The organism is Ottowia thiooxydans (assembly GCF_040548795.1).
Classification (GTDB): Bacteria; Pseudomonadota; Gammaproteobacteria; order Burkholderiales; family Burkholderiaceae_C; genus Ottowia; species Ottowia thiooxydans_A.
This window is the reverse complement of sequence record NZ_JBEPSH010000003.1, coordinates 171717-287059: the sequence shown is the minus strand read 5'-3', so window position 1 is coordinate 287059 and position 115343 is coordinate 171717. Positions and strand designations below refer to the sequence as shown.

General features: G+C 58.8%; 93 protein-coding genes and 2 pseudogenes (2 of these 95 cut by a window edge). 62 read left to right on the top strand and 33 right to left on the bottom strand.

Features of this window, described 5'->3' with window-relative positions; genetic code table 11:
- The 4 genes in view from ABIE13_RS08165 to ABIE13_RS08150 are tightly spaced (each overlapping or abutting the next) and all read left to right on the top strand, a layout consistent with a single transcriptional unit that may run on beyond the window.
- Nucleotides 1–351 carry the 3' portion of a methylated-DNA--[protein]-cysteine S-methyltransferase gene (locus ABIE13_RS08165; RefSeq protein WP_354442638.1) on the top strand. 192 nt of this gene lie to the left of the window's left edge, so 351 of the gene's 543 nt are visible here — the last part of the coding sequence; the start codon falls outside the window, past its left edge; the stop codon is at nucleotides 349–351.
- The gene (cbiB, locus tag ABIE13_RS08160; RefSeq protein ID WP_436278385.1) at nucleotides 348–1349 is read left to right on the top strand and encodes an adenosylcobinamide-phosphate synthase CbiB; all 1002 of its coding nucleotides are present in this window, start codon (nucleotides 348–350) and stop codon (nucleotides 1347–1349) included. Before ABIE13_RS08165 ends, cbiB begins: the two co-directional genes overlap by 4 nt.
- Complete coding sequence (locus tag ABIE13_RS08155) at nucleotides 1346–2377, top strand: aminotransferase class I/II-fold pyridoxal phosphate-dependent enzyme (protein WP_354442637.1); 1032 nt, start codon at nucleotides 1346–1348, stop codon at nucleotides 2375–2377. The genes cbiB and ABIE13_RS08155 overlap by 4 nt, the downstream gene beginning before the upstream one ends.
- The gene (locus ABIE13_RS08150) at nucleotides 2374–3936 is read left to right on the top strand and encodes a cobyric acid synthase (protein ID WP_354442636.1); all 1563 of its coding nucleotides are present in this window, start codon (nucleotides 2374–2376) and stop codon (nucleotides 3934–3936) included. The genes ABIE13_RS08155 and ABIE13_RS08150 overlap by 4 nt, the downstream gene beginning before the upstream one ends.
- Before the next feature lie 532 nt (nucleotides 3937–4468).
- Here the strand turns inward: ABIE13_RS08150 and ABIE13_RS08145 are convergent.
- Nucleotides 4469–5236 carry a class I SAM-dependent methyltransferase gene (locus ABIE13_RS08145; protein ID WP_354442635.1) on the bottom strand — a complete coding sequence of 256 codons (768 nt, stop codon included), beginning with the start codon at nucleotides 5234–5236 and terminating at the stop codon, nucleotides 4469–4471.
- Between ABIE13_RS08145 and cobT the strand changes: the two genes are divergently transcribed.
- Together cobT and ABIE13_RS08135 are read left to right on the top strand one after the other, a co-directional pair.
- Nucleotides 5235–6275, top strand: coding sequence for a nicotinate-nucleotide--dimethylbenzimidazole phosphoribosyltransferase (gene cobT, locus ABIE13_RS08140; RefSeq protein WP_354442634.1), 1041 nt, complete (start codon nucleotides 5235–5237; stop codon nucleotides 6273–6275). The genes ABIE13_RS08145 and cobT overlap by 2 nt on opposite strands.
- Nucleotides 6272–7081, top strand: a complete 810-nt coding sequence (locus tag ABIE13_RS08135) for an adenosylcobinamide-GDP ribazoletransferase (protein ID WP_354442633.1) — start codon at nucleotides 6272–6274, stop codon at nucleotides 7079–7081. The genes cobT and ABIE13_RS08135 overlap by 4 nt, the downstream gene beginning before the upstream one ends.
- 69 nt (nucleotides 7082–7150) lie before the next feature.
- Here ABIE13_RS08135 and ABIE13_RS08130 read toward each other — a convergent pair whose 3' ends face one another.
- On the bottom strand, nucleotides 7151–9052 hold the full coding sequence (locus tag ABIE13_RS08130) for an Lcl domain-containing protein (protein WP_354442632.1): 1902 nt from the start codon (nucleotides 9050–9052) through the stop codon (nucleotides 7151–7153).
- Nucleotides 9053–9389: 337 nt separating this feature from the next.
- Here ABIE13_RS08130 and ABIE13_RS08125 point away from each other — a divergent pair, with 337 nt between their 5' ends.
- The 3 genes from ABIE13_RS08125 to ABIE13_RS08115 all read left to right on the top strand — a co-directional run bounded on the left by ABIE13_RS08125 (nucleotide 9390) and on the right by ABIE13_RS08115 (nucleotide 11337).
- Nucleotides 9390–9947, top strand: coding sequence for a histidine phosphatase family protein (locus ABIE13_RS08125; RefSeq protein ID WP_354442631.1), 558 nt, complete (start codon nucleotides 9390–9392; stop codon nucleotides 9945–9947).
- A 60-nt stretch (nucleotides 9948–10007) separates the two neighbouring features.
- On the top strand, nucleotides 10008–10466 hold the full coding sequence (locus tag ABIE13_RS08120; RefSeq protein WP_354442630.1) for a GNAT family N-acetyltransferase: 459 nt from the start codon (nucleotides 10008–10010) through the stop codon (nucleotides 10464–10466).
- Between the two features lie 289 nt (nucleotides 10467–10755).
- Nucleotides 10756–11337 (top strand): alpha-ketoglutarate-dependent dioxygenase AlkB, encoded by a 582-nt coding sequence (locus tag ABIE13_RS08115; protein WP_354442629.1) that lies wholly within the window; start codon nucleotides 10756–10758, stop codon nucleotides 11335–11337.
- Between the two features lie 587 nt (nucleotides 11338–11924).
- Here the strand turns inward: ABIE13_RS08115 and ABIE13_RS08110 are convergent.
- From ABIE13_RS08110 to ABIE13_RS08095, 4 genes and pseudogenes are all read right to left on the bottom strand, one after another.
- Complete coding sequence (locus tag ABIE13_RS08110) at nucleotides 11925–12731, bottom strand: alpha/beta hydrolase (protein ID WP_354442628.1); 807 nt, start codon at nucleotides 12729–12731, stop codon at nucleotides 11925–11927.
- A gap of 21 nt (nucleotides 12732–12752) precedes the next feature.
- The gene (locus ABIE13_RS08105) at nucleotides 12753–13580 is read right to left on the bottom strand and encodes a proteasome-type protease (protein ID WP_354442627.1); all 828 of its coding nucleotides are present in this window, start codon (nucleotides 13578–13580) and stop codon (nucleotides 12753–12755) included.
- A gap of 16 nt (nucleotides 13581–13596) precedes the next feature.
- Nucleotides 13597–16245 carry a DNA mismatch repair protein MutS gene (gene mutS, locus ABIE13_RS08100; RefSeq protein WP_354442626.1) on the bottom strand — a complete coding sequence of 883 codons (2649 nt, stop codon included), beginning with the start codon at nucleotides 16243–16245 and terminating at the stop codon, nucleotides 13597–13599.
- 166 nt (nucleotides 16246–16411) lie between these two features.
- A pseudogene (locus ABIE13_RS08095) lies at nucleotides 16412–16678 on the bottom strand (MBL fold metallo-hydrolase); the annotation flags it as partial.
- A gap of 162 nt (nucleotides 16679–16840) precedes the next feature.
- Here ABIE13_RS08095 and ABIE13_RS08090 point away from each other — a divergent pair.
- From ABIE13_RS08090 to ABIE13_RS08030, 12 genes are all read left to right on the top strand, one after another.
- Nucleotides 16841–17161, top strand: coding sequence for an ArsR/SmtB family transcription factor (locus ABIE13_RS08090; RefSeq protein WP_354442625.1), 321 nt, complete (start codon nucleotides 16841–16843; stop codon nucleotides 17159–17161).
- A gap of 3 nt (nucleotides 17162–17164) precedes the next feature.
- Nucleotides 17165–17602 carry a YeeE/YedE family protein gene (locus ABIE13_RS08085; protein ID WP_354442624.1) on the top strand — a complete coding sequence of 146 codons (438 nt, stop codon included), beginning with the start codon at nucleotides 17165–17167 and terminating at the stop codon, nucleotides 17600–17602.
- A gap of 11 nt (nucleotides 17603–17613) precedes the next feature.
- Entirely contained in the window at nucleotides 17614–18048 is a 435-nt protein-coding gene (locus ABIE13_RS08080) for a DUF6691 family protein (protein ID WP_354442623.1), read from the top strand.
- 307 nt (nucleotides 18049–18355) lie between these two features.
- Nucleotides 18356–19276 carry a LysR family transcriptional regulator gene (locus ABIE13_RS08075; RefSeq protein WP_354442622.1) on the top strand — a complete coding sequence of 307 codons (921 nt, stop codon included), beginning with the start codon at nucleotides 18356–18358 and terminating at the stop codon, nucleotides 19274–19276.
- 163 nt (nucleotides 19277–19439) lie between these two features.
- Nucleotides 19440–20789, top strand: coding sequence for an MFS transporter (locus ABIE13_RS08070; RefSeq protein ID WP_354442621.1), 1350 nt, complete (start codon nucleotides 19440–19442; stop codon nucleotides 20787–20789).
- Nucleotides 20790–20791: 2 nt separating this feature from the next.
- Nucleotides 20792–22264 carry a carboxylesterase family protein gene (locus ABIE13_RS08065; RefSeq protein ID WP_354442620.1) on the top strand — a complete coding sequence of 491 codons (1473 nt, stop codon included), beginning with the start codon at nucleotides 20792–20794 and terminating at the stop codon, nucleotides 22262–22264.
- 267 nt (nucleotides 22265–22531) lie between these two features.
- Nucleotides 22532–23536: a Ku protein gene (locus tag ABIE13_RS08055; RefSeq protein ID WP_354442618.1), complete on the top strand. Its 1005-nt coding sequence runs from the start codon at nucleotides 22532–22534 to the stop codon at nucleotides 23534–23536.
- 23 nt (nucleotides 23537–23559) lie between these two features.
- A complete protein-coding gene (gene ligD / locus ABIE13_RS08050) occupies nucleotides 23560–26088 on the top strand; it encodes a DNA ligase D (protein ID WP_354442617.1) in 2529 nt (842 codons plus the stop codon).
- A gap of 425 nt (nucleotides 26089–26513) precedes the next feature.
- On the top strand, nucleotides 26514–27191 hold the full coding sequence (locus ABIE13_RS08045; RefSeq protein ID WP_354442616.1) for a GntR family transcriptional regulator: 678 nt from the start codon (nucleotides 26514–26516) through the stop codon (nucleotides 27189–27191).
- 25 nt (nucleotides 27192–27216) lie between these two features.
- On the top strand, nucleotides 27217–28149 hold the full coding sequence (locus ABIE13_RS08040) for a fumarylacetoacetate hydrolase family protein (protein ID WP_354442615.1): 933 nt from the start codon (nucleotides 27217–27219) through the stop codon (nucleotides 28147–28149).
- A 3-nt stretch (nucleotides 28150–28152) separates the two neighbouring features.
- Nucleotides 28153–29115 carry a Bug family tripartite tricarboxylate transporter substrate binding protein gene (locus ABIE13_RS08035; protein ID WP_354442614.1) on the top strand — a complete coding sequence of 321 codons (963 nt, stop codon included), beginning with the start codon at nucleotides 28153–28155 and terminating at the stop codon, nucleotides 29113–29115.
- Between the two features lie 44 nt (nucleotides 29116–29159).
- Nucleotides 29160–29540, top strand: a complete 381-nt coding sequence (locus ABIE13_RS08030) for a RidA family protein (RefSeq protein ID WP_354442613.1) — start codon at nucleotides 29160–29162, stop codon at nucleotides 29538–29540.
- Between the two features lie 236 nt (nucleotides 29541–29776).
- Here the strand turns inward: ABIE13_RS08030 and ABIE13_RS08025 are convergent, their stop codons facing one another.
- Genes ABIE13_RS08025 through ABIE13_RS08005 form a run of 5 tightly spaced genes read right to left on the bottom strand, consistent with a single transcriptional unit; the run spans nucleotide 29777 to nucleotide 34956 of the window.
- On the bottom strand, nucleotides 29777–30454 hold the full coding sequence (locus ABIE13_RS08025; RefSeq protein ID WP_354442612.1) for a CoxG family protein: 678 nt from the start codon (nucleotides 30452–30454) through the stop codon (nucleotides 29777–29779).
- A 14-nt stretch (nucleotides 30455–30468) separates the two neighbouring features.
- On the bottom strand, nucleotides 30469–30957 hold the full coding sequence (locus ABIE13_RS08020; RefSeq protein ID WP_354442611.1) for a (2Fe-2S)-binding protein: 489 nt from the start codon (nucleotides 30955–30957) through the stop codon (nucleotides 30469–30471).
- Entirely contained in the window at nucleotides 30954–33269 is a 2316-nt protein-coding gene (locus tag ABIE13_RS08015; protein WP_354442610.1) for a xanthine dehydrogenase family protein molybdopterin-binding subunit, read from the bottom strand. The genes ABIE13_RS08020 and ABIE13_RS08015 overlap by 4 nt, the downstream gene beginning before the upstream one ends.
- On the bottom strand, nucleotides 33266–34135 hold the full coding sequence (locus ABIE13_RS08010) for an FAD binding domain-containing protein (RefSeq protein WP_354442609.1): 870 nt from the start codon (nucleotides 34133–34135) through the stop codon (nucleotides 33266–33268). The genes ABIE13_RS08015 and ABIE13_RS08010 overlap by 4 nt, the downstream gene beginning before the upstream one ends.
- Nucleotides 34132–34956 carry an alpha/beta fold hydrolase gene (locus ABIE13_RS08005; RefSeq protein ID WP_354442608.1) on the bottom strand — a complete coding sequence of 275 codons (825 nt, stop codon included), beginning with the start codon at nucleotides 34954–34956 and terminating at the stop codon, nucleotides 34132–34134. Before ABIE13_RS08005 ends, ABIE13_RS08010 begins: the two co-directional genes overlap by 4 nt.
- 266 nt (nucleotides 34957–35222) lie before the next feature.
- On the opposite strand from ABIE13_RS08005, the gene ABIE13_RS08000 reads away from it, so the two are divergent.
- From ABIE13_RS08000 to ABIE13_RS07970, 7 genes are all read left to right on the top strand, one after another.
- Entirely contained in the window at nucleotides 35223–36218 is a 996-nt protein-coding gene (locus tag ABIE13_RS08000; protein WP_354442607.1) for a Bug family tripartite tricarboxylate transporter substrate binding protein, read from the top strand.
- A 59-nt stretch (nucleotides 36219–36277) separates the two neighbouring features.
- Nucleotides 36278–37009: an ABC transporter substrate-binding protein gene (locus tag ABIE13_RS07995; protein ID WP_354442606.1), complete on the top strand. Its 732-nt coding sequence runs from the start codon at nucleotides 36278–36280 to the stop codon at nucleotides 37007–37009.
- A 25-nt stretch (nucleotides 37010–37034) separates the two neighbouring features.
- Nucleotides 37035–37427 (top strand): RidA family protein, encoded by a 393-nt coding sequence (locus ABIE13_RS07990; RefSeq protein WP_354442605.1) that lies wholly within the window; start codon nucleotides 37035–37037, stop codon nucleotides 37425–37427.
- Between the two features lie 291 nt (nucleotides 37428–37718).
- Complete coding sequence (locus ABIE13_RS07985; RefSeq protein WP_354442604.1) at nucleotides 37719–38657, top strand: LysR substrate-binding domain-containing protein; 939 nt, start codon at nucleotides 37719–37721, stop codon at nucleotides 38655–38657.
- Between the two features lie 84 nt (nucleotides 38658–38741).
- Entirely contained in the window at nucleotides 38742–39329 is a 588-nt protein-coding gene (locus ABIE13_RS07980; protein WP_354442603.1) for a UbiX family flavin prenyltransferase, read from the top strand.
- A gap of 145 nt (nucleotides 39330–39474) precedes the next feature.
- Nucleotides 39475–40467 carry a Bug family tripartite tricarboxylate transporter substrate binding protein gene (locus ABIE13_RS07975; protein WP_354442602.1) on the top strand — a complete coding sequence of 331 codons (993 nt, stop codon included), beginning with the start codon at nucleotides 39475–39477 and terminating at the stop codon, nucleotides 40465–40467.
- Nucleotides 40468–40552: 85 nt separating this feature from the next.
- Complete coding sequence (locus ABIE13_RS07970; RefSeq protein WP_354442601.1) at nucleotides 40553–42007, top strand: UbiD family decarboxylase; 1455 nt, start codon at nucleotides 40553–40555, stop codon at nucleotides 42005–42007.
- Nucleotides 42008–42110: 103 nt separating this feature from the next.
- Here ABIE13_RS07970 and ABIE13_RS07965 read toward each other — a convergent pair whose 3' ends face one another.
- The 3 genes from ABIE13_RS07965 to ABIE13_RS07955 are packed head-to-tail and all read right to left on the bottom strand — an operon-like array spanning nucleotide 42111 to nucleotide 45992.
- Entirely contained in the window at nucleotides 42111–43094 is a 984-nt protein-coding gene (locus tag ABIE13_RS07965; protein WP_354442600.1) for a Bug family tripartite tricarboxylate transporter substrate binding protein, read from the bottom strand.
- A gap of 32 nt (nucleotides 43095–43126) precedes the next feature.
- Nucleotides 43127–44680 (bottom strand): galactarate dehydratase, encoded by a 1554-nt coding sequence (gene garD / locus ABIE13_RS07960; RefSeq protein WP_354442599.1) that lies wholly within the window; start codon nucleotides 44678–44680, stop codon nucleotides 43127–43129.
- A 10-nt stretch (nucleotides 44681–44690) separates the two neighbouring features.
- Nucleotides 44691–45992, bottom strand: coding sequence for a glucarate dehydratase family protein (locus ABIE13_RS07955; protein WP_354442598.1), 1302 nt, complete (start codon nucleotides 45990–45992; stop codon nucleotides 44691–44693).
- 231 nt (nucleotides 45993–46223) lie between these two features.
- Here ABIE13_RS07955 and ABIE13_RS07950 point away from each other — a divergent pair, with 231 nt between their 5' ends.
- The 4 genes from ABIE13_RS07950 to ppc all read left to right on the top strand — a co-directional run bounded on the left by ABIE13_RS07950 (nucleotide 46224) and on the right by ppc (nucleotide 52778).
- Nucleotides 46224–47081, top strand: coding sequence for a FadR/GntR family transcriptional regulator (locus tag ABIE13_RS07950; RefSeq protein ID WP_436278384.1), 858 nt, complete (start codon nucleotides 46224–46226; stop codon nucleotides 47079–47081).
- A 141-nt stretch (nucleotides 47082–47222) separates the two neighbouring features.
- Nucleotides 47223–48134 (top strand): 5-dehydro-4-deoxyglucarate dehydratase, encoded by a 912-nt coding sequence (gene kdgD, locus ABIE13_RS07945; protein WP_354442597.1) that lies wholly within the window; start codon nucleotides 47223–47225, stop codon nucleotides 48132–48134.
- A 216-nt stretch (nucleotides 48135–48350) separates the two neighbouring features.
- The gene (locus tag ABIE13_RS07940) at nucleotides 48351–49691 is read left to right on the top strand and encodes an enolase C-terminal domain-like protein (RefSeq protein ID WP_354442596.1); all 1341 of its coding nucleotides are present in this window, start codon (nucleotides 48351–48353) and stop codon (nucleotides 49689–49691) included.
- A gap of 294 nt (nucleotides 49692–49985) precedes the next feature.
- The gene (gene ppc / locus ABIE13_RS07935; RefSeq protein ID WP_354442595.1) at nucleotides 49986–52778 is read left to right on the top strand and encodes a phosphoenolpyruvate carboxylase; all 2793 of its coding nucleotides are present in this window, start codon (nucleotides 49986–49988) and stop codon (nucleotides 52776–52778) included.
- 171 nt (nucleotides 52779–52949) lie between these two features.
- Here the strand turns inward: ppc and ABIE13_RS07930 are convergent, their stop codons facing one another.
- The 4 genes from ABIE13_RS07930 to mutL all read right to left on the bottom strand — a co-directional run bounded on the left by ABIE13_RS07930 (nucleotide 52950) and on the right by mutL (nucleotide 60007).
- Nucleotides 52950–53798: an acid phosphatase gene (locus ABIE13_RS07930; protein WP_354442594.1), complete on the bottom strand. Its 849-nt coding sequence runs from the start codon at nucleotides 53796–53798 to the stop codon at nucleotides 52950–52952.
- A 918-nt stretch (nucleotides 53799–54716) separates the two neighbouring features.
- Complete coding sequence (locus ABIE13_RS07925) at nucleotides 54717–57026, bottom strand: FUSC family protein (protein ID WP_354442593.1); 2310 nt, start codon at nucleotides 57024–57026, stop codon at nucleotides 54717–54719.
- 11 nt (nucleotides 57027–57037) lie between these two features.
- Complete coding sequence (miaA, locus tag ABIE13_RS07920; RefSeq protein ID WP_354442592.1) at nucleotides 57038–57976, bottom strand: tRNA (adenosine(37)-N6)-dimethylallyltransferase MiaA; 939 nt, start codon at nucleotides 57974–57976, stop codon at nucleotides 57038–57040.
- A gap of 84 nt (nucleotides 57977–58060) precedes the next feature.
- Complete coding sequence (gene mutL / locus ABIE13_RS07915; RefSeq protein ID WP_354442591.1) at nucleotides 58061–60007, bottom strand: DNA mismatch repair endonuclease MutL; 1947 nt, start codon at nucleotides 60005–60007, stop codon at nucleotides 58061–58063.
- Nucleotides 60008–60067: 60 nt separating this feature from the next.
- On the opposite strand from mutL, the gene ABIE13_RS07910 reads away from it, so the two are divergent.
- The gene (locus ABIE13_RS07910) at nucleotides 60068–60727 is read left to right on the top strand and encodes a DedA family protein (protein ID WP_354442590.1); all 660 of its coding nucleotides are present in this window, start codon (nucleotides 60068–60070) and stop codon (nucleotides 60725–60727) included.
- 146 nt (nucleotides 60728–60873) lie between these two features.
- Here ABIE13_RS07910 and ABIE13_RS07905 read toward each other — a convergent pair whose 3' ends face one another.
- The 3 genes from ABIE13_RS07905 to tsaE all read right to left on the bottom strand — a co-directional run bounded on the left by ABIE13_RS07905 (nucleotide 60874) and on the right by tsaE (nucleotide 63476).
- Nucleotides 60874–61206 carry a cupin domain-containing protein gene (locus tag ABIE13_RS07905; protein WP_354442589.1) on the bottom strand — a complete coding sequence of 111 codons (333 nt, stop codon included), beginning with the start codon at nucleotides 61204–61206 and terminating at the stop codon, nucleotides 60874–60876.
- A gap of 312 nt (nucleotides 61207–61518) precedes the next feature.
- Nucleotides 61519–62970 carry an N-acetylmuramoyl-L-alanine amidase gene (locus tag ABIE13_RS07900; protein ID WP_354442588.1) on the bottom strand — a complete coding sequence of 484 codons (1452 nt, stop codon included), beginning with the start codon at nucleotides 62968–62970 and terminating at the stop codon, nucleotides 61519–61521.
- Nucleotides 62967–63476: a tRNA (adenosine(37)-N6)-threonylcarbamoyltransferase complex ATPase subunit type 1 TsaE gene (gene tsaE, locus ABIE13_RS07895; RefSeq protein WP_436278394.1), complete on the bottom strand. Its 510-nt coding sequence runs from the start codon at nucleotides 63474–63476 to the stop codon at nucleotides 62967–62969. Before tsaE ends, ABIE13_RS07900 begins: the two co-directional genes overlap by 4 nt.
- 27 nt (nucleotides 63477–63503) lie before the next feature.
- Between tsaE and queG the strand changes: the two genes are divergently transcribed.
- Nucleotides 63504–64553, top strand: coding sequence for a tRNA epoxyqueuosine(34) reductase QueG (gene queG / locus ABIE13_RS07890; RefSeq protein ID WP_354442929.1), 1050 nt, complete (start codon nucleotides 63504–63506; stop codon nucleotides 64551–64553).
- A 173-nt stretch (nucleotides 64554–64726) separates the two neighbouring features.
- Here queG and ABIE13_RS07885 read toward each other — a convergent pair whose 3' ends face one another.
- Nucleotides 64727–65632, bottom strand: coding sequence for an AEC family transporter (locus tag ABIE13_RS07885; RefSeq protein WP_354442586.1), 906 nt, complete (start codon nucleotides 65630–65632; stop codon nucleotides 64727–64729).
- A 216-nt stretch (nucleotides 65633–65848) separates the two neighbouring features.
- On the opposite strand from ABIE13_RS07885, the gene ABIE13_RS07880 reads away from it, so the two are divergent.
- The 3 genes from ABIE13_RS07880 (at nucleotide 65849) to ABIE13_RS07870 (ending at nucleotide 69725) form a co-directional block, all read left to right on the top strand.
- Nucleotides 65849–66814 (top strand): tripartite tricarboxylate transporter substrate binding protein BugE, encoded by a 966-nt coding sequence (locus ABIE13_RS07880; RefSeq protein ID WP_354442585.1) that lies wholly within the window; start codon nucleotides 65849–65851, stop codon nucleotides 66812–66814.
- Between the two features lie 78 nt (nucleotides 66815–66892).
- Nucleotides 66893–67801, top strand: a complete 909-nt coding sequence (gene xerD, locus ABIE13_RS07875) for a site-specific tyrosine recombinase XerD (protein ID WP_354442928.1) — start codon at nucleotides 66893–66895, stop codon at nucleotides 67799–67801.
- A 64-nt stretch (nucleotides 67802–67865) separates the two neighbouring features.
- On the top strand, nucleotides 67866–69725 hold the full coding sequence (locus tag ABIE13_RS07870) for an O-linked N-acetylglucosamine transferase family protein (protein ID WP_354442584.1): 1860 nt from the start codon (nucleotides 67866–67868) through the stop codon (nucleotides 69723–69725).
- On the opposite strand, the gene ABIE13_RS07865 is transcribed toward ABIE13_RS07870, so the two are convergent.
- The gene (locus ABIE13_RS07865) at nucleotides 69698–71119 is read right to left on the bottom strand and encodes a short-chain fatty acyl-CoA regulator family protein (protein ID WP_354442583.1); all 1422 of its coding nucleotides are present in this window, start codon (nucleotides 71117–71119) and stop codon (nucleotides 69698–69700) included. The genes ABIE13_RS07870 and ABIE13_RS07865 overlap by 28 nt on opposite strands.
- A 161-nt stretch (nucleotides 71120–71280) precedes the next feature.
- Between ABIE13_RS07865 and ABIE13_RS07860 the strand changes: the two genes are divergently transcribed.
- From ABIE13_RS07860 to ABIE13_RS07840, 5 genes are all read left to right on the top strand, one after another.
- The gene (locus tag ABIE13_RS07860; protein ID WP_354442582.1) at nucleotides 71281–71679 is read left to right on the top strand and encodes an acyl-CoA thioesterase; all 399 of its coding nucleotides are present in this window, start codon (nucleotides 71281–71283) and stop codon (nucleotides 71677–71679) included.
- Nucleotides 71676–72845 carry a bifunctional 2-methylcitrate synthase/citrate synthase gene (gene prpC, locus ABIE13_RS07855; protein WP_354442581.1) on the top strand — a complete coding sequence of 390 codons (1170 nt, stop codon included), beginning with the start codon at nucleotides 71676–71678 and terminating at the stop codon, nucleotides 72843–72845. Before ABIE13_RS07860 ends, prpC begins: the two co-directional genes overlap by 4 nt.
- A 25-nt stretch (nucleotides 72846–72870) precedes the next feature.
- Nucleotides 72871–75504 carry a Fe/S-dependent 2-methylisocitrate dehydratase AcnD gene (gene acnD, locus ABIE13_RS07850; protein ID WP_354442580.1) on the top strand — a complete coding sequence of 878 codons (2634 nt, stop codon included), beginning with the start codon at nucleotides 72871–72873 and terminating at the stop codon, nucleotides 75502–75504.
- 74 nt (nucleotides 75505–75578) lie between these two features.
- Nucleotides 75579–76757 (top strand): 2-methylaconitate cis-trans isomerase PrpF, encoded by a 1179-nt coding sequence (prpF, locus tag ABIE13_RS07845; RefSeq protein WP_354442579.1) that lies wholly within the window; start codon nucleotides 75579–75581, stop codon nucleotides 76755–76757.
- Nucleotides 76758–76895: 138 nt separating this feature from the next.
- Complete coding sequence (locus ABIE13_RS07840; protein WP_354442578.1) at nucleotides 76896–77756, top strand: isocitrate lyase/PEP mutase family protein; 861 nt, start codon at nucleotides 76896–76898, stop codon at nucleotides 77754–77756.
- A 461-nt stretch (nucleotides 77757–78217) separates the two neighbouring features.
- Here ABIE13_RS07840 and ABIE13_RS07835 read toward each other — a convergent pair whose 3' ends face one another.
- Entirely contained in the window at nucleotides 78218–78703 is a 486-nt protein-coding gene (locus tag ABIE13_RS07835; protein WP_354442577.1) for a cupin domain-containing protein, read from the bottom strand.
- A gap of 183 nt (nucleotides 78704–78886) precedes the next feature.
- Here ABIE13_RS07835 and ABIE13_RS07830 point away from each other — a divergent pair, with 183 nt between their 5' ends.
- The 13 genes and pseudogenes from ABIE13_RS07830 to paaZ all read left to right on the top strand — a co-directional run.
- Nucleotides 78887–79666, top strand: a complete 780-nt coding sequence (locus ABIE13_RS07830; RefSeq protein WP_354442576.1) for a ferritin-like domain-containing protein — start codon at nucleotides 78887–78889, stop codon at nucleotides 79664–79666.
- Nucleotides 79667–79781: 115 nt separating this feature from the next.
- Complete coding sequence (locus tag ABIE13_RS07825; RefSeq protein WP_354442575.1) at nucleotides 79782–80306, top strand: gamma carbonic anhydrase family protein; 525 nt, start codon at nucleotides 79782–79784, stop codon at nucleotides 80304–80306.
- A 52-nt stretch (nucleotides 80307–80358) separates the two neighbouring features.
- Nucleotides 80359–81363 carry an Hsp33 family molecular chaperone HslO gene (locus tag ABIE13_RS07820; RefSeq protein ID WP_354442574.1) on the top strand — a complete coding sequence of 335 codons (1005 nt, stop codon included), beginning with the start codon at nucleotides 80359–80361 and terminating at the stop codon, nucleotides 81361–81363.
- A gap of 12 nt (nucleotides 81364–81375) precedes the next feature.
- The gene (trmD, locus tag ABIE13_RS07815) at nucleotides 81376–82164 is read left to right on the top strand and encodes a tRNA (guanosine(37)-N1)-methyltransferase TrmD (protein WP_354442573.1); all 789 of its coding nucleotides are present in this window, start codon (nucleotides 81376–81378) and stop codon (nucleotides 82162–82164) included.
- A gap of 132 nt (nucleotides 82165–82296) precedes the next feature.
- Nucleotides 82297–82680, top strand: coding sequence for a 50S ribosomal protein L19 (gene rplS, locus ABIE13_RS07810; protein ID WP_354442572.1), 384 nt, complete (start codon nucleotides 82297–82299; stop codon nucleotides 82678–82680).
- 114 nt (nucleotides 82681–82794) lie between these two features.
- A complete protein-coding gene (locus tag ABIE13_RS07805) occupies nucleotides 82795–84018 on the top strand; it encodes an MFS transporter (protein WP_354442571.1) in 1224 nt (407 codons plus the stop codon).
- A 64-nt stretch (nucleotides 84019–84082) separates the two neighbouring features.
- Nucleotides 84083–84820, top strand: coding sequence for an NUDIX hydrolase (locus tag ABIE13_RS07800; protein WP_354442570.1), 738 nt, complete (start codon nucleotides 84083–84085; stop codon nucleotides 84818–84820).
- A 621-nt stretch (nucleotides 84821–85441) separates the two neighbouring features.
- The gene (locus ABIE13_RS07795) at nucleotides 85442–86428 is read left to right on the top strand and encodes a CobD/CbiB family protein (protein ID WP_354442569.1); all 987 of its coding nucleotides are present in this window, start codon (nucleotides 85442–85444) and stop codon (nucleotides 86426–86428) included.
- A 189-nt stretch (nucleotides 86429–86617) separates the two neighbouring features.
- Nucleotides 86618–87757: an ABC transporter substrate-binding protein gene (locus ABIE13_RS07790; RefSeq protein ID WP_436278393.1), complete on the top strand. Its 1140-nt coding sequence runs from the start codon at nucleotides 86618–86620 to the stop codon at nucleotides 87755–87757.
- A gap of 102 nt (nucleotides 87758–87859) precedes the next feature.
- On the top strand, nucleotides 87860–88888 hold the full coding sequence (locus ABIE13_RS07785) for a branched-chain amino acid ABC transporter permease (RefSeq protein WP_354442568.1): 1029 nt from the start codon (nucleotides 87860–87862) through the stop codon (nucleotides 88886–88888).
- Nucleotides 88885–90705: a branched-chain amino acid ABC transporter ATP-binding protein/permease gene (locus ABIE13_RS07780; protein ID WP_354442567.1), complete on the top strand. Its 1821-nt coding sequence runs from the start codon at nucleotides 88885–88887 to the stop codon at nucleotides 90703–90705. The genes ABIE13_RS07785 and ABIE13_RS07780 overlap by 4 nt, the downstream gene beginning before the upstream one ends.
- Nucleotides 90702–91439 (top strand): ABC transporter ATP-binding protein, encoded by a 738-nt coding sequence (locus tag ABIE13_RS07775; RefSeq protein WP_354442566.1) that lies wholly within the window; start codon nucleotides 90702–90704, stop codon nucleotides 91437–91439. The genes ABIE13_RS07780 and ABIE13_RS07775 overlap by 4 nt, the downstream gene beginning before the upstream one ends.
- 119 nt (nucleotides 91440–91558) lie before the next feature.
- Nucleotides 91559–93112: pseudogene (paaZ, locus tag ABIE13_RS07770) on the top strand (phenylacetic acid degradation bifunctional protein PaaZ); the annotation flags it as partial.
- A gap of 275 nt (nucleotides 93113–93387) precedes the next feature.
- Here the strand turns inward: paaZ and ABIE13_RS07765 are convergent.
- Complete coding sequence (locus ABIE13_RS07765) at nucleotides 93388–95607, bottom strand: IPTL-CTERM sorting domain-containing protein (RefSeq protein WP_354442565.1); 2220 nt, start codon at nucleotides 95605–95607, stop codon at nucleotides 93388–93390.
- 155 nt (nucleotides 95608–95762) lie between these two features.
- On the opposite strand from ABIE13_RS07765, the gene ABIE13_RS07760 reads away from it, so the two are divergent.
- Nucleotides 95763–96992: a helix-turn-helix transcriptional regulator gene (locus ABIE13_RS07760; RefSeq protein WP_354442564.1), complete on the top strand. Its 1230-nt coding sequence runs from the start codon at nucleotides 95763–95765 to the stop codon at nucleotides 96990–96992.
- On the opposite strand, the gene ABIE13_RS07755 is transcribed toward ABIE13_RS07760, so the two are convergent.
- Complete coding sequence (locus tag ABIE13_RS07755; protein WP_354442563.1) at nucleotides 96966–98045, bottom strand: GAF domain-containing protein; 1080 nt, start codon at nucleotides 98043–98045, stop codon at nucleotides 96966–96968. The two genes, ABIE13_RS07760 and ABIE13_RS07755, sit on opposite strands and share 27 nt — an antisense overlap.
- Nucleotides 98046–98224: 179 nt before the next feature.
- On the opposite strand from ABIE13_RS07755, the gene ABIE13_RS07750 reads away from it, so the two are divergent.
- From ABIE13_RS07750 to ABIE13_RS07730, 5 genes are all read left to right on the top strand, one after another.
- The gene (locus ABIE13_RS07750) at nucleotides 98225–98716 is read left to right on the top strand and encodes a flavodoxin family protein (RefSeq protein ID WP_354442562.1); all 492 of its coding nucleotides are present in this window, start codon (nucleotides 98225–98227) and stop codon (nucleotides 98714–98716) included.
- A 223-nt stretch (nucleotides 98717–98939) separates the two neighbouring features.
- Complete coding sequence (locus ABIE13_RS07745) at nucleotides 98940–99746, top strand: hypothetical protein (protein WP_354442561.1); 807 nt, start codon at nucleotides 98940–98942, stop codon at nucleotides 99744–99746.
- Between the two features lie 56 nt (nucleotides 99747–99802).
- A complete protein-coding gene (locus tag ABIE13_RS27520) occupies nucleotides 99803–100951 on the top strand; it encodes a hypothetical protein (protein WP_436278383.1) in 1149 nt (382 codons plus the stop codon).
- A gap of 228 nt (nucleotides 100952–101179) precedes the next feature.
- Nucleotides 101180–103114, top strand: a complete 1935-nt coding sequence (locus tag ABIE13_RS07735) for a glycosyltransferase (RefSeq protein ID WP_354442560.1) — start codon at nucleotides 101180–101182, stop codon at nucleotides 103112–103114.
- Between the two features lie 98 nt (nucleotides 103115–103212).
- A complete protein-coding gene (locus tag ABIE13_RS07730; protein WP_354442559.1) occupies nucleotides 103213–103986 on the top strand; it encodes a hypothetical protein in 774 nt (257 codons plus the stop codon).
- A gap of 84 nt (nucleotides 103987–104070) precedes the next feature.
- Here the strand turns inward: ABIE13_RS07730 and ABIE13_RS07725 are convergent, their stop codons facing one another.
- The 3 genes from ABIE13_RS07725 to ABIE13_RS07715 all read right to left on the bottom strand — a co-directional run bounded on the left by ABIE13_RS07725 (nucleotide 104071) and on the right by ABIE13_RS07715 (nucleotide 106365).
- Entirely contained in the window at nucleotides 104071–104754 is a 684-nt protein-coding gene (locus ABIE13_RS07725; protein ID WP_354442558.1) for a 7-cyano-7-deazaguanine/7-aminomethyl-7-deazaguanine transporter, read from the bottom strand.
- A gap of 155 nt (nucleotides 104755–104909) precedes the next feature.
- A complete protein-coding gene (locus ABIE13_RS07720) occupies nucleotides 104910–105506 on the bottom strand; it encodes a hypothetical protein (protein WP_354442557.1) in 597 nt (198 codons plus the stop codon).
- A 244-nt stretch (nucleotides 105507–105750) separates the two neighbouring features.
- Nucleotides 105751–106365, bottom strand: coding sequence for an Lrp/AsnC family transcriptional regulator (locus ABIE13_RS07715; protein ID WP_354442556.1), 615 nt, complete (start codon nucleotides 106363–106365; stop codon nucleotides 105751–105753).
- Nucleotides 106366–106405: 40 nt separating this feature from the next.
- Between ABIE13_RS07715 and ABIE13_RS07710 the strand changes: the two genes are divergently transcribed.
- Nucleotides 106406–110017, top strand: a complete 3612-nt coding sequence (locus ABIE13_RS07710; RefSeq protein ID WP_354442555.1) for an indolepyruvate ferredoxin oxidoreductase family protein — start codon at nucleotides 106406–106408, stop codon at nucleotides 110015–110017.
- Between the two features lie 379 nt (nucleotides 110018–110396).
- Here ABIE13_RS07710 and sugE read toward each other — a convergent pair whose 3' ends face one another.
- From sugE to dnaG, 4 genes are all read right to left on the bottom strand, one after another.
- Entirely contained in the window at nucleotides 110397–110711 is a 315-nt protein-coding gene (gene sugE / locus ABIE13_RS07705; RefSeq protein ID WP_354442554.1) for a quaternary ammonium compound efflux SMR transporter SugE, read from the bottom strand.
- Nucleotides 110712–111141: 430 nt separating this feature from the next.
- Nucleotides 111142–112356 carry a multidrug effflux MFS transporter gene (locus tag ABIE13_RS07700; protein ID WP_354442553.1) on the bottom strand — a complete coding sequence of 405 codons (1215 nt, stop codon included), beginning with the start codon at nucleotides 112354–112356 and terminating at the stop codon, nucleotides 111142–111144.
- Between the two features lie 85 nt (nucleotides 112357–112441).
- Nucleotides 112442–114661: an RNA polymerase sigma factor RpoD gene (rpoD, locus tag ABIE13_RS07695; protein WP_354442552.1), complete on the bottom strand. Its 2220-nt coding sequence runs from the start codon at nucleotides 114659–114661 to the stop codon at nucleotides 112442–112444.
- A 282-nt stretch (nucleotides 114662–114943) separates the two neighbouring features.
- Nucleotides 114944–115343, bottom strand: the final stretch of a protein-coding gene (gene dnaG / locus ABIE13_RS07690) for a DNA primase (RefSeq protein WP_354442551.1). 1526 nt of this gene lie beyond the right edge of the window; 400 of the gene's 1926 nt are visible here — the last part of the coding sequence; its start codon lies beyond the right edge, outside the window; its stop codon occupies nucleotides 114944–114946.

The window sequence follows — 115343 nt, the reverse complement described above, 5'->3', positions numbered from 1 at the left end:
GAATTGGCGGAGTACTTTGCCAGTGGGCGCCGCATCTTCGATATACCTCTCGATTTGCTAGGTACGCCGTTTCAGCAGCGCGTGTGGAAGGCGCTGCTCGAAATTCCCTACGGCCAAACATGGAGCTATGGCCAGCAAGCTCATCACATCGGCAGCCCCACCGCCAGCCGGGCGGTGGCGGCGGCCAATGGTCAGAACAAGGTATCCATCCTGGTCCCATGCCATCGCGTGATTGGTAGCAATGGCTCGCTCACTGGCTATGGGGGTGGCCTTGAGAGAAAGCAGTTTCTGCTGGCACTGGAGAGGGAAAACGTGCAGCCGCAAGGGCAGCTTTGGAAAGCACTTGGATGATGCTGGAGTTGTCTTGGGCTTGGTGGGGTGTTTTGGCAGAACCCGATAGGGCGGGTGTGGTTCTGCTGGCCTGTGTGCCCGCCTTGGCCATCGCCATTGACCGGCTACTGGGTGAACCGCCGGTGCGATGGCATCCGGTGGTGTGGATGGGGCGTTGGCTGGCCTGGGCGGGTGAGCGATTGGCACCCAACGCTGAGGAATCTGCTCTGTTGCCTCAGTGGCGCATTTTCTGGATGGCTGCGTTTTCCTGGTGTGGTGCGGCGGCTTTCGTGTTTTCCGTCAGCTGGTTGATTCAATCCTGGGTAATGACTCAGCCATTCTGGCTGGCCGCGTTGGCTTTGAGCCTGTTGCTCAAGCCGCTTCTTTCCTGGGCGATGCTTCACGATGAGGTGTTGTCCGTGGAGCGTGAATTGGCGCAATCCCTCAAGGCCGGCCAGACACAGCTCAAGCGCCTGGTCAGCAGAGACGTGGAGGCCCTCTCAGCAGAAGGTGTGCGTGAGAGCGCGATTGAATCACTGGCCGAGAATCTCAACGATTCCGTGGTGGCGCCCCTCTTCTGGTTTGTCCTTTTGGGCTTGCCTGGGGCAGCACTTTTTCGCTTTGCCAACACCGCTGATGCCATGTGGGGCTACCCGGGTGCTCGCAATGGGCGTGATTGGCAATGGGCAGGCAAGTGGGCGGCGCGCGCTGACGACGTGCTGGGCTGGGTGCCCGCGCGGATCACCGCACTGCTGATCTGTGTGTGGGGCGGATTGCGTGGATGCAACCGTCTGCCTATGGAAGCCTGCCGAACGCCGTCGCCCAACGGCGGCTGGCCGATGGCGGCCATGGCCCTTGTATTGGGTATCCGCTTGTCCAAGCCAGGTGTGTATGCGCTGAACGAGAGCGCTCGTTTGCCGGGGCCTGCTGACACTTTGCGCGCGTGTGCGATCGGCTCGCGTACGGTACTGGTAGCGGCTTTATTGAGCTGTGGTGTCCTGCTGGTGGTTCTGACATGAGCCTACTCGCCAGTCGTACCCATGGTGGTACCGACATGATGGGAGTGCCCGCGCATGATCTCTCATCGAACTCCAATGCGTGTGGGCCTTACTGGCCTGCCGAAGAAGCTCTGCGTGCTGCAGACGCACGCCATTACCCTGATCACGCCTACACATCGCTCGTCATTCAACTGGCCGCATGGCACGGCGTCGCGCCATCGCGCATTGTGCTTGGCAGTAGCGGCAGCGAGTTGATCCAGCGCCTTAGCATCGCGGCGGCCCTGGAGGTATCAGGGTCCAGGCAGACCGCATCTGTCTGGCTGCCAGAGCACGCTTACGGTGACTATGCCTATGCTGCCGGGGCGGCTGGCCTCGGACGTGTGCACCATGCTGAACAAGCGGATTTGATCTGGGCCTGTGATCCTTCAAGTCCCGTCGGCCAAGCCCACAAAGACCTGGCAGGTCAAGTGACTGCTTTGCGGCCCGGTCAAACCATGGTGTTGGACCAGGCCTATGAGCCTTTGCGCCTGAGCGGCGCCTTGGCGTTGGATGAGCGTGCGCTTGATGCGGTATGGAGAATCATCACCCCGAACAAGGCTATGGGTTTGACGGGAGTGCGTGCCGCCTACGCTATTGCCCCGCGCCAAGAGGCTGGACTGCTGGCGCGGGTGCGGGCGTTAGCGCCGTCCTGGCCGCTGGGTGTGCACGGCGTCGCACTGCTTGAAAGCTGGGCTACGGTAGATGCCCATCAATGGCTGTCCGAATGCCGGGAGCAACTCAAGTTATGGAAAGCGCGCCAAATCAGTTTGCTGCGCGCGGCAGGTTGGAGTGTGTCTCCCAGCGACGCCAATTTTTTTGTCATCGCTCGCAGTGGCGGAATGCAAGCGGAAACCGGGTTTGATATGAAGTCCTGTCTGGAAGCTCTGCGCATGCGCGGCATCAAGTTGCGAGACTGCGCAAGCTTTGGCTTGCCGCACCACATGCGGGTAGCGGTGGCCAGCCCCGCCGTGCAAGACGAGCTGATGCTTGCATTGAAGGGGGACAAATGACCGCTCGTTGTGTCATGGTGCTGGGTACCAGCAGTGGAGCGGGCAAGAGCTGGGTGACTACCGCGCTGTGCCGCTATTACTCCAACCAAGGTCTGAGGGTTGCGCCATTCAAGGCTCAGAACATGAGTAACAACGCTCGTGTGGTGGCTCATGTCGTGCGAGCTGCTCCCGAAGCTGTAGGGGCACAGGCTGGCTCCCCGCAGCCAATGCATGAGGTGGGGGAGATCGGCTCCGCGCAGTATTTTCAAGCGCTTGCAGCGCGCGCTGAGCCAGAGGTGCGCATGAACCCGTTGCTCCTAAAGCCTGAAGCAGATACCCATAGCCAGGTGGTGTTGATGGGGCAAGTGAGTGCTGAGTTGACTGCCTTGCCCTGGCGCGGTCGAAGCGAGCGCGTGTGGCCTCAGATCGCTGCGGCTTTAGACGCCTTGCGCGCTGAAAATGATGTGGTGGTGATAGAGGGCGCTGGCTCGCCCGCAGAGATCAACCTGATGGCCAATGACATCGTCAACCTCAGGGTGGCGCGCCATGCGGATGCGCGCTGCCTTTTGGTGACGGACATTGATAGAGGCGGTGCTTTTGCCCACCTTTACGGCACCTGGGCGCTATTGCCTGAGGAAGACCGCGCACGAATCAAAGGGTTCGTGCTCAACAAATTCAGGGGCGACGCGGCCTTGCTTGCACCGGCGCCGCAGCAGATAGAAGAGCTGACCCAGGTGCCTGTGGTGGCGGTGGTGCCCATGCGTTTTGGGCACGGTCTGCCTGAAGAAGATGGCTTGTTTGACGACAGTGCCACAGGTGCTTCGGTTGTCGGCGAAGCAGGGTCATCTTCAGATGCGGACAACACCAGTCTCAGGCCACATCACATCGCCATCATTGCGTATCCGCGCATCAGCAATCTGGATGAATTTCAGCCTCTCAAGAATGTGCCTGGACTGCATGTGACCTGGGCTCGCACGCCGTCACAGGTACGCGGCGCTGACACGGTCATCTTGCCGGGCAGCAAAGCGACGGCCTCGGATCTGGCCTGGCTTCGCGATCAGGGCCTGGATGCTGCCATTGCAGAACACGCTGCACGCGGCAACAGGGTCCTGGGTATTTGTGGTGGACTGCAGATGCTGGGAGAGGCGCTAATTGATATGCACGGCGTGGAAAGCCAGGGGAATGCGCCAGGGCTGGGTTTGCTGCCCTTGGTCACGACCTTTGAGCCGCAAAAGACGGTGCGCCGTAGTCGCGTTCGTCTGGGCGAGGTGGATGGGCTTTGGTCGGCACTTTCCTTGGTTGAAGTGGCCGGCTATGAGATTCACAGCGGTCAGACGGCCCAACACCCTGCCATGGCGGCAAAGGGGGGTGTGGCGCGTGAAGTCGCTGCAGGACTTGCTTGGCAGAATGTTGCGGGCAATGTGTTGGGTATTTATCTGCACGGCATGTTTGAAGATGCGGCGGTGGTGAGGGCTTTGTTTGGCGCGCAGGCGCTATCGCTGGAGGACGTGTTTGAGCGGTTGGCTGCAGAGGTTCAGGCGGACTTTTTGCCTGGAGTTCTGGATGCTTTGATTGCTTGAAGATTCTTTTAGACTCGGTGGGCTCAATCGTCCCGAGGCCGAGCGAAGCGATGGCCCGATTCAGGTTTCCCACCCCTTTGGCCGTGCCGAGGAGCGCAGGGCCAGGGGCGGGCAAGAGCACTGCAAGATGCTCTTGCTTCGTGAACTAGCTTGCGGCAGCTGTTTGACCGAAGAGAGCGAAGTGAACGAAGGGAGTTCTGCCGCGCCGCCCCTGGACCGAGCACCGGAGGTTGCCTGGAGCGAAGCGGAGGGTCACGGACAGTGGGGCCGCCTTTTCTTGCGCCAGGTTCTTTTGGCGGAGCAAAAGAAGGTGGCTGCGCTGCCGGGCGCACATCCCGGCCTCCGACCTCAAGTGAAGAGCAGAAGGTAATTAGTAACCGCCGAGATCAATCGACCGCCGCTTGCCCTCACCCCGCCCCTCTCCCAAAGGGAGAGGGAGTTGAGGCCACAGCAGCGCTCAACAAATGGCCGCTTTTCCTGGAAAGAATCACCCAAGTCGTGAGCGAGCGGCGACAAGAATGTCAACCTAGTCTTAAACCCGCTCGCAGTAGTACGCCTGTGTCTGGTAAGGCACTCGCACTACCTCACGTCCCTTGAGCTCCGGATGAGTTGCAATCAACGACTCGACGCGCTCACGCACCAGTGCTTGCTCCTGCTCTGGCAGGCTCGCGATAAAACTGACGGACATGACCCGGTCTACGATCACCTGCTGGGGTGGGCCCACGTGGGCATGTTCGAAACGGGTTTCATGGAGCGCGGTGAAAGCAGGGTGCGGGAACGCGTTTCGCCAGTCGCCTTTGTAGAAGCGGGGAGCGTCGCCTTCGTAAGGTGTCATGATGGCGGTCAACGCGGCCACCCAGTCGACTGATTCATCACGCACATTCCACACCAGGCCCAGGCGGGCTCCAGGTTTCAACACACGCGCGAACTCGTCTACGGCCTCCCGGTTGGCGAACCAATGGAAGGCTTGGGCGCATACGATGGCGTCTAGCGAGGCGGCTGCAAGTGGAATGCTTTGCGCGGTTCCTGCGAGTGCGCGGACCCCCGGTTGCGCAGACTCAATTTTCTCTCGCATGGCAGCGACCGGCTCCACTGCGGAGACATCAGCGCCGGTAGCGGTCAACAAGGGCGTGAACTTGCCTGTGCCGGCGCCCACATCCGCCACCGTTTGGCCCGGGCCCAGGTGGAGGGTTTCTTTCAACCAATGGCCCAACTCGGCTGGATAATCGGGTCGACCCCGCGAATAGGCTTGGGCCTGTTTTGAATATCCTTCCTGTGCGGCAACGTGTACTTCACTCATGGCGCTTGAATTCCCAAAAATCGAAGACCTTCATAATGCCGCATTGGCGGTAAATTTGCAGCGCAAGCTGGACGGCAAGACCAAACCCCTGGGTGCACTTGGTCATTTGGAGAGCCTGGCCCATCAACTGGGGATGATTCTGGGCAGCGAAACGCCGGACCTGCACCTTCCTCAACTTCTGGTTTGTGCGGCCGATCACGGCATGGCAGCACGCGGCGTGTCTGCCTATCCCAGTGATGTGACCTGGCAAATGGTGGGCAACTTCCTGGCAGGTGGTGCGGCTGTGAGTGTGCTCGCCCGTCAGCACAGCATCACTCAGACCGTGGTCGATTGCGGAGTACGTCACGATTTCCCGGCAGCGCCCGGCCTGCTCAACCGAAAAATAGCCCAAGGTACGCAAGATGCCAGCCAAGGCCCTGCCATGAGTCTGGCCCAGTGTGAGCAGGCGGTGACAAATGGCATGCAGATCGTGCAAGACATGCCTGGCAACGCTTTGCTGCTGGGGGAGATGGGCATTGGCAATACGTCGGCGGCTGCATTGTTGTTGGCTCGGCTTGCGGACATTGATGTCGCGGAATGCGCCGGGGCGGGTACCGGGCTGAACGAAGAGGGCATCGCCCGTAAGACTGCTGTGCTGCGCGAAGCGCTCGCCGCCAACAAGGAGGCTTGTGAGCCGCTGCCCGTTCTGGCCGCCTTGGGAGGATTCGAAATCGCCACGCTCACAGGTGCCGTGTTGACGGCCGCCCACCAGCGACGTGTGATCTTGGTAGACGGCTTTATCAGTTCCAGCGCCGTAATGGTCGCGTCGAAATTGGCGCCCTTTGTATTGCAACGATGCATCTTTGCGCATAGATCGAGTGAGCAAGGCCATGCCCGTATGCTGAGAGAGATGAGCGCGACGCCGTTATTTGATCTGGGGCTGCGTCTGGGTGAGGGCAGTGGGGCGGCGCTGGCTTGGCCGATGCTTGTATCGGCCTGTGCCATTTTGCGTGATATGGCCAGTTTCGAGTCCGCTGGCGTATCAGGGAAATCTGAATGAACGAAAAGACTCAGCAAGCACTACGGCATTTTTTACTGGCGCTTCAGTTCTTCACGCGCATTCCCATCACTGGGAGATTGGGCGCATGGGTCGGTTACAGCCCGGAAATGCTGAGTGCAAGCAGCGCTTATTTCCCTGCCGTGGGCTGGGTCGTAGGCGGAGCGGCTGCAGTGATGATGGGGCTCGCACTCGCCTGGTTGCCTATAGGTCCGTTGGGTGCATTGGCGGCGGCGTTGATCGCTACGCTGGGTACTGTGTGGTTGACCGGCGCTTTTCATGAAGACGGCCTGGCTGATACGGCTGACGGGTTGGGTGGCAGCGTTTCGCCTGAGCGTGCCTTGCAGATCATGAAGGATTCGCGCATAGGCAGCTATGGCACGGTAGCGTTGGTTTTGGCGCTAGGCCTGAAAGTGGTGCTGGTGGCAACGATCGCTCAAAGTGGCGCCTGGCAAGCGATGGCCGCTCTTTTGGCTGCGCATGTGCTGTCCCGCTTGGCGCCCTTGGTGGTCATGCGCTCTTTGCCCTACGTGAGCGATGCAGACTCTGCCAAATCAAAGCCCATGGCCGAAGCGGTCACAGGTGCGGGTTTTCGCACCGGATGTCTTTGGTCAATTCCGGCGTTACTCCTGATTTGGCAAGCGCACGGTTTTGGCCACTTGGTTCTCGCGCTGCTATTTTGGATGGCAGCCATTGCTTATGTTTTCAGATTGCTGCGCAGGCGCCTCCAGGGCTTCACAGGGGATACTCTGGGGGCCGTTCAGCAGGTGTGCGAGCTAGCTCTTTATCTGGCTTTGGCAATGCAATAAAAAAAGCAGGCTGATGCCTGCTTTTTGGCTTTCCTGGAAGGCTCTTAAATCGTCAACACGTTCTCTAATTTAAGAGTCTTTGTTGGCGACGCACCAGGCGCCTGCCGTTTTGGCACGGTATTGATGGGGTTGGTAGGGGATCACGGTTTGAATATGAGCTGAGTCCACACCGTAGTCCCAAAGCGCCTCGAAATACGAGTCACCGGATCGCGTGTTCGAGAAGTAGGCCACCGCAGGTTGACCTACCCAGAATCCTTCCGAGTAGTTGCCAGTCGTCGTGGCCTGCTTGAATCCTTTTTTCACAAACCACTCGAAGATGCCTGTGCCGTCCCCAGCATTGCCGCTGTTGTTGGGGCTGTCTTCACCTTTCACGACGGCATGGAGTTCAGCCTCAGTGGGCAGGCGCCAGTTGGCATGGCCGCCAAACTTCTGTGTTGCCTTCTGTTCGCAAGCTCTTCTTGCGAGGACGATGTAATTGTCGTACTCGGAGTGTTCGGCAAAAGGCAGGTTGGTGACAGGTGCGCGCAGCCATACAAGGCCGGTACGAAGTTGCTCTATGACGTCTTCATCTTTGTAGCGAACTTCTTCTATGCGTGCCTGCTGTTTGGGCAGGCTGCCGTAAAGGTACAGATCAAGCGCAACTTGTCCACCGTTATCTGCGTTCTGGAGAGGAGGCGTTTGTGTCGCCTTGCTGGACTTGTTGTGAGCACGGTAGCTGTAGGCCTCAACCAGGAGGTGAACACCCATCTCTTGAATGGCCTTGTAGTAATCGTGCAGCTCAATAAGGCGTGGATCGGTGATGGGTGCGTCAAACGGCCGTTTGGTCCGCAGGAAGTCGTTGGCGCGCACAATCAGGCCTGGTTCTGTCACGGTCATGGCCAGGTGCTGGGCTGCAATGGAGGCCAGCCGTGCTTCGACACCTGTCGTCTCGTTCAATATGGCGTCGATATAGCCTTCAATCTTCTTCTTGCGAATATCCAGGTCCATGTTCCTGAAATTCTCACAAGCGGAGTAGTTGGCCTGGTCTTTGGGGTCACACTGGTCACTGGCGGCCTGAGCCACCGTGGTCAGATGCTTGTACTGGCCCTGGATGAACGTCACGTCCTTGGCCAATGACAAAGTGATGTTTTGAAGCAGCTCGTCCTTCTGGCCGCTGATCAACTCGTAGGTGAGCTTGATCAGGTTGTCGAGCTTGGCATTGATTTCATGCAGCTGCGCCAGAATTTCGGCATTGGCGTTAAGGCCTTCAAATGACGCTGCTTTCTCGAAGATCAAGCCGACGCCGTCCTTCGCCAGAGCGTCGGCCAGAAAACCCAGCAGCGAAAAATCACTACCACCCAACAAAGGTCCTCTAGCAAACGAATGTGATGGGGTGCCCGATGCCATTTCGTCCATGACACCGTTCAAGTATGCATTCAATGAGGTGGCCCCGCTTTGGGCGGCCTGACTCAAGAGCACGTCATGGCTGAAGTAGGTTTGCTTGGGGTTGGCTACGTCGAAGCCAGCACTGGAGGTCACTGGAATCTGTAGAAACTGTTTGACCTTCTTCGATGCTTCTTCTACACCGACACCTTTATGGAGGTCGATGTAGCGGCTGATCATGGTGGTGGCCGCGTTCGCGTACAGCACGTCTTCGTCAATCACGAAATTCTCGACATCCAGTACCAGGGTGTCCTTGAAGGGCTGGCCCTGGTAAGTTCCGCCGGTGGCCGTGATTCGAAAGCGAGCTGCCTTGTTATCTGGCACAGCCAGATGAAAGACACCGCCAGCGTCTGTAGGGCGTTCAGTGGCACCTATCTGATTACCATTGGCGTCCAGCAGTTTGACCTGCGCACCCACCACGGGGGAGCTGAGATGGATTCTTCCGATCGCTTGCTTGGTGACGTCGTCCGGATCAGAGTCTCCCGATCCGCCGCACGCCGTCAGCAGCACGAATGCGATCAGCGAAAGGCATTTTGAAAGTCTCTTCATGATTGTTCTTTCGTCCGATTGAAATCGCACAGGAAAATCAAATCGCCCTGGCGATAGGAATGACCGTGATAATCTGTTGGCCACAGAGCCGCTACTGCAAGAAGCCATCATGACAGATGGTGTGCAGGGTTTTCCCCCTGAGCAAAAAACCATTCTCACGTGAGCGAGACACGTGGTCAACAGATAGGCGCAGGCATTGCTGCCGCTCCTATGGTGAGTAACTGCATTGGGACATTAGTTCCATACATTGGCAAAATAAAGCTGGCGACCCTGTCAAAAGAGAAGAGAAGTCCCATGACGATGTTGGTCAATGGCTGCAGAAACTAATAACAATTCCATGCTCTGGCTGATTCGCCATGCACCCGTGCTGACTGAAAAGGGCGTGTGCTACGGTGCCAGCGATCTTCCCGCGGATCGCGCAACCACAGATGAGGCAGCCCGTACTCTCGCCGAAACGGTACCTGAGGGTTTGGCCGTGCGTGTGTCGCCCCTGCTGCGCTGCCAGCAGTTGGCCGGTAGCTTGAAACTGCTCAGGCCCGACTTGAGCTTTCAAGATGATCAACGTCTGCGTGAAATGGATTTCGGTCAATGGGAGGGTAAGCCCTGGGCTGATATCGAGCGGACGGAGTTTGACCAATGGATGTTGGATTTTTCCAAAGCAAGACCAGGCGGAAATGGAGAGACGGTTGCCGCTCTGATGAGCCGTGTGGCTCAGATATGGAGCGAATGGGCCGCGACCAGAGCTTCTGCCGTCTGGATTACCCATGCCGGCGTTATGCGTGGGGCGCTGTTGCTTTCCCGGGGAATCAGCCTTCCCGTGTCCGCTGCCGAGTGGCCGACCGTGGATTTGCCATTTGGTGAAGCCTTGAAGTTGACCTTGAAGCCCACTGCTTGATTGATTCAGTGGACCAGCTCTCAGAACTGCTGCTGTCCTTCCAACGTCACTTGCTGAAATATGGCATTCACCTTACACACGTTTTCTGATATTGCAGTCGACGACTGGATGAGGCTGCTTACTCACCCAGACGTGAATCGTCACATGCCACTCGCTGACGGAGGCTGGACTGAGAGCACTATTGCAGAGTGGACGAAAGGCAAGGATGCGCAGTGGCAGATGAACGGTTACGGACCGTGGTCAATTCGGATTGATGGCAGTTTTGCTGGCTGGGGCGGTTTCCAGAAGGAAGGCGGCGAGGCCGATCTCGCATTGGTGTTGCTTCCCCAGTACTGGGGGCATGGAGCTGAGATCGTTCCCGATTTCATGGGCCGTCGGATTGAACTCGGGATTGGTCCCGTGAGCATCATGTTGCCACCGAGCCGTACTCGAGTCAGAGGCTTAGCCAGACTCGGATTTGCATTCGCAGGGGAGCTTGAATACCAAGGTCAACGTTTTCTGAAGTTCCAGGCACGCTGAAAGAGGGGGCTCTTCAGCTCCAGAGGTTGCTTCTCCCTGCCTGGCCTCATTTGCAATGTTTGCTTATGAGATGACTCAGCTTCGGCTCAGGAGCCTTAAGAGTGACATCTGCATAGATCCGAGGGGCAGTGATCATGGCCTGCTGGAGCAACCGGTAGAGCAGCATGCTGCGCGTAGAAAATCGAGGAGTTCAATCCAATCCTGAGGGTAGTCCTGATCCGCGGCCGGTGCTAACATATGTATATTCATACAGTATTTTGTGAGTGCTGAAGCTGCGAGGACACCCCTTATGAATTTACAGCTATCGATGTTCGCGGATGAAACTGTGGAGCTGGCGCGGGATTCCGAAGGAGGCATTAGGTACTATCCAGGCTGTGTGCCCCAGTCTCTGACCACTCAATGGTTTTCAGAGCTGAGAGGCCTCATACCTTGGCAAAGCGACAAGCGCCCTATGTATGACCGCATCGTGGATGTGCCGCGGTTGATGGCGAGCGTCAACCTGAACGACCCTGACTGCCCGCCTTGCATCAAAGCCGCACAAGAGGCGGTGCAAAAGGTAGCACCTGCACCCTATAACCGCGTGGGGCTCAACCTATACCGTGATCAGCATGACAGCGTCGCTATGCACAACGACCGGGTTGACGACCTTCTGAATGGCTGCCCCATTGCCATTTTCTCTCTCGGCGCCACGCGGGATATGCTGATTCGAGCCAAGAAGGGGGGGCCAAGCCAGCGCATTGCACTGGCCTCCGGGAGCGTACTGGTGATGAGTTACGCATCTCAGTACACGCATGACCACGGAATTCCAAAGTGCACCAACGCTCAGATGCCGAGGATCAGCCTGGCGTTCAGGGGGCGGCTAAACCGATGACGCTAATGGCAACGCAGCCTTTGCCGGCTTTGCGAGATCCTTGTTAGCCCGGAGAGATTGAAGGCGGTGCCAGGAGGTCGGTGGGCTGGGGGGCTTCGGTATTTTCTGGTAGCGCCAAGCTCAAGCTTGGCATGGCGGCGTTTGCAGGGGCCCAGAATTGCCAAGCTGGAGCTTGGCGCTCCCAGGTCAACAGCCTTCTCGAACAACGTACAAGTTCAATCTGCGCTCAAGACTCGGACAGTGGTGCCTCGGACGTTTCGGTATTTCCTGGGAGCGCCAAGCTCCAGCTTGGCATTGCAGCGTTTGCAGAGGCCCAGAATTGCCAAGCTGGAGCTTGGCGCTCCCAGGTCAACAGCCTTCTCGAACAACGTTCAAGTTCAATCTGCGCTCAAGACTCGGACAGTGACGTCTCGGACGTTTCGGTATTTCCTGGGAGCGCCAAGCTCCAGCTTGGCATGGCAGCGTTTGCAGAGGGCCAGAATTGCCAAGCTGGAGCTTGGCGTTCCCAGGGAATACCCGGGTCCCCAGAGCTGTTCTGCATTTGGCAGCAGACGCCAAGCCCCGGTTCTACTCAGCGACGAAACCGGTCAGGCCATGGCCCGCAAGCTGGCTTCAATGGCGCTGGCCGTGGCCAGGGGCTTTTCCATCGGAAACAGGTGGGTGCCTTCCATCATCATCACCCGTCCACGCGTGATGCGACGTGTGTTTTCCAGTCCACCCACTTGCTTCATCTCTGCCGATTGCAAGCCGCCCACGAAAGCCACTGGGCAGCGAAGAGGATGCGCGCGCAGCAGGGCGCCAATATTGTGCGGCAGAGTGTCGTAGATGGAAGACTCTATGTCCCGGTCAAACGCCAATTGCCAAGTACCATCCGAGTCGAGAGTCCCGTGATCCACGTAATCGTGCAGCACCTGAGGGTCCCAGGACGCAAAGATTTTCTTGCCCCGGAAGTACTCGTAGACGGCTTCGCGGTTGTCCCATGCTTGACGCCGCTTGCGGCTGACCAGGCTGGGAGAAAAGCGCTTCATCAATGGTGTGCGCTTGGCAACCCCCAAGGCACCCGCTCGCCAGCCACCTAGAACTGGTGAGTCCAGTAACAAAACGCCTCGTGCCAGATCCGGGTGCCTGGCCGCGCACATCAAGCTCAAAATACCGCCCAGCGAATGGCCAACCAGCCACGGCGCCTGGCCACCGTCCGCCTTGCGCTGGTTGTCCGCGAAATCCGCCAACTGCTGCACCAGATGGGGCCAGTTGTCGGTGACGGGATATTTGGGATCGTGTCCGTATTTCTCGACCGCGCTGACCGTAAAGCCCCGCGCGCGCAAACTGTCCAGCACGACACGGTAAGTACTCGCAGGGAAGCTATTGCCGTGCGAAAAGACTAGAGAAAGCATGCGCGGTAGAAAAGAGCGGATTCAGATAAGACGCTCGTCGGCCGAGGCAATCTTTTTCAAGGGTGGGTGGCGAGCCGAAGACACTTTGAGCGGAGATTCAGCTTGCTCTCCGTTCCACTCAGGGTCTTCTATGCTGTCGAATACCTGACGCAAACGTTCGCCCCACGTATCGTGCAGCATCTTGAAGTAGGGATTTTCGTAATCTATGCACACCACGCGGTCGGTCTGCAACTGATCGGCCTCATAGACCACCAGATCAAGGGGCAGCCCCACCGACAGATTCGATTTGAGCGTGGAATCCATGGACACCAAGGCGCATTTTGCGGCTTCCTGTAGCGGGGTCTCGGGGGTAATGACTCGATCCAGTACGGGTTTACCGTATTTGGATTCGCCTATCTGAAAGTAAGGCGTCTCGGCTGTAGCTTCTATGAAGTTGCCGGCAGAATAAACCAGGAACAGGCGCATGCCTTCTCCGGCAATCTGCCCACCAAAAATCAGGGACACGTTAAAGTCCAGCCCCGCTTGCCGCAGCTCGTCGCCATCTCGGTGATTAATATGGCGCACAGCGCTTCCCAACACTCTGGCAGCGTCAAACATGCTGCGAGCGTTCCAGATCGAAACGCCTTCGCCCGTCTCTGCGTCGATCACCTGTTCATTCTGAAGAATCTCGCGTACTGATTGGGAAATTGAGAGGTTCCCAGCCGACAGCATCACCATGAAACGATCACCCGGACGCTCATAAATGAGCATCTTGCGGAAAGTGCTGATCGCGTCCAAACCGGCGTTAGTACGAGAGTCAGAGAGAAATACCAAACCGGCGTTGGTCTTGATGGCGCAGCAATAAGTCATGGGCGAAGGCGCCTGGTCACACGGCGGTTGAGATTTTTTTGAGCGAATACAGGGCCTCAAGCGCCTCGCGGGGGCTCAAGGCGTCGGGGTTGATCTTGTCCAATGCCGATTCTAAGGCGCTGGTCAGGGTTGGGATGGCGGCGGGTGGGGGCGCAAAAAGATCTATCTGTGCACGGCTTTGGTTGGCCCCGTCTTCCAGGGCCGCCAAGGCATGGCGGGCATGGTTGAGCACGGCCTGCGGCACTCCCGCCAGGCGGGCCACCTCCAGGCCATAGCTGCGGCTGGCGGGTCCGGGCTGGATTTCGTGCAAGAACACAATTTCTGCGCCGGATTCTGCAGCGCTCACGTGGACGTTGACCGCCGCGTGGTGCGCGGCAGGAAACTCCGTCAATTCGAAGTAATGGGTGGCAAACAGCGCAAACGACTGTGTCTTGTCATGAAGATGAGCCGCAATGCCTGTGGCCAGGGCCAGGCCATCGAAAGTGCTGGTGCCACGGCCAATCTCGTCCATCAGCACCAGCGAAGCGCGTGTGGCGGTGTGCAGAATCTGCGCCGCTTCGGTCATCTCCAGCATGAAGGTCGATTGCGCGTTGGCCAGATCGTCTGCGGCGCCAATTCGAGTATGAATGGCATCTATGGGGCCCAGGCGACAACTCTGCGCTGGAACATGGCTTCCCATGGCTGCCAGAAGCACGATCAAGGCCACCTGGCGCATGTAGGTGCTTTTACCGCCCATGTTGGGGCCAGTGATGACCTGCATGCGGCCCTTCAAGCCCAGCAGGGTGTCGTTGGGAATGAATGGGGTGCCGGTAGTCTCTTTCAGCCGCGCTTCAACCACCGGATGGCGGCCACCGCGAATCTCAATGCAAGGCTCTCGCACAAACTGGGGTGCACACCAGCCCAGTGTCAGAGATCGCTCTGCCAGGGCACACAGCGCATCAAGGCCGGCAATGGCGCGGCCAAAACGGGTCAGGCGGGCGACATGGGGTTGCAGTTCAGCCAGCAAATGCTCATAAAGCCATTTCTCGCGCGCCAATGCTCTCTCTTGTGCGGAAAGCGCCTTGTCCTCGAAGCTTTTCAGCTCTGGCGTGATGAAGCGCTCCGCGTTCTTCAGGGTCTGCCGGCGCCGGTAATCGGCTGGCACCTTGTCCGCCTGGCCTTGCGTCACCTCAATGTAGAAACCATGCACCCTGTTGAACTGCACCCGCAGGTTGGCAATGCCCGTGCGCTGGCGCTCGCGGGTTTCCAGCTCCAGCAGAAAGGCGTCGCAGTTGCTGGAAATGGCGCGCAGCTCGTCCAGTTCGGCGTCCAGGCCCGCAGCGATCACGCCGCCGTCACGGATCATGCTGGAGGGCTCATCCAGAAGCGCCATCTGCAAAAGGCCTGCGGCCTCGGTAGGCGGTGCCAGGTCTTCGGATATCTGGTTCAAAAGCGGTCCGGACCCCGTTGGCAGCAGTGTCAACAAGTCCTGATTCTGAATGGCGTTTCGCAGCGCCACCAGCTCACGAGGACGGACTTGGTTCAGCGCCAAGCGCGCGGTGATGCGCTCGACGTCGCTGGTACCTTTTAGTCTGGCACGAATCCGTTGCCATGCACTGTTGGCTTGCAGGTCTGCAATCGCGCCGTGGCGTGCGGTAGCCTGTGCACGGTCACGCGCGGGGGAAAGCAGCCAGCTCTTGAGCATACGGCTACCCATGCCGGTCATACAGGAGTCGAGCAAGGAAAACAGGGTGGGCGCGTCCTCACCGCGCAGCGTCTGCACCAGCTCCAGGTTTCTGCGCGTGGTCTGCGGAAGATCTATCAGCTCGTCCGGCCGTTCCACCCGCAGGCCCCGCACGTGCGTGAGCGCACGGCCCTGGGTGTGTTCGGCATAGGCCAGTAGAGCCGACGCGGCGGCGTGGGCCTGCGGAAGTTCTTCTGCGTTCCAGGCCGCCAGATTGGCGGTCTGAAGCTGCTCAGTCAGTTTGCGGCGGCCCAAGGCGGAATCGAACTGCCAATCAGGTCGATAAGTGAGGGCAGGGGGGCGGCCGCTGGCCATCCGGAGGCTCTTCAAGCGTTGCTCGAACGAGGGTGTCAGATCGCTGGCCGCCAGAAGCTCGCTTGGCGCAATACGGTCAATCCAGCCAGCCAGCTCGTCTGGGGAGCATTCAGCCAGATGTACTTCGCCTTGGGTCACGGCCAGCCAGGCCAAGCCGCAGCGATTGCGGGGACCGGGGTGCAAGGCCAGCAAGACGGATTCACTTTTTTCCGGTAGCAGTTCGGTGTCGGTTAATGTGCCAGGCGTGACTACACGCACCACCTTGCGTTCCACCGGGCCTTTGGAAGTTGCGGGATCACCCACCTGTTCGCAGATAGCGACAGACTCTCCCATCTTGATCAGGCGGGCCAGATACCCTTCGACAGAATGAAACGGCACGCCTGCCATCGCGATGGGCTGACCCGCCGATTGCCCGCGCTGAGTCAGCGTAATGTCGAGCAGCTCTGCCACGCGCTCTGCGTCAGCGTAGAACATCTCATAGAAGTCGCCCATGCGATAGAACAGCAGGGTGTCCGGGAAGTCCGCCTTGAGAGTCAGATATTGCTGCATCATGGGCGTGTGCCCCGACAGGTCGAGTTTGCCTACCTCCTGGTTGGTCTGGAGGTCTTTCTGTAGTCCCTTGGTCATCAATGCTTGGGTGTGGAATGGAGCTTGCTGGGCGAACGTGTGATTGTCGCTGATAGCTCGGTCTGCAATTGTTTGATTCGGTGCGGCGTGAATGAGCACCTGAGCTCGATTAAGGTCGGGCGTAGCCCCACCGGCCGATGGTGCTTGTGGCTGCACCCGCCACCAGGACCAGCCCGCCAATGCCGATCTTTCCGCCCAACTGGGTACGCAAGTAGGGCGCAGCCGAGAGGTGGTCGGCGTGGGCTTGGGTTTCCGGAATCCACTGCACCTTCAAGTCATGGGCATGCACATACTCCACCACCTTGTCGGCCGAAGCGTGTCTGGTGCGGCCGGATTTGGGGTCGTAATCGAGCACTGAATCGATGACCGCGCAGTCGCTCCCCGGGCCGTTGTGAACGACATAAGTCACGGTCCAGGTGGCGGGATCGAACATGCCGTGCACTTCGGGATGGGAGGAGGAGCACGGAAGAGGAGACATGTCAGTTCCTTTAAATAAGTAAATAATAATATATTGACATATATATTGTCTGTCAATATATTTGCAGCATTCGCTGGCGCTGCCTTGCGCCATATCAATGAACCGGAATGAAACCCGATGAAAACTCCGTTGCTGGATCTGGAGCAGATGCGCCTGGGTGCCGAGCGCGCTTGCCGGCTGATGAAAGTGCTGTCCAACCCGGACCGTCTGCTTATCCTGTGCCAGCTCTCGCAGGGCGAGCGGCGCGTGGGGGAGCTGGAGGCCTTGCTCTGCATCGTGCAGCCGACCTTGTCGCAGCAGCTCACCGTGCTGCGCGACGAGGGTCTTGTGAAAACGCGCCGCGAGGGCAAGAACATCTACTACGCGCTGTCTAGCACCGAGGTGCTGGCGGTGATGCAGGTGCTGTACGAACAGTTTTGTGCGAAAGAAAAGGAGTGAGCCATGACCATTGATTGGGCCAATTTCACGCCGTGGGCGTCACTGTCTGGCGGCATCCTGCTGGGTGTCGCGGCGGCCTTCTTCATCCTGGTCAATGGCCGGGTGTTGGGCATCAGCGGCATTCTGGGCGGTCTGTTGCCACCGAAATCGGGCGACGCTGGCTGGCGTGTGGCCTTCCTGCTGGGCATGCTGGCAGCGCCACTGGTGTACGGCATGCTCGCGCCGGCCGGGTTTGTGCAGGCACCGCGCATTGATGCGGGCTTTGCCACCATCGTGGCCGCCGGGCTGCTGGTCGGCCTGGGCACGCGCTACGGCTCGGGCTGCACCAGTGGACACGGGGTGTGCGGTCTCTCGCGCCTGTCGCCGCGTTCCGTGGTGGCCACACTGGCCTTCATGGGCGCGGGCTTCGCCATGGTCTTCATGGTTCGCCACGTTCTGTAAGGAGTACACACATGCACCGCATAACCGAATTTTTTGTGGGCCTGCTGTTCGGCCTGGGGCTGCTGCTCTCCGGCATGACCGACCCAGCCAAGGTGCTCGGCTTCCTGGACCTGTTCGGCGTCTGGGATCCGTCTTTAGCCCTCGTCATGGGCGGCGCGATCAGTGTTGGCTTCTTCGCCTATGCGCTGGCCCGCCAACGCACGACGAACTTTCTGGGCGGCGCTTTGCACCTGCCCAAGTCGAACCAGATCGACAAGCGACTGGTGCTCGGCGGCCTGACCTTCGGCGTGGGCTGGGGTCTGGCGGGCTTCTGCCCGGGGCCAGGCATCGTGTCCATGGCCTCCGGCGAGGTGAAGGCTGCAGTGTTCGTGGCAGCCATGGTCGTTGGCATGGCGATCTTCGAGATCGCCGAGCGTACGGGTTTGCGTCAGCGCATGGGGGCCTGAGACGGCATCCCCAAACGGGAGGCACGAGTACTAGCCGATCTACCGCTGGACAGTGCGTTCCGGCGCGACGCCGTGCTAGGCCTAGCGGCTTTCATGAGCAGCGACGCCCGGCTGGGGTTGGCGGCCTTCGCGTGTGGAGAGCGTATTGACTACAGCACTCCGCCGCCATCATCAATACTTGGTGAATCGCTCGTCACGCTCGTCCACAGTGTTGGTCTGTCGTAGCAACCCCCGGGCCAACGTAACAGGGTCTCAAGCGGATTCGCTACTGTTGCTAAACTTGCCCTTTATTCCTGAGACGGGCCTGATGACACCTTTTCGCGGCAAACTTCGTGCGAGGCATCTGGAGGTTGTTGTGGCCGTTTCCGAACTGGGAAACTTATCACGTGCAGCGGAGCAACTGCACATGACTCAGTCTGGCCTGTCGCGCGCGGTTGCCGAGGTCGAAGAAATTGTGGAAGGCCGGTTGTTTGATCGCACTGCCAAAGGCATGACGTGTACAGACTTGGGCTCAGCCTTGTGCCGGCATGCCCTGCTGTTGCTTAGCGACATGCGCCAAGCTGAGTTGGAGTTGAAGTCGATCTCAAGCGGTAGCACGGGCAATCTGGTGGTCGGATGCTTTTCAATGTATGCCAGCGCGGCACTGGCGGATGGAATTGCCCGTTTCATGGAGGTGGCCCCGCGCGTGCAGATTGGGATCGAAGTCGGCTCGCATGAGAGTTTGATCGAGCAGCTTGACTACGGAAGGATCGACCTTTTCATCAGCCGCAGTTTTCCCGGTATGCAGGGGACGCAGTACCGCTATGTTGAACTGATCCAGGACGATGTTGTTTTAGGGTGCCATCCTCAGCATCCACTAGCCCACGCGAAAGCCACGCTTGGGGACTGCGTTCAGTACCCTTGGGTTTCTGCCCCAGCCGGAAGCATGATGCATCAATGGTTGAACGAGAGAATTCGTGCTGAAGGATTGGCTTGTCCGCGCATTGTTGGCGTTCTCTCCCTGGAGTTAGGCCGTAGTTTGATCATGCAAGGGCAAATGATGTGGCTGTTGCCTGGCAGCATCGCTCAGCAACTGGCTACGCGCGGAGAGATTGTTGTACTGCCGATAGCCTTGAACATGCAACTCGGTCCGTTGGCTGCGGTGTGGCGTCGAGAGCGCAGCAGCACGCGCGCCATGCGCGAGTTCATCGTGGCTTTGCGAAAGAGCATGGAGCACAGTTATAGATAGGTTGACCGCGCTTACCCGCCTTTGGATAGCGGCTTGCGTAACTCGCATGGACATACGCAGAACGCGCATGGCTCCTGAACCTCCATTGCATCTACGATGCATCTCGCATTCGCGAATGCGTTCAGCAACGGATTCTTCAGGACATTCCTTTTGAGAGGTAGATGTGAGTACAACCACACTTTCTTCAGCGCACCCGCGCTCTTCTACCCCCATCAATGGTTTGCTCAATGTCCGGCTGCCCGGGTGGCGAAGAGCGATCGTTGTTGCCCTCTGCTTCGTCATTGTGGCCATCGAAGGGTTTGACGCGGCCCTCATTGGGTTTGTCGCCCCTCAGGTGGCGGAGCAATTCGGTGCCATGCCTGGACAGATTTCCCTTGCCATCAGTGCAGGGATGCTTGGCTTGTTGTTGGGTTATCTGGTGGGAGGCCCACAGGCGGATCGACGCGGGCGCAAACCAGTGCTGCTGATCGGTATCGCTATTTTTGGAGTTGCGACGGTTGCTACCGCCTTGAGCGCCACGCTGACCCAGCTGATCGCGTGGCGACTGGTGACAGGCATCGGAATTGGCGCTGCCATGCCGGCCATGTCTGCTTTATTGGCCGAGATATTGCCTGTCACACGAAGAGCTTCTACCCTGTCTGCCGTGTTCTGTGGTTTTCTGTTCGGTAGCGCCGCCGCAGGCATTCTTACGGGTCAACTGATTGAAACCATCGGATGGCATGGCCTGTTCGTGATGGGCGGCATTGCGCCGTTGGTGGTGCTACCGTTGATGTTGCTGTTGGTGCCCGAATCTCCGCAGTTTCTGCTGGTGAGCGGCAAGGCGCAAGAAAAGGTACGTGAAGCCTTGCGCAAGATTGGAATCACTCCAGCGTCGGGCACAGAGATCACATTGGTTGAGACGGGTGCGCAAGGTGAGCGAAGTGGCTTGCGTGCTTTGTTCGGCCCCCATCTTCGAGTCACTTCAATGCTCATCTGGGGCTTGATGTTTCTGATTCTCGGCAGTTTCTATGTCATTGCCAGCTACTTGCCGACCATGCTCAAAGCCTCGGGCGTATCTCTCGCGATGGCCTCCAAAACTTCGGCGCTTTTTCAAACGGGAGGGCTGCTCGGCGCCGTGGTCGGCGCCATTGTGATTCGCAAACTCTCCCCAATGAAGTTGGTCTGGATAGCTCTGCTGATTGGAGCTGTGATGCCCATGATTTTGTCTACACCAGCACAGAGCGTTTTGTACAACGCCAGCATTTTTATAGCGGGCGTTCTGATCAGCGGCCCCATTGTGGTGATCAATGCAGTCATCGTCATGTTCTATCCCACCTCGGTGCGCTCAACGGGGGCTGGATGGGCCAACAGCATGGGACGGTTGGGATCCTTCGTTTGTGCTGGTTCCATCGGATGGCTGGTACAGCAAGGCATTTCGCTCCAGAACGTGATTGCGAGTGTCTCAATCGCTATCTTTATATGCGCGGTGCTGGCTTTTTTCCTGAGCCGCAATGTTCCACCTACAAGAGATTGAAAATGGAAATCGACAACGGTCAACCCGTAGTGCGTCTGCAGGCTGGCAAGGCACGCGGTCAATTGCGCGAAGGCGTTGCTGTATTTCGAGGCTTGCCTTATGGCCAGCGGGTCGACGCCACTAGCCGCCTTTCAGATTTGAAAGCAACGGCGCCCTGGCAAGGAGAATTCGACGCCACTCAGCTGCCAGCCGTGTTTCCCCAGAGCCGCTCGCGGCTTGCACTGGTCATGGGCGAGGGCATCAAAGACAACCCTCAGTCTGAAGACGCGTTCGTGGTCAATGTCTGGGCGCCGGCAAAAGCCGAGTCCTTGCCGGTTCTCTTCTTTGTTCATGGAGGCGCCTTCGTCTCGGGTGGAGGGAGCGCGCCTTGGTATGACGGGGAGCGATTAGCCCGCGAAGAGGGCATTGTGGTGGTGACTGTGAACTACCGCTTGGGCGCCCTTGGACACTTGAGCCCACAGACTGAACCCCATGGCGCCAACCGCCCTGTGCGTGATCTGCTCCAGGCACTGCGTTGGGTGCAAGAGAACATTTCGGCTTTTGGAGGCAACGCTGATCAGGTAACGGTAGGTGGTCAGTCGGCCGGGGCCTGGTACGCCTGGTTGTTGGGCCTGAGCCCGGCAAGCCGGGGACTATTGCACCGCAATATTTTGATGAGCCTGCCCAGGTTACCGCCTATGACCCTGGAAGAAATGCACGCGCTTGGCCGCTTATTCAGTGAAGTTTCGGGTGAGATATCCATCGACGGAGCCTTAACGGTGGAGCAAGTGCTTGTCGGCCAGGCGAAGGTCATGCAGTCTGCCGCGGCATTCGGTGATGTCAGTGCTTCGTTTCGACCCGCCTCTGAAGATTCTGTAGTGCCCAGCTGGATGTTCGACATACCAGAAGCTGCGCGCAATTGCCATGTGTCGGAAACCCTTCTCGGCTCCACCGCCGAGGAGAACGCGTCTTTCTTTTTCCGGTCTGAGGAGGCACTTGCCGCCAGCGAACAGAAGGTGCGTGGCTGGTTTGAGAAAACCTTTGGGACAGACGCTGATGCCGTATATGAACGGTGTGCGAACAAGCGTCCAGGACATACGCCCTATACGCAGTTGGTGGACGCGAGTTCAGAGCTGATGTTTGGTCGAATCGTGCCGGAAATTGCTCAGGCTATTTCTCTGAACGGACGTGGTGCGTACGCGTACAGTTTCAATGTTGCCAGCGGCCTGCCGAATTTGATGTCGCCGCATTGCATGGAGCTTCCATTTCTTTTCGGCAATCGAATGGACTGGGCGGATGCGCCCATGCTGACAGGGGTGTCGGAGCAGGTATTTGAGGACGTGGGAAGGCAGATGCGCCAGGCTGTCGGTGGCTTTGTGCGTGGAGGCGTACCCCGTGATCCGTCTGGCGCAGATTGGCCACGCTGGAGTGAACATCAGCGCGTACTCACCGAGATCACTCAAGGTGGAGTGCGTCGCCTGCCTTTTGTAGAGTGAAGTGCATGGGGCGCCGAGGCTGAAAATGTCAGGTTCGACGCGCTCATCCCATCGTTGCCGTCCTACATGCTGCAGCCGCTAGCGGAGCTACGCTGTTGACTTGGCATGGAGGCGCATATGAGCGACGACAGGAGCAAAGCGGCACGTGATCGAGAACTGATCAACCTGAGGGGATCTTGCGAAATCCGCGAAGAGTCTCAAGCTCTCGGTATGCCTGAAGACGAATTGCGGCGCGCATTACCGGCAGTGAGAGGCTAGGGGAACGCCATGGCAGACGACGGCCAAGCCCCCACATCTACCCGGACCATGTGGAAGGGGGCCATCAGCTTTGGCCTCGTTCATATACCAGTTGGACTCTATTCCGCCACTGTGAGTTCTGGTATTGATTTCGACTGGCTGGACAAGCGCTCCATGGAGCCGGTGGGCTACAAGCGCATTAACAAGGTTTCTGGCAAGGAGATCGCTGCTGCAGACATTGTCAAAGGTGTCGAATACGAGGACGGAAAATATGTCGTGCTCTCTCCGGAAGAAATCGCCTCTGCATTTCCCAAGACGACTCAGACGATCGAAATTGAGGCGTTTCTCGACGCTGATGAAATTCCATTTGTCTATCTGGAACGCCCGTATTACACGGCGCCTCTGAAGCGCGGCGAAAAGGTGTATGCGCTTTTGCGCGAAGCGCTCCGGAAAAGCAATAAAGTGGGTGTGGCCAAGGTGGTCATTCAGACCAAGCAGCACCTTGCAGTGCTCATTCCATGCGGACGCGCGCTCATTCTCAACCTGTTGCGCTGGGGCGGGGAGATCCGATCATTTGAGCAATTGAACTTGCCTCCTGTGGACGCCAAGGCGGCAGGGATCAAAGAGGCAGAGTTGACCATGGCGATGCAACTCATAGACGATATGACCCAGAAATGGGATGCAGATAATTTTCGCAATTCATTTGCCGATGAGATTCACAAACTCATTGAAACGAAGGCCGAAGCTGGCGACATTGCGAACGTGGTCAAGGTCGAGAGCGAAGCTGATGCGCCCGCTACTGCTGAAGTGCTGGATTTAACCTCGTTACTCAAGCGTAGCCTCTCCGGGGGGACTAAAAAGCAGGGCTCGACGCCCACAGGAAAGTCCGCTTCAGTCACGGCATTGCCCTCGGCAAAGCGTTCACCTGCAAAGACTGCGGCCGCCAAGAAAGCTCCCGCGAAAAAGTCTGGCAAGGCTTCTGCATCTGCCAAGACAACATCCACCGCCAAGCCAAACGGGCGACGCGCGGCCTGACACGCCGATAGCGGGAATGAGGTATGGCTGACGCGCTCGCGCTCTACAAGAAGAAGCGAAACTTCGCTAGAACTCCTGAACCTGCAGAGGGCGGCGAGCCTGGTATGGACGCCCTGCAGTTCGTCATTCAAAAACACTGGGCCAGCCGACTGCATTACGACCTGCGCCTGGAGCTGGACGGCACCATGAAAAGTTGGGCCGTTCCCAAGGGACCGAGTTTCGATCCTGCCGACAAGCGCATGGCGGTGCAGGTTGAAGATCATCCCATTTCATACAACAGCTTCGAGGGACAGATTCCGCCTGGACAATACGGATCAGGAAAAGTGATCATCTGGGACCGCGGTTACTGGGTCCCCATAGGTGATGCCTCCGACGGCTACCGCAAGGGCAAACTCAAATTCACCCTCCATGGTCACAAGCTTCAAGGACACTGGACGCTTGTGCGCATGCACGGAAGAGGCGAAGAAAAGCAGCCGCCATGGCTCCTGATCAAGGAGCACGACGAGTTCGAGCGTCCGGCCACGGAGTTCAATGTGGTTGAGGAAATGCCCGACAGCGTGACCGCATTACCACCGCTCGCGGCGCCGAAAGCCGCGCCTTCGATTGCTCGCGCCTCATTGGTCAGTGCCTCCCACGATCAGGCCAAGGCCGTCAGGGTGGCGCTGCCAGAAAGTCTTGCGCCACAACTCGCCACCCTTGTAGATGGGCCACCCGCAGATACTTCGGACTGGCTGTGGGAACTCAAATTCGACGGGTACCGGCTGGTGGCTCGCATTGAACGCGGGGGGGTGAAGCTGTTCACTCGAAACGGTAATGATTGGACGGCCAAGATGCCGGACCTGACCAAAGCAGTGAAACGTCTGCCGTTGAAGTCAGGCTGGCTGGATGGTGAAGTGCTCATGCTGGATTCGCAAGGTATCCCTGACTTTCAGTCCTTGCAAAACGCATTCGACGGCAGCGGGACGAAAGGTCTTGTTTACTACCTTTTCGACATGCCGTATGCCGATGGGCGCGACCTGCGTAAGCTCCCCGTGGTGGAGAGGCGAGAGCTTTTACGCGCAATAGTTGAAAAATCACCTACCGACCGCGTGCGATTCAGCGAAGCGTTTGAAGCGCGGCCTGGAGATCTCGTGGCGTCCGCCTGCAAGCTGGGCTTCGAAGGTGTGATCGGTAAGCGCAAGAGTGCCCCTTATGCGTCTCGCCGTAGCGCAGACTGGATAAAGCTGAAATGCAGCCATCGCCAGGAATTTGTCATAGGCGGCTTTACTGATCCGCAAGGTTCGCGAACGGGTATTGGCTCACTGCTTCTCGGTGTGCATACAGATGATGGATCGCTGCAATATGCAGGGAATGTAGGGACAGGCTTCAATGAACGCAGTCTGAAAGCGTTGCGGGAGAAGCTGGGCGCATTGAGGACCGATCAGAATCCATTTGCAGATTCTGTATCCATCAATCTTCGAGGAGCTGGCAGGAAAGCGCATTGGGTTCAACCCAAACTGATGGCAGAGGTGTCTTTTGCCGAATGGACCAAAGAGAACCGTGTCCGTCATTCGGTGTTTCACGGCTTGCGTGATGACAAGCCGGCCAAATCCATTACTCGCGAACAACCTCAACACTTGCCGAAAGCGGACATGAAGCAGTCTGAAGATAAGGGTGCATCACTTCCAGCGTCCCTGCGGGTGTCGAACCCCGAGCGCGTTATAGACGTGTCGACAGGCATCACGAAAATCGACTTGGTGCGTTACTACGCCAAAGTAGCGCCTTTGATGATGGAGCATCTCAAAGCGCGGCCGGTGTCCCTCGTTCGTGCACCCGAAGGCGTTAAGGGGGAGCTTTTCTTTCAAAAGCACCTCGACAAAGGTCACATGGCGGGTGTCGCGCAGTTGGACCCCGATCTATCGCCAGAACACCCCCCCATGCTGGAAGTGGCCCGTCCAGAAGGCCTGCTGTTCGCGGCACAGATGAACGTCATCGAATTTCACACATGGAATGCAAAGAAGGACAAGATTGGCCGACCCGACCGGATGACCTTGGATCTCGATCCGGGCGAGGGCGTAGAGTGGGCGCAAGTACAGGAATCTGCCCAGTTGGTCGCCGTGCTGCTCAAGGAACTGGGCTTGCCCGCATTCCTCAAGACCAGCGGAGGCAAGGGACTTCACGTGGTGGTGCCCATCAAGCGCTTGCACGATTGGGACACGGTCAAGGGCTTTTCCCAGGCTGCGGTGCAACACCTGGCGCACACCATTCCGCACCTTTTTGTAGCCAAGAGCGGCCCGCGAAACCGCGTAGGAAAGATTTTCGTGGACTATCTTCGCAACGGCTGGGGTGCCACCACGGTAAGTGCCTGGTCTGCGCGTGCACGTCCCGGTGTGGGCATTTCAGTGCCCGTAAAGTGGGCAGAGCTTGGCAAACTTACCGGCGGCGCGCACTGGAGCATTGAAACAGTAGACGAGAGGTTGCGTCAGGGAAACGCTCCTTGGGACGGGTACGACAAGGCCGCAGTGTCGATTTCCGCGGCGATGAAGCGCCTAGGATATGTGAACAAGTCCTGAGAGTCCGTTTCAGCGGCTGGAAGAAGCTGCCCAAATCCATTTAAAGACCTCAAAAGTCTCCACACCCAGCGCAGCCCGTCCTTTCAAACGCCCCCATCAACGCTCCTGGCTGACAAAGCGCGCCGCTGACGTTCCATGATCGCTAATTGCCTGAGGGCTGGCAGTTACTGCGTTCGTCCTTTCTCCATGTGCGAATAGTGCGAGACCGACAGTTAACCCCTCATTCCCACTCTTTTCCTTCGGTTCTCTCGCGTTGTGCGGCGCACTGAAGTGCGCGAAGGTGCTTTCCGCCTACTGATTCGCCGGTTGGAGATCAGCTTTTGATGAGTGCAATCTCGTGGAATAAAATGCAGAGCATCAATCTTGTATACAAGATTAAGTAATGTGTACAATATGGCTGTGTGAAAAACATGGATCTATCTCGTATGCAAGCTCGCGCCCCCGTTGAAGCCGCTGATCCCGCAGAAGCGCGCCCTGGTGGGCACGATGGTGTCTACCAGTCAATCCGGGAGCGCATCTTGAGCATGGTCGGCACGATTGAGGAGCCGGTCCACCTGCGTGAAGAAGATGTGGCGCAGGAGCTATCTGTCAGCCGAACCCCGGTTCGAGAGGCGTTGAAGCGGCTGGGTCAAGAGGGTTTGATCAGCTTGCAGCCCCGCCGCGGTGCCGTGCTCATGCCTGTGACGCTTAAGGAGTACACAGACTGGTTGAAGCTGCGCGCGGAGCTTGAGTCGTTCATCGCTAGCGAGGCCGCACTCAACGCGAGCAAGCACGACGTGGATCACTTGCGGTCCATCTTTGCCCCGTTCAATGAAAACAATCTGGACGAACGGGTCGACGAGTACGCTGCAGCCAACGTGGCGTTCCACGCCTATCTGATGCGCCTGGCCAATAACCTGGTGCTCGAGAAGATCTGGAACTCTTTCGGCCACGGCCAGATGCTGCGTTCCAAGACCATTCAACGCCTGAACCGCGCCCACGACTCTTTGCGTGAGCACCTTGCCATCATCGATGCAATCGATGCACGCAACGCTGAGTTGGCGTCGCAGTTGGCGAAAGCGCATGTGTTGGGCCTGCTCGGCCAGGTCAACAAGAGCCGTTAATTTGAACCTGCCTTACCTGGAAGCCATGAAATTTTTTACCTACGAGATCGATTCGACCCGTCCCCGCTTGGGCGTAGTGCAAGGGGAGGGTGGTGCGTTCGATGTGGCAGAGCTTCTCAAGCATTCGCAAGCCGTAGAGAACGAAGACCCCATTCCGCAGGATCTGCTGTCGCTGATTGAATTGCCCGATCAGGGCGAGTCGATCATGGCGGCCATCAGCGCCGCACCGCAGGCGGCAAAAGACAAGAGCCAGATTAATCTGCAGAGCATCGTATGGCGCGCGCCCATCATTCGTCCCCGTCGCAACGTGTTCTGTGTGGGACGCAACTATAAGGCCCACATCATTGAGGGCAATTTGGCGCGTGGCAGGAACATCAATGACTTTCCGAAGGCAGTGGAATTCTTCACCAAGCCGCCGTCCACGGTGAGGGGGCATCAAAGTGCGGTGAGCCACCATCAAGCAAGCACGCAGAAGCTGGACTACGAGGTGGAGCTTGCCATTGTGATCGGTAAGCGGGGCATCAACATCGCCGAAAAGGATGCCATGGACCATGTGTTTGGCTACACGATCGTCAATGACATCACTGCGCGTGACCTGCAGGATCTTCATGGGCAGTGGTTCAAGGGCAAGGGCCTGGACGGTACTTGTCCAATGGGGCCCTATGTAGTGCCCAGCAAGTTCATAGAACAGCCGCACAAGCTACGAATTGCATTGAGCGTGAATGGTGAGCCCCGCCAGGACTCCAACACCGCTGACCTGCTGTTCAGCATTCCCCAGATTGTGAGCCAGCTGTCGAATGGCATGGCCTTGGAGCCAGGCGATGTGATTGCTACAGGCACGCCCTCAGGCGTGGGCCTGGGCTTGACGCCGCAGAAGTTTCTGCAACCCGGTGATGTGATCACCGCCTATATCGAGTCAATCGGTGAGTTGACCAACACCATTGGCTCAGGAGATTGAAAGATGAAGATCCGTTTCGCACTCGCCCTCTCGATGACGGCACTCATTCCTTTGACTGCGGTGGCGCAGGCCTATCCAACCAAGGCCATCACCATCGTTGTGCCTTTTCCCGCTGGTGGGACGCTGGACAATCTGACCCGCTCAATTGCACAGAAGCTTGGTGAAAACCTGAAGCAGCCTGTGCTGGTGGACAACAAGCCAGGTGCTGGCACCACCATAGGCACCGAATTCGTCGCACGCGCCAAACCAGACGGCTACACCTTCGGCATGGTGGCCAACAGCTTCACCATCAACCCCAGTCTCTACGACAACCTCCGATACAACACGACCGAAGACTTCATTCCTATCGCCATGCTGGCCTATACGCCGCATGTGCTGGTGGCTAGTCCCCAGGTAGGCATTACCCAGTTAGGTGAGCTGGTGGAGTCCGCGAAGAAATCGCCGGGCAAGATTTCGTTTGCGTCGTTCGGCAGCGGAACTTCATCGCACATTGCGATCGAGGTGTTCAAGTCGCTTGCGAAGATCGACGTGTCCCACGTGCCTTACAAGGGACAAGCTCCTGCGCTCAATGACCTTCTGGGAGGCCATGTCAACATGATGTTTGCGAATCTGCCAGACGTTCTGCCGCACATCCAATCGGGCAAGCTTCGAGCCATTGCCATTGTGAACGATGTGCGTACAAAGACGGCGCCGAACATTCCGACGTTCAAGGAATTGGGCTATGCATCGTTCCAGTCGAATTCCTGGTACGGAATGATTGCGCCGAAGAGCACGCCGGCCAGCGTCATCAGCAAAATCGATTCAGAGCTGAAGTCCATCGTGAAATCCGAAGAGATCCAGAAGCGGCTGGCTGAACAAGGCCTGGAAGTCGCCTCGATGAGTTCGGCAGATTTCAGGAAGTTCATTGCTGACGAAATCAAAAAATCCGAAAAGATCGTCAAGGCCTCCGGAGCCACGGTCAACTGATTTGTTAACAGTTTTTTAGCACCACATCTATCCAAGGAGAAATCATGGCCAAGAAAATCATCCGCTCAGACAAAGTCACCCCTCCCAAGGCGCCGCTATCTCCGGCTGTCGTATCGAATGGTTTTGTGTTTGTCTCAGGCCAGCCCGCGTTCTATGGCGATCGCCAGATTGCACAAGGCGACTTTGAGGCGCAGATGCACCAGGTCATGAAGAACTTGATTGCGTTGCTCGAAGAAGCAGGCAGCAATCTGGAGAAAGTTGTCAAGGTCAACGTGATCCTGAAGCACTCCAAGGATTTCGCGAAGATGAACGAGATCTATAAGACCTATTTCACTGAAGGCAACTATCCCGCCCGTACCACCATCGCAGCGGACATGGGCTACGACGATTTCCTGCTCGAGATCGAGTGCACAGCGGAAGTGTGATTGAGTTATAAAGGCCAGTGCCCTTAGGGCCTGGTTTTGCCAGGCTAACATTCACAAAATTCCGTTCGCGCTGAGCTTGTCGAAGTGTTGCGCAAGCCTTCGACAAGTTCAGGCCGAACGGTTTTTGTTGGGTCGAATACCAATTTCCGAGTGCCCAATAGCATTGAGCCTCAGGGCAGGCTCAGCTCGAAGGGATGATCGTCATGATTTATGACGGTCATAACAGGAACCAGTTTCTAGGCTGCGAATCGCACGACGAATAGAGCCGCGAGCACCGCGACAGCTGCTGCTGTCGCCGAGACGGCGGCAGCAAGTACAGCGATATGGTTGCTCTGAGGTGAAGCGGCTGCTTGTTGTTGGGGCTTGCCCGTGTGAGTGAGAGAAGCGAGTGGAGTGGCTTGTACACCCGTGGTGGCAGCCCCTGTTGCGGTGGTGGCGTTGGCGCTTCCTGTTTTTGCTGCATTCTCAGCTTGTGGCGAAGCAAGCTCATTGGTGAACCGCGTGAAAAAATCATCAGCCATCCGCTTGGTCACGCCGTCAATCAAGCGAGCGCCCACCTGAGCCAGGCGGCCACCGACTTGCGCTTGCGCGCTGTAGCGCAAGCGGGTTCCTTGCTCAGCATCTTCAAGGACCACGTTGGCCGTGCCCTTGCCAAACCCGGCAACCCCGCCTGATCCTTCGAAGTTCAAAGCGTAGGAGGTAAGTGGCACGATGTCGCTGATCAGCAACTTGCCGGTGAATCGGGCGCGTACGGGACCGACCGTGGCTTGCATTGCGACGCGGTACTTGTCTTCGCCATCGGCTTCGAATGCATCGCAACCAGGTACACAGCGCTGTAGTACGGCCGGGTCGTTAAGTGCACGCCATACGTCTGCGCGTGGCACGGCAAGGAGTCGTTCGCCTTGGATTTCCATGATGGTTTTCTTTCTTAGGGATGGCTTGCCGCGCGAAGTCGTTCACCCGCCAGCTTCACGGCTTTGACGATTTCGGGATACGCCCCACAGCGGCACAGGTTGCCCGCCAGGTAGTGCCGGATCTCGTGGTCTGTAGGATTGGGGTTTTGAGTCAGCAACTGCCTGGACATCAAGATGAAGCCCGGCGTGCAAAACCCGCACTGAAACGCACCGGCATCAATGAAGGCTTGTTGCACAGGATCGAGCTGGCCGTCTTGTTCCAGGCTTTCTATCGTGGCGACATCGCAGCCATCCACATGCATGGCAGGATGGAGGCACCCTGTCACGGCCTTACCGTCGACCACGACGGTGCAGCAACCGCACAGGCCCTGGCCGCAGCTTTCGCGTGCGCCATTCAATCCACATCCGCGGACCACTTCCACGAGGGTACTGTAGGACTCAATTTGTCGTGAGACCGGCTCGCCGTTGAGGCGAAATTGAATGAGTGTGCTTGTCGTGCTCACGGCTGTGTTCTCTCGGTGGGGATGAGGGACAGGGGTTGACCGGCTTGTTCGGCGAGTGCGCGGAACACGGCCTCTGGCGTGATGGGCAGGGAGGTGATGCGCACACCGACCGCATCGTGAATGGCTTCAGCCACTGCAGACGCCACGCCAAAGCAACCGCTTTCTCCGATGCCTTTGGCGCCATAAGGTCCGCTGGCTTGCCGGGATTCCACGGCATCGCATCCAAAATGCTCTGGAATGTCCAGGATGCCGGGGATCTTGTACTCTGAGAACGAGGCGTTGCGCAGTTGTCCCTCGCTGTCAAACTCCATTTTTTCCAGATGGACCATTCCTAGCTGCATGATGGCCGCGCCGGAGATCTGTGTCTCCACGACCTTGGGGTTCAGCGGGGTTCCGCAGTCCACTACGTTCTCCATGCGCAGGATACGAAAGTGACCGGTCTCAGTGTCAACTTCCAGTTCCACACCGGTCCCGCCAATCATCCAGTTGGGGGTGATGTCTGGCGAACGGCCATCGGCGTCGGGTGAGGTGTAGGAGGGAATGAAGCTGCCCGTGCCCACCACAGTGCCAGCCTGCATGCCAAATTTTTTCTTCAGCAAAGAGGCTGCCATTCCCATGGTCTCGTAAGGCATGCCCACTTCCTGTCCAAGCAGGCGTAGCCGCGCCAGTAGATCTTCGGCGGCCAGCTTGACTGCGTTGCCCATGGAGAAGGTAGATCGCGAGCCCAGGGTGGCCATGTCGTAGGGCGTGACATCCGTGTCCGCATGCACAACCCGGATGCTCTCAGCCGTCATGCCCAGCACGTCTGCAGCGACGATGGCCATGGCTGTGTCCGAACCCTGGCCCATGTCCACCGTGCTGATGAGCAAGGTGCAACTGCCGTCGCCGGCCAGAGTAATCGTTGCCACAGAAGTGGTGGGTGCCACAAGCGCCTTGAACCCGAGTCCCACGCCGCGCCCGCGCCGGACCGTACCGTGGCCTCGCTCGAAAGGTTGTTTCCAATCGATGCGTTCAGCCACGCGATCCAGCACCATGCGCAGGGCGGCATCTTTCATCACAGTGCCTGTAGCATGGGGGCGGCCGTTTTCCAGCAGGTTAAGGCGGCGGAACTCCAGTGGGTCCATGCCGAGGTGACGTGCGATCAGATCAGCCTGGCACTCGTAGCCCCATACCACCTGAGTGATACCGAAGCCCCGGAAGGCGCCGGCAGGGGGAAGATTGGTGTACACCTGATACGAGTCGATGCTGAGGTTGGCGATGTCGTACGGACCGCCGGCCGTGAAGCCCGACTTTTGCGTGACCCGAGGTCCGATGTCCGCGTAGGCGCCGCCATTCCAGTACACCTCGCAGTGGCGGCCCGTGATCCGGCCGTGGTGATCCACTGCACTGCGAATGCGGAATGTGGTGGCGTGTTTGGTGATGGTGTAGAACTGCTCTTCCATCGTGAGAGCTACGCGCACAGGTCGGCGAGCGATGAGCGCCAGAGCTACCGCAAGCGCCTCGATCTTGATATAGAGCTTCGCACCGAAGCCGCCTCCGAGCAGGCGTGTTTTCACCTGCACCCGGTTCTCGGGCCAGCCCAGCAGGCGCGCAATTTCCAGGCGTACAAATGAAGGGCTTTGCGACGCAGTGTGAATGATGATGCCGTGGTCTTGCAGCTCGGCGATCGAAATCATTGGCTCCATGGGCGTGTGCATGACCTGCTGTGTGCGGAAGGTGTGGTCAAACACATGGGCCGCTTCGGCAAACGCCTTGTCGACATCACCGTGCCGCAAGCGGTAGTCCAGGGCCACGTTGGTCCCCTTGCGCCCGGCCAGGTGCTTGAGGTCGGGGAAGGTGCCAGCTGGACGGAGCACATCGTGCACCAGCACGTCGGTATGGTGCGCGGCATGAACCTCATCGAACACTGCGGGCAGCGTTTCGTATTCCACGTTCACCAGGCCCGCGGCCATCTCGGCCACGTGCACGTCCTCTGCCAGCACCACAGCCACGGGTTCGCCAATATGGCGCACCTTTTCAATCGCCAGGATGGGCTGGTCGTGGAATGCAGGTCCGTAGTGCGGATCGGGAATGACTTCGATGACTTCGCGGGCGGTAACCACCTTGAATACACCGCTTATCGCGCGGGCCGCCGTCGTATCGATGGACAGGATGCGCGCGTGCGCCTGCGTGCTGCGCACCACCTTGGCGTGCAGCATGCGAGGCAGGCTGACGTTATGGGTGTAGTCTGCAGCGCCTGTGACTTTGGAGCGGGACTCCAGGCGGTCAACTGCGCGACCGACCTGGCGTTCAGGGGTGGTAACTGTGCTCATGCATGGCTCCGGCTGTGGCGAAGGGCGTTGTCTATAGCCCGGGGCAGGGCGATCCTGAGCAACTGGCTTTTGTAGGCGACCGACCCGTGGGCGTCTTCCATCAACGTCGTCTCAGCGACGGCGGCTTCACCTGCCGCGCGCAAGGCCGTCTCGGCCAGTCCTTGCTGCTCAAGTACAGACTGCGCTTGCAGCAGCCGTGTTGGACGGTCGGTAGCCGCGCCTGTGAAAATGTTGGAACTTAGAACCTTGCCATCAGCTACTTTCAGCACCAACGCAATGCCCAGTGCCGGCCAGTCGTGCGCTGCGCGTGTGGTGAGTTTCAGATAGGCGCCAGGCCCGGCTTGCGCCGGCACGATGATCTGGGTCACCAATTCGTCGCGTTTGACCACGGTTTCGTAGTAGCCGGTGCAGAAGTCTTCAGCGTTCACGGTGCGAATCCCATCAGGGCCAGTGATCACCACGCGGGCGCTCAGCGCGGATAGCACGGGTGGCATGTCCAGATGAGGGTCCGCATGGCTCAGGTTGCCGCCAATGGTGGCGACCGCGCGAACGCGTGGGTTGGCCACGCCACGAAGCGCCTGGCTCAGCAATGGGCATTTTTCGCGGACGGTGGGGTGGCGCTCAATGTCAGCCAGCCTTGCCATACCGCCTATCAAGAGTTCGCCAGCGGCATTGCGCTGAATGGCCGCGTGCTGATCGCCAATCTTGTGCAGGCTGACCAGGCGCGTAGGCGTCAGTACCCCAGCCTTCATCATGAGCATGATGGCCGTTCCACCACTGACAGGCCGAATGCCGGGGTCTTCCGGGTCCAGCAGGCTGAGCGCTTCGTCAAGCGAGTACGGCAGCAGGTACTCAAACGGGGTCATTGTTGATCCTCCTGGCACAGTGCCCGCAAGGTGTCGGCCACGATGTGCGGCACCTCCAGTGGTGTGAGGTGGCGGGCGCCGGGGATGATCTCAAGCCGGGAGCCAGCGATACCTTCATGCAGTACCTGCGCCATGGCCACTGGAGCGGCATAGTCTTCGTCACCGACCAGAATGCGTGTGGGTACATGGATATTGGCAAACAGCCCACGGCCATCGAACGCACCCATCATGCGGCAGGTATCGACATAGGCATCGATATCGTTGGACAGGAAGATGGCGATGCACTCATCCACCACGCCTGGCTCGCGCTGCGAAAAGGCTTCGCTGAACCAGCGGGTCTTCTGAAAGTCGACCAGCGCGGACAGACCTTGAGACTTGGCCTTCATTGCCCGGTCTTCCCAATCCTTGGGTGCTGTTGGCCCGTACCAGGCGGTAGTGTCAATCAGCGCCAGGCCAGAGCAGCGCTCCGGGTGCGTGCCTGCAAACTGCAGAGCCAGGCAGCCCCCCATGGAGGCGCCGCCGACCACGGCTTTGCGGATTTGCAGGGCATCCAGTACCTCCAGCAGATCGTCAGCCATCCGCGCAGCCGTGAGTCGGGCGGTGCCGCGACCGGATTTTCCGTGTCCACGTGCGTCGATGGCGACCACGCAAGCCTGGCCTTCGAGCAGCTTCGCAACGGGATCCCAGAAGCGATGGTCCATGGCCAGGGAATGGATGAGGGCCACTACGGGTAGATCCGCGCAGGACCCATGCACACGGTAATGGATGGGAACGCCGTCACTTGAGGTCAGCGTCTGAGTGGTGGGTCCGGTAGGCATCATGGGCCGGATTATTCGCAGCGGCCTCACTCGCGGTCCAACGAGTAATTTTCAGGTGGGTGATCAAAATCACTCATGCGCGGCCATCAGTGCCTGGTGACCTCTCAAGCTTCATGTTGGTGCAGTTGCGCGTGGCTGGATTTGAACCCTAGCTGTCCAGGCATGAACTCGATTCATGCCGGTCACCAATATTTTTCGTTTGACCGCAGAGGCGGCCGTCCCGACCATTGCGGGGAATTTCAAGAAACATGCACCTTGCAGGAGACTAAATGACCACTCGATGGATCCCAAAGCGCCGCAATACCCTGTTGTTGGGGGCCATGGTGGCCTCTCAGCTATTCCTCGGCAATGCCGCGTTGGCTCAAGCGTTTCCAAACCGACCGATCCGCGTCGTGGTTCCATTTGCGCCCGGTGGTGTGGTGGACGTGACTGCGCGCTTGCTCACTCAGAAGATGACCGAACGCCTGGGGTGGAATTTCATTGTGGACAACAAGCCAGGTGGCAACGGATTCATTGCCGTGTCTTACGTGGCCAAGGCGCCCGCAGACGGCTATACGCTGCTGACTGCACACACCGGTGAATTTGCAGTCAACCCGGCCATCTTTCCTTCCGTACCTTATGACCTGGACCGGGACTTTGCACCCATCACCATGATCAGCGACACGCCCATGCTGTTGGTGGCCAATTCGAAAGAGCCTTACAACACGATCCAGGAACTGGTGGCTGCTGAGAAAAAGGACCCGGGCAAGCTCGCCTTTTCTTCGCCTGGAAATGGCAGTGTGAATCATCTGGCGGGTGAGTGGTTCTCTCTCGAGGCCGGTGCAAAGTTGCTTCATGTTCCTTACAAGGGTGGTGCGCCGGCTGTGGCTGCAGTCGCTTCAGGGGAGGTTCCCCTGGGTGTGGTGGCGGTGCCGGCTGTGATGCCGCATGTCCAGTCGGGGAGAGTCAAAGTGCTGGGTCTCACCACGGCACGTCGCACGCCCTACAACAGCGCCTGGATGACTGCCAATGAGGCCGGCGTCAAGAACGTTGACGCGTCGAATTGGGTTGGACTGTTCGCTCCCAAGGGCGTGCCCTCCGACATCATGGCCAAGCTCCATGCTGAGGTTGCCAAGACACTACAAGATCCGGATGTAAAAAAGCGGTTCGCCGATGCGGGTGCTGAAGTAGGCGGAATGCCGTCAGCAGACTTTGCAAACCGAATTCGCAAGGACGTGGCGCGCTACCGCGACGTGGCCAAGAAGGTCAACATCAAATTGGAATGAATGGCTGACCGCCCGGTGAATCTCGGGTTGCGACCTCATAAAGTAAAGGCAGAGCTGAATTGAATCTTGATCTCGTCAAAGAGATAGCTCCCACGGGAGCGTTGAGGGTGTCGATCAATCTGGGAAATCCAGTGTTGGCGAGCCGGACCGACATTCATGGAGAGCCTCGCGGTGTTTCCGTGGATCTGGCGCGTGCGCTGGCCGGTCGATTGGGCGTGGCGCTGGAGACTGTGGTTTTCGATAGCGCAGGAAAATCAGTGGATGCCATTGCGAAAGGCGACGCAGACATTGGTTTTTTTGCTCTAGACCCGGCTCGTGCCGCTCAGCTTCGATTTGCACCGCCCTACGTTCTGATTCAGGGCGCTTATATGGTTCGAGAGAATTCCCCGCTCCGATCGGTTGAAGACGTAGATCAGGCTGGCCTGCGCGTCGTGGTGGGGGCGGGGAGTGCTTATGACCTTTTTCTTACCCGGGAACTCAAACATGCCCGCGTGGAACGAGCTCCAACTTCTCCGGCCGTAGTTGACGAATTCCTGCGTACGAATGCCGACGTGGCCGCTGGTGTGCGCCAGCAACTGGAGGCAGACGGCCTGCGTTTCCCCGGCTTGAGAATGCTGACGGGCGATTTCATGACTATTCAACAGGCCATCGGTGTTCCTGCCGGGCGCAGCGACGCGGTCGTCGCGGTGGTGCGCGAGTTTGTCGAAGATATGAAAGCGGACGGTTTTGTGGCTCGATCCCTCAAACGCAACGGTATTGTGGGAGCGCGGGTGGCGCCTCCAGCAGTCTGACAATGTATATAACCTGGAGACATTGATGGAGTCTGCACCATTTTGGAGCATTGCCACGCCCGCGGGTATGGCGCCGCCTGGCGGGCACTACAGCCATGTTGCTTCTGGGGGCGGACTGCTATTCGTCTCCGGGCAGCTTCCTGTGGCGCCGGACGGCACGGTCCTCTGCGACGCGCCCTTTGAAGAGCAGGCACGCCAGGTGCTGGCCAATGTAGCCAGTGCGGTCAAGGGCGGAGGAAGCTCGCTCGAAAAAATTGTGCAAGTTCGCGTCTACATTACCGACATATCCCTGTGGCCCGCCTTCAACACGATTTATGCGGAATGGATAGGGGGCACGCGGCCTGCACGTGCCGTGGTTCCCGTTCCGACGCTGCACTACGGCTGCAGCCTGGAGATTGAAGCCGTGGCCGCCCTTTGAGCACGGCGGCTCCAAAGGGGCTGCGCGGAATGCAGCAAACTCGCGATAGGTCGGGTCATCCCTTGTGATCATTCGGGCACCACGGCCTGACAATGCGATTTGAAGAGACTATTTTCCCTACAACCAGTGCGCCGGAACAATGCCGAATTGCGTTGAATCCATAAACACCGTTCGGGCTGAGCCTGTCGAAGCCTCGCGCGGCGCTTCGACAGGGTCAGCGTGAACGGATTCATGTATTTGAATGCAAGTTAGTAAGAAAGGCGCCCACCGTCAGATCCCATGCGAAGACCTATGCCCCCGCTCAATGCGCTGCTTGCTCTGGAGGCCATTGCGCGGCACCAGAGTTTCACCAGGGCTGCGTCAGAGCTGAGCATCACCCAGACCGCTATCAGCCATAGGATCAAGGAGCTGGAGAGCCTGCTGGGTATTCAGTTGTTCAGCCGCAAGCAGAATCTGACCAAAATCACCAATGAAGGACGAATCTACCTGGAGTGCGTGCGCCCAGCGATCGCCCAGATTGCAGCGGCCACCGAAAGCGTGTCCTCGGTGCACGACAACCGCCTCACCATCGCTTGCCTTTTTGCATTCTCCGCCAGATGCCTGACCCCTGCATTGCCAGAATTCCTGGCCATGCACCCAAATGTTGAACTGCGGTTGATGCCGTTGGCGCCGACCGATAGGCTGGAACAATGCGATTTCGACGTCGCGATCTGGCATGGAATAGATGACTGGCCGGATTTCGATGCGCAAAAAATTGCCGATGAAGATATCTTTCCGGTCTGCGCGCCAGCGCTGCTCGCATCCGGTCCGCCCCTGCGCATTTCTGAAGATCTTCGGCACTATCCTATCGTGCGGACCGCATCTCCCATCATCACGGACGACTGGACCGTGTGGTTGCGTGAATCCAATACAGAGGTTGACACGTTTGTCAGCGAGGTCCATTGCGGGACACTGGCCTTTGCCATGAACGCCATCATTGAAGGATTGGGTGTCGGGATTGGGCGCTCCATGCTGGTGGGCAAGGATCTGGAAAGCGGGCGGCTTGTTGAGCCCTTCACGTTTCGCTACCGCTCACCTGCTGGCTATCACGTACTGAGCAGGCCTGAACGCTCTGCACTGCCCAAAGTGCAGAAGTTCAAACGCTGGTTGCTGGCGCACTTCGCGAAGACTGGGCAGGCCATCCCCATTGGCGCTGCTCCGGGACTTCATGAACCATTTTCATGGGACTGAGCGAAATTACTCGTTGGGCATATTCGGCCTACCTTGCTCACAATCGGGCTATCCGATTTCAAGCGAAGTATTTTGGTGACTGCCATGTCCAACAGTTCGATTCCCCGGCGCCTTATCGTCGGCATTAGTGGTGCATCAGGCGCCATTTTTGGCGTGCGCCTTCTGCAGGTTCTGCAGGGATCGGACATTCAGACTCATTTGGTGATGAGCGACTCGGCGAAGCTGACGATTGCCGCTGAAGTAGATATGTCCGTGAAGGAGGTCGAGAGTCTGGCCTTCGAAGTTCATCACGCGAAGAATGTTGGGGCCACCATCTCGTCGGGGTCTTACAAGACCATAGGCATGGTTGTTGCCCCGTGCTCCATTCGATCGCTTTCCGAGATTGCCTACGGTAACACCACAGGGCTGCTCACACGTGCTGCCGATGTGGTGCTCAAAGAGCGGCGACGGCTTGTCCTGCTCGTGCGCGAAACCCCTTTGCACAATGGTCACCTCAAGGCCATGCTGCAAGCCAGTGATAACGGCGCCGTCATCATGCCCCCGGTTCCCGCGATGTATGTGAAGCCGCGCTCGATTGATGACATGGTTAACCACACCGTCGGTCGTTGCCTGGATCTTTTTGATGTGGACACCGATTTGGTTCGCCGGTGGGGCGGCATGGGTAAGCCATGAGCAAGGTCGGACTCTCCTTATTCATTTATTAGAAGTTGCCTGCTCAACTTCCGTTTGCGCGTGCCAGCAAATCTTCATTCCCCTGGATGGGCAATGAAGTCGCTGACTTGATTTTCTGTTGATACCAGACATGGAGAAAGTACAGATGAACAGACCATTTTCCCGACGTGAATTGATGGCCGCTGCGGCAGGCATCCCAGTCGCAGCTTTGCCCTTTCATGCCGGCGCGCAAACGGGTTATCCCGACCGCGCTATCAGGATCGTCGTGCCGTTCGCGCCTGGCGGTGATGGAGATGTGATGGCCCGTTACTGGGCCAGGGCTGCGGCGCCACTGTCCGGGTTCAACTTCATCATTGACAACAAGGCGGGTGCTGGTGGGGTCATTGGTGCCAGTGAAGTCGCTCGATCCAAACCCGACGGCTATACCCTCCTGTTGGGTACCACGACGACCCAGATTGTCAACCCGCTTGCATCGGCCAAGCCGCAGTACGATGGCTTGAAAGATTTCGTCATGGTCGGTCCGGTCAGTGCCAATCCCACCTGCGTGCTCGTGCACCCCTCTGTGCCTGCCAAGAACCTGCAGGAGCTTGCCGCTCTGGCACGCAGCCAACCAGACAAGTTGTCTTACGGATCAGCCGGCGCCGGCACCATCACCAATCTGACTGGTGAGCTTTTCAAATACCTTAACGGAAAGCTGCAGATTACCCACGTAGCGTACCGAGGTGGTGGGCCGGCCATGGCAGATGTGATTGCCGGCCACCTGCAGCTTGCGACGCCTATCATGTCTTCAGCGGTGCTGGGGCATCACCGCTCCGGTCGCGTTCGTATTCTGGCGATCAACAGCCCCACGCGTCTGAAGTCCGCACCCGACATTCCGACCGCCGTTGAAAGCGGCATGCCAGACATGAGGGTCGTAGTTTTCAATGCACTCTTCGCTCCAGCCAATTTGCCCAGGCCAGTGCTGGAAACCCTGCGCGGGGTGACCAGAAAGGTCGCTGGCGATGCTGGGTTTGCATCGAACGTTCAACAGGCAGGTGCTGAGATGCTGGTCGTGGCCGATCCTGAAAAATACATGCAGGAGGAGATGGGGCGCTGGAGCCGTCTGATCAAGGCCATGGATTTTAAGATTGAAGATTAGAGCCTAGTCACCTCAAGCTTCTGACGGCATGCGTCATGGAAATGGTGCACGCCAAATCTTTCCCTTTTTTCTCTGAGAGTTAAGTATGAGCAATACGTTGGTTGGTCATCCGCTGGATCTGCGGGCCTGGATCGAAGATACCCGGAAGTTGGGCGAATTGACTGAAGTTTCGGGTGCTGATTGGGACTTGGAAATCGGTGCCATCAGTGAACTGAATGTCAAGAAGGACCTGCCGAACGCGCTGCTGTTTGACGACATCCCAGGCTATCCCAAGGGACACCGGGTCATGACATGCAGCACCAGCAGTCCCGCGCGTCTGTCTTCAATCCTGCGCTTGCCCATCGAAATGACAAACGCCGGCCTGACGCAATCGCTTCGGGGCAAGCCCAAGCAATGGCAAGGCCTGGCTGCGGACTATCCCCCGGTCTCAGTGGCGACTGGGCCGGTCTTTGAAAATGTCCAGGAGAAGGAGTCGGTCGACGTGCTGGCGTTTCCTTCTCCTTTGTGGCATGAGAAGGACGGCGGCAGGTACATTGGTACCGGCTGCATGGTCGTCACCAAGGATCTGGATTCTGACTGGGTCAATGTCGGTACCTACCGCGTCATGGTTCATGACAAGAACCATGTGGGCCTCGACATGATTCCGGGCAAGCATGGTGCCATTCAGTACGACAAGTACATGAAGGCTGGCAAGCCTTTCCCGGTGGCGATCGTCGTTGGCTGTGACCCACTGGGCTATCTGATCTCCGGTATCGAAGTGCCTTTCGGCATGTGCGAGTACAACTATATTGGCGCGATTCTCAAACAGCCGGTTTCTGTAGTCCGTGGCCAACTCACGGATTTGCCTATTCCCAGCCACGCCGAAATTGTTCTGGAAGGCTGGGCCTACCCAGGTGACGAGCGCATTGAAGGCCCATTCGGTGAGTTCCATGGTTACTACCCCGGCAAGCCCGCAACTGCACCGGTTGTCACGGTAGAGAAGGTCTATTTCCGCAACAACCCCATCATCATGGGGAGCCCGCCCGCGAAGCCGCCGAACGATTACTCGTACTCCAAGGCGGTTATGCGGTCAGCCTTGTTGATGGATGCGTTGATCGCATCCGGCGTGCCTGATGTTCAAGCAGTCTGGGCACATGAAATTGGTGGTGCACGCATGTTCAACGTGGTCTCCATCAAGCAACGGTACGCCGGCCATGCCCGCCAGGCTGGGCACATTCTCAGCCAGTGCGGTGTGGGCGCGTACATGTCGCGTTACTCGGTGGTTGTGGACGAGGACATTGATCCCTCCAATATGCAGGAGGTGATGTGGGCGGTTGCCACGCGGTCTGACCCCGAGATGGATATCGACATCACCAGGCGGGGCATGGGCTCCAAGAACGATCCCATGTCCATCGCCTATACCTATAAGGCGCCGTTCAACTCCAAAGCCATCATTGACGCTTGCCGTCCATTCGACTTCATTAATGAGTTTCCAGAAGTCGCCGAAGCCAGCAAGCAATTGCAGGAGACGGTGCGTGCGAAATGGAAGCACATTCTTTGAGGTGACTCTGTGAGCCGGTGAGCCCGAGGCCGCCGCGCTCCGCAAGAACTAAAGGGATCAACTACAGTGCGGCGCCTGATCCCGGACAGAGCGCCGCGTCGTTTTACTCAGCTTTGATGCCGGCCTGCTTGATCACCTTGGCCCACTTGTCGACTTCGACCTTTTGATATGCCGCAAGCTGGGCAGGCGTCATCGAAGATGGTTCCATTCCAAATCCTTTCAGTCTGGTTTGAATTTCAGGCAGGGCCAGTACCTTCATCACCTCGGCATGCAGGCGGTCGATGATGGGCTGAGGCGTGCCCGCAGGTACAAACATGGCTTGCCAAGACACCATGTCGAAGCCCTTCTGGCCACTTTCGCTGATGGTGGGCACGTCAGGAAAGCCCGGTACTCGCTGGCTGCCAGTGATGGCAATGGGGCGCAAGCGTCCGCTTTGGATGTGTGGTCCTACGACAAGGCTTGTGTCGAACATCATGTCTATCTGTCCGCCCACCAAGTCCTGCACGGCTGGACCGGACCCTTTGTAAGGTGCGTGGGTGAACTTCACGCCCGACTGGCTGGCCAGAAGCTCCAGTGCCATATGCGGGGAGGTGCCGATGCCGGGAGAGCCAGAGGTCAGGCCGCCATTTTTCGCTCGGCTGGCCTTCAATACATCGTCAAGCGTACGCAGCGGGCCGGACGCAGGCACCACCAACAGCAGAGGGCTCACACCCAGCATCGCGACGGGGGAAAACGACTTGACCATGTCGTAGCCGAGAGGCGTGCTGTAGAGGCTGCCGTTGATGGAGTGCGAACTGATCGTGCCACCGAGGATGGTGTAGCCGTCCGCAGGCGCACGTGAAGCGATGGCCGAGCCGACGCTACCGCCAGCGCCACCCTTGTTGTCAATGACGACCGGCGTGGCCAACGCATTCGACAAAGGCTGCGCAATCAAGCGCGCCAGCGTGTCGGTGTTCCCCCCAGGAGGAAAAGGTACAACGTATGTAATGGCCTTGCCTGTGGGCCAGGCGCCTTGCGCGAAGGCGCTCGTGCCGGTGCCAGCGACCAGGCTGGCCGCGAGTGCTTGAAGTGCGGTTCTGCGTTGCATGTCATGTCTCCTTCTTGGTCATGTGAAATGGTTCAGGTCACTGGTGCTGGGTTGAAGAGCACCAGCGCATTGGCAAGCTTCCATTGCTCGGCCCAGGTCTTGCGGCGGCCGCTCGCTACGTCGAGCATCATCTGGAACAGCTCCCACCCTGTCTCTTCTATCGTGGCTTCGCCATCAGCGATGCGGCCCGCGTTCAAATCCATCAGGTCGTGCCAGCGCCGCGCGAGTTCGGTGCGGGTGGCCACCTTGATCACCGGCACTTCGGCCAAGCCGTAGGGTGTGCCGCGTCCGGTGGTGAATACATGCAGATTCATACCGGCGGCCAGTTGCAGGGTGCCGCAGATGAAGTCGCTTGCTGGCGTGGCGGCGTAGAGCAGGCCCCTCTGGGTGGCTTTTTCGCCCGGACGCACCACACCTGAGATAGGGGACGTGCCCGATTTCACGATGGAGCCCATCGCCTTCTCCACAATATTGGAGAGGCCACCCTTCTTGTTCCCAGGGGTGGTGTTGGCGCTGCGGTCTACGCGGCCTCTATCCAGGTAGGCGTCGTACCACGCCATCTCGCGGATCATGGCCTGTGCCACCTCAGGTGTAGTCGCTCGCGAAGTAAGCTGGTCAATGCCGTCTCGCACCTCAGTGACCTCGCTGAACATGACGGTGGCACCTGCCCGTACGAGCAGGTCTGTGCAGAAGCCGACGGCTGGGTTGGCGGTCACCCCACTGAAGGCGTCGCTTCCGCCGCATTGCACACCAACGACCAATTCACTTGCGGGCACGGTCACCCGGCGCCGTGCGTTGAGGCGGGCAAGGTGCACATCGGCCTGGCGCAGGATGGATTCGACCATGGACATGAAGCCCACATGCGCCTCGTCCTGCAGGCATACGACGTCGAGCGCAGCGTCGCCTTGTTGGCGTTCGTCTACGACCGGAATGGAACCAGGAGGCAACAGGCGCTCAGGTTGAAGTTTTTCGCAGCCAAGGCTGACTACCATCACCTCGCCCCCGAAGTTAGGGTTCAGGCTGATGTTGCGCAGCGTGCGGATGGGAATCACTGCGTCTGGCGCGTCGATGGCCACACCGCAGCCGTAGCTGTGCTCAAGTGCGACCACATCGTCGACATTGGGGTAGCGGGGCAGCAACTCGGCCTTGATTCTTTTGACCGCGAAGTCGGTTACTCCGGCCACGCATTGGACGGTCTGTGTGATGGCCAGGATGTTGCGCGTGCCCACTGAGCCGTCCGCGTTGCGGAAACCCTCGAACGTGTAGCCTTCCAGAGGCGCCATGACCGGTGGCTTGACCGTGGCCTCGGGCAAGCCCTCGAGTGACCGTGCTTGCGGCATTCGCAACAATCGCTCGTGAACCCAGGCTCCCGCCGCGATGTCGGCGATGGCATAGCCAATCGGCACGCCGTAGCGCAGCACTGCCTCACCAGCGGCGATTGCCTTCAACGCGACTTTGTGCGCCTGCGGCACTTTGTCCATCAGCACAAGTCCGTCATCGAAGACAGTGCCAGCGGCAAGGCCCCCCTCATTGGCAATGATCGCGACGTTGTCGCGCGGGTCCATGACGATGCGAAGCGGTTTCATCAGGGAAGTGTCAGTAACGTGGCTGCACGCCAGTGAATGAGGGGTCGTATTTTTTCATCTGACCCAGATCGTCACGTGCACGGATGCCGCATGAAAGGTAGTTGTCGTGAAGGCGCGCCAGAGCCTCGCGGTCCAAGGTCACGCCAAGGCCTGGGCCCATAGGGACTCTCAGGCTACCTTCATCGAAGGCAAGGCGCCCGCCTTCGATCACCTCGTCGTCCTGCCAGGGGTAATGAGTATCACAAGCGTAGGTGAGCAGCGGCACGCTCGCGCACAGGTGCGTCATCGCCACAAGGCTGATACCGAGGTGCGAGTTGCTGTGCATCGACAGGCCCAGATCGAACGTGCTGCACAAGGTAGACAATCGTTGCGTTGCCCGCAGGCCACCCCAGTAGTGGTGGTCTGACAGCACAATCTTCACCGGGCAGCCCATATCGGCGTTGCGGCGGAATTCGGCAAAGTCGGTCACCACCATGTTGGTGGCAAGCGGTACGTCGCTGGCGTTCGCTACGGCAGCCATGCCTTCCAGGCCGGGAGCGGGGTCTTCATAGTACTCAAGCACACCACGCAGTTTTTCAACAATGCGCAAGCTCGTTTCTACGGACCAGTTGGCATTGGGGTCTATGCGCAAAGGCGTGCCGGGAAAAGCTTTCGCCAAGGCAAGCAGGTGCTCTGCCTCGTCGTCCGGCGCGAGCGCACCTGCCTTGAGCTTGATGCTTTTGAAGCCGTAAGCGTCGATCATGCGTTGCGCTTGCGTTACCAGTTGCGCGGACGTCAAGGCTTCGCCCCAGGGATCGACCGGATACCCGGAGGAGGAGGGCGCGTCAATGTGTGTGGCGTACTTGTAGAAGAGGTAGGCAGAGAAGGGCACCCGATCCCGCGATGCGCCACCCAGCAGGTCCACCACCGGGGCGTTCGCCAGTTGACCTTGCAGGTCCATCATCGCGACCTCGAAGGCGCTGGTGACCTTCGCGACGGTTTTTGATACGTGTGTTCCGGGCGCCAGCGACACGTGAGTACCCAAGAATTCCGAAGCGGCCGCAGCAGGCCTGACCAATGCAGCGACGCGGGCTTCCATGTCGGAGAGCGCCCAGGGAGATAGACCATTCAGCGCGGGACTGGCCTTGGCCAGCGCTTGCAGCATCGACAGATCGCCGTAGGTTTCGTTGATGCCGACCAGGCCAGAGGCTGTCTCGATTTCTATGATGGCGCGCAGCGCCCAGGGCTCATGGATGCCGGCAGCATTCAGCAGTGGTGGGTCACGAAAAGCAATGGGCGTGACGCGGACCTGGCGGATGACGTGGGAGGTCATTCGGCAGTCCAGTCCAGACCATTGCTCGAACAGGCGACAACCAAAGCCGCCAGGCCAAGCCGATAGCTGACTCGCCCGGTAACCTGAGGTCGAAGATGGCTAGGCCTAGAAGAAGCACTGGTAGCGGTCATGTCTCAGCGGGTTGGTTTCTTGAGTGCCGTTGGAGCGACTGTTCAGGTCATTTCTTGTTGTCAGTTGTCAGACGACTGTTAACGCGATTATCATCAGGGTATGGCAACTGTGTCAATCAACGAGACTCCGGATAATCCCGTACCCCTGCCGGGATCGGTGGCGGTGTCGACTGTGGCATCTATTCCTCTGGTGCCCCCGATGCGCAAACGCTCGCGGGGCCTGGCTCATGCTGTGGTTGACGATATCGCTCGGCGCATCGATGCCGGGCTGTTGAAGGCTGGCGACAAGTTGCCCACCGAGGCCGAATTCATGCAGGCCCATGGCGTAAGCCGCACCGTGGTGCGTGAGGCGCTGTCTCGCCTGCAGGCGGGTGGCCGCGTGGAGACCCATCACGGCATTGGTACTTTCGTGCTGGAGACATCAGGGCCTGTGGTGGCTATCCGCCTGGAACCCTCTGATCTGGCCAATGCCTCGGAAGTGCTGGCGGTGCTGGAGCTGCGCATCAGTCTGGAGACTGAGTCGGCTGGCCTAGCTGCGCAGCGCAGGAGCGACGCTCAATTGGCGGCCATGCGCAGCGCACTCGATGCTTTCGAGGCGGGTGTGGCAGGGCAGGGTGAGACTGTCTCGCACGACTTTCGCTTTCACCAATTGATAGCGCAGGCCACCGGAAATCGGCACTTTGCCGACATCATGGGTCATCTGGGTGCGGCGCTGATCCCTCGCAGCCGGGTGAATTCTCCGCGTCTGGCGCAAGAAGACCCCTCGGTGTACCTGCGTCGCGTGAGCCGAGAACACGAAGAGATTTATGAGGCCATTGCCCGGCGCGACCCGGATGCCGCTCGGGCGGCCATGCGTCTGCACTTGACGAACAGCCGCGAACGCCTGCGCCGTGCTCAGGCGGCGTTGGCTGCAAGCGAAGTGGCCGGCGAGTCTGCGACGCGTACCAGCGGCCGCTGAGTTGGTCACTCAGGGTTAATACGAGGGCGCAACATTGTCATTTAAGTTGTACGATGACTAACAACTGAATTTCTTCTTTTCTGACTGACTGCTCAAGTCGTTCAACCGGATCTCTACCAACCCCTACCTACTCTTTTGACTATGAATCCACAAGAACTCAAGTCCATCATGGGCAGCGGCTTGCTGTCGTTCCCGCTCACAGATTTCGATGCTGCGGGTGATTTCGATCCCAAAGGCTATGCGAAGCGCCTCGAATGGCTTGCACCTTATGGCGCCACCGCACTGTTTGCGGCAGGCGGCACGGGCGAGTTCTTCTCGCTGACGTCGAGCGAATATCCCGGGATCATCAAAACTGCGGTGGATGTTTGCCGCGGCAAGGTGCCGATCATCGCGGGTGCTGGGGGGCCAACGCGCTTTGCCATTGAGTGCGCGCAAGCCGCTGAGCGGGCAGGAGCACACGGCGTGCTGCTGCTGCCTCACTACCTCACGGAAGCGGGGCAGGAAGGCCTTGCTGCCCATGTGGAAGCGATCTGCAAGAGCGTGAAGTTTGGTGTCATCGTCTACAACCGTGCGCAAAGCCGCCTGTCCCCCGAGACCCTGGAAAAGCTGGCAGAGCGCAATCCGAACCTGGTGGGTTTCAAGGACGGCATAGGCGACATCGAGCTCATGAGTGCCATCTACATGAAGATGGGGGAGCGCTTTGCTTACCTGGGCGGCTTGCCCACGGCAGAGGTTTATGCTGCAGCCTACAAGGCCCTGGGCACACCGGTCTATTCGTCCGCGGTGTTCAATTTCATTCCCAAAACGGCCATGCAGTTCTATGAGGCAGTACGTACTGACGACATGGTCACTCAGCACCGTTTGCTTCGCGATTTCTTCATGCCTTACCTCACCATCCGCAACAAGGGGCATGGCTATGCGGTGAGCATCGTCAAGGCCGGTGCGAAGATTGTGGGCCATGACGCGGGCCCCGTCCGGCCGCCTCTGACGGATCTGAAACCTGACGAATATGCGGAACTCGAGAAGCTGATCGCGGCGCTTGGTCCACAGTAGGGCTGTACCCAGCCCTGCACGCCCCGAAATTCCGACGCACCGCCGATCTCTCTGTTTCACTAGATTATTGAGGGTTTCGTAATTCATGACACCTAAGCTTCTACCGTTCACGGCTGAGCCTGTCGAAGCGCCGCGCAAGGCTTCGACAGGCTCAGCCCGAACGGATATTTGTCATGGTGAATGAAAGTTTCAATAGTTTGACTTGGCAACCCGTACATGACACGTGATACCCCTGTGATCACCGCCTTGCGCGTCATTCCCGTCGCGGGGCGTGACGGCATGCTGATGAACCTGAGTGGTGCGCATGCACCATTTTTCACACGCAACATTCTCATCCTCAGCGACAACGCTGGCCGCACAGGCTTGGGCGAGGTTCCAGGTGGCGAGGCGATCCGCAAGACGCTGGAAGATGCTGCGGCGCATGTTGTCGGCCAACCGGTGGGGCAATGGAGCGCCATCTTGCGCGCTACCGAACGCGCGTTTGCGGAGCGTGATTCGGGCGGTCGAGGCTTGCAGACCTTCGATCTGCGCGTGGCCATTCATGCGCAGGCTGCGCTCGAGTCGGCGCTGCTCGACTTGCTGGGGCAGCACCTGGAGGTACCTCTGGCCGCATTGCTTGGGGAAGGCCAGCAACGTGATCGCGTTGAAATGCTGGGTTACCTGTTCTTTGTGGGAGATTCCTCAAAGACCAAACTTCCTTATCTGAAGGCCAGCGATGAAGCCGGCGCTGACAACGACTGGGCCCGGGTTCGCCACATGGGGGCCATGGACCCGGCTGCCATAGTGCGGCAGGCCGAGGCCGCGTATGCGCGCTACGGCTTCAACGATTTCAAGCTCAAGGGCGGCGTACTGGCGGGTGAGGCCGAGGTCGAAGCGGTCACTGCTCTGCACCGGCGTTTTCCTCAAGCGCGAGTCACCCTGGATCCCAACGGCGGCTGGCTGCTGAAGGACGCCATCCGCCTCATGCGCGACATGCACGGCGTGCTGGCCTATGCGGAAGATCCTTGCGGCGCCGAAGACGGTTTCTCGGGCCGTGAGGTCATGGCTGAGTTCCGCCGCGCCACCGGCCTGCCCACAGCCACCAATATGGTAGCCACAGACTGGCGCCAGTTGGTGCATGCGCTTTCGCTGCAGTCTGTGGACATCCCCCTGGCCGATCCGCATTTCTGGACGCTTTCCGGTTCGGTGCGCGTGGCGCAGACCTGCCGCGACTGGGGTCTGACCTGGGGTTCGCACTCCAACAATCATTTTGATGTCTCGCTGGCGATGTTCACCCACGTTGGCGCAGCCGCGCCGGGGAAAGTGACTGCGATAGACACGCACTGGATCTGGCAGGACGGTCAGTACCTCACGAAAGACCCGCTGACGATAAAAAATGGCTTCGTGGACGTGCCGAAGAAGCCCGGCCTTGGCGTGGAACTCGATATGGACGCCGTCGAGCGTGCGCACCAGCTTTATCTGCAGCATGGCCTGGGTTCGCGCGACGATGCCATGGCTATGCAGTACCTCATTCCCGGCTGGTCCTTCGATCCCAAGAGGCCCTGCATGGTGCGCTGACCATTTTTGCAGGGAAGCGCTGGCAGGGGCCCAGGAGGCTGCGCGGCTGGACGCCCCTCCTGGCTGAGTGCGCCCCTGACTTTCACATGACTTTCAGAGTTTTCTGGTCAAACCTTGATCACAACCAGGGACAATAGCGCCCAAAGGAACTGCTGCAGGGGATTCTGACCGGTGAGCATTCGTCATGCCCGCACTCAGGGATGGCTTTTTGAGCTCTCTTCAGGAATCTGTTGCAACTGCAGTTGGTGGGGTTTTGCATACCCGCCACGGAGGATCAACAATTGGAGAACTCTCTTGGTAGCACATAAGGAATTGATTGAGGACATCAGGCTTTTGGGGCGCATCCTGGGTGAGGTCATACGCGAGCAGGAGGGGCCTGCAACCTTTGATCTGGTGGAGAAGGTACGGACGCTTTCGGTGGCTTTTCGCAGCACCGAAGACCATTCCGACGATCGCGCGCTGAAACAGCTGCTCAAAGGACTCTCTAACGCGGAGACGGTGCGCGTCATCCGTGCATTCACTTACTTCAGCCATATGGCCAATCTGGCTGAAGACCGGCACCAGATCCGTCGCCGCACAGAAGCAGAGCGTACCGGTGAACCTGTGCAAGGCAGCCTGGAAGTGGCGCTGGAGCGTATCCGCAAGACAGGCGTTGGCGCTGACAAGGTAGTTGAATCGCTTGCGCACAGCTATTTATCACCCGTGCTCACCGCGCATCCGACAGAGGTGCAGCGCAAGAGCATCCTGGATGCAGAGCGTGACATTGCCCAGCTTTTGGCTGCGCGCGACGAAATACGCCAACGCGAGCAACTCTTTGCGGGAGGCAAGGATGCACTTACCCCGCGTGAACTGGCAGACAACGAGGCGCAGATTCTCACGCGCATCACGCAGCTGTGGCAGACGCGCTTGCTGCGCCGAACCAAGCTGCAAGTGGCTGACGAAATCGAAAACGCGCTCTCTTACTTCGAAGCCACCTTCTTGCGCGAGATTCCGCGCGTGTACGCCGATCTTGAGAAAGCTCTGGGCCGCCAGGACATCGCGCCGTTCTTTCGCATGGGGCAGTGGATAGGGGGCGACCGGGACGGCAACCCCAATGTGAGCGCTGAGACGCTGGACTACGCCATGCGTTCCCAAAGCAATATGGCGCTGCGCCACTATCTGACGGAGATACACCTGCTGGGTGCGGATCTGTCATTGTCTGCAACACTGGTGGATGTTTCGCCAGAGATGCAGGCGCTTGCTGAAGCTTCCCCTGACCGGAGCGAGCACCGCCAGGACGAGCCCTATCGTCGCGCCTTGATAGGCGTCTACGCGCGTTTGGCTGCAACCTTGAGTGAGTTGACCGGCGGCGCTGCAGCGCGCCATGCGGTAAGTCCTCAAAACCCGTATCCGAACGCGGAAAGCCTTCTTGCCGATCTTCGAACCATCGAAGCTTCGCTGCGTGAAAAGCATGGATCAGCCTTGGTTGAGTTGAGGCTTCGCCCTCTCATCCGCGCGGTGGAAGTGTTCGGCTTTCATCTGGCGACCCTGGATTTGCGGCAGAGTTCCGACAAGCACGAGGCCGTGCTGGCAGACTTGCTTGAGGTGGCGCGTATTGAACCCGACTACTCTGCGCTGACGGAAGAGGCCAAGCAGGCTTTGCTTTTGCGCCTGTTGGACGATGCGCGCCCATTGCGCGTACCGGATGCCGTCTACCAGCCCTTGACCGTGCGCGAGCTCGCGATCTTCGCTCAGGCCCGCACCGCGCACCGGCTCTATGGTCGTGCCGCGATCCGACACTACATCATCAGCCACACAGAGACGGTGAGCGACTTGCTTGAGGCGTTGCTGTTGCAAAAGGAAGTTGGCTTGATGCGCGGCACCTTGCAACAAGATGCGGTCTGCGATCTGATCGTCGTACCTCTGTTCGAGACCATTGAGGATTTACGCAACGCATCGCCCATCGTCCGCGCTTTCTACGAGCTGCCCGGTGTGCACGCCATGGTGCAGCGCTCAGGTGCTGAACAGGACGTCATGCTGGGCTACAGCGACAGCAACAAGGATGGCGGACTGTTCACCAGCAATTGGGAGCTCTATCGCGCTGGAAGAGACCTGGTGAAGCTGTTCGACGAGTTGAACAAAGGGCAGGGCGGAACCATACGCCTGCGCATGTTCCACGGGCGCGGCGGCACCGTGGGCCGTGGCGGCGGCCCCAGCTACCAGGCCATTCTGGCGCAGCCTCCGGGCACGGTACGCGGACAATTGCGGCTGACCGAGCAGGGCGAAGTGATAGGTTCGAAGTACGCCAACCCGAAAATCGGCCGCCGCAATCTGGAGACCCTGGTGGCCGCGACGCTGGAAGCCACGTTTCTCACACCTGATGAAGCCGCGCCAGACGCCTTTGTGGAAGCTGCCGAAGCGCTCTCACGCGCCAGCATGGCTACCTACCGTGCCATGGTGTATGAAACGCCGGGCTTTGTGGACTATTTCTTCGGAAGCACGCCTATCCGCGAAATTGCCGAACTGAACATTGGTTCACGCCCTGCGTCGCGCAATCCCAACCGCAATATCGAAGATTTGCGTGCCGTGCCCTGGAGCTTCAGCTGGGGCCAATGCCGTCTGGCCATCAACGGCTGGTATGGGTTTGGCAGTGCAGTGACCTCGTTCATAGAGCAGGCCGCCGAGGGCCGGGAGCGCAAGGAACGTGAAGCCTTGCTGCAGCGCATGTATGCGCAATGGCCATTTTTCCGGACGTTGCTATCGAATATGGACATGGTCCTGGCCAAGAGCGACCTGCGGCTGGCCACTCGCTACGCAGAACTGGTGAACGACCGGGCACTGCGCCAGAAGACTTTTTCCATGATAGAGGCCGAATGGCACAAGACCTCCAACGCGCTCGCTCTCATCACAGGGGCGCAAAACCGGGTCCTGGATAACACTGAAATGCAGTTGTCGCTGCGCTATCGGTTCCCCTACATTGACCCGCTCCATCATCTGCAGGTTGAGTTGATGCGCCGCTACCGCGATGGTGACGGCGACGAGCGTCTACTGCGCGGAATACACCTTTCCATTAACGGTGTGGCTGCGGGGTTGCGCAATACTGGCTGACAGGAGCGAGTTCAGTTCCCGCAGCGGCAGGGGGGCCGACCATGGCGGCCGGCTGCTTTATGCCACTCCAGCAACCATTGAAGACTTGCCCTATGCCTGCAGGACCTGGTTGAAAAAGCGAGCGCGGGTGCCCCTTGGCTTGATGGCGGCACCTTTGCGCAGAGCTATCGATCAGGGGGCCAGTTTGACGGAAGTCGCCAGGGCGGCGGCTTCCGCTGCGCATTCCGCTGCGGCGGGCACTTGCCCGGCGGTGCGCGCTTTGGCGATTTCATCTTTCGCTGCGGCCAATTGGGTGCGGAAAAGCTCGTTGTCGTGCAGCCGAGCCACCGTCGCCGCTCCCATCAGCCGGCCTGCTTCGATATCGCTCTTCCAGTGCACGCCGCAGACCCCGCGGCTTTGAATATAGGACCGCCCACGCTGCAGAAGGGCATCCGTGCGCTCAGGCGCCAATTCGGTCAGCACCAGGGCCCACGCCCATCCCAGAGCTGAGTGGCCGGAGGGGTAGGAGCCATCCTTTCGCAGCGAAGCTTCCTCACTGGGCGTGCAACTCTGCTCATTGAACGCCACGAAGGGTCGGGTGCGGTTGTAGTGATCCTTGGCTTTATAGGTGGACAGCCCCGCATCGGTCAGAGTGCGGCGCAGCAGCATGTTCAAGTTGGGTGTTTGCTGCTCACTGATGCTCACACCAAGGGCGCAGGCGAAATGCGTGGTGACGGCTGGCGGGCGGAGACTGGCGTCCTTGGCGGCTTGAGCGCCCCGCGGGCCTTTTTGTAATGCGGTGAGTGCACGGTAAGCCTCGCTGTCTGCCGCTAGTAAAGCCGACCCTTCTGCAGGAGGGGGCGGTAACAACGCCAGGCTGTCGGGCAGTTCGCTGCGCTTGAGATATCCGTTGACGAGCCCTGGACGAACTTCTCCGACTTCTGCTGCAGTGACCGGCGCCTGGACTGACTTAGGCCCCGTGGTGCATGCTGCTGACAGTAGAGCAAGAACGCCTAGCGTCAAAACGGTTCTTGAGGACATGGAAATGGTCTCCTGATTTTTGTGATTGACGATTTGATCGTCCGCGCCGAGCTTGCATCGTATGCGGGCGTTCATACGAATGCTAACGCGTTCCAGCGCAAATCTTGCCACCAATGGACTATAGAAGCAGAGCTCCGCTGTGCTCCGAGGGGTCAACCTCTGCTCGGTGGGGTGGTGATACGCGTGGGGTCTTTGTCGTCAGTCATGACCGGCATCGCGCATAGGCTACCTTGGTCGCTGCTGCCGACAAATGTTGGACCCAACCGTGGTCAATTGAAGGGACCCGCCTGACCACTCCAGCCAGGAGAGCGAGACCATATCGTCGATGACCGCCTCTTCGATCTCCCCAGCCCGCCGGCGATTCAACAACTGGACAACATGGGGCAGTTCGATGCGAAGGGCATCTTCCAGGAGGAGTGACGAAAGCACATGAGCCATGACGGCCTTTCATTTCTTTGGGTCGAGAGGCGAGGAAGCCTCCTCAAACATCATGTGCGCAAATTGTGAATCTACCTAGGCCTAAATCCACCGAAAGCCTCTAATGGCCTTATTTCGATCAAGAAATGGGAACTTATCTGCTCGAATCAGGCAGATGACTCCGGCTTTCCGTGGCAATCGGTGTTGTTTCCGGTAAACGACCTCACGGGTTAGAACCTGTGACACTTCCGCGTCAACCCGCTTTGGGCGCTAGGGCGTGTTAACACTAAATTCACCCCCGCGCCGGATTTTCCCGGCTCATAGTGCAAGACGCGCCGCGCAGCCAAGGTGCGATCCTTGGTAAGAGGCGCAACGCAGCAATATGGGCCGGGAAAACCGGCCCGAAGGGTGAGACACTGGCAAACCGCACTCTGCGTTGCAAACCTCGCCGGGTGTCCAACCCGACTGCGGTTTGCGCCTTGATTGCGGCTCGCCAGTGCCTCACGCGGGGGTGAATTTAGTGTTAACACGCCCTAACTGCTCCAGGGCCTGGTCGGCGTCTGCGCGCATCTGCTGGGCCAACTCGTGGGCCAATTCAAGGCGGCGTATCAGCCAGGGGCTGATGTCATTTTCAAATGGGTCGGGCAGCGCTTCGATCGAGGTTGGCACATTGGCCGTAAAGCTCACGCGGGACGGTCCCTTGTTGCCGGGCTCTCCTGTGAGGGTGTGTTCGATGTGGGTAGCCGCATGCATGAGCGGAACCTCGATTTCGTCAAGGCGCAATTGATCTCGCCTCAGCAACAGCATGGACTTGGCGGCGCTCAATTGAGCCAGCAACTGATAGCCATGGGCTTGCATATGCTCCAGTAAAGCGATTGGAGGCCGCACCGCGCGAGGTTCAGCCAGCGAGCGCTCCGTGGCCAGGACGAGCGCAGACAGGCTGTCATAGGCTTCGCGCCGCGCCAGGCGCCAGGCCAACTCTGGCTGGGTGTCAATTTCGTGCAGGGCAGACGCCGCCAACGCCATGCGCACATGCTGAGCCTGTGCCGTGAGATTGCGGCGAATCAAGGCAGCCAGTTGGCCGCGTTCCCAAGAGGGTAATACGTAGCAAAACGCCCAGGACAGTGCCGCCCCCAACAGCGTATCTCCCACTCGCTCGAAGAAGGCGAACGTGGGGCTGGTTCCCGCAAACAGCAGGTGGGCCTGCACCAGACCCAGCACTGACGCGGCCACTGCTGTAATCAAATAACGCCGCAGGGCAAACCCATGCGCGACCCCTTGGGCCACGGTGACCGTGAGCAGCAGCACAAACGACGGTGGGTGCAGCACCAGCAGCCCCACGGCGAGCAAACTGCCCAGCACGGTTCCTGCCACACGGGCATCCCTTCGCTCCAAAGTCTGCGCCAGGCTGCCGCGAAGCACCACGACGATGGTGAGCAGTACCCAGTAGTCATGTGACCCCCAAGGCAGCAAGGTGGCGATGGTGTAGCCTGTGCCCACAGCCAAGGCAGCGCGAATGGCATGGCGCAACGCAGGAGCCCTCCATGCCCAGAGGGACAGGAATGGTCGCCAGGACCAATCCGTAGGGCTGACGAAAAGCCGCCAGTTGTTGCGTACCAGCGTCAAATCGGGCGAGCGCGTACCACGCGCCAGCGCCCCCAACTCTTGCACACCATTGTTGAGGTGGGTCAGGCGGTAGGCAAGCGCGCGCACCAAGCCGGCTCGACCAGAATTGGAGTCCGTGGCGCCGGCTTTGGGCGGGCCTTGTTCGGCTGAGTCAACTAATTCGGCTCGGTCAGCAGTAGCAAGGTGTGCGCCTAGCCTGAGCGCGGCCAACCTGCTGGCGTGATCCACGGGAGGCGAGGGGAGGCGGCCCGTAAATAGTGCATCTGCCAAGTGAGTCAGATCTTTCGCCATTTGCTCGATGATGTCCCGCACCTCGTTCAGGACGGCGTGATGACCCGCATCTTCTCGCACCTGGTCAAGATCCAGCTCGCTGGCCACGAGATGGTCTCGCATTTCAAGCATGGCCAGCAACATGCCCGCGCGACGTTGCCTGCGAGGTGTACGGGGTGACTCGAGCACGATGTCTCGCGTGTTTTGCAATTGATCGGCCAGAGCGGCTTGCTGGCGCAGCAGTTCGCTCAGTTCTCCACCTTCAGCCGACACAGCGGAGTCGGGATCAAGCGGGGTAAACCGATTGGCCTGTGCGCGCATCAGCGCGGCCATGGTCAAGAGCAGGTCTGCTGTGAGTAGCGTGCGGTACCTCGCGTTGCACAGCGTGTTGGAAGCTACGGAGTACAGCACATACAGCACAGCGCCGAGTGCAAAAAAGCCGGTGCGTTGCAAGGCTTCTGCCAAGCTGGACGCCGCGGGGGTGGACATGCTGAACACGACAGAGAACATCACCGCAATGGCCACCGGAGCACCGCGCTTGCCCCACGCCATACCGAGAAAACTGAGAAAAGTGGCTGCCACCAGGAGCAAGCCAAGCTCCAACGGGTGGGGCCGCAGCAGTTGCACGGCAAAGAACAGCGGCAGGCCGATCAGTGGTGCCATGGCCATGTGAGAGGTTTTCCCTCGCAGCGGCGACGCCATGTCTGGAGGAATGGTGGCTATGACGCCGACGACCGCCGCAGCTGCCGCAGCTTGTCCGAACAGGGCATGTACCAATGTCGACACGAGGAACAGACCCAGTGCACCCATGGCGCCATTAAGCACGTAGTAGCTGAGCAGCACCCGCAGTGCCGCGCGGCCACGGCTTGGCCACTCTGCGGGGTTGACCTGGCGCAAGGGGGTGGCGATATTCATAGGCGTTTCACCTAGAGAAATCCAAGTAACTTGCTTGCCAGACCATGGGCGCTTTCCTCACCTGTGGTGCTGATGACGTTGCGGGCAGGCATGCCGCGCAGCCATGTGATCTGCCGCTTGGCCAGTTGGCGAGTGGCCGCGATGCCGCGCTCGCGCATAGTGGCAATGGGCTCGTTGTTGTCCAGCGCTTCCCAGGCCTGACGATAACCCACGCATCGCATGGCAGGCAGATCTGGGGAGAGGTCGCCGCGTGCACGCAGGGCGGCCACTTCATCCATGAAGCCAGCGGCCAGCATGGCATCAAAACGCTGTTCAATGCGAGCATGCAGCCATTTTCGGTCTGTGGGCTCAAGGGAGAAAAGCGGAAATTCCAGTCCTGATTCCACCAGGCCTTCTTTGCGCTGCGATGCATGAAAACTGGAAATCGGCCGGCCCGTGATGCGCCAAACTTCGAGCGCCCGTTGTATGCGCTGGGTGTCTCCTGCGGGCAAGCGTTCGGCCGTGATCGGATCCACGCGCGCGAGCTCAGCGTGCATGGCCAACCAGCCATGGGTGAGTGCCTCAGCCTCCAGTTCCGCGCGCGTCTGTGCATTGGCTGGGGGCAGCTCGTCCAAGCCGTCACGGAGCGCCTTGAAGTACAGCATGGTGCCGCCTACAAGCAGCGGTAGCTTGCCGCGTTTTTGTATCTCTGAGATGAGCCGCCGTGCGTCGCGCACGAATTCTGCGGCGTTATAGGCCTCCATCGGGTCCCTGATGTCGATCAGGTGATGTGCGACCTCGGCACGCTCGGCAGGCGTTGGTTTGGCCGTGCCGATGTCCATGCTCTTGTAGACAAGCGCCGAATCCACGCTGATGATTTCAACGGGAAGATGTTTTGCCAGCTCCATTGAGAGCGCACTCTTGCCACTGGCGGTAGGGCCCGCGATGGCGATGATCTCAAGTCTTTTCATGTTTCCACGTCTCTGCAGTGATCACGTGCGAAGCAACGCGCGCGCATCCGACACGGAGGTGACGGTAAGGATTGAGTTCAAGGCTCAACGCCCGCGCATGAACAAGCCATCCAGCTCGCGCATCGTGAGTTGGCGCCAGGTAGGGCGGCCGTGGTTGCACTGGTCTGAGCGATCGGTCGCTTCCATCTGCCGAAGCAAGGCATTCATTTCTTCATGGGTCAGGCGTCTGTTGGCGCGTACCGCTCCGTGGCAGGCCATGGTGGCCAGCAGTTCATGCTGGGCACGCTCGACCACGGTGCTGGCGTCGTGCTGAGCCAGCTCGGCAAGTACACTGCGCGCCAATTCCACCGCATCGCCACTGGCCAGGGACGTGGGGACCGCGCGCACGGCCAGGGTCTTGGGCGAAAACGGTGAAATTTCCAGTCCCAGCCTTTCGAGTACGGTGGTACAGGCCTCGGCCGTGGCCACCTCATGGGGGGTGGCAGCGAAGGTGGCAGGAATGAGTAGCGGCTGGCTGGAGATTCGGGCGCCGTCCAGTTGGTGCTTCAAACGCTCATAGACAATGCGCTCATGCGCTGCGTGCATGTCCACAACAATCAAGCCTGCGTGGTTCTCGGCCAGGATATAGACCCCATGCAATTGGGCGATGGCTCGGCCCAGGGGCCAGTCGTGTGCTTCGCCGTTCGCGTCCGGGGTCGAGAGGGGTGCTGTCTGAGCAGTGGGTAAGCTTTCAAGCGAGGAGTCGCTCCCGCTTTCTCTTGCGGCAGCGGTTGCGCTTGCGGGCGCAGGTGCCCACAGCGCCTTCAGTTCTTCGACAGCATGTTGGCCAGACGTCCGCAAGTCCATGGAAGCTTGGCGCGCAAAGCTGGGCTGCAATGGCCTGAAGTAGCTGGAGCTCGGTGGCTCAGTTGGCGCGGCATTCCAGGCGGTTGTGGCAGAGCCCGACCCCAGTGGCAACGTTGCGGCAAGCGTGCCATCTGCCCCTGCAGGGGCGGTTTGGCCTGCGCGGGGCGCGGCCAGGGCATTTTCCACGGCGTGACGAACTGCCTGGTGCACCTCGCGGCTATCCCTGAATCGCACCTCGATTTTCGTAGGATGGACATTGACATCCACTCGTGCAGGCTCCACGCTGACATAGAGCGCATACACAGGTTGGCGTTGCCCGTGGAGTACATCTTCGTAGGCGCTGCGTGCGGCGTGGGTAATGACTTTGTCCCGCACGAATCGGCCATTGACATAGGCAAACTGCTGGTCGGGCCTTGAGCGCGAAATGTCGGGCACTCCGGCGCGGCCGGTAACCCGCACGGCGCCGTACTGGTGATCCACGGCCACGGATCCGGCCAGAAAATCCTCTCCCAGGACATCGCCCAGGCGCTGTGCAAGTCCATCAGGGCCCGGGTGGCTGCGCCATTGTTCTATGAGCTTGCCATCGTGCCAGATGGTAAAGGCCACGTCTGGCCGCGCCAGTGCATGGCGGCGCACCGATTCAATGCAGTGAGCCAGCTCCGTGGCGTCGGTTTTGAGAAACTTGCGCCGGGCCGGGACACTAAAGAACAGTTCCTTGACTTCTACTGTCGTGCCAATGCCGCGTGCACCGGGCCTTAACTCGCCCGTACGGCCGTCAAGGAAATACGCGTTGGGCTGAGCACCTGAACGAGAGAGCAGTGTGGTTTCGGCAATGGAGTTGATGGCGGCCAGCGCTTCCCCGCGAAAACCCATGGTGCCCACTGACTCCAATTCAAGCAGGTTAGCTATTTTGCTGGTGGCATGGCGTTTGAGGGCAATGGGCAATTCCTCGGGAGGAATGCCCGCGCCATCGTCTTCGATCGAAATCAAGCGCACGCCGCCGGCAGCCAGGCGCACACTGATATGCGAGGCGCCAGCGTCCAGCGCGTTGTCTACCAATTCACGCACCACAGAAGCAGGCCGTTCGACCACTTCGCCAGCGGCGATCTGGCTGATCAGTTCGTCGGGTAATTCCCGGATGGAGCGGCGTGGGCGATCGCCTAAGGTCGAGTCAGATGTGTGCACTGTGGGATTTTACGAGCCTGTTCTTAATATATGCACGCATGGCAGGGATAATGTGCCCCCATGGATATTTTGATGCACCTCGTCGATTTCATTCTGCATGTCGACAAACACCTCGCCGCCTTTGTGACCCATTACGGTCCATGGGTCTACGCACTGCTTTTCATCATCGTTTTTGTCGAAACCGGCGTGGTGGTCATGCCATTCCTGCCCGGTGATTCCTTGCTGTTCGTCGTCGGTGCCTTGGCAGGCGTGGGGTTGCTCAGCCTGCCAGTCGCGTGCGGGGTGTTGCTGTTGGCCGCGATTTTGGGCGACCAGTGCAATTACATGATTGGGCGGTATTTCGGTCCCAAGGTTTTCCAGTGGGAAAACTCACGCTTTTTCAATCGCAAGGCATTTGACAAAGCTCATGCCTTCTATGAACGCTACGGCGGTGTGACTGTCATTTTGGCCCGCTTCATGCCGTTCGTGCGCACGTTTGTGCCGTTTGTTGCGGGCGTGGCAGAAATGAACAGGGCCAAGTTCACGTTTTTCAACGTAGTTGGAGCGCTGATCTGGGTCGTGGGCTTGTGCGTGGCCGGCTACTTGTTCGGCAACCTGCCATGGGTGCAGGCCAACCTGAGCAAGATCATTTGGGGCCTCATCATTGTGCCCGGGCTTATCGCTGTCTACGGTGGCTGGAAAGCGGGGCGCGCTGAAAAGAAGGCTGCTGCGTCTCTTTGAGGATGCCGCCTTAAGCGCAATGCTGTTCAGTTAAAGTTAAACCCAGTCCGTTCGCGCTGAGCCTGTCGAAGCGTCGCACCCGGCTTCGACAAGCTCAGCCCGAACGGGTATTTGCGTGCTTAAGTGAACAGCATGGCCCTAAGCGCTTATATGGGCGACAGGCAGATTGTCAGCAACAAGGACGCGTCCTCGCGGGCCGTGAGCGAATGCAGCTCACGCCCGTCCAGGTGCAGGAAATCTCCGGCCTGCATGATACGCAGGTCCGCGCCCGCACGAAACTCGATAATGCCTTCCAGGCATTGGACTGTAATTTCGCCGGTGACCTGATGCTCGGGCATGCTTTTGCCCGCAAGCAGAACAAGGCGCATGACCTCGAGTTGCCTTGCTTTGAGCAGGGCATAAGAGGGAGTTGTTCGCATGGCCGAGCCCAGGGGCAAAACGCTGCCGATCTGACCTGATTGGAGATGGGGTTGAGCCACGGTGTTCACTCCTGTGTTCTTGGGACGCCCCTAATCTAACGGGGCCTGCCTGAGAGTGCAATCGGGATAATTTCCTGGGCTGCTTGCGAGTGGGGTGACTCACGCCTAGCAATCTTTCGGACGAATGTCGCCTTGAGCGCGAACGCAAAGAAAAAGCGGAAACCCGTTGCTGAAGGGATTTCCGCTAAACCTTTGGAGACTCAACTCGACTATAAAACTAACGATTGCACCGCGGTGTAGGACATTGCTGACAGGGGTTGTCCTGCGTAGTCTGGCACCCTACGCAAAGCTGGGAGAGCAGGGCGCTCGCCCTTACACTGAACGTGTGCGTGCCAATGGCGGATTGGCGGCAAAGTACTTCTGAATGCCCACGATCAGCGCATTGGCCAAATCGTTTTGGTAGGCATCAGTGCGCAGCTTGGCCTCTTCTTCCGGGTTGCTGATGAACGCGGTCTCTACCAGTACGCTGGGGATGTCGGGCGCTTTCAGAACCGCAAATCCGGCTCGCTCAACCTGACGCTTGTGCAGTCGGCCTACGCCACCAATTTCGCTCAACATGGCACTGCCCAGCATCACGCTGTGGTTGATCTGTGCCGTGGTGCTCATGTCGAGAAGGGCACGTTGAACGTGGGCGTCCTTGGAGTTGACGTTGATGCCTCCAATCTGATCGGCCTCGTTTTCTTTGTTGGCTAGCCACCGCGCCGCAGTACTCGAGGCCGCACCCTGACTCAGCGCATAAATGCTCGCCCCGCGCGCATTTGGGTTGATAAAGGCGTCTGCGTGGATACTGATGAATAGATCGGCTCCCACCCGGCGTGCCTTTTGAACACGGGTTTGCAGAGGAACAAAAAAATCTGCGTCACGTGTCATGAAGGCGCGCATGGGGTTTCCGCCCACGGTGCTGTTGTTGATTCGGTCACGCAATTTCAACGCAACGCGGAGCACGATATCTTTCTCACGTGTGCCATTGGGGCCAATGGCGCCAGGGTCTTCGCCACCATGACCAGGGTCAAGAGCCACGATGATGAGGCGATCGGTGCTTGAGGACTTGGTCACTCGAGGAGGCGAGGAAGGTGCAGGCGCAGGCGCAGGCGCAGCAGCGACGCTTTCGTCTCGGCTGGGCGGTACCGGCATACGGGCGGGCGGACCGTCCGGCCGGCGCGTGATCACCGTGGCGCGTTCTATCTGCTTGGCGATCAGATCGCCCAGCATGTCGGTGTTGGAGCCAGGTGGCGCTATGGGGGGCGGCGCGGCTGCAACACCTATGGACGGAGCGGTGGGAGCCGGAGCGTTGGATGGTGTTCCCAACTGCTTCATGTGCTCTGCGATCAAAGCATCCAGGGGGTCTGGAGGGTTTTCCGGATAGAGATCAAACACCAGGCGGTGTCGATAGGCCGCGACGGGGGCCAGCGTGAAAACCTGCGGGCTCGTGGCTTGTTTGAGGTCTACCACCAGGCGCACGACGCGAGGAGCGTTCTGGCCTACCCGGATGCCCGCAATATTGGGGTCATCCGCTCGAACCTTGGCAACCAATTCACGCAGTGATGGGTCCAGATCGAGGCCTTCGATGTCCACCGCCAGGCGAGGAGGTGAGCCAATCATTTTGTGCGTCGCCTTGAGGGCTGTGTCTGATTCAATGGTGACGCGAGAATAGTCTTCGGCAGGCCAGACTCTCACCGCCACAATGCCCGCACCGCGCGCGATCTGGTGAGAGCCGATCAGCAGGACAAGCGCGCCCGAGTGCAACAATTCCCGGCGTTTCATGAGCGCAAGCCCTCCATCAGTTGGATGCCCAAGGGCGTTGATGCACGGAGCCCGACACGGCGCACCTCTCCTGGCATCACATCAATAATGAGTGCCAGATCTGGCGGCGGCAGCAGGTCCGCAGCTTTTTCGGGCCATTCTGCAAGCTTCAGGCCATTGGAGGCGAACAGATCACGGAAGCCGGCGTCTTCCCATTCCTGTGGGTCGTTGAAGCGATAGAAGTCAAAGTGCCAGATGGAAAGGCCATCAGGTGTTTCATGAGGTTCTACAACGGCGTAGGTCGGGCTCTTGACGCGACCTGACACGCCCAAGGCGCGCAGAAGGTGGCGGACGAAGGTGGTCTTGCCTGCACCCAGATCTCCGTGCAGCTCCAAATAGGCGTTGCGCAAGCCCGGCAGGGTTGCCAAGCGGTTTGCGAAGGTGCTGGTGTCGCTCTCGCTGCTCCAATAAATTTCTGAGGGCGGCATGTTTCCTACAATTGACGGGTGACTTTGCGAGGCATTCAGATCGATCCTCTTATTCTGGTGACGCGTATTCGCGCGTGGGCCAACGAACTGGGGTTTTCCCAAATTGGAGTGGCAGGCGTTGACCTGGCCAGTGCCGAAGCGGGCCTGCAAGCCTGGCTTGATAACGGATTTCACGGCCAGATGGATTACATGGCCGCGCATGGCCTCAAGCGCGCCAGACCTGCGGAACTGGTGCCCGGCACGGTGAGTGTGATCACGGCGCGCATGGATTATCTCCCGCGCAACACGCCCGAGAATTGGCAGGAAATCGAGTGGGCACGCCAGAGCAGGCCGGCAGAGGGCGTCATTTCGGTATATGCCCGGGGCCGGGACTACCATAAGGTTTTGAGATCGCGGCTGCAAAAACTGCAGGAGCGTATTGCCGAGGCCATTGGACCTTTCGGGCACCGCGTATTCACAGATTCCGCCCCCGTCCTGGAAGCCGAGCTTGCGTCGCGCAGCGGCCAGGGCTGGCGCGGAAAACACACGTTGATCCTCTCGCGCGAAGCGGGGTCCATGTTCTTTCTGGGCGAGATCTACGTCGATCTCGCTCTCGCGCCTACTGAGCCAGTCACGTCGCACTGCGGCAGTTGCCAGGCCTGCATGGACGTTTGCCCCACTCAGGCCATCGTAGGGCCGAAGCGCCTGGACGCGCGAAGGTGCATCTCGTACCTGACCATTGAGCACCCCGGCTCGATAGACGAAGAACTCAGGCCTCTGATCGGAAACCGCATCTACGGCTGTGATGACTGTCAGAGCATTTGCCCTTGGAATAAATTTGCCGGCCGTAGCGAACTGCCGGACTTTGACGCCCGAGATGGCTTGACGGGCGCGGGTTTGGTGCAGTTGTTTGCCTGGAGCGAAGCCGAATTCTTGCGGCGCACTGAAGGCGGGCCTATCAGGCGCATTGGGCACGTGCGATGGCTGCGCAATGTAGCTGTCGCGATGGGCAATGCACTGAGCCAGTTGTCCCCATCCGATCCGCTGCGTGATCAACTGCGATCTGCGTTGTCTGCGCGCGCCACGCACCCCGAACCCCTCGTGCGAGAGCACGTGGAATGGGCACTTGGGCGATAAGGAAACGGCGGATTCAGGCATTTTGGGGGCCGGCGTCGGTGCGGTGTCGCCAAACGCTGCTATTTTTATAGCGAAAGCGCCTTGAAGTCAACCACCAAAGGCTAAAAAATTCGTGACAAGATAAAGACTTGGGCCATTTATCTCATGCGAATTGGAGGCCGAGACCGGAAGATTCAGCCCAGTAACCCCAATGCCAACCACAGGCTGGCCACACCCAGCACGGTAGAAAGAGTGACCAAGCCTGCAACAAAGGCGCCGTCGTAGCCCATTCGGGCGGCCAGCACATAAGCACTTGAGGCCGTAGGCAGGGCGGAGAATGCGAGCAAAATCAGCGTTTCCGAGGTGCCAAGGCCGAACGCGCGCGCCAGGCCCCAGGCCATCAATGGCGTTACCAGATGCCGGATCGTCAAGACACTCACAGTGAGAACCTTGCCCTGCGCCAGACTCGTGAACTGCAGACCGGCGCCAGCCACCATCAAGCCCAGTGCAATGGATGCAGCGCCGATGCGGCTGAGAGACGGCGCCAGCCAGTCAGGAATTGAAAATCCGAGCAGATTGGCAGTCAGGCCCGAGGCGGTCGCAATGATCAACGGGTTACGGGCAAGTTCCCCCAGGAAACCGCGACCGGCATGCCGAGCCATTGGCCAGACGGCGGCAATATTGCAAAGTGGGACACACACACCGATCAGCACCGCAATAAGCTGGACCCCGGGCGCACCGGCCAGCCGCTCTGCCAAGGCCAGGCCGATGAATGAATTAAAGCGAAATGCGACCTGAGAGGAGGCCGCATGAGCCCGGGGGTCGATATAGCGGCGCAATAAGGGCAGCCGCGGAAGCAGTGCAGCCAACAGAACGCCGCCCAGAACAAGGCACAGACCAGCACCTATCAGGCCCGATGCGGCGCGCAGATCCAGTGGTGTGCGCAATATAGACTGGAACAGCAGTACCGGAAACAGAAAAAAATAAACCAGTGATTCGACTGACTGCCACACGGGTCTGTTCAACGCCGTATACCGGCAAAGAAGGTAGCCGATGGCGATCAGTGAGAAGTCAGGAAAAAGCAGTTGGACGTAGTTCACGTCCGGGAGAATAACTCCCCGCCCTGGTTCTTTTGGATCGCCAGGCCCGGATAGAGGCTCGCTGCCCATGGAAATTCGGTAAAAAGCAGCGTGAACCTGCTTTTACCGTCGGGTTCTTAGGGAAATCCTGCACGTTTCACAGGCTAAAAGCAGGGGGTGCCGGGGTTAGGATCAGTCACACTGATTTTTTGACCATTCAACTCAGGAGATTGCCTAATGCATCGTCGCACCCTGATCGCGTTTGCCGCGGCCACCCTTGCAACTGGTTCTGTGTTTGCACAGGCCTATCCCACCAAGCCTGTCCGCTTGATCGTGCCCTTCGCACCCGGCGGCACGACAGACATCATTGCGCGCGTTATCGCTGAACCACTGGGAAGAGCGCTGGGTCAATCGGTGGTGGTTGATAACAAGGCCGGAGCAGGCGGCGGCATTGGCGCCCTGGAAGCATCTCGCGCTGCGCCAGATGGCTACACCTTGAGCGTTGCCACGGTTTCCACGACCGCCGCCAACCCAGCCATCAACAAGAAGATCGGCTACGACCCGGTCACTGACTTCGCGCCCATCATCAACATCGCGGCGACGCCGAACATCATTGCCGTCAACCCCAAATTTGCAGCGCATGATTACAAGAGTTTCGTGGCGCTCCTCAAGAAAGAGCCAGGAAAGCATTCTTATGCATCTTCCGGCGCGGGGGGCATCGGGCACCTTCAAACAGAGCTTTTCAAAAGCCTGACAAACGTGTTCGTCACGCATATTCCGTACCGGGGCGCGGGCCCGGCATTGAATGACGTGGTCGGAGGCCAGGTGCCCATCATGTTTGACAATTTGCCTTCGGCATTGCCCTTCATCCAGCAGAAGCGTTTGATTCCTATCGTGGTGGCCGCGCCTTCGCGCCTTCCCAGTCTGCCGGACACGCCAACGTTCAAGGAAGTGGGGCTGGAGCCTGTCAACCGCATGGCCTATTACGGGATCCTTGCACCCAAGGGTACCCCGAAAGAAATCATCGACAAGGTCCACGCAGGGGTTAAAAAGGCCCTGGAGGAGCCAGCGGTGAAAAAGCGCATCGAGGAAACGGGCTCGCTCATCGTTGGCAATACGCCTGAACAGTTTGCCGATCAGATCAAAGCCGAGTACGAGATCTACAAGGGAGTGGTTGCCAAGCAAAAACTGGCCTTGCAGTAAGCTTCGGACCCGTGAACACGCGTTCACAGCGTGTTCACGGTTTACTCGGAAATTGCTGCTGCCTTGTCATCGCCTTCCATTCCATCGCCCGCACCCGATGCGTCTATCGACGGCTTCATAGACGCCCTCTGGCTGGAGGACGGGCTCTCTCCCAATACATTGGCTGCTTACAGGCGCGATCTGACCTTGTTCGGTAAATGGTTGGGTGAAACCCACCAATTGCGGTTGCCAGACACGCAAGAGCACCATCTGCAGGCCTACTTTGCTGTGCGCGCCCGCGGCAAGGCCACTTCATCCAATCGTCGGCTCACTGTTTTCAAACGCTATTTCCGTTGGTTGCTGCGTGAACGGGCCATTTCAATTGACCCTACGCTGAAACTTCTCACGGCCAAACAGCCGTTGCGCGTTCCCAAAACCATGAGCGAAGCGCAGGTGGAAGCGCTGCTGAACGCGCCAGATTCCGATACGCCTTTAGGACTGCGCGACCGAGCCATGCTGGAGCTGATTTATGCCAGTGGCCTGCGTGTGAGCGAGCTGGTGACTCTCAAGACATTCCATGTAGGTCTGAACGAGGGTGTACTGCGCGTGCTTGGAAAGGGGAGCAAGGAGCGGTTGGTCCCCTTCGGAGAAATGGCAGGGGAGTGGTTGCAGAGGTATCTGGCTGGAGGCAGGCCAGAGTTACTTGGCGCACGCCAGACCGATGCGCTATTTGTGACCAGCTCGGGCCCCACCCCAGGCACCGCCATGTCGCGTGTCATGTTCTGGGGGCTGGTCAAGCGCTATGCTTTGCAGGCAGGCATTGCGGCGCCGCCTTCGCCTCATACCTTGCGCCATGCTTTTGCCACGCACCTGCTCAATCATGGCGCGGATTTGCGTGCAGTACAGATGCTGCTGGGCCATGCGGATATTTCAACCACAACCATCTATACGCACGTGGCGCGGGAACGCCTTAAAGTTCTGCACGCGCAGCATCATCCACGAGGCTAACTTTGAAGTTTCTTGCGTCCCCGGTTTTGATGAAGAGAATCCAGTGAGCTCGACGCCACCGACCATGTCCTCTGCACCCTCTATACCTTCTGCGCCTTCTACGCACCCTGCGCCACCCGCGGGCTGGCAAGCTACGTTTTCCGAGGCCGTGCGCCTTCAGAGCGAAAACCGCTGGGAGCAGGCGCTCACGCTGCTTCTGCCTTTGGCCGAGCAAATGCCTCATGAAGCATCGGTGCAGAACCTGACTGCCGTTCTCCTGGCTCAACACGGCCGTCTGGCCGAAGCTGTGGTGCTATGGCAGAGGCTTCTGGCCGCAGACCCGGGCAACGTGGCCTTGGTGGCCAACCTCGGCCGCGCCTGTTGGATGCTCGAGCGTAAGCAGCAGGCGCTGGAGTACTTCAGCCTTGCGGTTCAATTGCAGCCGCAAGATCCGCTGGCATTGCTTAATATGGGCGCGATCCATCAAGGCGAAGGCCGTTTTGAGGAAGCGCTTGCTTGGTATGAGCGTGTCTTTGCTGTGGATCCTCATCATGTGCAGGCACTCTTCAACTCTGCGCAGTTGCATGCAGATGCGGGGCGTTTCACGCGGGCTCACGAGTTGTATAGACGCGTCCTTGCAATTGATTCCAAGCATGTGATAGCCCAGGCGCAGCTGATATTTACCCAACACTATCTCGAGCATCCTTCGCCCGCTCAACTCTCTGCGTTGGCGCGGCGGCTGGGCGCGCAGTGCGCAGCGCAAAGTCCCGTGTTTTCCAATTGGCTGGTGTCCTTTGAACCTGAGCGACCGCTCAGGATTGGGCTGCTGTCGGCGGATTTGCACGATCACCCTGTGGGCTATTTCATTGAAGGCTTGCTGGCGCACTCGGCGGGCAAGGAAGTGACCTGGATCGCCTATGCCAACAATGAAAAACGCACTGCGTTGACGGAACGCATTGCGCCCGCATTTTCGGCCTGGAATGAAGTCTTTCGCTGGTCAGATGACCAATTGGCAGCGCGTATCCGAAGTGATCGTATTGACATCCTGCTTGATCTATCCGGCATGGGCAGCGGCCACCGGCTGGGTGTACTGGCGCGCAGGCCGGCACCGGTTCAGGTGAACTGGCTGGGTTACTTTGGCACTACAGGCTTGCCTGGCGTGCAGGCAGTTATCGCTGATCCGCGGTGTGTGCCGGAACCAGAGGAGCACTGGTTCAGCGAGCGTGTATGGCGGCTTCCTAGTACAAGGTATTGCTTCACGCCTCCCAAGAATGCGCCAGAAGTGGCCGAGTTGCCAGCTTTGCGACAGGGGGCGCTGACCTTTGGATGCTTTCAGACCTTGGCCAAGATCAACCCCAGGGTCATTGCCGCTTGGGCGAGGATTGCGCAGCGTGCGCCCCAGGCGCGCTGGCGGATTCGCTGCGGCGTGAAAAGCTCCGAAGAGGATCGACGTTCGCTGGCGCAGCGGCTAGTGCAAGCCGGCATAGCCGCAGACAGGTTCAAGGTAGAGGCACCTTTGGAGCGCCAGCGCTATTTGGCTAGCTACGGCGAAATCGACGTGGCGCTGGACACTTTTCCTTATCCCGGTGGGACGACTTCTGCTGAAGCTCTTTGGATGGGCGTGCCCACCTTGACTCTTTCTACGCCGGGCATGCTGGGCCGGCAAGGGGAGCAGATCATGGGAGCTGCCGGCATGGCAGAAAATTGGATCTGCTTCGATGAAGACGCGTACGTGGATAGAGCCGTGGCTCTTGCCCAAAGGTCGGCGTGGCTTGCGCTGGCAGAGCAGCGTCGGGCAATGCGTGAGCAGGTGGCAGGCAGCGCATTGTTCGACAATGCGCGCTTCTCACGCGATTGGCACGAATTGGTGCGCAATATCTGGCGTGATGCTTGTGAGCAAGTTATCTCCAGGTCATCTCAGGGAATTTCCGGGCCGAAACCATAAGGAGTAAAGCGGCTCGTGTTTTCATCGACATCGAGCGCTCGGCCAATGAAAGGAAAGGCGCGTTGTGGGCAGGCGTCGCGTTCACAGACTTTGCAACCCATGCCGATGGGGGTCGCCGCGTCCGGGGCGTTCAAATCCAGGCCATTGGCGTAGACCAGTCTGTGGGAGTGGCGAACGTCGCAACCCAGGCCTATGGAAAAAACCTTGCCAGGCACGCCCCAGCCGCGCGCGCCACTGGAGATGGTGCGCGCAATCCACATGTAGGTGCGACCGTCTGGCATGCGTGCGAGCTGCGGCAAGATGCGGCCAGGCTGGCCAAACGCTTCATACACATTCCATAGCGGGCATGTGCCACCTGTCCGGCTGAAGTGAAAATGCGTGGCGGACTGGCGCTTGCTGATATTGCCTGCCCGGTCTACCCTCACGAAGAAGAAGGGTACGCCCGGCGAGCCCGGGCGCTGAAGGGTGGAAAGGCGGTGGCAAATCGTCTCGAAGCCCACGCCAAATCTCTGGCTCAAACGGTCAATGTCGTGACGTAGCGTGTCTGCCGCTTGTAGAAATTCCCCATACGGCAGCAGCAGTGCCCCTGCGAAGTAATTGGCCAGCCCCACACGTGCCAAACGGTGCGCGTCACCATCTTGCGTAAAGGGCGGGACGTTGATCATGGAATCTATGGCGTCGCTGTGCTCAAGCAAGGCCAACTGCGTGGCCAGTTGAAATGCCAGCTGTCCCGGTGCCAGGGTGTCAGAGACCAGCACCGTGCGACCACTTCCGTCATAGCTGCGCTTGCCAGCGCCTGCGTCTTGCGTGTAGAGCACGCGCACGCCGTGATTTTTTTGCAGCCGCCGAGTCAGCCAATCTGCCAGATGGGTGCCGCGCGCCTGTGCCTCTGCGGCCAAGGCTTCTGCCGCACGGTCTAGCGCGTCAAAGTGGTTCTGATGAGAAAAGAAAAAGTCTCGCACGGCCTCAAACGCCATGGCGCGGGGCAGGGCGGTGTCAGAGCGTTCATCTCCTAGCCTCAGCGAGACAGATTCGGCACGGTCCAACGCTTCAACGTTGCGCCTGTGCAGCGCCACGACTGCGCGGGCTAGCGCAGGCATTTGCGATGCAACTTCCTTCAGTTCAGGCAGCGTGATAGGTTGGGGTGCGTCAGCCAGTGCCTCTTGCAACGCCGCCACCATGCGGGCTTCTTCATCCTCAGAAAACTGCTGTACATCTACCCCCAGCACCTGACTGATCTTGAGCAAGACCCCTACCGTCAATGGTCGCTGGTTTTGCTCCAGTTGGTTGAGATAGCTGGGAGACAGCCCCAAGGTCTGCGCCATGAGGATCTGGCTCATCCCGCGTTCGGCCCTCAACCTCCGCAGCTTGACGCCCATGAAGGTTTTTTTCATGGCTTGAAGCGCCGTACTTCTGAGGACAGCGATGTCCGTGACGTGGCCGTCGTACTACTGCTCGTAAATTCGCAAGATTCGCAGATTTGCAGAAATTCATTTGCTTTCATTCGCATTTTTAGCTCTTTATGGGTAGGCGTATTTTGCGTAAATTGCGAAGTATGACAAGCCCCCAAGGAACTAGCGAGCTGCAAGAACTGGTGTTGCCTGTGATGGCCAACCATCACGGCACCCTGTTCGCAGGGCAAGGCCTGCAGTTAATGGCGAAAGCCGCCTTCCTGGCTGCGCGCAGCCTCGCCCACCGGGAGGTGGTGATGGGAGGCGTGACTGGCGTCGAATTCACCGCGCCAATCCCTGTGGGCTACACGTTGACCCTGCGCGCGTGGGTGAGCCGGGTGGGTTGTAGCTCCATGACGGTGTGCGTCAGTGGCTATACAGAAGCACCTGCGGCCCCGCCGGAAGAGGCGCTGAAGGGGGTGTTCGAAATGGTGGCGATCGACGGCAAAGGTCGTCCAACAGCCATTGAATCCAACTATATGAAACAGGAGTTCCGATCATGAATGCCATCACTGCCGAAACCGTCGTCACAGCGACGTTCAAGCCCAAGAAGTCAGTTGCCCTTTCCGGGGTGACCGCCGGCAATACCGCGCTCTGTACCGTCGGGCGCAGTGGCAACGATCTTCACTATCGCGGCTATGACATTCTGGACGTAGCCGAAGTTTGTGAATTCGAGGAAATCGCCCATCTTCTGGTGCACGGCAAACTGCCCACGCGGGCAGAGTTGGCTGCCTATAAGGCCAAGCTGAAAGCCATGCGAGGCTTGCCGGTCAACGTGAAGCAGGCATTGGAGGCTGTGCCCGCTGGAGCTCATCCCATGGATGTCATGCGCACCGGCGTGTCCACGCTGGGCTGCGTGTTGCCTGAGAAAGATGACCACAACACACCAGGTGCTCGGGACATCGCTGACCGCCTGATGGCCAGCCTGGGTTCCATGCTGCTCTACTGGTATCACTGGAGCACCAACGGCAAGCGGATTGAGGTCGAAACAGAAGATGACTCCATTGGAGGCCACTTTCTTCATTTGCTGCACGGAGAGTCGCCGAGCGACGCATGGGTGCGTGCCATGCACACCTCACTCAACCTCTATGCCGAACACGAGTTCAATGCGTCTACATTCGCTGCACGTGTGATTGCAGGCACCGGCAGCGACATGTATTCCTGCGTTGCAGGCGCCATTGGCGCGTTGCGCGGGCCCAAGCATGGGGGCGCCAACGAGGTCGCTTTTGAAGTGCAAAAGCGCTATGACAGCCCCAACGATGCCGAGGCCGATATTCGTCGCCGTGTGGATGCCAAGGAAGTGGTCATCGGCTTTGGTCACCCTGTCTACACCATCAGTGATCCGCGCAACGTAGTCATCAAGGATGTGGCCAGGCGTCTGTCTGAAGACGCCGGTTCCACCAAGATGTTTGACATCGCCGAGCGACTTGAAACCGTCATGTGGGAGGTCAAGAAGATGTTCCCCAATCTCGACTGGTTCAGTGCCGTGAGCTATCACATGATGGGTGTTCCGACGGCCATGTTCACTCCACTGTTCGTCATCGCTCGCACCAGCGGTTGGGCTGCTCATGTGATCGAGCAGCGTGTGGACAACAAAATCATTCGTCCAAGCGCCAATTACACAGGTCCTGATGATCTTAAATTTGTGCCCATTGAAGCACGCGGCTGAAGCAGAGAAAATTTCTTGACCGACGATGAACACCGACCATAGAAAAATACTCCCAGGGACTGAGCTTGAATATTTCGACACCCGTGCCGCAGTTGATGCTATTGAAGCCGGTGCGTGGGAAACCTTGTCCTATACCGCTCGGGTCCACGCTGAAAATCTCGTTCGCCGCGCGGACCCGGAGCGGTTGTCTGAATACCTCGGTCAACTCATAGGGCGCAAGCGCGACATCGACTTCCCCTGGTTTCCCGTTCGGGTTGTGTGCCATGACATTCTGGGTCAGACGGCGCTTGTGGACCTGGCGGGTCTTCGTGATGCCATTGCGAAAGAAGGGGGAGACCCGGCGGCAGTAAACCCGGTCGTTCCGGTTCAGCTCATCGTCGATCACTCCCTGGCCGTTGAATGTGGCGGTTTCGAGCCCGACGCTTTCGATAAAAACCGCGCCATTGAAGATCGGCGCAATGAAGACCGGTTTCACTTTATCGAGTGGACAAAGAAAGCCTTTGCAAACGTTGATGTCATCCCGGCAGGCAACGGCATCATGCACCAGATCAATCTGGAAAAGATGTCGCCCGTGATCTACGTGCAAAAGGACAAGAGCGGCAGCGTGGCCTTTCCCGACACCTGCGTGGGAACGGACAGCCACACGCCGCACGTGGACGCGTTGGGCGTCATTGCCGTAGGGGTAGGGGGCCTGGAGGCCGAGAACGTCATGCTGGGCAGAGCTTCCTGGATGCGCTTGCCGGACATCGTGGGGGTGGAACTCACAGGGCATCGTCAACCCGGAATAACGGCCACCGATATCGTGCTCGCACTGACCGAATTTCTGCGCAAGGAAAAGGTAGTGGGTGCCTACCTGGAGTTCTTTGGCGATGGTGCGCGAACGCTGAGCATTGGCGACCGGGCCACCATCTCCAATATGTGCCCCGAATACGGGGCAACCGCCGCCCTTTTCTTCATAGACCAGCAGACCCTGGATTACCTGAGATTGACGGGGCGTGAAGAAAAACAGGTTCGGTTGGTTGAAACTTACGCCAGGCATGCAGGCTTTTGGGCAGATTCTCTGCGTGGCGCGCAGTATGAACGTGTCCTGAAGTTTGATCTGTCTACAGTGGTTCGCAATATGGCGGGTCCGTCCAACCCGCACCGGCGCCTGCCTACCTCACAACTTGCTGAGCGCGGCATAGCGGTGGACCTTGCCAACGCGAAAGCGCAGGAGGCGCAAGGCCTCATGCCTGATGGCGCAGTCATCATTGCGGCCATTACCAGCTGCACCAATACCAGCAATCCGCGCAACGTGATCGCAGCAGCGCTGCTGGCACGCAACGCCAATCGCCTGGGCCTGGTGCGCAAGCCCTGGGTCAAGACATCGCTCGCACCCGGGTCCAAGGCGGTGGAGCTGTATTTGAAGGAGGCCGGCCTGCTGACGGAACTGCAAGCGCTAGGCTTTGGCATTGTGGCCTTCGCGTGCACCACCTGCAATGGCATGAGTGGCGCGCTCGATCCCCAGATTCAGCAGGAAATCATCGACCGAGACCTCTACGCCACTGCCGTACTATCGGGTAACCGGAACTTCGACGGTCGCATCCACCCCTACGCCCAGCAGGCGTTCCTCGCGTCGCCACCACTGGTGGTGGCCTATGCGATTGCAGGCACGATGAGGTTTGATATTGAACGCGATGTGCTCGGTGTGGTGGAGGGCAAGGAAGTGCGCCTGAAGGACATCTGGCCGGCTGATGAGGAAATTGACGCTGTGGTGCAGTCCGCAGTCAAGCCAGAGCTGTTTCGCAAGGTGTATGAGCCCATGTTTGCCATCCAAGCTGACGATGGACAAAAAGCTACTCCGCAGTACGACTGGCGGCCAAGCTCGACCTACATCAGACGACCCCCTTACTGGGACACAGAAGGTGTCGGTGCACTCGCCGCCAACCCGCGGACCTTGAAGGGCATGCGACCACTGGCGCTGCTGCCAGACAACATCACTACCGACCATCTCTCGCCGTCCAATGCCATTTTGCTGGATTCAGCTGCAGGTGAATACCTTGCCAGAATGGGCTTGCCGGAAGAGGACTTCAACTCGTACGCCACGCACCGGGGCGATCACCTCACGGCAATGCGCGCAACCTTTGCCAATCCCACCCTCAAAAATGAAATGGTGCGGAGTGAAGATGGCAGCGTAAGAGCAGGTTCCCTTGCAAGGTTGGAGCCAGAGGGCAAAGTGGTGCGCATGTGGGAGGCCATGGAAACCTACCTGAACCGCCGGCAACCGTTGATCGTCATCGCAGGTGCAGATTACGGGCAAGGCTCGAGCCGAGATTGGGCTGCCAAGGGCGTGCGCCTGGCGGGGGTGGAAACGGTGGTGGCAGAAGGTTTTGAGCGCATCCACCGAACCAACCTGATCGGGATGGGGGTGTTGCCGCTGGAATTCAAACCGATGGTGAGCCGCATTACGCTGGCGCTTGATGGCACGGAAACTTACGATGTACTCGGTGAACGCACACCCGGCTCGGACCTTACGCTGGTCGTGCATCGCACCAATGGTCAAATCTTGATGGTTCCCGTCATCTGCCGCCTGGATACGGCAGAGGAAGTGTCCGTCTATGAGGCCGGTGGGGTCCTGCAGAGGTTCGCGCAGGATTTTCTGGCTTCGAGTGAGGCATGAGCGTTCATGATGGCCTTGCTCCGGGTCCGTCAAGAACAAGAGAGACTTTGTTGGCTTTTGAACATTGAGTTGAGATGACACCTTCTCCGCAAATCAAGATTCCCGCCACCTACCTGCGAGGTGGCACCAGTAAAGGCGTTTTTTTCCGTCTGCAAGACCTGCCCGAGGCGGCCAGGCAGCCGGGGCCAGCTCGTGATTCATTGTTGATGCGCGTGATCGGCAGCCCCGATCCTTATGGCAAGCAGATAGATGGTATGGGCGGGGCTACCTCGTCCACTTCCAAAACGGTCATTCTTTCGCCGTCCGAGCGACAGGGCCACGACATCGACTACTTGTTCGGTCAAGTCTCGATTGACAGCGCGTTTGTGGATTGGAGTGGCAATTGCGGCAACCTCTCTGCCGCCGTGGGTCCCTTCGCCATCATGAGCGGCATCGTTCCCAAGGAGCGTATTCCGGCTAATGGCACTTGCACCTTGCGGATATGGCAGGCCAATATAGGCAAGACCATCATTGCTCACGTGCCGATGACCAACGGCCAGGTGCAGGAAACGGGAGACTTCGAGCTTGATGGAGTCACCTTTCCAGCCGCTGAGGTGCCGCTCGAGTTTCTCGACCCAGCGGATGAGGGCGAGGAGGGTGGCGCCATGTTCCCAACGGGCAGATTGATAGATGATCTGGACGTGCCGGGGATCGGGGTGCTCAAGGCCACACTCATCAATGCGGGCATCCCCACGATTTTCCTGAATGCCAGCGACATTGGATACACCGGCACAGAGTTGCAGGACGACATCAATGGCGACCCTGCAGCCCTTGCACGGTTCGAAACCATTCGCGCCCACGGTGCGTTGAAGATGAGTTTGATCCAGGATCTGAGCGAAGCCGCCAAGCGCCAACATACTCCCAAAGTCGCCTTTGTCGCGCCGCCTGCTGACTATGTGGCCTCCAGTGGCAAAGCCGTGACGTCCGGCGACATTGACCTGCTGGTGCGGGCACTGTCTATGGGTAAATTGCACCACGCCATGATGGGGACCGCTGCCGTGGCCATAGGTGTCGCGGCAGCGGTTCCCGGCACCTTGGTCAACCTGGCGGCCGGGGGAGGTCCGCGCCAGGCTGTGCGGTTCGGACACCCCTCCGGAACCCTTCGCGTAGGTGCTGAAGCCGTGCTGGAAGACGGCGAATGGAAAGTGACCAAAGCGCTGATGAGTCGAAGCGCCAGGGTGCTGATGGAGGGCTGGGTGCGCGTGCCTGGTTAGTCACCTTCGTGGAGCGCCTGGTTCAACAACACCTTTTTGTGAACCGGATAGCATGACTCCAAAGCGGTCGTGATGGAGAACGATGGAAGACAAATCGTCAGATCGCGGAGTTCAATAGTCAACCGAACTGAAAGAACAATGTCTACACGCAAGCAACTCAAACAACTTGTGGAAGCACGTCGCGGCGTGCTGGTCCCTGGCGCATTCAATGCTCTTTCCGCCAAAGTGATTGAAGACCTGGGCTTCGAAGCGATCTACATTACCGGCGCCGGCGTCACTAATATGTGGTTCGGCATGCCCGACCAGGGCTTCATGGGCCTGGCCGAGATCGCTGACCACACGGCGCGCATTCGTGACACCGTGAGCGTCCCGCTGTTGGTGGACGCGGACACGGGTTTTGGCAACGCCCTGAATGTTTATCACACAGTACGAACGCTGGAGCGCGCCGGGGCTGACTGCATTCAATTGGAAGACCAGGTTGCTCCCAAGCGATGCGGTCATTTTTCAGGCAAGGAAGTCATTTCCACAGAAGAGGCTGTGAGCAAGATCAAGGCGGCGGTGGATGCCAGACGTGACTCTGATTTGCTCATCATGGCTCGAACCGATGCAGCGGCCACTCATGGATTTGAGGCCGCGGTGGAGAGGGCTCAGAAATTCGCAGAGGCGGGTGCAGACATCCTCTTCGTCGAAGCAGTGACCAAAGCCGAAGAGGTTCGAGCGCTTCCTCAACGCCTGTCCAAGCCGCAACTCATGAATATGGTCATCGGAGGGAAGACGCCCATCTTCAACGCCGAACAGCTGGCCGAGTTGGGTTTTGGCATCGTGCTTTATGCCAATGCAGCCTTGCAAGGTGCGGTGGTCGGCATGCAGAACACTTTGAAGGTCCTGCGCGACGAAAAGGAAGTCCGGGAAGACAGCGGCCTCGTTGCCACGTTCAATGAGCGGCAGCGGCTGGTAAGCAAACCGGAATGGGACGAGTTGGAAAAGCGTTACAGCTAATCATCCAAGTTCGTGCTCTGAGTCAGGTGCCTTCGCGAAGAGGGCGGTTCCCCTGGGACCGCCGAGCTCCTGCTCGGCATCTTCGCGTGTCAGCAAGCGCTGCAATGCCAAGCTGGAGCTTGGCGCTCCCAGGGAATACCGGACTTGCCCGCGCTGCGCTCAACGACACTCGAGGTGAACTTGGATGATGAGGCTGTTCTTCCTGGGAGCGCCAAGCTCCAGCTTGGCATGGGGGCGTTTGCGGGGGTGCAGAAATTGCCAAGCTGGAGCTTGGCGCTCCCAGGGTATACCTGACTTGCCTGTGCTGCGCTTAACGACGTTGGGGGTGAACTTGGAAGAGGCTGTTTCGCCTGGGAGCGCCAAGCTCCAGCTTGGCATCTTCGGATGGCTGCAAGCGCCGCAGTACCCATCGTATCGACGATTCGAGGTGCACCTCCTGCCAGCCACCCGGTAAATTCAGGTCAAGCGTGTTTGTCTGGCCGCGCGGCAGGCGGCTGCACCGACCAGCCTGGCGGCTCATCGGTCCCATTTTCTTCGTCCTTCTCTGCGTCGTCGAAGGTCGGGTGAATTTTCCCCGCAGCATGGTGCACCGGCGCGTAGATGGCGTACAAACGGAGGGGCTTGTCGCCTGTATTGACGACATCGTGCCAGGTACCCGCAGGCACCAGAATGCACCATCCGTCTTCTACATCCTGCTCGAAGTCAAGTTGGTCCTTCGCCGGTCCCATCTTGCATTTGCCTTCTCCCGCATCTACGCGTAGAAACTGATCGGTATCAGGATGCGCCTCAAGGCCAATGGATTGACCCGGCTCAATGGACATGAGCGTGACCTGCAAAAACTTGCCGCTCCATGCCACCTCTCGGTAGTGGGAATTGTCCTTGGTCGCTTTTTCGATATCAAAGGCATTTGGCTTGGGGCCAATGTCCTGGACGATGGGTTTGCTCATAAGGGCTCCTTCAGAGGTGTTTTATCCAACAAGATGATTGGAGACGTAAGCTTCCATCCTATCCAATTGACTCGCCCTTGTTCCACCAGGCAGTTAATCCGCATGCAAATGGTTTGGTATTTCATCAGCGCTCCAGGACGGCAGGCCCGCTGGCGAGTGCCGTCATTCGCGTAGCATTCGCGGATGGACACACTTCGCAGCCTCGCACTGGACCTGCTGATCACCACAGACCCTGACCAAAAGGCCGGTCGCACTCGGGCCATGAGCACGGGACTGACCATTGGCGCTGACGACGATATCTTGGCTCGAGGAATCATTCCTGGCAGGCCCGCCAAACCTGTGCTGGTCGCTCATGTCGAGCTGGCTAAAAGGTCGGTATTCACAAAAGAGGGCCGCGCTGCACTCATCCATTCGCTCGCGCATATAGAGCTGAATGCCATTGATCTGGCGCTTGACATCTGCTGGCGGTTCAAGGGTATGCCAGACCTTTTCTATGAACAATGGATGGGCATTGCTCGGGAAGAGGCTCTGCATTTCGAGCTTCTGAGAGACCACCTCGCCACTCTGGATGTCCGCTATGGTGATTTGCCAGCCCACAACGCACTATGGGACATCGCGGAGCGGACCCGGCACGATATCCTTGCGCGCATTGCGCTCGTTCCGCGCACGGCGGAGGCCCGCGGGCTGGATGCATCGCCGCCCCTCAAGGCCAAGCTGGTCAAAGCCGGCGATCACGATGGTGCTGCCATCCTGGACATCATTTTGCGTGACGAAATCGGACACGTGGCGGTTGGAAACCATTGGTACAACTGGTTGTGCCAGCAGCGCGGACTGGACCCCGTGGTGACTTATGCAGAGTTGGCGAAAACCTATGATGCGCCTCGCTTGCGAGGCCCTTTCAACATGGAAGCCAGGCTTGCAGCGGGTTTCAGCCCCCGAGAGCTGGAGTTGATGGGGCAATGACCCCATACCCCATACCCATTAACCAATACTAACGGCAGCCACCTGCAACTCCGGGGCCATAGCGCCCTAAAATTGTCCCCACTATCCCACGACATCCCAACAGGAGACCAGATCAATGGCCGTGTATGAAGTAGACGGAAAATCCCCCCAGCTTGCATCCAGCGCCTGGATTGCGGAATCGGCGGAAGTCATGGGCAATGTCACGCTGGGTCCTGATGCCAGTGTCTGGTTCGGCTGTGTGCTGCGCGGTGACACCGAAAGCATGTCCATTGGAGAGGGCAGCAATGTCCAGGATCTTTCCGTGCTGCACGCAGACCGCGGTATGCCTCTCACGGTGGGCAGGCATGTCACCATAGGACACAAGGTCATGTTGCACGGCTGTACCATTGGCGACGAATCGCTGATTGGTATCGGAGCCATCGTGCTCAACGGTGCCAAAATCGGGAAAAATTGTCTGGTGGGTGCCGGCTCGCTGGTCACGGAAGGCAAAGAATTCCCTGACGGCAGCATGATCATGGGTACACCTGCCAAATTGGTGCGCCAGCTCACGCCTGAACAGATCGAGGGACTGCGCAATAGTGCGCGGCATTACATAGACAACGCACGCTTGTTTCGGGACACCTTGAAGCGGACCAGCTGAACGGTCGACTGCAAGACTTGGATTTGGGCGGCGTGCCCTCACATTGCTTTGAATGTCAGAACTCCATAAATTCATATTCGACGGTCTGCCCGTACGGGGCCAATTGGTCCGACTCACGGACGCTTGGCAGGAGATCCTGCGTCGTCGTGCTGCCAATACCCAAACCGGCGCCTATGCTCCCCCTGTCGCAGAGTTGCTCGGCGAGATGATGGCCGCAAGCGTGTTGATGCAGGGCAACATCAAGTTTGATGGCGCACTGGTGCTGCAGATTTTTGGCGATGGGCCCGTGAAAGTTGCGGTAGCAGAAACCCAGACCGACTTGCGCGTGCGTGCCACGGCGTCCGTGGTGGGCAACGTGGATGCTGGCGCCCGTTTGCCGGAAATGGTGAATCTGCGAGGCAAAGGCCGCTGCGCCATCACGCTCGACCCTTCCGACCGGCGTGACGGGCGGCAACCCTATCAGGGGGTGGTCCCGCTTCAGGATGCAGACGGTCGCAAGCTACAAAGCGTGTCTGAAATGATTGAGCTCTACATGCTGCAATCAGAGCAGCTGGACACCACAATCGTGCTGGCCGCTGACGAACAGGTGGCCTGCGGCTTGCTGATCCAGCGTCTGCCGGGTCAAGGACAGGCCAATCTGTCGCAAAGCAACGTGGCCCGAGAAGACGAGCAGGGTGATCAAGGCGAAGGCGAAGGCGAAGAAGACGACTACCAACGCATTTCACTGCTGGCCCGTAGCCTCAAGCGTGAGGAATTGCTGGAGTTGGACACGGACACCATCTTGCGCCGCCTGTTCTGGGAAGAAAGCCTCCTGCGCTTTCCGCCGCTGGCGGGCGAGCAAGGCCCCCGCTTTGCATGCTCCTGCAGTCGTGAGCGGGTAGGGGTCATGCTCCGAGGTCTGGGTGAATCGGAGATTGAATCCATCCTGGCGGAACAGGGTCAGGTGGAGGTCGGTTGCGACTTTTGCGGACAGCAACAGCGTTTTGACGCCGTTGATGTGGCCCGACTGTTCAAACCGGTCCAGGATTTACCACCTGCCAATCCGTCTATCCAGTGATGCACACGTGTCATGCGCTTTGACGTCATCACGCTGTTTCCCGAGCTTTTTGCGCCGTTTCTGGAGGCCGGGATCAACAGGCGGGCTTTTTCCAGCGGCCTGGTAGAACTCAAGCTATGGAACCCACGCGATTTTGCAGAGGGAAACTATCGCCGCGTGGATGACAGGCCTTTCGGCGGAGGCCCCGGCATGGTCATGATGGCAGAGCCTCTGCTGCGCTGCCTCCAGGCTATTCGCTCTGACCGCGAGCCAGACCACGACGAAGCCGCCGACTCCACTTCGGTGCCGGTTGTGCTTTTCTCTCCCATAGGAGAGGTGTTGCGGCATGACGCGGTCGAGCGATGGTCTCAAAGCGCTGGCGCCATTTTGGTGTGTGGGCGCTATGAGGGCATTGACCAGCGCTTCATTGACTCTCATGTTGACATGCAGATCAGCCTGGGTGACTTTGTATTGTCTGGCGGTGAGATTGCAGCGATTGCCTTGCTGGACGCGGTGGCTCGGTTGCAACCCGGGGTGCTCAACGACGAAGGCAGCCATCAGTTCGACAGCTTCAACCCGGCACTGGATGGCATGCTGGATTGCCCGCACTACACGCGCCCGGAAGTGTGGAATGACCAGGCGGTACCGGCAGCTCTGCTGTCTGGCCATCACGCCCAGATTGAACGCTGGCGACGTGATCGCCGGATTGAGATCACGGCACGCCATCGCCCGGATCTGATTGACGCTGCCCGAGCGGCGGGGCATCTTGGCAAGGCGGACGAAGCGGCGCTGGCGAGCGTCAAAACCCTTGCAGCGCCTTGATTGCTCATCTGCCCGGCTTCAGGCTATAATCCAAGGCTTTTCGATCCTCTGCCGGCCGCGGGGAGCAGGGCTTTAGCCCTTGTTTCGCCGCCTTTTGTGTAGCGCGCGCATGATCGAGAGATGGGAAAACCAATGAACCTGATTGAAACCCTCGAAAAAGAGGAAATTGCTCGCCTGGGCAAAACGATCCCTGAATTCGCTCCTGGCGATACCGTGATCGTCAGCGTGAACGTCGTGGAAGGTACACGTAAGCGTGTGCAGGCCTACGAAGGCGTTGTGATCGCCAAGCGTAACCGTGGCCTCAACAGCGGCTTCACAGTGCGCAAGATCTCCAACGGCGAAGGCGTTGAGCGCACTTTCCAGACCTACAGCCCGCTGATCGCTGCCATTGAAGTCAAGCGCCGCGGTGACGTGCGTCGTGCCAAGCTCTACTACCTGCGTGAGCGCAGCGGTAAGTCGGCACGTATCAAGGAAAAGCTGCCAAGCCGCGTCAAGCCAGTCAGCACTGCTGCCTGATCTTTACGTGCTTCCTGAAAACCGCCTGCGGCTCCTGCCCAGGCGGTTTTTTCTTGTCTGCGCCAGGCAAGTCAGGGCAGGAGTGGCCCAGGTTCTTTAAATATCAGTATGCAAATGTCTTCAGGCTCAGCCCTGGCACAGTCCCATGTTGCGGGCTCAAGCCCTTCATTTCTCAAAGCTCTGCTGGCCCTGGGGGTGGGTGGTTTCAGCATCGGTACGGGCGAGTTTGTCATCATGGGTCTCTTGCCCGACGCCGCGCAAGACCTTGCCATATCCATTCCCACAGCAGGCCACTTGATCAGTGCCTATGCATTGGGCGTGGTGGTGGGTGCGCCCATCCTGGCAGTGCTGAGTGCAAAGATGCCCCGCCGCACCTTGCTCATGGCGCTGATGCTGTTTTATGCAATAGCCAACTTTGCCAGTGCCTTGGCACCCGGCTATGGAACGATGATCATCATGCGTCTGATCAGCGGGTTGCCGCACGGCACCTTTTTCGGGGTCGCAGCGTTGGTGGCTGCGCACCTGGCGCCTCCTGGGAAACGCGCGCAAGCGGTGGGCTATGTGATGCTCGGACTCACAAGTGCCACCTTGGTGGGAGTGCCGCTGGCAGCAGGGCTGGGTCAGTGGTTGGGGTGGCGAGCAGCCTTTGCGCTCGTGGGCTTCATTGCGCTGCTCAGTATGGCGCTGATCTGGCGCTGGACACCTGCTTTGCCTGTTGATTCCGCAGCCAGCCCATGGAGAGAGCTAGGTGCGCTTCGCAGCAAACAGGTATGGCTTACGCTGGGAATAGCCGCCATTGGCTTTGGTGGGATGTTCTCGGTTTTCAGCTACATCAAACCCACACTCATGGAACTGGCTGGACTGCCGGTGCAAGGCGTGCCCTTTGTTCTGGCGCTGTTTGGCGTGGGCATGGTGATTGGCAATCTGGTGGGCTCCAGATTGGCAGACAAAGCCCTCATGCCCACCATTGGTGGCATGCTCGTGTGGGCAGGACTTGTGCTGGGTTTGTTCTGCTTCACGGCATCGCACCTATGGTTGGGGGCATTCAACGTGCTGCTCATTGGCACTGTGGTCGCCTTGGGCCCGGCTCTTCAGATTCGTTTGATGGACGTCGCCGGAGATGCTCAGAACCTGGCTGCTGCGCTCAATCACTCCGCTTTCAACCTGGCCAACGCACTGGGTGCGTGGCTGGGTGGTATCACCATTTCAATGGGTTTTGGCTGGGCCTCTACGGGCTGGGTGGGGTCGCTGCTGGCGGCAGGAGGCCTGGTGATATTCGGTTCTGCCTACCTGAGTGCGCGAAACGTGGCGCCCGGGCGAAAAATTCAGGCGAACTGAGAGTTGCGCAGAGGGCGCCAATGTTCGGCAAGGAACCTTGCCTTCATTCACAATATGGCCGCTTATGGTTGCGACGCCTCTTTCCAAACTTCCTTCATTTGACCCGAAGCGTATTCCTGTCGTTGGCGTCGATGAGCACTTGCCGTCGGTTCCAGCAGATCGGCTCACGCCAGAGCGCCTGCGGCAACGCTTTCTGCAGCCTCCTATCTGGCAGCCGGAAGTGCGGCAGGAACCCAAGTTCGAAGACCGCGTGCCGGCGCAGGCTGCCGTGCTGGTGCCACTCATCGCGCGCGCCGCAGGTCTGTCCGTTCTGCTGACGGAGCGGACCGCGCATTTGTCCACCCATTCCGGGCAAGTGGCTTTTCCAGGGGGTAAGGTCGATCCGGGGGATGCCGATGTCGTCGCGGCGGCGCTGCGTGAAACCGACGAGGAAGTGGGCTTGGCGTCGGAATTCATTGAAGTCATCGGCCAATTGCCGGTCTACACCACAGGTACGCAGTTCGTAGTGACGCCTGTGGTGGCGCTGGTGCGAGAGGGTTTTGTGCTCAATCCCAACGCGGATGAAGTCGCGCATGCATTTGAGGTTCCGCTTTCTTTTCTGATGAACCCTGCGCACCACCGGCGTCATCGCTTTGAATGGGAGGGCAGCTCCCGCGAATGGTTCTCCATGCCTTATGCAGAAACCTTGGTTGACGTGGCGGCAGGGGAGTCACAACCGTCTGCAAATTTGATCGTGGAACGCTTCATCTGGGGCGCGACTGCGGGCATGCTGCGCAATTTCTACAGATTCCTGTCGGCCTGAAATGTCTCTGCCCAAAGCCATGCCAAGTTCCAGGTTGGCAATTCGGACTCTCTGCGAACGCTGCCATGCCAAGCTGGAGCTTGGCGCTCCCAGGAAATACCAACGCTGGCAAGGCAACACTGCTTGAGTCTTAAGTTCGGGCGGGGCCTGAAAGTTTTTACAAGAAGGCTGTTGGCCTGGGAGCGCCAAGCTCCAGCTTGGCAATTCTGGCTCTCTGCAAAGGCTGTCATGCCAGGCTGGAGCTTGGCGCTCCCAGGGAATACCAAGGCTTGCAAGCCAACACTGCTTGAGTCTTAAGTTCGGATGGGGCCAGAAGGTTTTTACAAGAAGGCTGTTGGCCTGGGAGCGCCAAGCTCCAGCTTGGCAATTCTGATTCTCTGCAAACGCTGCCATGCCACTCAGAAGCTTAGAGGTTCCAGTGAATGACAAAGGTCTACAAGGTCTGGCTGCGCTCCTTGATGGCCCTGTGAGTCGAGCACTGCACTGAAGTACTCCGGAATGAGGTTGGCAACTTGTGAAAATCGTTGCTATGTACACAGGCTGGCGTGCTGCCACTGGTACTTTTTCATCCAGGAGCGGCCGAACGCTCAAAATTCGCTTAACTCCCTCTATCATCCGCGCATGGCCCTTTTTGCAATTGTCATAGCGTTGCTGTTGGAGCAGGTTCGCCCGCTCGGTCCGGCGAATCCCGCTGCGGTGGGGTTGCGCCATTGGGTTCGCTGGGTCGGCAGCAGTGTCGATGCTGGCGCCTTGCATCACGGCTGGATGGCCTGGGTACTGGCGGTAGTCGTGCCAAGCTTTGCCGCGCTGGCTGTTCACTGGGCCCTGATCTGGCTCGGCGGCTGGCCTCTGGCACTGGTGTGGAGCGTGGTGCTGCTCTATCTCACTCTGGGTTTTCGTCAATTCAGCCATCATTTCACCGGCATTCGGGACGCTTTGGAGTCTGGCAACGAAGAGCGTGCGCGTGAATTGCTGGCCCATTGGCAGCAGGTCGATGCCAGCCGGCTACCACGCGCGGAGATCGTGCGCCATGTGATCGAATACTCGGTATTGGCTGCACACCGTCATGTGTTTGGAGTGATTGCCTGGTTTTGCATTCTCGCCATGCTGGGCCTGGGGCCGGCAGGCGCGGTGTTCTATCGCAATGCCGAATTTGCGGCGAGCTACTGGCGCAGGAAGGCGCACGCAGCGGATCACCCCGCCAGCCCTGCGCTCAGAACCGTGGCAGACACCGCGTGGCACACCATTAACTGGTTGCCTGCTCGCATGACTGCATTGGGCTTTGCCATTGTGGGAAGTTTTGAGGAAGCCATTGATGCCTGGCGTAACTATGCGGGCCGATTCTCAGACAGTAACGACGGGGTCATCCTCGCCGCGACATCGGGCGCTATAGGCGTGCGCCTGGGCGGAGCAGCCCTCAAGCCAGCCACAGCGGATCTGCCTGCCCAGCCGGTTGGCATGAGCGACACGCCCGGTGGTGGCAATGGCCTGCCAGGGCGTGAGCCGCAATCGGCCCACCTGGTGCAAGTGGTGGGGCTTGTATGGCGCATGGTGGCGCTGTGGCTGCTTCTTTTGGTCTTGCTCACTCTGGCGCACGTGCTAGGCTAAAAGCTCTCTTTTTTTCTCATTTCTGGCTGTCTTTTGTCTCGCCTTCGGGTATTTACTGAGATTTCAGTCACGATCTGGGCTGTACCGTTAATTACAATAGTCGACCGATCGGTCGGTTAATTCGCCACCCTCACGATGTGGCTGATCGATGCGTTATTTTCATTATTCAAGGAGCAAGAAGCTGTGAACATCAAGAAGAACGCCCTGTCTGTTCTATTGGCATGTCTGCCTGTGTTGGCCGCCGCGCAAGTGACCGTTGGAGTTACCGTGTCGGCGACCGGACCTGCGGCTTCCCTGGGCATTCCAGAGAAAAACACCATTGCGCTCTTGCCCAAGACCATAGGTGGTCAGACGGTGAACTATGTCGTGCTGGATGATGCGTCAGACACCACCGCTGCCGTTACCAACACCCGCAAACTGATTTCCGAGCGCAATGTGGATGTCATCGTCGGTTCGTCCACCACGCCTGCCTCGCTGGCCATGATCGATGTGGTGGCTGAAGCCCAGACACCCATGATCACTCTGGCTGCATCTGCCGCCATCATTGAGCCCATGGACGCCAAGAAGCGCTGGGTTTTCAAGACGCCTCAAAACGACATCATGATGGCTTTGGCGATTGCCGAGCATATGGCCAAAGATGGCGTCAAGAGTGTGGGTTTCATCGGCTTCTCGGACGCCTATGGTGAAGGCTGGTACCGTGAAACGGTCAAGGCACTGGATCTGAAAAAGATCAAGTTGGTTGGCAATGAGCGTTATTCCCGCACAGATACCGCAGTGACCGGCCAGGTCCTGAAGCTCATGGGCGCAAAACCTGATGCGATCCTGATTGCAGGCTCAGGTACACCTGCTGCGCTGCCGCAGAAAACCCTCAAGGAACGTGGCTACACCGGCAAGATCTACCAGACGCACGGTGTCGCGAATGCTGACTTCCTGCGCGTAGGCGGCAAGGACGTCGAAGGTACGCTGTTGCCAGCGGGCCCTGTCTTGGTGGCTGACCAACTGCCCACAAGCAATCCTGTGCGCAAATCGGCACTTGCCTACATTCAGGCTTACGAGGGCGCCAACGGCAAAGGAAGCGTCTCCACCTTCGGTGGTCATGCCTGGGATGCGGGTCAGCTCCTCGCTTCAGCCATTCCTGCTGCACTGAAAAAAGCCCAGCCAGGCACCCCTGCGTTCCGCGCTGCATTGCGTGAAGCGCTGGAAAACGTGAAGGAAGTTCCTGGATCGCACGGCATTTTCACCACGTCTGCCAACGATCACCTGGGCCTGGACCAACGTGCCCGCGTCATGGTGAAAATCCAGGGCGGCAAGTGGGTCTACCAGCCCTGAACATTGTCTGACGAGGCCGGCCTCTAGCACGCTAGAAACGGCTTTCCATGCTCGCGAAAGCTCTTGCATCTGCAAGGGCTTTCGCACAACCAAGACCGATCGATGGATTTGCAAATCGCCCTGATGTTGGCGCAAGACGGCGTGGTAAACGGCGCCATCTATGCGCTCATGGCGCTCGCGCTCGTGCTCGTGTTCTCAGTCACACGGGTCATCTTCATTCCCCAAGGGGAGTTTGTTGCTTATGCAGCCCTTGCCATGGCTGCCTTGCAGGCTGGACAAGCGCCTAAGCTGGTGTGGCTGCTGATTGCCTTGGCAGGCATGACGCTCGTCGTCGAAGCATGGCGCCACATGCGTGGTGTCCGAGTGGATTGGGCGTCAACCGGCGTATGGGCGGTAGTCATTCCGGCCTTGGCACTGGCCCTGATCTGGGGCGTCAAGCCGACTTCCCAGCTTGGCCAGACGCTGGCTGTTCTGGCATTGATCATCCCTATGGGGCCTCTGCTGTATCGCCTGGCCTACCGGCCGTTGGCGCATGCGACGGTGCTGATCCTGCTGATTGTGTCGGTTGCACTGCACGGGGTGTTGGTGGGCCTGGGGCTTTATTTCTTCGGCGCAGAAGGCTCACGCACGGCTGCTTATTCTGACGCCCGCTGGGAAATCGGCGGTATACCTTTCACAGGCCAGTCGCTGGTGGTGGTTGGAACGGTGGCGATTCTGGTTGCGGTCATGTTTGTGTTCTTTGAACGCTCCATCATCGGCAAGGCACTGCGCGCCACGGCCATGAACCGGGTGGGTGCGCGACTCATGGGCATTCCCACAGAGCTATCTGGTGATCTCAGCTTTGCCCTCGCGGCGCTGATTGGCGCGGTGTGCGGCATTTTGATCGCTCCCATCACGACGATCTACTACGACACCGGCTTCATCATCGGACTCAAAGGTTTCGTCGCGGCTATTTTTGGCGGTCTCGCCAGCTATCCGCTGGCCGTTCTGGGCTCCCTGCTGGTAGGGCAGCTTGAATCGTTCTCTTCATTCTGGGCCAGTGCCTTCAAGGAAGTCTTGGTGTTCACCCTCATCATTCCTGTGCTGTGGTGGCGATCGCTGCACACGCACCACGTGGAGGACGAGGAATGAACTCGCGCCACCTTACTCTTATTGCTATCGCGCTGTTGGCGCTGATCTGGTCGTTTCTTGCGCCGTTCACGATCACGCTGCTGAACTACATTGGCCTGTATTCCATGGTGGCTGTCGGCCTGGTGCTGCTTACCGGGGTTGGTGGCATGACCTCGTTCGGCCAAGCCGCATTCGTCGGCCTCGGAGCCTACGCCACGGCCTGGATCTGCACTTCACCGGTCGCTCAGGCCGCGCTGGCATCCTTGCCTCCTGGCCTGGTCCCCTGGTTAGGCCTGCTGCTGGGTCTGGCAGTGACTGCCTTGATTGCCTGGGCATTGGGTGCGGTCACGCTGCGCCTTTCCGGGCACTATCTGCCGTTGGGCACCATTGCGTGGGGCCTGAGCCTTTACTATATTTTCGGCAACCTTGAGATGTTGGGCGGATTCACCGGTATCACTGGTGTGCCTCCGCTGACGCTTTTTGGTATGGACCTCAGTTCTCCCCGTGCACTGGGTATCCTGATCTGGGTGGTCTTGCTTCTGAGCATATGGACACTGCACAACTTGCTGGATTCGCGCGAGGGCAGGGCCATTCGTTCGCTCAAGACCGGTCGCGTCATGGCCGAATCCATGGGTGTCGATACAGCCCGCCAACGCATCAAACTGTTCGTGCTGGCAGCCTTGCTGGCCGCGGTCTCAGGATGGATGTACGCGCACTTGCAGCGCTTTGTGAACCCCACGCCCTTCAACATCAACATCGGCATTGAATATTTGTTCATGGCGGTGGTCGGGGGCTCTGGCTATCTGTGGGGCGCCGTTCTGGGAGCGACGCTGATCACTTTGCTCAAGGAGCAATTGCAAGATCTGTTGCCCAAGCTTCTGGGTGCCAGTGGAAACTTTGAAGTCATCGTGTTCGGGCTCCTGATGCTGCTGGTCCTGCAACGTGCGGCCGAAGGCTTGTGGCCGCTGTTCGCCGCAGGGACCCGCAAATTTCTCAAACCGATACCGCCACGCGCGAATTCCGCTGCACCCGCTGAGCTGGCCACTCGTGCCTTGCCTGACGCGGGTTCAGTCGTACTTCAAGCAGACGAGGTGACCAAGCGCTTTTCCGGCCTCATTGCCAATAACGCGGTGAATCTGACCGTCAAGAGTGGGGAAGTCCATGCACTGATCGGGCCCAATGGCGCGGGCAAGAGCACCTTCTTCAACATGATCTCCGGCGTGGATGATCCTACCTCCGGCAGCGTCAAGCTGATGGGTCAGGACATGAAGACCAAGCCTTCCCGCGCTTTCGCAGCGCTAGGGTTGGGTCGCACCTTTCAGCACGTGCGCCTGCTCGGCCAGCGCAGTGTGCTTGAGAACGTGGCGCTGGGGGCCCACCTTCGCGGCCACCGCGGCTGGATGTCCGCCATGCTCCGACTGGATCGTCGTGAAGAAGCCGCGCTGCTGGCAGAAGCACGTCGCCAGATTGAGCGTTGTGGACTGTTGGAGTACATCGACACCCCCGCAGCGTCCTTGCCGCTGGGGCAGCAACGCATCGTCGAGATTGCCCGAGCGCTCGCCGGCCAGCCAGCCATCTTGCTGCTGGACGAGCCAGCGGCTGGTTTGCGCCACCTCGAAAAGCAATCCCTGGCGGCCCTGCTGACGCAACTGCGTGCGGAAGGCCTGGCCATTCTGGTGGTCGAACACGACATGGAATTCGTCATGAACCTGGCTGACCGCATTACGGTGCTGGAATTCGGTACTGTGATTGCCTCGGGAAGCCCGGCTCAAGTTCAGGCAGATCCGCGAGTCATGGCCGCCTATCTGGGTGGTGATTTGCCAGAGGGGGCAGCATGAGCAAGACGTTGCTTGAATTGCAGGGGTTTTCTGTCTGCTATGGACCGGTCGAAGCTGTGCACCAGATCGCGCTCACCGTGGGTGAGGGCGAGATCGTTACGGTCATTGGACCCAACGGTGCAGGTAAATCCACTTTGCTCAACGCCATCATGGGCTTGCTGCCGTCCAGCGGCACGCTCAACTTGTCGGGCAGCAAAATGGCTCGCCCGTCGGTCGAAGCCATGGTGGCTGCGGGCGTTGGCCTGGTGCCGGAAAAGCGCGAACTGTTCGGTGAGATGTCGGTGGAAGATAACCTTCTTCTCGGTGGTTTTGCACGCTGGAGGCGCGGTCAGCGCGACCAGAAGGCCCGCATGATCGAAGTATTCGAGATGTTTCCTCGCCTTGATGAAAGACGTGCTCAGATGGCTTCGACGCTGTCGGGCGGCGAGCGCCAGATGCTGGCCATTGGCCGTGCGCTGATGGCGCGCCCCAAGCTTCTGATGCTCGACGAACCATCTCTAGGTCTGGCCCCGCTGATTGTGCGCGAGGTGCTCAACATCGTTTCGTCGCTTCGGCGTCTGGGGGTCTCTGTGTTGCTGGTGGAGCAGAATGCAAGAGCTGCCCTGCAAGTGGCCGATCGTGCGTATGTGCTGGAGATGGGCGCCGTGGCCCTTCAAGGCGCAGCCAGCGATCTTCTGCATGATCGCCGTGTGATAGAAACTTATCTGGGCGTCGGTGGCCAAAAGGCTGCTTGACCGATTGATTGGACGCATCCTCAGAACGTGATCACGTTCTCGGAGCCGTCGGGGCAACACTGGCCTATGCCGGCGGCCCCGGGACGGCTTCATTTCCTTTAATTTATTCGGATACCCCCATGACTACACCTCAACTTCAAAGTTACATCGCCGGCCGCTGGATTGGTGCAGAGCCGGCGCAAGCGCTGCGCAGCGCCATTGACAACGGTGTGGTTGCCCATACGCATGCTGAAAGCATCGATTTCGCTGAAGCCCTCGAGCACGCCCGCAAGGTGGGCTTGCCGGCCCTCATGGCGATGGACTTCCAGCAACGGGCTGCAGCACTGAAGGCACTTGCGAAATATCTGGGTGAGCGCAAGGAAGAGATGTATGAGCTTTCGGTCCATACCGGCGCCACCCGTACGGATGGCTGGGTGGACATTGAAGGGGGAACCGGCACGCTGTTCGCTTATGCAAGCATGGCCAAGGAATTGCCTCGCAGCGGAAATCTCTGGCATGAGGGCCAACAAATGTCGCTGGGCAAGACGGGCGCCTTTGCGGGCACACACGTGCTCGTGCCACGTGGTGGTGTCGCCGTTCACATTAACGCCTTCAATTTCCCGGTCTGGGGCCTCTTGGAAAAGTTCGCACCCACGTTCCTGGCTGGTATGCCCAGCATCGGCAAGCCCGCGACGGCCACCAGCTTCCTGACGGAGAAACTGGTGCGGCTCATCAATGACTCCGGCATTCTTCCAGAGGGATCCTTGCAGCTCGTGATTGGTGGCACGGGTGATTTGCTGGACAGGCTGGATGTGTCTGACGTAGTCACTTTCACAGGCTCCGCAGACACAGCGGCCAAACTGCGCGTGTCACCCAACATCATCAAGAACAGCATTCCATTCAACGCCGAAGCCGATTCGCTCAACTGCGCGATCCTGGCGCCAGACGTCACACCTGATGACGAAGAGTTTGATCTGTTCGTCAAGGAAATCGCGCGCGAGATGACGCAAAAGGCCGGCCAGAAGTGCACGGCCATCCGCCGAGCCATCGTGCCTGCACAGCACATTGATGCAGTGGCAGCCAAGCTCAAGGAACGCCTGGCAAAGACGACGGTAGGTGATCCACGCCTTGAAAATGTTCGCATGGGTGCGCTGGCATCCAAATCGCAACAGAAAGATGTGGGCGATCGCGTGGACACGTTGCGTGAGGGCGCTGAAGTGGTGTTCGGCGGTTCTCAAGATTTCTCGCCTGTGGGTGACGGTGCTGAAAACGGCGCGTTCTTCCAACCTACGCTGCTGCTGGCTCGTGACGCAGAGAATCACTCAGCACACGATGTCGAAGCTTTCGGCCCGGTCAGCACGCTGATGGCCTACAGCGGAGGAATTGAAGCGGCTGTGGCACTGGCGGCCAAAGGCCGGGGTAGCCTGGCAGGCACCTTGGTCACCAAGAGCGCGGAAGTCGCCGCTCAGGTCATTCCGCAAATGGCCATGCTTCATGGCCGCCTGCAAATCCTCGACCGTGCTGCTGCACCCGAATCCACAGGTCATGGCTCCGCATTGCCATTCCTCAAACACGGCGGTCCGGGCCGCGCAGGCGGTGGTGAGGAACTGGGTGGCCTGCGTGCCGTCAAGCACATGATGCAGCGTGCGGCAGTGCAAGGCTCCCCCGCCATGTTGGCAGCAGTGACCGGCGAAACCAGCTAAGGCGCATTGCCTGCCTCCCAGAAACCCTCTCTTATTTTCAGGAGAGGGTTTTTTTCGACATAGGGTGCCTGGCCAGAAGACGCAACCGTGGCGCCTTCTCGGAAGGCGTAGTGATCATGCCTTTTCCTGCTCCAGCTCCTTTGGGTGAGTGCAGGGGCGCCCGGCTAGGGGCGCCCGGCTAGGGGCGCCCGGCCAGGGGGAGGGCCAGCGAGGCGTCCTTCCACCCGAACACTCTGAATTTCAGTTCGCCTTCTCAGAGGCTTTAGCTATCGAATACGCCTGCGCAGAGCGACCAGGAGCATCAATGCTGCGAGCAAAAGCAGGACCCACTGGGAGAGCGTAGGAACGGCCTTTAGGTTAGCAACAGAGCCAACGACCGTCACCGCATAGACCGCGCTCGATGGTAGATAGCGCTGTGCAAGATCGCCTGGATAAGCAGCGGTCAATTGATGCTCGCCTCCGGTTTGAAAGCGCATGGTGCATTGCCCATCGCCTTCGGCATTGAGTTGAGCCGCGCAGGAAGCGCCACCACCATGGATGGTGACCGTGCCGTTGGTGACCGCGGTGTCGCCCGCACTGACGGAAATGCGCACCAGCACGGCATCCCCTGTGTTGGGTGTCGTAGGCGCTACGCTCACAAACTGAGTGTTCGTCTGTTGCGCCAACCCAAAGTTGAGGGTCACCGTGCAGTCTGCCGTCACGGGCACCGTAGTCGCGGTATTGCCTGCCACCGTCGTGCTGGTGCATCCACTTGCGCCTGTCAGCATGTAGCCTGAAGCCGGTGTACCCACGACCGAGGCGCGGGCACCGTTTGCAACGCTTTGCGTTTCCGGCGCTGCCGTGCCGCCCGCTCCGTCCACCACGGCGGTGACCGTCCAGTTCTGCACCTGCCCGGCCTTTTGTGCCGAGCATTGCGCGGTGACCCCTGAGCCTGTACCCGCACATGACCACGTCCAAGGCCCTGTGCCTGTGATGGCGCTGGCTGTTCCGACGCTGCAGAGGTTGGTCGGGGGCAGGCTCAAGGTCTTTCCGTTGTCCGAGCCACACGCGCCGTCATCAGGAGAGGCATCTCTTACGAACACGGCGTCGACCGCGCAATTGGCGGTCAGTGGGCCCGCCGTGAAGATGTGGCCATTCAGGCCGCCGGGGCAGCTCGACCCGATTGGAGTCCGCAGGCGATAACCCGCAGCGGGTGTCATGGTGAACTGAACCGACCCACCGGCAGGCATGATCTGCGTCGTGTCTGGTGAAATGGTCCCCGTGCTTCCGTCGGTGATGGGCCTTCCGTTGTAGGCGTCGCGTACAGTGGGTGTCACATCCCAACTGCCGGTGCAGCCTGTGGCCCAAGGCGAGCTGCCAGTGACGGCGTTGTCCCAGGCGAGGTTGATGGCGGGGTCTGTACTGTTGCGCAAGGGATTGGGGCAAGGTACTGCCACCATGGTTTGGTTGGGTGGCAGGGGAGGTGCACCCACGAGTTGGTTGTTCTGGATCCAGAATGCGCGCAGCTTGGTGAGTCCGATCAGTGAGGGGATCTGGCCTGTCAGAGCGTTGTCGCGCACATAAAAATGCTCCAGGTTGACCAAATCCGACAAAGGCGGAATAGGTCCGCTCAACTGGTTGTAGTCGACATGAAAGCTTCTCAGCTTGCTCAAGCCGGCAAGCGCAGGAATCGAGCCCTTTAACTGGTTTTGAGAAGCGATGAAGCTGTCGAGGTTAGCTATACCCCCGAACGAGGTCAGAGCAGTAAGCTGGTTGTTGGAGGCATCGAATGATGTGAGCGCCGCGAGGCCGCTTAAATCAGGAATGGCGCCTACCAGTTTGTTGTTGCGGACATGAAATTCTTCCAGGGCTGTTGCGCCGGAGAGAGGGCCAATCTGGCCATCCAGCAAGTTACCCGCGACATTGAAAACCTTGAGGCTGGTCAGCCCTGCCAAAGAGGGTGTCGATCCTGTCAGCTGCCCACCTTGCACCTGAAAGCTCTGCAGGCTGCCGAGACCTGTCAATGCCGGAATCTGCCCGCTGAACCTGTTGTTGCTCAGGTCAAGGGTGACCAGTTTGGATAGTCCTGACAGCGCAGGAATGGGCCCACTCAAGTCGCTTTGCCTCAGGTTCAATACCGTCAGTTCAGAAAGCGTACCGAGAGATGCTGGGACGGTGCCAATCAAGTTGTTGAAGTTCAACCTCAGGGCGGTCACGTGGGTGTTGGCCACGTCGCAGGAGACGCCGTGCCACGTACATTCCGTGCCGACGGCGCCACCCCAGTTGGTCTTGTTCGACCAGTTGGCGCCGCCTGCGCTGGTGTAGAGGGCGAGCAGGGCTTGACGTTCGGTGGAAGGTATTTCGGCGTGTACCGGCATCGCACCCATCATTGCCAATAGCGTGCCTCCAAGCAGCACAGCTGCACGAAGCCGGGCGCGAGGCTTGGCCACTCTCGTGTGCCGGGAAGCGGGCGTCGCCAGCGCGAGCGACCGAATGGATTTGATCATGTGAAAGTTCTCCTGCTGAAAAATGCAGGGGCGATTTTTGAAAACTCCACGCCTCTTGCCTATCGGTCACCTGACCGATGCTCGTGATGTCACTGGTCGCTGGTATCCCTTGGGGGAATGGCGGAGCGCAAGCCACTGCGAAAGAATCCCGGCGGATGAAAGGGCACACCGTGCATAAGGCATTGACAGATTTATTGGGCGCCGTGGCAGACGAAGATCGTTGGGATGAAGCCCTGCATGGTTACGCCACCAGTTTGGGTGGGGATCAGGTAGGCTGGTTCGTGCTGGCGAGCGATCCGCAACAGTTGGCTGAGTGGGGCGTGGAGTTTGCTGCCCATCCTGATCCGTCTTACTGGCTGAAAACGCCTGGCGAGACGGGCACCCCTGCGCTGATCGGTAGAGGCATCACCGCAGAAGCCACGCTAGGCTATGCATCGCAATACCGCGAACAAGACCCCTTGTGGGATGCCGCCATGGAGCTCTACTCCAAGGCCGAAAAACGTGGCCATTGCAAGGCGTGGGTGGTCACAGATGCCCCCAGGCACACGGGGCATTGTCATCACCGGACTTCGATCTACAACGAGTTCCTGCGTCCACATGGCATCGGGACACGCATGTTTGGGGGAAGCAGAGATGCGAGAGATCCTGCCGGAAATCTATTTGCATCGATTTTCCGGTTGCGTGATGACGAGGGATTCACATTTGATCAGGAGCAGCGGTTTCGCTCCGAGTTTGCAGCAGTGCAACGCGTGGCCGTTCTTCACCGAGAAATGCTTGCCCTGCGCACGCGCACCCGAGGCGTGGAGTCGGTTATGGAACACCTTTCTGTGGGCATGCTGTTCTTTGACACGGCCGCTCGCCTGCTCCACGCCAATGCCAGGGCGACGGAATTGGCCGCGCGCCGTGAACAAGTGGTTTTGCGTGGTTTGCTCAAGGCTCCTGCGAAAGTGGCGGCAGAAGTCCAGACGCTTTTTCAGCGCTCATTGCGCGGCGAAAGTGCTTGCCTTGAATTACCCGGCGGCATTTTATTGGTGTCTCTCGCCTTGGGTGATCTGAAAGAGTTGGGCCTTGCGCATTCACATGAAGGGGTTACGGTCGTCCTGATGGAGCGTACGGCGGATGCCGCTGCTGCGGTGTCCCTGGCTCGCCATGCCTACCGACTGAGCCCTACCGAGGCGTCATTGTTGTTGGCGCTGCTGCATGGCCAGACGCCGCGTGATTTCGCTGATGCGCGTGGTGTGCGTATTCGCACGGTTCGCACCCAGCTGAGCTCGCTTCTGATGAAAACAAGAACACAGCGCCAGCAGGATTTGGTGGCTCTGATGGCGCGGCTCATGTTGCTGACACCTGCCAACGCCTCAAGGAGCCTCGATCTTTCTCTGTAGGCGCTGGGCCAGGTCTTCCCAGTCTTGGCTATGGGTCACTTCCAGAATGGTCCGCAAGTGTTTCTTGAGCGCGGCGCTGCCTACACCGGTGAGCCCTTCGCATTCTGCACGGGCATATCCCAGACCAGCCAGCGCGGCTATCTCGCGCTGCAAGGGCGAGAGCGGCAACGCCAATACCTGCCGCACTACTTCAATCTGCAGTGGCCGCTGCAACTGCAGTGTCAGCAACCATTGCCCAGAACCATCCGTTCCTGAATGAACGGGGAGTAACCGGCTCATCTGTGCGTCCAGCAATCCATCCGGTACTGAAATCTGCGCAGACTGTTGTGGCCCCAAACCCAAATGGGTGAGCAAGTCCGGTGGCAACTGCCCTTCGGTTCCTCCTTGCAGGCCAAGGCCAGGCAGATTGGCTTCCCGTAGCAATCGGGTGGCATGGGCATCGGCCAGCAGGGGGTGCAGGCTTTTCGCGTCCAGCAGTACATGTCCCAAGCCACCGTCGATGCGTGTGCCGAGTTGCACCGAGCCAGGGCGTATGAACGCGCGCTGAAGGCTGATGCTTGCGCGCTCGAGCAAGGCGGCGTCCTCATCGTTGAAAGCCAGGCCCGGCGCACGGAACAACGCCACCACCGCGCGAGTGCGGCCATTGACCTCTACGCGTAAATCCAGTGTGTGGTGATGCCCGCTCGCCCTGACAAGCAAGTTGTAGGTATTGGATCGGAAGTAGGCGGCGTCAGGGGCCAGCATATGTCCGACCACCTGTCCTTGGCGCCGAGCCAATGCGGTGATGTTGACTTCGTTTTGCCCCGCGAACAGCCTGTGGTATTCGTTGAGAAACAGGTTCTGCGCCTCAGCAGGCGAATCTTCATGATAAAAACCCGCTGGAAGCCCTTGCTCATCCAGCCAGAACAGGGCGACTGCATCTGCCCCCACCAGTTGTCGAAGCACCGCGCAAACACTGGTCGCAATAGGCGCCAAGCCTAATCCCAGGCGGCACAACATGTCCAATTCCTGCCACAGGCGCTGGCGCAAGGCAGCCAGAGGAGGGTTGGTCATGGAAGGCATGGCACCTTGTGGTATGCAAATCCGGCATTATGCGCAGTGCGAACTAAGTGCGCATTTTTGCAGCGCTCGGGAGGTGCCGGCATTTCCCCTACACGCTCGCACGCTCGCGTTAAATCGCGTGAAAGCTAAAACCGAATCACATGCTCTGGATTGGCTGTAGGCTTGGGCGCATGAAAACCTTGCTCGTCGTCTATCACAGCCTCACTGGGGGTACCCGCCAGATGGCCGAAGCCGCAGCCGAAGCTGCTAGGGCGGAGGAGGGGATAGATGTTCGCCTGCTGCATGCTTTGGACGCCGGACCAAGTGATGTCCTGGGGGCTGATGGCTATGTTTTTGCCACACCTGAGAATCTGGCGGCGATTTCAGGGCTGATGAAGGACTTCTTCGACAGGTGTTATTACCCGGTACTGGAACGCATCAACGGTCGACCTTACGCGGCCATGGTGTGTGCGGGTAGCGACGGGCAGGGCGCTCTGCGCCAGATCGACCGCATCGCCACAGGTTGGCGCCTGAAGTCGATTGCGCCAGGATTGGTCGTCTGTACGCACGCGCAGACTCCAGATGCCATCCTGGCTCCCAAGACGATTCCCTCGAGTGAGTTGTCTCGCTGCGCGGAGTTGGGGGCTGGATTGGCCGCGGGACTGGTTGCGGGCGTGTTTTAGAACGGTGCCAACCACAGTTCGAATGGGGGGCGAAGCCATGCAATGCATGATCTTTCTTGTAATTCGAATGTGTTCTTTTTGATTTGACTGTCAACCTTTTGTCGGAGAATTTATATAAAACCTAGGGTTTTCCTTAGTTTAAGAATGTAAAAAAATCTTACACTCTGCACCCTAAATCACATAAAAACACTTATCTGTTGTTTTTTGTCAATCCAAGGGCCCCATGAATAAAAAGCGACTTACCAGTCTTGACGAACCGCGGGCGTCGTGGCGAGGGCATCATGTGGCCACGGCTGTGTGGCTTCTTGTGGGGATGGCCGGTGTCAACGGGGCTTACGCAGCAGGCATCACCATCGAGCCAGCCGATGGCCCAGTAAGCTTTGCCGGCTTCACCATGGATCTGGATTGTGATGACCTGGTTGTCAACGGAACACTCGACATCAACGGCGCGACATTCCAGAAGGTGGGTAATGTCATCATTGGCCCCGGGGGCTCGCTGACCGCCACAGGCGCCAACATTGAAATGACGCATAGCTGGCAAAACAACGGCAGCTTCAGCGGCGCAGGAAGCTCTGTGACGGCCAGCAATGCCTGTGCCAATACCAGCAGCTCATTCTCCGGCAACACGACATTCCATAACTTTACTGCGACCTCATCGGGCTTGACGCTTAGCTTTGCTGGTGGAACCGAGCAGCAGGTGGCAGGTCTTCTCACCTTGAACAACGTCACGCTGCAAGGGCAAGGCGCTACGACATTCCTGAGCCTGCTGCCTGGTGGTACGCAAAACATCACCACGGTAGGTGTTGCCAACGTGAATGCATCCCGTGGTCAGCGGCTGGCGCCTACGCAGACCAACCAGATCGGTCAAGGATATGCGCCCAACTGGTTCAGCAATGCTTCCAGTTTGGTGTCGGGCATAGCTCCAGTGCCGACCTCCAGCACTGTCGGCTTGGGCCTGATGGCGCTTCTTTTGAGTGGAACTGCATTCCTGAAACGCCGAGCGCAAAAGCGCAAGGGTTCGGGTTCCTGATTCGCCATACCGCTCCTACTCCACAGATCGAGAACCTCTCCAGGAACACAGCCGCCATGACTCATTTAGTTAACTTTCGCACCGGTCTTCGTCCGCTTGCTGTTGCCACCACCATGCTGATGGGGGGCGTAGCGGTGCATGCTCAAGTTTCCCTCTCGGGAGCCAATGGCGTGGCCATCAAGACGCCGGCGGGTTCAGTCATCACTGGATTTTCGAATGACGGCTCTGTCACTATTCCAGCGTTGGGGTCGTCTGGTGGATATGTTTTTACCGATCCGACAGGTAAGTTGGCGGTAGGCGCGGGCCCCACAGGGCCTGCGGGCGCTACCGGCGCTACCGGGCCTACGGGTGCCGATGGTGTGACTGGGCCCACCGGGGCTGCAGGCGTGACCGGTCCCACGGGGGCCGCGGGTGTGACCGGTCCCACGGGGGCCGCGGGTGTGACCGGCCCCACGGGGGCTGCGGGCGTGACCGGCCCCGCGGGGGCTGCGGGCGTGACTGGGCCCACGGGGGCTGCGGGTGTGACTGGGCCCACGGGGGCTGCGGGCGTGACTGGGCCCACGGGGGCCGCGGGTGTGACCGGTCCCACGGGGGCTGCGGGTGTGACCGGCCCCGTGGGCGCGACAGGGGTAGCTGGTCCTACAGGTCCAATGGGTACGCAGGGGTTGGTAGGGCCTCAAGGGCCGATAGGGCCGATAGGGCCGATAGGGCCTCAGGGGCCTCAAGGGCCCAATGGAATTCAAGGCCCTGCTGGCCCCGCTGGCACACCTGGTGCTAGCATCACAGGCCCCACAGGCCCCACTGGGCCTGCTGGCAGCGGATCGTCCACCGTGATGTTGTTTGGTAATGCCGGAGGCACCATAAGCACCTCACAAACCCGATACATCGGCATCTCGGGAAGCGCGCAAACCTTGAATGTGGGACTTGGGTTCGCCATGCCCGCTGCGGGCACCATCAACACCGTGCGCATAGTTGCCAACGATTCTCCGAACGACGGCGGAGGCACTCAGCAATATGCATTCACTGTGTTCGTTAATTCGACGCCCACTGCCCTGGGCTGCACTATTGCCGAATTTAACGTCACGTGCACTGCATCTGCGTCTGTAGCGTTCGTGGCAGGGGACGTCATTACGCTGCGCAGCGTGCCTTCCGGCTCACCTAATCAGATATCGCCGGCTTGGTCCGTCAGGCTCACACCAAATTGAGGAGTAGCGAGACGCTGAGACTTCGTCAGAAGTCCCGTTCTACGTTCTATATAGGGGCGGGTCTCCGGTGCTTGTTCTTCGAAACCTCCGCACTGACGTGGTCTGGGAATGCCACCCCGAACGTCTGAAGACCTCGACGACGATGGTCCTTGTGCGAGCGCATGTCTTGTTGCGCGGGTTTGAAAGAGGGCATTCTGCGTTCCTCGTTGTTGTGGATGGCCCGCGCGCATGCAGATTTGCCTGAACATGATCGTCAAGGACGAGGCTGGCGTCATTGAACGCTGCCTCGCTTCCGTTAAACCTTTTATTCATCATTGGGTCATTGTGGACACGGGCTCCACAGATGGCACGCAAGAGATCATCCGTCGCTTCATGGCGGACATGCCGGGTGAACTTCATGAGCGGCCATGGCGAAACTTTGGCCATAACCGCACAGAAGCCATAGAACTGGCCAGAGGGCATGGCGACTATGTGCTCATCATGGATGCTGATAACAGCTTCCACGCACCTGTGGGCTGGCAGTGGCCCGCGCTCACAGAGAAAGCCTACTACCTGCAAATAGACAGCAGCGGCACACGTTATCAACAGTGCCTGCTGGTTTCCAATGCGTTGCCGTGGCGTTGGGTGGGAGTACTGCATGAATATTTGGCCACTGACGAGCCTTATCCAGTCGCCACACTGAATGGTCCCTGGGTGGTCAGGCGGCACGAAGGTGCGCGCAGCCGAGACCCACTCACTTTCCGAAAAGATGCAGCGCTTCTTGAGCAGGGCTTGCGAGACGAGCCTGGCAATGAGCGTTACATGTTCTACCTGGCACAAAGCTGGCGTGACGCCGGCGAGCCGGAAAAAGCCCGGCAGGCCTACCTGGAACGTGCGCGCATGGGGGGCTGGGCGGAAGAGGTGTGGTATTCGCTTTACCAGTCCGCCGTGTTGGGCGAGCGGCTACGACTGCCTGATGCCGAAGTGCAGGCTGCTTACATGGCCGCGTATCAATATCGCCCGTCACGCATCGAACCGCTGGTGGCGCTGGCGCGTTGGCACAGCGGCCGTAAGCAGTGGGCCCTGGCACAGCTCTATGCACGCGCTGCCATGGCGTTACCGGCTCCAGCCGATCTGCTGTTCTTGGATGAAAGCGTCTACCGCTGGGGTGCCATCGACGAAGCAGCCATTGCCGCTTATTGGGTGGGTGACCACGAGGAGTGTTTCAGGCTGTCCATGCAACTGCTTGACGGCGATTTGCTGCCCGACGTCCACAGGCCGCGTGTGGAGGCCAATAGGGATTTTGCGGCGCCTACGATCGCTGCGCGCACGGCCAAGTACCCGAGCGCCATAGTGCAGCAGTTGGTAGAGCAAGTGAAGGCAGGTGCGGTGACACGCGTGAGCCCAGGCCAGGCAGCCCACGCAGACGTGACCTTCACAATCACGACCTGCAAGCGGCTTGATTTGTTCGAGCGCACGATGAATTCATTCCTCAATTGTTGCCAGGACCTTCACCGTATCCAGCGATTCATATGTGCGGACGACAACTCCAGTGAGCAGGATCGTCAGCGCATGCGTGAGCTCTATCCTTTCTTTGAATTCGTTTTCAAAAGCCCGAATCAGAAAGGGCATGCGCGCAGCATGAATCTCTTGCGCGCCGAGGTACGAACACCCTATTGGCTGCACATGGAAGACGACTGGGAGTTCCTGGTGCCCATGCCCTATGTGGAGCGTGCTGTTGAGGTGTTGCAGGCTGAGCCAGACGTGGCGCAAGTGCTGTTCAATCGGAACTATGCCGAGACACTGACAGATCGTGCATTGGTGGGGGGCTTTCATCGCAAACATGCGCTAAGCGGCCATCGATACGTGCTCCATGAACATTTGCCGCCGGAAAAACACTCTGAATTCTTCAGCCGTCATCCCGCGGGCGTTCTGAGCAATCTCTGGTGGCCACACTTTTCGCTGAGGCCCTCACTTATGGACACTCGCAAGCTGCAGGCCTTGGCGGGCTTTGACGAAGGACCAGGCCATTTCGAGCAGGAGTTCGCCAACCGCTTCATGGCTGCGGGCCATGGCTCCGCTTTTTTTGATCTGATCACGTGCCAGCACACCGGCCGCCTGACTTCACAAAAAGAGTCTGGCATGGCCAATGCTTACGAACTCAATGGGCAGCAGCAGTTCTGATGAACTCGCGATCTGCCCGCATCGCGTCCATCGGAAGCAGTTTCGATTCGGCATACCTAACGTCCCTAAGACAGATCCTTTTCAGCGGGAGCAATCAGATGACTCACAGAGCCCACCGTGCCAGCGGCCTTCGACCACTTGGCGTTGCGATGTCCCTGCTGTTGAGCGGCATGACTGCTCATGCGCAGGTCTCCCTGTCTGGCGCCAACGGCGTGGCCATCAAGACACCTGGTGGTTCTGTCATCACGGGGTTCTCTAATGATGGCTCAGTGACCGTACCTGCATTGGGGCCCACGGGTGGGTATGTCATTGCGGATCCCGCGGGCAAGCTTTCGGTCGGCGCGGGTCCCACTGGACCTGCGGGCGCGGCGGGACCGGCTGGGCCGACGGGCGCGGTAGGTCCAACTGGATCTACCGGCGAAGCCGGCGCCATCGGGCCGACTGGGCCAATGGGCCCTACTGGCGCGACCGGCAATGTCGGGCCAACGGGGCCCGCGGCCGTTTCCAGTGGTGTGCCTGTTTTCGGGACTTCAGGAGCAGATGTAGGAATTACCACGCCAAACTACATCGGCATGGCGAGTATGGGCGTTACCTCCGACGTCGAACGCGGCATCCTGATGCCCACTTCAGGAACAATCCAAACCCTCAGAGTTCGGGTGTCTTTCCTCACCCCGCCACTAGGAGCCATATTCACGTTGTACGTTGGTTCGAACCCCACACCGTTGAGTTGCTCCGTGCAAGCAAGTGGCACTTGTGGCGCTACGGGATCCGTTGTTTTCGCTACAGGCGACTCAGTGATGCTGAAGGCGGACGCTGTGTTTCCCGTTATCGTGAGGCGTGTGGCATGGTCGTTAAAGGTGGCTTACGATTAACAGGCTTCACGGCGAGTACCCTCTGATGGTCTGATCCAGCATTCAAATGCAAGTCCACCAATTTGACGTCAACGCTGAGAAAGGCTACGACGGCGCTGAGGCAGCGAGATTTCTCGGCGTTTCCCGCTTGCGCATGGTTCGCACAATGGCTGCCAACATCACCCCGTAGGCTGGCACGAACAGCAGCAGGCTGACGCTGAGTTTGATGACGTAGTCCACCAAGGCAATTTCCACCCAGTGCGTCGCCATGAACGCATCGGGGCTGCGCCAGAACGCTATCGAGAAGAATGCGGCGGTATCCAGCGCTTGTCCGAATACCGAAGCGGCAGCAGGCGCTAGCCACCACGCGCGGCTTTTCTGACGGATGTGGTCAAACACCTGGATGTCCAGCAGTTGGCCCAGCACGTAGGCCGTGAAACTGGCGAATGCAATTCGAAATACGAAGGTATTGAATTCGCCCAGCGTCGCCCAGCCATTGAACTGGCCCTCCCGGAAAACGACGCCTACGACATAAGAAGCGACCAGGGCAGGCAGCATGGCCCATGCAATCACTCGGCGAGCAGGGGATTGGCCTATCAACCTGACCGTCAGGTCCGTGGCCAAGAAAATGAACGGGAAACTGAAGGCACCCCAGGTACTGTGAAAGCCCAGCAAGTTGATGGGCAACTGCACCAGATAGTTGCTGGCGATGACGATGGCGATATGAAACGCCACCAGCAGGGCAAGGAAAAGCGGCACGCGAGGCGGCTGCGCCTGAACGAAAGTCATGGCAAACCTTTTTGGTAAATGGGGGTGAGGGAACCCATGTGGAGGAAGGCCGGTATTCTACGGCGAGTCAGACAGCAGGGGCTGGCCTCGCTGAGTCTGTCGGCTGCCAGACCTGGCGTGAGAAGCTCGCTATGCTGGCCGCAGGCTTGGACACATCACCACCGCTCGACGTCACTGTCAATCAAATATTTCTGCCCATCGTGCCATACGTAAGTCAGGAACAGCGCATCTTCTACGAGTCCTGTATCCACCTCGTACCGGCACATCAGGCGATAGGGACCACGTTCTTTTCGGGTGATGCCACGGTCGCTGGTAAACAGGCCTGCACCGTCGTCTACTTCACCCGTAACCCTGAGCTTTTGGTTGCTGAGTTTTTGACGAAACGCTGCTTCCGCCACCTTCAACGGTGCGCATGCTGGCTCAGCGTCTTTGTCGCGTGCGATCCATTGCGAGCCTTGACGTACAAGAGTCCAGGCTAACGGTTTCGCGTTGCCGGCATGGATCACAGGGCACACCCAAACGCCTGGTTTTTCTTTCAAACCAGGCAAGCAGCCTAAGACACGATCCACCTTAACCGTGCCGGCTCGCTCGGGAGCACGCTTGGCCATCAAACCCGCTATAGCGATTTGTGCCTCGGCAGTGCTAGGCCACACACCCGATACATCTTGCGGAGTGGATGCCGGAGATTGAGCTTGCACCAGCGGTACGCTCAACACCACCGCCCACGTGGCCACCCGGATGGATCTGGCCACCCACGATGTCCTGCTCCGTTGCTTCTGGGGAGCTTTCGTCACCTTGTGTTCAACTGCTTTTTTGAAATACAAGCTCTTCTCCCTGGATCTTCGAAACAATACTTGGGGGCGAGCCGGTGTACTCTCTTTTGCAATCATGCCACGATGACTTCGTGCCACGGCCCAAGGGACTGCAACCGCCGTGCGTCATGGGGGCAAGCGAGACAAAGTGCTCATCAAATGAGTCTTTATTCTGGCGAGGAATTCAAGTATTCCGCCGAGAGCGAACTGGCTTGGAGGTGAGTGCTGCGCGCGGGTTCGCCACCCCTGCGACCACGGGTAGCCTCACCTCGGCTTTCACTTCCTTCAACACAATTGAAGATCGCACGTGGGTTACACCAGGGAGCTTGAAAAGCTCAGCATGTAAAAACCGCTCGTATTCGGCGATTCCCGGCACGAGCACCGTGAGGATGTAGTCAGCCTGTCCAGTAGTGGAAAGGCAGCGGACGATCTGGGGCGTGGCTTCTACCGCGCGCTCGAACTGACGCACCAATTCCTCGGTGTGTTGGCTGAGGTTGGCTTCCACCACCACCAATAAATCAAGTCCGACCTTGGAGCGATCAACCAACGCTGTGTACCCGCTGATGACACCCGTCGCTTCCATCTCCTTGATTCGTTTCCAGCATGGCGTGGGCGACAAACCAACACGCTCAGCAATCTGCTGAACAGTCTGGCGCGAATCACGCTGCAGTTCCTGAAGAATGAGCAGGCTGTGTGAATCAAGATCAATTTTCTCGCTCATGGCTATTTTTGAGAATGAATAGGTTCGAATATAGCCAAATATGAGAACAATAAAAACCATTTTTGCGCCAAACTGCATATCCTTGAGGATATAAAACCCACGTCCCAGGAGACATGAGATGACTGACACCTCCAGCGCCATTCGCAATCCCAACTACCGATTGGCAGACAGCCTTTGGGCTCGTGAGGGCCAGGTCTTCATGACGGGCACGCAGGCGCTCGTGCGCCTTATGTTGATGCAGCGCCAGCGCGATGAGGCGGCGGGGTTGGACACCAAGGGTTTCGTCTCCGGCTACCGGGGCTCCCCGCTGGGCATGCTGGATCAGCAAATCTGGAAGGCAGGCCAACGCTATACCGATGCAGGTATTCGTTTCGTTCCTGCGATCAATGAAGAGCTGGGTGCTACCCAGGTGCTGGGTACTCAGCGTGTAGAGAGCGATCCAGAGCGCACCTGCCAAGGCGTGTTTGCCATGTGGTACGGCAAGGGCCCAGGTGTGGATCGCGGAGGGGACGCCATCAAACATGGCAATGCCTACGGATCTTCCCCTCACGGCGGCGTATTGGTGGTCGCGGGCGATGACCACGGTTGCGTTTCATCTTCCATGCCGCACCAAAGCGACCAACTTCTGCAGGCCTTTCATATGCCTGTGGTCTCGCCAGGCAATGTGTCCGAATACCTGGAATTCGGGCTCTACGGCTGGGAGCTTTCCCGTTTCAGCGGGAACTGGGTGGGCATGACTGCGCTGTCCGAAGTGGTGGAAAGCGGATCCACCGTGGATTTGGACAGCGTGAATGCCCGCACGGCTTCCTGGCGCCGCGCAGATGAAGTGCGTGCAACCACCGGCCACGCGCCTCCAGCAGGGGGCTTGCACTACCGTTGGCCTGACCTGCCTTCTCTGGAGATAGAACAGCGATTGGCCGAAAAACTCAAGGCAGTGGCCGCTTTTTCGAAAGTGAATTCCATCGATCGCCACGTGATCGAATCGCACCATGCCACCGTGGGTATCGTCACCAGCGGAAAAGCGCATTACGACTTCATGGAAGTGCTGCGGCGCTTGGAAATCACACTGGAGATGCTGGCCGCCGCGGGGGTCCGCCTTTATAAGGTCGGGCTGACGTTCCCCGTGGAAACCACGCGCATGCAAACCTTCGCCCAGGGCTTGAAGGAGATCCTGGTCGTAGAGGAAAAAGGCGCCGTCCTTGAAACCCAGCTGCGCGATCTTTTCTACAACGCACCGGTGCGCCCAGCCATTCTGGGTAAGCAAGATACGCAAGGGCACCCGCTGGTGTCGCCCCTCGGAGAGTTGCGCCCCTCTCGTCTGATTGAGCTCACAGCGAACTGGCTGATCCGCCATTTTCCGCAGTTTGACGATAGACGTGCGCTCGTGCGTGATTTCACGCTGCCTGATTTGCTGTCAAACGATTCAGACAGCGTCAAGCGGCTGCCGTACTTTTGCGCCGGATGTCCGCACAACACATCCACCCTGGTGCCGGAGGGTTCCACTGCACGTGCAGGCATTGGCTGCCACTTCATGGCCAACTGGATGGACCGCGACACTGCAGGCCTGATCCAGATGGGCGGGGAGGGCGTCGATTGGGTTTCGCACGCCATGTTCACCAAGATGCCCCACGTGTTCCAGAACCTTGGAGATGGCACCTACTACCACTCAGGGTACCTGGCCATCCGCCAGGCGGTAGCCGCCAAGGCCCGTATCACTTACAAGATTCTCTTCAACGACGCCGTGGCCATGACGGGCGGGCAGCCGGTGGACGGCATCATCAGTGTGGACGCTATCGCAAGGCAAGTGGAGAGTGAAGGCGTCAAGCAAGTGGTGGTTCTGTCGGACGACATTGGCAAGTACGACAGCATCAAGAGCCGTTTTCCCGCGGGCACAGAGTTCCATGACCGTGCCGAGCTGGATGCAGTTCAACGCCGTTTGCGCGAAGTTCATGGCGTCACAGTGCTGATCTATGAGCAAACCTGTGCGGCAGAAAAGCGGCGCCGGCGCAAAAAAGGCGAGATGGTCGATCCTGACAAGCGCCTCTTCATCAATGAGGCGGTCTGCGAAGGCTGTGGCGATTGCAGTGTGCAAAGCAACTGCGTGGCCGTGTTGCCGCATGAAACCAGCCTCGGCCGCAAGCGCAAGATCGACCAGACCGCTTGCAATAAGGACTATTCGTGCGCCAAGGGCTTTTGCCCCAGCTTCGTGGGTGTCACTGGCGGCAAGATGCGCAAGAAGGTGGGTGCCTTGGCGGCTTCTACGGCGGGGCAGGGCGGGGCAGATGCCTTGTCTCGTATCGTCGATAGCCTTCCCTTGCCAGCCGCCCACCGCTGGACTGGCCCCTACGATTTGCTCGTGACGGGTGTGGGCGGAACAGGCGTGGTGACCGTAGGTGCGGTCATTGCCATGGCCGCCCATCTGGAAGGCAAAAGTGCTTCTGTGCTGGACTTCATGGGCTTTGCTCAAAAGGGCGGCGCGGTGCTGAGCTTCGTGCGCCTGGCCGATGTGCCTGAACGCTTGAACCAGGTTCGCATTGATACCCAACAGGCGGATGCCATTCTGGCCTGCGACACGGTGGTCGCGGCGCAGCCTGAGGCACTGGGCACCGTTCGCCATGGCCGCACGCGGATTCTGGCCAACGTGCACGAAACGCCTGTGGCCGAGGCCCTGAAGAACCCAGATGCGAGCCTCAAGACCTCAGGGCTGCTGGACAAGCTGCGTTATGCCGCCGGGGCTGATCGTGTAGAAACTTTTGACGCCCAGGCCTTGGCAGAAGAATTCATTGGCGATACGGTCACGGCCAACATTCTGGCGTTGGGATATGCCTGGCAGCGGGGCCTGGTGCCTCTCAGCCTTGAGGCTCTGCACCGCGCCATCGAATTGAACGGTGTGGCTGTTCCAGCCAACCAATTGGCTTTTTCTCTGGGACGTCTGGCTGCAGGTGATCCAGCCGCGTGCAAGGCTTTGCTGGGTGAGAGCGCTTCGGCACCGGGCGTTGGTTCAAGCGCCAATGAATCGCTGGAAGTTTTGATTGCACGCGGAGTCGAACATCTGACGGCCTACCAAAATGCGGCTTATGCGCAGCGCTACGCCTCGTTGCTGAGCGAGGTCCAGGCCCGAGAGCAATCGCTGGTTCCTAGTAGCGATCGGTTTACCCGCTCTGTGGCCAAGAGCATGCTCAAGCTCATGGCCTACAAAGACGAGTACGAGGTTGCGCGGCTGTATTCAGACCCGGCGTTTCGCAAGTCCTTGGAGCAGCAGTTTGAAGGGGATTTGAAGCTCAGCTTTTACATGGCTCCGCCAGTGATCAGCCGTGTGGGCCGGCCATCCGGGCGGAACTCTGAGGCCCCTCGCAAGATTGAACTCGGTAGCTGGATGTTGCCGGCTTTGAAGGTGCTTGCCAAAGGCAAGGCCTTGCGGGGCAGCGCGCTGGATATCTTCGGTAGAACTGATGAGCGCCGGATGGAGCGCGAGCTCATCACACGGTTTGAAGAACGTGTGCGTGAATTGCTGCCCCAGTTGAGTGCCGAGAACCTGAAGCTGGCAGCTGACGTGGCAGCAGTGCCCCTGACCATGCGCGGATTTGGTCACGTCAAGCATGCCAACGTGGTACTGGCTCGGGTACGCGAAGCAGAGCTGCTGCATCGCTTTAACCCTGAGCGTTATTCTGTGCCTACCCGCCAAGCCAAGGCCGGCCAACTGCGTGGCATAGCGGTGGTCGCGGAGTAATTCGGGTGAGCCCACAACCCCTGGGGTGGCCGGGATAGTCGTGCAAATGGGGCTGCTCGGGCCAGTTCGTATCGCCGGGTGTGAGTGAGGGCAATACCCAGGCTTTGCCACAGTTCATGCGCAAGCCTTTGGTTCTCCCTCGGAGCGCCAAGCTCCAGCTTGGCAATTTTGGGGGTACTGCGAGCGCTGCAATGCCAAGCTGGAGCTTGGCGCTCCCAGGGGGAACAGCCGGAGACAGCTCACTTCGTAAGCACGCGTTCTTGTTCGCTTTTCCCCTAGCCGGGTGCCCCATGCGGGGGCCGATTAGGGGAGGGGGATAAGGAGGCCGGCCAACCGGTGAGGACTCACCACCAACACCCTAGTCGCTGCTTTGGACCGGTCAGCTCGTCAGCTTCAACCCAAGAATACCCGCCACGATCAACCCTACGCAGATCAACCGCCCCGCGTTGGACGGGTCGCCAAACAGCACGATACCCAGGATCACGGTGCCTACGGCGCCAACGCCCGTCCATACGGCATAAGCGGTGCCCACAGGCAGCTCGCGCATCGCCAGGCCAAGCAGTCCAATGCTGATCACCATGGCGGTGACAGTGCCGACCGTAGGCCACAGGCGCGTAAAGCCCTGTGTGTATTTCAGGCCAATGGCCCAGCCGATCTCGAAGAGGCCAGCAATGATGAGAATGATCCAGGACATAAAGTTCTCCGCAATAGGAGTGCGGGGTCGTCCCCACGGGGAAAATTAACGCGCTAGGTCGTCCCGGCGGTGCTCGGCTTCCAAGTGAAGGCCTGAGGCTGATGGGTTGAATTCTAGGGAATCGCGGGCTTACTGGCGACTGTTGCGATCCAACCACCCATGCGCCCCGGTACTATTGCTTTTGCCTCGGCGGCTGACTGTTCGCTGGGACCGCCGAGCTCCTGTTCGGCATTTGACTGTCTCTACTGACGCCGCAAACGTCATGGATCTTGTCTTGCGCTGAGATTCAGTGATATCTGCTAAGGCCGCATTGCCGAGCAGGAGCTCGGCGATCCCAGGAATGCGTCCGACAAGCTGAGCTGCTTCTTCAAATTGCCATCTACGTGTGCATGGACAGCTAGCTTGTCCCCAGCGCAGGCGGCGCCTTAGGTCAACCGATCTCCGGATAACGCTTGTGCAGCCATATCCAGGCCCCCAAGCCCACTGCGAGAAAAGCCCCGGAGGTCAGCGCCAGACCGATGGCTGAATGCATGACCAACGGCGCCGCGACCCCTGCCACGATCCCGTTGGCGGTTGATCCCACCACCGCTTGCAAAGATGAGGCCATGCCACGCCGTTCAGGGTGCAAATCCAGGACCAGAAGGGTGACGACGGGCACCATCAATGCCCAGCCGAACGCGAAGAAGGCTATGGGCCAGAGCGACCACAGCGCGTGTGGCGCGAACAAGGCATTGGCGATGATGTTCACCACTGAAACCGCCAGCATGATGCGAAAGCCCTGCATGATCTGGTTTTTGGGTAACACCTTGCCAGCCTTGCGGCCAGAAAGCCATGAGCCTGCCATGATGCCGGCGATGCTCAGGATGAAGAACCAGAAAAATTGCGTAGGCCGCAGTTGCAGCACGTCGCCCAGAAATGCTGGTGCCGACAGAACGTAGAGAAACATGCCATTGAAAGGTACGCCTGAGGCCAGCGCCAGCAGTAGAAAGCGTATGTCGGTCAGGAGCAGCCAATAACCGCGCATCAAATTGCGGAACTGCATGGGCTGCCTGTCGTCCTTGTGCAGCGTCTCGGGCAGCATGCGCCAGTTAAGCGCCAGCAGCACAACACCCACGCCCACCAGGAACCAGAAGACCGCGTGCCAATTGACCAACTCTGCGAGCACGCCGCCTACCACGGGGGCCAGGGCAGGAGCCACGCCGAAGAAAATCGTGACCTGGCTCATGACACGCTGCGCTTCGCTCGGGGGGAACATGTCCCTGATCACGGCCCGTGAAACCACAATGCCGGCACCCGTGGAAAGCCCCTGGAGCGCGCGGAAGAAAATGAGTTGGCCCACCGTTTCAGACAACGCGCACCCTATGGATGCGAGCGTGAAGACCGCCAGCCCCCACAAAATGACGGGCCGTCTGCCAAAGCTGTCTGAGAGCGCGCCATGAAACAGATTCATGAAGGCGAAGCCAAACAGGTAAGCCGAGAGGGTCTGTTGCATCTCCACCGGGGTCGCATTCAGCGACTTGGCAATGGCGGAGAACGCGGGAATGTAGGTGTCGATCGAGAACGGCCCCAACATGCCCAATACTGCCAGCAGAACAGCGAGAGCCCAGCGAGGGCCTTTCCAAAGGGTTGAGGCGTCCGGATTCATGACAACGATCTAAAAAACAAAAAAGCTGGCCGCGATAAAGAAGCGCAAGCCAGCTCGATGGAGGCGCCCAAGCGCCTAGCCTGGATTACAAGGAGTCGATGAAGCTGCGCAGCTTGTCCGAACGGCTTGGGTGCTTGAGCTTGCGCAGTGCCTTGGCTTCTATCTGGCGAATGCGCTCGCGTGTGACGTCGAACTGCTTGCCGACTTCTTCCAGCGTGTGGTCTGTGCTCATCTCGATACCGAAGCGCATGCGCAGCACCTTGGCTTCGCGTGGCGTCAGGCTGTCCAGAATGTCTTTCACCACATCGCGAAGGCCTGCTTGCATGGCGGCATCCACAGGGGCAGTGTTGTTCTGGTCTTCGATGAAATCGCCCAGGTGGCTGTCGTCGTCGTCCCCGATCGGCGTTTCCATGGAAATCGGCTCTTTGGCGATCTTCATGATCTTGCGGATCTTGTCTTCAGGAATCTCCATTTTCTCTGCCAGGATGCCGGCATCTGGCTCAAAGCCAAATTCCTGCAAATGCTGACGCGAGATGCGGTTCATCTTGTTGATGGTCTCGATCATGTGCACCGGAATACGGATGGTGCGCGCCTGGTCGGCGATAGAACGCGTAATCGCCTGGCGGATCCACCAGGTGGCGTACGTGGAGAACTTGTAGCCTCGGCGGTATTCGAACTTGTCGACGGCCTTCATCAAACCGATGTTGCCTTCCTGGATCAGGTCCAGGAACTGCAGGCCACGGTTGGTGTACTTCTTGGCAATGGAGATCACCAGGCGCAAGTTGGCCTCGATCATCTCTTTCTTGGCATCGCGGCTAGCGGCTTCGCCTTCATTCATGCGCTTGTTGATGTCTTTCAGTTCATCAAGCGGCACCACCACGCGGGCTTGCAGGTCAATCAGCTTTTGTTGCAGGTCCTGGATAGGTGGAATATTGCGTTCCATGATGGCACTCCAGGTCTTGCCACCTGTGGCCTGCGATTCCACCCACTTCAAATCCAGCAGGTGAGAGGGCGCTTTGTTGCCCGCTCTGTCACGCCCGGAGAAGTCTGCAATGAACATTTCTTGTGGGTAACCGCACTTGTCGACGATGATGCGGCGCAGCTCACGCTCTTTCTTGCGCACGTCGTCCACCTGTGCGCGAACCATGTCACACAGCTTTTCAATGGTCTTGGCGGTGAACCGAATGGTCATCAGCTCTGTGGACAGGGCGTGTTGAGCCTTCACGTAGGCGGGAGAACCCCAGCCTTCCTTGTCATAGATACGGTGCACTTTTTCAAACAACAGTGCAATACGGTCAAAGCGCTCAAGAGCCTGGTTCTTCAGCTCTTCCAGCTTCTTGGTCAGCGCCTTGGAGCCGCCTTTTCCGTCGTCGTCGTCGTCTTCGTCGTATTCGTCGAAGTCTTCTTCGGCAACGTAATCGTCGTTTTCGTTCAGATCGGAGAAGCCGTCCACGATGGTGGAGATGACGGCTCTGCCCTCACGGATCTCGGTAGCCATGAGCAGGATTTCAGCGATGGTGGCTGGACTGGCACTGATGGCCTCCATCATTCCCATCAAGCCGCCTTCGATCCGCTTGGCGATCTCGATCTCACCTTCACGAGTGAGCAGTTCCACGGTGCCCATTTCGCGCATGTACATGCGAACTGGGTCTGTGGTGCGGCCAAACTCGCTGTCAACGGTAGAGAGAGCGGCCTCGGCTGCTTCTTCGGCTTCTTCTTCGCTGGAGCCGGTGGGGGCGTTGTCCGTGATGATCAACGTCTCAGCATCAGGCGTCTGCTCATACACCGCCACACCCAGGTCATTCAGGGTGGCAATAACGGCTTCAAGGGTCTCGGCATCGAACAGCTTGTCGGGCAAGTGATCGGAGATTTCGACGTGGGTCAGGTAGCCACGTGTCTTGCCCAGCTTCAGCAGTGTCTTCAGGTTGGAGCGGCGCTTGAGCATCTCCTCTTCGGTGAGGACTGTTTCATCCAGGCCGAATTCCTTCATCAAGGCGCGTTCTTTCGCCTTGCTGATTTTCATGCGAAGTGGCTTGACCTTCTCAACTGCAGCAGAAACGGCGGGCTCGGCTACCGGTTCACCTTCCAGGTCAGATTCGATGTCCGAGAGGTCTGCGTCGTCTTTGGCTTCCTTGACAGCCGCAGGGCGGCCACGTTTGGCAGGAGTGGTTTTACCGCTGGCGGCAGGGCGGCCTGGTTTCTTCGGCGCTACTTCGTCGGTTTCGAGCGAGGCGTCTTTAGCCTTGGCTGCTTTGGCTGCAGGTTTGGCCGCAGGAGTCTTGGCGGATGTTTTTTGAGTGGGCATGGCGTACCTCTTTAGGCGGTGCATCGAATCAGGAACAAAGAAATTGGGAAGGTGAAAGGAATAAACCTGTTACCACACCAAACCTCGCCAGGGCGCGCGTGGCACCAGCAAGGAGTTTTTCTCTGTCAGGCAAGATGAAAGGGCGATCATTTGGTGTGCAGCCCTTGCGGTGTGTTGGCCACCCTACGCTAGGGTGCGCATGAATTGCGCTAGGCCGGTCCGGAGGTACTGCTGTCGCTCTTGCCGTCAGTTAGCCTTTAATTATAGCGCTCCTCTTTTATTTCAAGAGCCTTCCGGCGGGTTTTGACCTGTTTTTTCGGTGTTTCTGCGCATAAGACGCTGATAAGTGTCAATGTCGCCCGCTTCTGCGGCACGCTGCATGGCCACGGCATCCCGCGCCTTCACTTCCAGTTTCAAAATATTACGAAGTTCCTCGGGGTCATTCTCGATTTCAGGAGGCATCTTGTTGATCTGTGCCACCGCTTGGGCTTCGAGTTCATGTCCACGCAGGGCTTCTCGCAACGCACTCCATGGTTGGGGCCCGTAGTCATGGAACTGGCTGTCGAGCCAGGTAAAAAGCGCGCCATGCGGTTTAGGAAAATCGCACAGCATCTGGTGCTCGGTTGCACTCAAGGCCTCCCACGCCGCAGGGTCGGTGAGCACAATTTGAAGTGCCCGGTCG

What these genes read in the sequence shown, in the direction of transcription:
- ABIE13_RS07830 (WP_354442576.1), top strand. Translation starts at nt 78,887, where the DNA reads ATGGACACACTTCGCAGCCTCGCACTGGACCTGCTGATCACCACAGAC.
- ABIE13_RS07765 (WP_354442565.1), bottom strand. Translation starts at nt 95,607, where the DNA reads ATGATCAAATCCATTCGGTCGCTCGCGCTGGCGACGCCCGCTTCCCGG.
- ABIE13_RS07755 (WP_354442563.1), bottom strand. Translation starts at nt 98,045, where the DNA reads ATGACCAACCCTCCTCTGGCTGCCTTGCGCCAGCGCCTGTGGCAGGAA.
- prpF (WP_354442579.1), top strand. Translation starts at nt 75,579, where the DNA reads ATGACACCTTCTCCGCAAATCAAGATTCCCGCCACCTACCTGCGAGGT.
- ABIE13_RS07980 (WP_354442603.1), top strand. Translation starts at nt 38,742, where the DNA reads ATGTCCAACAGTTCGATTCCCCGGCGCCTTATCGTCGGCATTAGTGGT.
- ABIE13_RS07865 (WP_354442583.1), bottom strand. Translation starts at nt 71,119, where the DNA reads ATGAAAAAAACCTTCATGGGCGTCAAGCTGCGGAGGTTGAGGGCCGAA.
- ABIE13_RS08040 (WP_354442615.1), top strand. Translation starts at nt 27,217, where the DNA reads ATGAAATTTTTTACCTACGAGATCGATTCGACCCGTCCCCGCTTGGGC.
- sugE (WP_354442554.1), bottom strand. Translation starts at nt 110,711, where the DNA reads ATGTCCTGGATCATTCTCATCATTGCTGGCCTCTTCGAGATCGGCTGG.
- ABIE13_RS08045 (WP_354442616.1), top strand. Translation starts at nt 26,514, where the DNA reads ATGCAAGCTCGCGCCCCCGTTGAAGCCGCTGATCCCGCAGAAGCGCGC.
- ABIE13_RS08105 (WP_354442627.1), bottom strand. Translation starts at nt 13,580, where the DNA reads ATGACTTATTGCTGCGCCATCAAGACCAACGCCGGTTTGGTATTTCTC.
- ABIE13_RS07955 (WP_354442598.1), bottom strand. Translation starts at nt 45,992, where the DNA reads ATGACCTCCCACGTCATCCGCCAGGTCCGCGTCACGCCCATTGCTTTT.
- ABIE13_RS08090 (WP_354442625.1), top strand. Translation starts at nt 16,841, where the DNA reads ATGAAAACTCCGTTGCTGGATCTGGAGCAGATGCGCCTGGGTGCCGAG.
- ABIE13_RS07835 (WP_354442577.1), bottom strand. Translation starts at nt 78,703, where the DNA reads ATGAGCAAACCCATCGTCCAGGACATTGGCCCCAAGCCAAATGCCTTT.
- rpoD (WP_354442552.1), bottom strand. Translation starts at nt 114,661, where the DNA reads ATGCCCACTCAAAAAACATCCGCCAAGACTCCTGCGGCCAAACCTGCA.
- ABIE13_RS07950 (WP_436278384.1), top strand. Translation starts at nt 46,224, where the DNA reads ATGGCAACTGTGTCAATCAACGAGACTCCGGATAATCCCGTACCCCTG.
- ABIE13_RS08135 (WP_354442633.1), top strand. Translation starts at nt 6,272, where the DNA reads ATGAACGAAAAGACTCAGCAAGCACTACGGCATTTTTTACTGGCGCTT.
- ABIE13_RS07930 (WP_354442594.1), bottom strand. Translation starts at nt 53,798, where the DNA reads ATGTCCTCAAGAACCGTTTTGACGCTAGGCGTTCTTGCTCTACTGTCA.
- ABIE13_RS07710 (WP_354442555.1), top strand. Translation starts at nt 106,406, where the DNA reads ATGACTGACACCTCCAGCGCCATTCGCAATCCCAACTACCGATTGGCA.
- ABIE13_RS07735 (WP_354442560.1), top strand. Translation starts at nt 101,180, where the DNA reads ATGCAGATTTGCCTGAACATGATCGTCAAGGACGAGGCTGGCGTCATT.
- ABIE13_RS07725 (WP_354442558.1), bottom strand. Translation starts at nt 104,754, where the DNA reads ATGACTTTCGTTCAGGCGCAGCCGCCTCGCGTGCCGCTTTTCCTTGCC.
- kdgD (WP_354442597.1), top strand. Translation starts at nt 47,223, where the DNA reads ATGAATCCACAAGAACTCAAGTCCATCATGGGCAGCGGCTTGCTGTCG.
- ABIE13_RS08150 (WP_354442636.1), top strand. Translation starts at nt 2,374, where the DNA reads ATGACCGCTCGTTGTGTCATGGTGCTGGGTACCAGCAGTGGAGCGGGC.
- ABIE13_RS07825 (WP_354442575.1), top strand. Translation starts at nt 79,782, where the DNA reads ATGGCCGTGTATGAAGTAGACGGAAAATCCCCCCAGCTTGCATCCAGC.
- ABIE13_RS08025 (WP_354442612.1), bottom strand. Translation starts at nt 30,454, where the DNA reads ATGGAAATCCAAGGCGAACGACTCCTTGCCGTGCCACGCGCAGACGTA.
- ABIE13_RS07985 (WP_354442604.1), top strand. Translation starts at nt 37,719, where the DNA reads ATGCCCCCGCTCAATGCGCTGCTTGCTCTGGAGGCCATTGCGCGGCAC.
- ABIE13_RS07745 (WP_354442561.1), top strand. Translation starts at nt 98,940, where the DNA reads ATGAATAAAAAGCGACTTACCAGTCTTGACGAACCGCGGGCGTCGTGG.
- acnD (WP_354442580.1), top strand. Translation starts at nt 72,871, where the DNA reads ATGAACACCGACCATAGAAAAATACTCCCAGGGACTGAGCTTGAATAT.
- rplS (WP_354442572.1), top strand. Translation starts at nt 82,297, where the DNA reads ATGAACCTGATTGAAACCCTCGAAAAAGAGGAAATTGCTCGCCTGGGC.
- ABIE13_RS27520 (WP_436278383.1), top strand. Translation starts at nt 99,803, where the DNA reads ATGACTCATTTAGTTAACTTTCGCACCGGTCTTCGTCCGCTTGCTGTT.
- ABIE13_RS07880 (WP_354442585.1), top strand. Translation starts at nt 65,849, where the DNA reads ATGCATCGTCGCACCCTGATCGCGTTTGCCGCGGCCACCCTTGCAACT.
- mutS (WP_354442626.1), bottom strand. Translation starts at nt 16,245, where the DNA reads ATGACCAAGGGACTACAGAAAGACCTCCAGACCAACCAGGAGGTAGGC.
- ABIE13_RS08015 (WP_354442610.1), bottom strand. Translation starts at nt 33,269, where the DNA reads ATGAGCACAGTTACCACCCCTGAACGCCAGGTCGGTCGCGCAGTTGAC.
- garD (WP_354442599.1), bottom strand. Translation starts at nt 44,680, where the DNA reads ATGAAACCGCTTCGCATCGTCATGGACCCGCGCGACAACGTCGCGATC.
- ABIE13_RS07730 (WP_354442559.1), top strand. Translation starts at nt 103,213, where the DNA reads ATGACTCACAGAGCCCACCGTGCCAGCGGCCTTCGACCACTTGGCGTT.
- ABIE13_RS07775 (WP_354442566.1), top strand. Translation starts at nt 90,702, where the DNA reads ATGAGCAAGACGTTGCTTGAATTGCAGGGGTTTTCTGTCTGCTATGGA.
- ABIE13_RS08130 (WP_354442632.1), bottom strand. Translation starts at nt 9,052, where the DNA reads ATGAAGAGACTTTCAAAATGCCTTTCGCTGATCGCATTCGTGCTGCTG.
- ABIE13_RS07840 (WP_354442578.1), top strand. Translation starts at nt 76,896, where the DNA reads ATGTCTACACGCAAGCAACTCAAACAACTTGTGGAAGCACGTCGCGGC.
- ABIE13_RS07700 (WP_354442553.1), bottom strand. Translation starts at nt 112,356, where the DNA reads ATGAATCCGGACGCCTCAACCCTTTGGAAAGGCCCTCGCTGGGCTCTC.
- ABIE13_RS07750 (WP_354442562.1), top strand. Translation starts at nt 98,225, where the DNA reads ATGAAAACCTTGCTCGTCGTCTATCACAGCCTCACTGGGGGTACCCGC.
- ABIE13_RS08145 (WP_354442635.1), bottom strand. Translation starts at nt 5,236, where the DNA reads ATGAGTGAAGTACACGTTGCCGCACAGGAAGGATATTCAAAACAGGCC.
- ABIE13_RS08065 (WP_354442620.1), top strand. Translation starts at nt 20,792, where the DNA reads ATGGAAATCGACAACGGTCAACCCGTAGTGCGTCTGCAGGCTGGCAAG.
- ABIE13_RS07900 (WP_354442588.1), bottom strand. Translation starts at nt 62,970, where the DNA reads ATGAAACGCCGGGAATTGTTGCACTCGGGCGCGCTTGTCCTGCTGATC.
- ABIE13_RS07820 (WP_354442574.1), top strand. Translation starts at nt 80,359, where the DNA reads ATGTCAGAACTCCATAAATTCATATTCGACGGTCTGCCCGTACGGGGC.
- ABIE13_RS08055 (WP_354442618.1), top strand. Translation starts at nt 22,532, where the DNA reads ATGGCAGACGACGGCCAAGCCCCCACATCTACCCGGACCATGTGGAAG.
- ABIE13_RS07990 (WP_354442605.1), top strand. Translation starts at nt 37,035, where the DNA reads ATGGAGTCTGCACCATTTTGGAGCATTGCCACGCCCGCGGGTATGGCG.
- ABIE13_RS07860 (WP_354442582.1), top strand. Translation starts at nt 71,281, where the DNA reads ATGACAAGCCCCCAAGGAACTAGCGAGCTGCAAGAACTGGTGTTGCCT.
- ABIE13_RS08005 (WP_354442608.1), bottom strand. Translation starts at nt 34,956, where the DNA reads ATGATGCCTACCGGACCCACCACTCAGACGCTGACCTCAAGTGACGGC.
- ABIE13_RS07780 (WP_354442567.1), top strand. Translation starts at nt 88,885, where the DNA reads ATGAACTCGCGCCACCTTACTCTTATTGCTATCGCGCTGTTGGCGCTG.
- ABIE13_RS08120 (WP_354442630.1), top strand. Translation starts at nt 10,008, where the DNA reads ATGGCATTCACCTTACACACGTTTTCTGATATTGCAGTCGACGACTGG.
- ABIE13_RS07910 (WP_354442590.1), top strand. Translation starts at nt 60,068, where the DNA reads ATGGATATTTTGATGCACCTCGTCGATTTCATTCTGCATGTCGACAAA.
- ABIE13_RS07795 (WP_354442569.1), top strand. Translation starts at nt 85,442, where the DNA reads ATGGCCCTTTTTGCAATTGTCATAGCGTTGCTGTTGGAGCAGGTTCGC.
- ABIE13_RS07800 (WP_354442570.1), top strand. Translation starts at nt 84,083, where the DNA reads ATGGTTGCGACGCCTCTTTCCAAACTTCCTTCATTTGACCCGAAGCGT.
- ABIE13_RS07925 (WP_354442593.1), bottom strand. Translation starts at nt 57,026, where the DNA reads ATGAATATCGCCACCCCCTTGCGCCAGGTCAACCCCGCAGAGTGGCCA.
- prpC (WP_354442581.1), top strand. Translation starts at nt 71,676, where the DNA reads ATGAATGCCATCACTGCCGAAACCGTCGTCACAGCGACGTTCAAGCCC.
- ABIE13_RS07760 (WP_354442564.1), top strand. Translation starts at nt 95,763, where the DNA reads ATGAAAGGGCACACCGTGCATAAGGCATTGACAGATTTATTGGGCGCC.
- ABIE13_RS08075 (WP_354442622.1), top strand. Translation starts at nt 18,356, where the DNA reads ATGACACCTTTTCGCGGCAAACTTCGTGCGAGGCATCTGGAGGTTGTT.
- ABIE13_RS07785 (WP_354442568.1), top strand. Translation starts at nt 87,860, where the DNA reads ATGGATTTGCAAATCGCCCTGATGTTGGCGCAAGACGGCGTGGTAAAC.
- ABIE13_RS07805 (WP_354442571.1), top strand. Translation starts at nt 82,795, where the DNA reads ATGTCTTCAGGCTCAGCCCTGGCACAGTCCCATGTTGCGGGCTCAAGC.
- ABIE13_RS07970 (WP_354442601.1), top strand. Translation starts at nt 40,553, where the DNA reads ATGAGCAATACGTTGGTTGGTCATCCGCTGGATCTGCGGGCCTGGATC.
- ABIE13_RS07870 (WP_354442584.1), top strand. Translation starts at nt 67,866, where the DNA reads ATGTCCTCTGCACCCTCTATACCTTCTGCGCCTTCTACGCACCCTGCG.
- ABIE13_RS08000 (WP_354442607.1), top strand. Translation starts at nt 35,223, where the DNA reads ATGACCACTCGATGGATCCCAAAGCGCCGCAATACCCTGTTGTTGGGG.
- ABIE13_RS07965 (WP_354442600.1), bottom strand. Translation starts at nt 43,094, where the DNA reads ATGCAACGCAGAACCGCACTTCAAGCACTCGCGGCCAGCCTGGTCGCT.
- ABIE13_RS07715 (WP_354442556.1), bottom strand. Translation starts at nt 106,365, where the DNA reads ATGCAGTTTGGCGCAAAAATGGTTTTTATTGTTCTCATATTTGGCTAT.
- miaA (WP_354442592.1), bottom strand. Translation starts at nt 57,976, where the DNA reads ATGAAAAGACTTGAGATCATCGCCATCGCGGGCCCTACCGCCAGTGGC.
- ABIE13_RS07975 (WP_354442602.1), top strand. Translation starts at nt 39,475, where the DNA reads ATGAACAGACCATTTTCCCGACGTGAATTGATGGCCGCTGCGGCAGGC.
- cobT (WP_354442634.1), top strand. Translation starts at nt 5,235, where the DNA reads ATGGCGCTTGAATTCCCAAAAATCGAAGACCTTCATAATGCCGCATTG.
- ABIE13_RS08010 (WP_354442609.1), bottom strand. Translation starts at nt 34,135, where the DNA reads ATGACCCCGTTTGAGTACCTGCTGCCGTACTCGCTTGACGAAGCGCTC.
- ABIE13_RS08085 (WP_354442624.1), top strand. Translation starts at nt 17,165, where the DNA reads ATGACCATTGATTGGGCCAATTTCACGCCGTGGGCGTCACTGTCTGGC.
- ABIE13_RS08125 (WP_354442631.1), top strand. Translation starts at nt 9,390, where the DNA reads ATGCTCTGGCTGATTCGCCATGCACCCGTGCTGACTGAAAAGGGCGTG.
- ABIE13_RS08110 (WP_354442628.1), bottom strand. Translation starts at nt 12,731, where the DNA reads ATGCTTTCTCTAGTCTTTTCGCACGGCAATAGCTTCCCTGCGAGTACT.
- ABIE13_RS08080 (WP_354442623.1), top strand. Translation starts at nt 17,614, where the DNA reads ATGCACCGCATAACCGAATTTTTTGTGGGCCTGCTGTTCGGCCTGGGG.
- ABIE13_RS07940 (WP_354442596.1), top strand. Translation starts at nt 48,351, where the DNA reads ATGACACGTGATACCCCTGTGATCACCGCCTTGCGCGTCATTCCCGTC.
- ABIE13_RS08155 (WP_354442637.1), top strand. Translation starts at nt 1,346, where the DNA reads ATGAGCCTACTCGCCAGTCGTACCCATGGTGGTACCGACATGATGGGA.
- cbiB (WP_436278385.1), top strand. Translation starts at nt 348, where the DNA reads ATGATGCTGGAGTTGTCTTGGGCTTGGTGGGGTGTTTTGGCAGAACCC.
- ABIE13_RS08115 (WP_354442629.1), top strand. Translation starts at nt 10,756, where the DNA reads ATGAATTTACAGCTATCGATGTTCGCGGATGAAACTGTGGAGCTGGCG.
- ABIE13_RS08030 (WP_354442613.1), top strand. Translation starts at nt 29,160, where the DNA reads ATGGCCAAGAAAATCATCCGCTCAGACAAAGTCACCCCTCCCAAGGCG.
- ligD (WP_354442617.1), top strand. Translation starts at nt 23,560, where the DNA reads ATGGCTGACGCGCTCGCGCTCTACAAGAAGAAGCGAAACTTCGCTAGA.
- ABIE13_RS08035 (WP_354442614.1), top strand. Translation starts at nt 28,153, where the DNA reads ATGAAGATCCGTTTCGCACTCGCCCTCTCGATGACGGCACTCATTCCT.
- trmD (WP_354442573.1), top strand. Translation starts at nt 81,376, where the DNA reads ATGCGCTTTGACGTCATCACGCTGTTTCCCGAGCTTTTTGCGCCGTTT.